General features: G+C 65.4%; 99 protein-coding genes, 3 tRNA genes and 1 pseudogene (2 of these 103 running past the window's edge). 46 read left to right on the top strand and 57 right to left on the bottom strand.

The features are described 5' to 3' along the window. The 3 genes in view from rapZ to LPA35_RS20695 are tightly spaced (at most 2 nt apart) and all read right to left on the bottom strand, a layout consistent with a single transcriptional unit that may run on beyond the window. Positions 1-149, bottom strand: partial view of an RNase adapter RapZ gene (rapZ, locus tag LPA35_RS20705; protein ID WP_121422498.1) — the beginning only. It extends 715 nt beyond the left edge of the window; the window shows 149 of its 864 coding nt (coding positions 1-149); it begins with the start codon at positions 147-149; its stop codon lies beyond the left edge, outside the window. After that, entirely contained in the window at positions 149-1819 is a 1671-nt protein-coding gene (recN, locus tag LPA35_RS20700) for a DNA repair protein RecN (RefSeq protein WP_228898697.1), read from the bottom strand. Before recN ends, rapZ begins: the two co-directional genes overlap by 1 nt. A gap of 2 nt (positions 1820-1821) precedes the next feature. After that, positions 1822-2718 carry an NAD kinase gene (locus tag LPA35_RS20695; protein ID WP_055399049.1) on the bottom strand — a complete coding sequence of 299 codons (897 nt, stop codon included), beginning with the start codon at positions 2716-2718 and terminating at the stop codon, positions 1822-1824. Between the two features lie 28 nt (positions 2719-2746). Here LPA35_RS20695 and hrcA point away from each other — a divergent pair, with 28 nt between their 5' ends. The 4 genes from hrcA to greB all read left to right on the top strand — a co-directional run bounded on the left by hrcA (position 2747) and on the right by greB (position 4809). Then, positions 2747-3751, top strand: coding sequence for a heat-inducible transcriptional repressor HrcA (gene hrcA / locus LPA35_RS20690; RefSeq protein WP_055399047.1), 1005 nt, complete (start codon positions 2747-2749; stop codon positions 3749-3751). 51 nt (positions 3752-3802) lie between these two features. After that, a tRNA-Ile gene (locus tag LPA35_RS20685) sits at positions 3803-3879 on the top strand. A 208-nt stretch (positions 3880-4087) separates the two neighbouring features. After that, positions 4088-4164 (top strand) — tRNA-Arg (locus tag LPA35_RS20680). A gap of 78 nt (positions 4165-4242) precedes the next feature. Continuing rightward, complete coding sequence (gene greB, locus LPA35_RS20675) at positions 4243-4809, top strand: transcription elongation factor GreB (RefSeq protein WP_228898695.1); 567 nt, start codon at positions 4243-4245, stop codon at positions 4807-4809. Positions 4810-4880: 71 nt separating this feature from the next. Here the strand turns inward: greB and LPA35_RS20670 are convergent, their stop codons facing one another. The 4 genes from LPA35_RS20670 to LPA35_RS20655 form a co-directional block, all read right to left on the bottom strand. Beyond that, positions 4881-7163 carry a bifunctional (p)ppGpp synthetase/guanosine-3',5'-bis(diphosphate) 3'-pyrophosphohydrolase gene (locus LPA35_RS20670; RefSeq protein ID WP_228898692.1) on the bottom strand — a complete coding sequence of 761 codons (2283 nt, stop codon included), beginning with the start codon at positions 7161-7163 and terminating at the stop codon, positions 4881-4883. Between the two features lie 96 nt (positions 7164-7259). Further along, the gene (gene rpoZ / locus LPA35_RS20665; RefSeq protein WP_005794722.1) at positions 7260-7463 is read right to left on the bottom strand and encodes a DNA-directed RNA polymerase subunit omega; all 204 of its coding nucleotides are present in this window, start codon (positions 7461-7463) and stop codon (positions 7260-7262) included. A 17-nt stretch (positions 7464-7480) separates the two neighbouring features. After that, positions 7481-8101 (bottom strand): guanylate kinase, encoded by a 621-nt coding sequence (gene gmk, locus LPA35_RS20660; RefSeq protein ID WP_055399040.1) that lies wholly within the window; start codon positions 8099-8101, stop codon positions 7481-7483. A 36-nt stretch (positions 8102-8137) separates the two neighbouring features. Further along, positions 8138-9055, bottom strand: coding sequence for a YicC/YloC family endoribonuclease (locus tag LPA35_RS20655; RefSeq protein WP_121422508.1), 918 nt, complete (start codon positions 9053-9055; stop codon positions 8138-8140). Positions 9056-9130: 75 nt separating this feature from the next. Between LPA35_RS20655 and LPA35_RS20650 the strand changes: the two genes are divergently transcribed. The 5 genes from LPA35_RS20650 (at position 9131) to hemW (ending at position 13959) form a co-directional block, all read left to right on the top strand. Next, entirely contained in the window at positions 9131-10147 is a 1017-nt protein-coding gene (locus LPA35_RS20650; protein ID WP_008905072.1) for a serine/threonine-protein kinase, read from the top strand. A gap of 28 nt (positions 10148-10175) precedes the next feature. Continuing rightward, the gene (locus LPA35_RS20645; protein WP_055399036.1) at positions 10176-11078 is read left to right on the top strand and encodes a PP2C family serine/threonine-protein phosphatase; all 903 of its coding nucleotides are present in this window, start codon (positions 10176-10178) and stop codon (positions 11076-11078) included. A 203-nt stretch (positions 11079-11281) separates the two neighbouring features. Beyond that, the gene (gene rph, locus LPA35_RS20640) at positions 11282-12016 is read left to right on the top strand and encodes a ribonuclease PH (RefSeq protein ID WP_228898691.1); all 735 of its coding nucleotides are present in this window, start codon (positions 11282-11284) and stop codon (positions 12014-12016) included. A gap of 76 nt (positions 12017-12092) precedes the next feature. Further along, the gene (gene rdgB / locus LPA35_RS20635; protein ID WP_055399032.1) at positions 12093-12692 is read left to right on the top strand and encodes an RdgB/HAM1 family non-canonical purine NTP pyrophosphatase; all 600 of its coding nucleotides are present in this window, start codon (positions 12093-12095) and stop codon (positions 12690-12692) included. 16 nt (positions 12693-12708) lie between these two features. After that, a complete protein-coding gene (gene hemW / locus LPA35_RS20630) occupies positions 12709-13959 on the top strand; it encodes a radical SAM family heme chaperone HemW (protein WP_228898689.1) in 1251 nt (416 codons plus the stop codon). Between the two features lie 79 nt (positions 13960-14038). Here hemW and LPA35_RS20625 read toward each other — a convergent pair whose 3' ends face one another. Then, positions 14039-14368 (bottom strand): I78 family peptidase inhibitor, encoded by a 330-nt coding sequence (locus LPA35_RS20625; protein ID WP_082437489.1) that lies wholly within the window; start codon positions 14366-14368, stop codon positions 14039-14041. 316 nt (positions 14369-14684) lie between these two features. On the opposite strand from LPA35_RS20625, the gene LPA35_RS20620 reads away from it, so the two are divergent. Next, positions 14685-16436 carry a GGDEF domain-containing protein gene (locus LPA35_RS20620; RefSeq protein ID WP_228898688.1) on the top strand — a complete coding sequence of 584 codons (1752 nt, stop codon included), beginning with the start codon at positions 14685-14687 and terminating at the stop codon, positions 16434-16436. Between the two features lie 604 nt (positions 16437-17040). On the opposite strand, the gene LPA35_RS20615 is transcribed toward LPA35_RS20620, so the two are convergent. From LPA35_RS20615 to LPA35_RS20575, 9 genes are all read right to left on the bottom strand, one after another. After that, a tRNA-Ser gene (locus tag LPA35_RS20615) sits at positions 17041-17128 on the bottom strand. A gap of 19 nt (positions 17129-17147) precedes the next feature. Beyond that, positions 17148-17825, bottom strand: coding sequence for an urease accessory protein UreG (gene ureG / locus LPA35_RS20610; RefSeq protein ID WP_228898687.1), 678 nt, complete (start codon positions 17823-17825; stop codon positions 17148-17150). A gap of 50 nt (positions 17826-17875) precedes the next feature. Beyond that, a complete protein-coding gene (locus LPA35_RS20605) occupies positions 17876-18586 on the bottom strand; it encodes an urease accessory protein UreF (RefSeq protein WP_228898686.1) in 711 nt (236 codons plus the stop codon). Positions 18587-18597: 11 nt separating this feature from the next. Continuing rightward, the gene (gene ureE / locus LPA35_RS20600; protein WP_228898681.1) at positions 18598-19245 is read right to left on the bottom strand and encodes an urease accessory protein UreE; all 648 of its coding nucleotides are present in this window, start codon (positions 19243-19245) and stop codon (positions 18598-18600) included. Between the two features lie 70 nt (positions 19246-19315). Next, complete coding sequence (locus LPA35_RS20595; protein ID WP_228898679.1) at positions 19316-19804, bottom strand: GNAT family N-acetyltransferase; 489 nt, start codon at positions 19802-19804, stop codon at positions 19316-19318. Between the two features lie 12 nt (positions 19805-19816). Then, positions 19817-21535 (bottom strand): urease subunit alpha, encoded by a 1719-nt coding sequence (gene ureC, locus LPA35_RS20590; RefSeq protein ID WP_218298662.1) that lies wholly within the window; start codon positions 21533-21535, stop codon positions 19817-19819. 112 nt (positions 21536-21647) lie between these two features. Continuing rightward, a complete protein-coding gene (locus LPA35_RS20585; RefSeq protein ID WP_176888583.1) occupies positions 21648-21953 on the bottom strand; it encodes an urease subunit beta in 306 nt (101 codons plus the stop codon). Positions 21954-21978: 25 nt separating this feature from the next. Then, entirely contained in the window at positions 21979-22593 is a 615-nt protein-coding gene (locus LPA35_RS20580) for a HupE/UreJ family protein (RefSeq protein ID WP_228898677.1), read from the bottom strand. Positions 22594-22634: 41 nt separating this feature from the next. After that, on the bottom strand, positions 22635-22937 hold the full coding sequence (locus tag LPA35_RS20575; protein ID WP_228898671.1) for an urease subunit gamma: 303 nt from the start codon (positions 22935-22937) through the stop codon (positions 22635-22637). 213 nt (positions 22938-23150) lie between these two features. On the opposite strand from LPA35_RS20575, the gene LPA35_RS20570 reads away from it, so the two are divergent. The 3 genes from LPA35_RS20570 (at position 23151) to LPA35_RS20560 (ending at position 28800) form a co-directional block, all read left to right on the top strand. Continuing rightward, positions 23151-26705, top strand: a complete 3555-nt coding sequence (locus LPA35_RS20570; protein WP_228898669.1) for an ATP-binding protein — start codon at positions 23151-23153, stop codon at positions 26703-26705. Between the two features lie 2 nt (positions 26706-26707). Beyond that, positions 26708-27778 (top strand): response regulator, encoded by a 1071-nt coding sequence (locus LPA35_RS20565; protein WP_228898667.1) that lies wholly within the window; start codon positions 26708-26710, stop codon positions 27776-27778. An 89-nt stretch (positions 27779-27867) separates the two neighbouring features. Next, entirely contained in the window at positions 27868-28800 is a 933-nt protein-coding gene (locus LPA35_RS20560; protein ID WP_218298658.1) for a DMT family transporter, read from the top strand. A 98-nt stretch (positions 28801-28898) separates the two neighbouring features. Here LPA35_RS20560 and LPA35_RS20555 read toward each other — a convergent pair whose 3' ends face one another. The 3 genes from LPA35_RS20555 to LPA35_RS20545 all read right to left on the bottom strand — a co-directional run bounded on the left by LPA35_RS20555 (position 28899) and on the right by LPA35_RS20545 (position 30839). After that, positions 28899-29225 carry a plasmid stabilization protein gene (locus LPA35_RS20555; RefSeq protein ID WP_228898665.1) on the bottom strand — a complete coding sequence of 109 codons (327 nt, stop codon included), beginning with the start codon at positions 29223-29225 and terminating at the stop codon, positions 28899-28901. 136 nt (positions 29226-29361) lie between these two features. Further along, entirely contained in the window at positions 29362-30084 is a 723-nt protein-coding gene (locus LPA35_RS20550) for a phytanoyl-CoA dioxygenase family protein (protein WP_228898662.1), read from the bottom strand. Positions 30085-30152: 68 nt separating this feature from the next. Further along, positions 30153-30839 carry a DUF3334 family protein gene (locus LPA35_RS20545; RefSeq protein ID WP_218298656.1) on the bottom strand — a complete coding sequence of 229 codons (687 nt, stop codon included), beginning with the start codon at positions 30837-30839 and terminating at the stop codon, positions 30153-30155. A 268-nt stretch (positions 30840-31107) separates the two neighbouring features. On the opposite strand from LPA35_RS20545, the gene LPA35_RS20540 reads away from it, so the two are divergent. Together LPA35_RS20540 and LPA35_RS20535 are read left to right on the top strand one after the other, a co-directional pair. Next, complete coding sequence (locus tag LPA35_RS20540) at positions 31108-32292, top strand: DUF917 family protein (protein ID WP_228898660.1); 1185 nt, start codon at positions 31108-31110, stop codon at positions 32290-32292. A 22-nt stretch (positions 32293-32314) separates the two neighbouring features. Next, a complete protein-coding gene (locus LPA35_RS20535) occupies positions 32315-33379 on the top strand; it encodes a sensor domain-containing diguanylate cyclase (RefSeq protein WP_121507372.1) in 1065 nt (354 codons plus the stop codon). A 14-nt stretch (positions 33380-33393) separates the two neighbouring features. Here the strand turns inward: LPA35_RS20535 and LPA35_RS20530 are convergent, their stop codons facing one another. The 3 genes from LPA35_RS20530 to LPA35_RS20520 all read right to left on the bottom strand — a co-directional run bounded on the left by LPA35_RS20530 (position 33394) and on the right by LPA35_RS20520 (position 38382). After that, on the bottom strand, positions 33394-34695 hold the full coding sequence (locus LPA35_RS20530; RefSeq protein ID WP_228898658.1) for a UDP-N-acetylglucosamine 1-carboxyvinyltransferase: 1302 nt from the start codon (positions 34693-34695) through the stop codon (positions 33394-33396). Positions 34696-35633: 938 nt separating this feature from the next. After that, entirely contained in the window at positions 35634-36092 is a 459-nt protein-coding gene (locus LPA35_RS20525) for a (2Fe-2S)-binding protein (RefSeq protein WP_228898656.1), read from the bottom strand. 19 nt (positions 36093-36111) lie between these two features. Next, positions 36112-38382: a xanthine dehydrogenase family protein molybdopterin-binding subunit gene (locus LPA35_RS20520; RefSeq protein ID WP_228898654.1), complete on the bottom strand. Its 2271-nt coding sequence runs from the start codon at positions 38380-38382 to the stop codon at positions 36112-36114. Positions 38383-38719: 337 nt separating this feature from the next. Here LPA35_RS20520 and urtA point away from each other — a divergent pair, with 337 nt between their 5' ends. From urtA to urtE, 5 genes are all read left to right on the top strand, one after another. Further along, positions 38720-39991, top strand: a complete 1272-nt coding sequence (urtA, locus tag LPA35_RS20515; protein ID WP_121423059.1) for an urea ABC transporter substrate-binding protein — start codon at positions 38720-38722, stop codon at positions 39989-39991. A gap of 158 nt (positions 39992-40149) precedes the next feature. After that, positions 40150-41730: an urea ABC transporter permease subunit UrtB gene (gene urtB / locus LPA35_RS20510; RefSeq protein ID WP_228898651.1), complete on the top strand. Its 1581-nt coding sequence runs from the start codon at positions 40150-40152 to the stop codon at positions 41728-41730. 21 nt (positions 41731-41751) lie between these two features. After that, positions 41752-42888: an urea ABC transporter permease subunit UrtC gene (gene urtC / locus LPA35_RS20505; protein ID WP_121422540.1), complete on the top strand. Its 1137-nt coding sequence runs from the start codon at positions 41752-41754 to the stop codon at positions 42886-42888. Continuing rightward, positions 42885-43760, top strand: a complete 876-nt coding sequence (gene urtD / locus LPA35_RS20500) for an urea ABC transporter ATP-binding protein UrtD (RefSeq protein WP_218298650.1) — start codon at positions 42885-42887, stop codon at positions 43758-43760. Before urtC ends, urtD begins: the two co-directional genes overlap by 4 nt. Before the next feature lie 950 nt (positions 43761-44710). Then, positions 44711-45403: an urea ABC transporter ATP-binding subunit UrtE gene (gene urtE / locus LPA35_RS20495; protein ID WP_228898650.1), complete on the top strand. Its 693-nt coding sequence runs from the start codon at positions 44711-44713 to the stop codon at positions 45401-45403. A 17-nt stretch (positions 45404-45420) separates the two neighbouring features. Here urtE and LPA35_RS20490 read toward each other — a convergent pair whose 3' ends face one another. Then, positions 45421-46275, bottom strand: a complete 855-nt coding sequence (locus tag LPA35_RS20490) for a phosphatase PAP2 family protein (protein WP_228898648.1) — start codon at positions 46273-46275, stop codon at positions 45421-45423. A 290-nt stretch (positions 46276-46565) separates the two neighbouring features. Between LPA35_RS20490 and LPA35_RS26220 the strand changes: the two are divergent. Continuing rightward, positions 46566-46976 (top strand): annotated as a pseudogene (locus LPA35_RS26220) (diacylglycerol kinase family protein); the annotation flags it as partial. Here LPA35_RS26220 and LPA35_RS26215 read toward each other — a convergent pair. Continuing rightward, positions 46886-47623, bottom strand: coding sequence for a DUF2694 family protein (locus LPA35_RS26215; protein ID WP_370641489.1), 738 nt, complete (start codon positions 47621-47623; stop codon positions 46886-46888). The pseudogene LPA35_RS26220 and the gene LPA35_RS26215 sit on opposite strands and share 91 nt — an antisense overlap. Before the next feature lie 29 nt (positions 47624-47652). On the opposite strand from LPA35_RS26215, the gene LPA35_RS20480 reads away from it, so the two are divergent. Then, positions 47653-48447, top strand: a complete 795-nt coding sequence (locus LPA35_RS20480; RefSeq protein WP_228898644.1) for a metallophosphoesterase — start codon at positions 47653-47655, stop codon at positions 48445-48447. A gap of 100 nt (positions 48448-48547) precedes the next feature. Here the strand turns inward: LPA35_RS20480 and LPA35_RS20475 are convergent, their stop codons facing one another. Continuing rightward, complete coding sequence (locus LPA35_RS20475) at positions 48548-49732, bottom strand: porin (RefSeq protein ID WP_228898643.1); 1185 nt, start codon at positions 49730-49732, stop codon at positions 48548-48550. Positions 49733-50029: 297 nt separating this feature from the next. Continuing rightward, entirely contained in the window at positions 50030-50773 is a 744-nt protein-coding gene (locus tag LPA35_RS20470) for a TetR/AcrR family transcriptional regulator (RefSeq protein WP_228898641.1), read from the bottom strand. A 169-nt stretch (positions 50774-50942) separates the two neighbouring features. Here LPA35_RS20470 and LPA35_RS20465 point away from each other — a divergent pair, with 169 nt between their 5' ends. From LPA35_RS20465 to LPA35_RS20450, 4 genes are all read left to right on the top strand, one after another. Continuing rightward, entirely contained in the window at positions 50943-51935 is a 993-nt protein-coding gene (locus LPA35_RS20465; RefSeq protein WP_218298647.1) for a tripartite tricarboxylate transporter substrate-binding protein, read from the top strand. Between the two features lie 34 nt (positions 51936-51969). Beyond that, positions 51970-52803, top strand: coding sequence for a cyclase family protein (locus tag LPA35_RS20460; protein WP_228898637.1), 834 nt, complete (start codon positions 51970-51972; stop codon positions 52801-52803). Beyond that, positions 52800-53837 (top strand): fumarylacetoacetate hydrolase family protein, encoded by a 1038-nt coding sequence (locus LPA35_RS20455; RefSeq protein ID WP_218298646.1) that lies wholly within the window; start codon positions 52800-52802, stop codon positions 53835-53837. The genes LPA35_RS20460 and LPA35_RS20455 overlap by 4 nt, the downstream gene beginning before the upstream one ends. 340 nt (positions 53838-54177) lie before the next feature. Next, positions 54178-55260 carry an adenylate/guanylate cyclase domain-containing protein gene (locus LPA35_RS20450; protein WP_218298645.1) on the top strand — a complete coding sequence of 361 codons (1083 nt, stop codon included), beginning with the start codon at positions 54178-54180 and terminating at the stop codon, positions 55258-55260. 27 nt (positions 55261-55287) lie between these two features. Here the strand turns inward: LPA35_RS20450 and LPA35_RS20445 are convergent, their stop codons facing one another. After that, a complete protein-coding gene (locus LPA35_RS20445) occupies positions 55288-56016 on the bottom strand; it encodes a haloacid dehalogenase type II (RefSeq protein ID WP_218298644.1) in 729 nt (242 codons plus the stop codon). Between the two features lie 241 nt (positions 56017-56257). Between LPA35_RS20445 and LPA35_RS20440 the strand changes: the two genes are divergently transcribed. The 3 genes from LPA35_RS20440 to LPA35_RS20430 all read left to right on the top strand — a co-directional run bounded on the left by LPA35_RS20440 (position 56258) and on the right by LPA35_RS20430 (position 59481). Next, complete coding sequence (locus tag LPA35_RS20440) at positions 56258-57472, top strand: MFS transporter (RefSeq protein WP_228898635.1); 1215 nt, start codon at positions 56258-56260, stop codon at positions 57470-57472. Between the two features lie 160 nt (positions 57473-57632). Beyond that, the gene (gene alaC, locus LPA35_RS20435) at positions 57633-58859 is read left to right on the top strand and encodes an alanine transaminase (RefSeq protein WP_228898633.1); all 1227 of its coding nucleotides are present in this window, start codon (positions 57633-57635) and stop codon (positions 58857-58859) included. Positions 58860-58983: 124 nt separating this feature from the next. Continuing rightward, on the top strand, positions 58984-59481 hold the full coding sequence (locus tag LPA35_RS20430; protein ID WP_228898630.1) for a GNAT family N-acetyltransferase: 498 nt from the start codon (positions 58984-58986) through the stop codon (positions 59479-59481). Positions 59482-59490: 9 nt separating this feature from the next. Here LPA35_RS20430 and LPA35_RS20425 read toward each other — a convergent pair whose 3' ends face one another. The 5 genes from LPA35_RS20425 to LPA35_RS20405 form a co-directional block, all read right to left on the bottom strand. Next, positions 59491-60330 carry an urease accessory protein UreD gene (locus LPA35_RS20425; protein ID WP_228898629.1) on the bottom strand — a complete coding sequence of 280 codons (840 nt, stop codon included), beginning with the start codon at positions 60328-60330 and terminating at the stop codon, positions 59491-59493. 208 nt (positions 60331-60538) lie between these two features. Then, on the bottom strand, positions 60539-61384 hold the full coding sequence (panC, locus tag LPA35_RS20420) for a pantoate--beta-alanine ligase (protein ID WP_228898627.1): 846 nt from the start codon (positions 61382-61384) through the stop codon (positions 60539-60541). Positions 61385-61428: 44 nt separating this feature from the next. Then, complete coding sequence (gene panB, locus LPA35_RS20415; RefSeq protein WP_228898626.1) at positions 61429-62310, bottom strand: 3-methyl-2-oxobutanoate hydroxymethyltransferase; 882 nt, start codon at positions 62308-62310, stop codon at positions 61429-61431. Positions 62311-62494: 184 nt separating this feature from the next. Next, positions 62495-64105: a hypothetical protein gene (locus LPA35_RS20410; protein ID WP_228898625.1), complete on the bottom strand. Its 1611-nt coding sequence runs from the start codon at positions 64103-64105 to the stop codon at positions 62495-62497. A 6-nt stretch (positions 64106-64111) separates the two neighbouring features. Then, a complete protein-coding gene (locus tag LPA35_RS20405) occupies positions 64112-65317 on the bottom strand; it encodes an ABC transporter ATP-binding protein (protein ID WP_228898621.1) in 1206 nt (401 codons plus the stop codon). 136 nt (positions 65318-65453) lie between these two features. Between LPA35_RS20405 and nadC the strand changes: the two genes are divergently transcribed. Continuing rightward, positions 65454-66326, top strand: a complete 873-nt coding sequence (gene nadC, locus LPA35_RS20400; RefSeq protein ID WP_228898619.1) for a carboxylating nicotinate-nucleotide diphosphorylase — start codon at positions 65454-65456, stop codon at positions 66324-66326. Then, positions 66323-67453: a quinolinate synthase NadA gene (nadA, locus tag LPA35_RS20395; protein WP_228898618.1), complete on the top strand. Its 1131-nt coding sequence runs from the start codon at positions 66323-66325 to the stop codon at positions 67451-67453. The genes nadC and nadA overlap by 4 nt, the downstream gene beginning before the upstream one ends. 45 nt (positions 67454-67498) lie before the next feature. On the opposite strand, the gene LPA35_RS20390 is transcribed toward nadA, so the two are convergent. The 9 genes from LPA35_RS20390 to LPA35_RS20350 all read right to left on the bottom strand — a co-directional run bounded on the left by LPA35_RS20390 (position 67499) and on the right by LPA35_RS20350 (position 79758). Beyond that, on the bottom strand, positions 67499-68254 hold the full coding sequence (locus tag LPA35_RS20390; protein ID WP_228898616.1) for an ABC transporter ATP-binding protein: 756 nt from the start codon (positions 68252-68254) through the stop codon (positions 67499-67501). Then, on the bottom strand, positions 68248-69312 hold the full coding sequence (locus tag LPA35_RS20385; RefSeq protein ID WP_228898614.1) for an iron ABC transporter permease: 1065 nt from the start codon (positions 69310-69312) through the stop codon (positions 68248-68250). The genes LPA35_RS20390 and LPA35_RS20385 overlap by 7 nt, the downstream gene beginning before the upstream one ends. Continuing rightward, positions 69309-70541 (bottom strand): ABC transporter substrate-binding protein, encoded by a 1233-nt coding sequence (locus LPA35_RS20380; protein ID WP_228898613.1) that lies wholly within the window; start codon positions 70539-70541, stop codon positions 69309-69311. Before LPA35_RS20380 ends, LPA35_RS20385 begins: the two co-directional genes overlap by 4 nt. Positions 70542-70608: 67 nt before the next feature. Further along, positions 70609-71874 carry an MFS transporter gene (locus LPA35_RS20375; protein ID WP_228898612.1) on the bottom strand — a complete coding sequence of 422 codons (1266 nt, stop codon included), beginning with the start codon at positions 71872-71874 and terminating at the stop codon, positions 70609-70611. Beyond that, entirely contained in the window at positions 71874-73793 is a 1920-nt protein-coding gene (locus tag LPA35_RS20370) for an IucA/IucC family siderophore biosynthesis protein (protein WP_228898611.1), read from the bottom strand. The genes LPA35_RS20375 and LPA35_RS20370 overlap by 1 nt, the downstream gene beginning before the upstream one ends. Positions 73794-73818: 25 nt before the next feature. Beyond that, a complete protein-coding gene (locus LPA35_RS20365) occupies positions 73819-74958 on the bottom strand; it encodes an NAD/NADP octopine/nopaline dehydrogenase family protein (RefSeq protein WP_228898895.1) in 1140 nt (379 codons plus the stop codon). Positions 74959-74969: 11 nt separating this feature from the next. Next, positions 74970-76013 carry a PLP-dependent cysteine synthase family protein gene (locus LPA35_RS20360; RefSeq protein WP_192425699.1) on the bottom strand — a complete coding sequence of 348 codons (1044 nt, stop codon included), beginning with the start codon at positions 76011-76013 and terminating at the stop codon, positions 74970-74972. Positions 76014-76017: 4 nt separating this feature from the next. Then, entirely contained in the window at positions 76018-77523 is a 1506-nt protein-coding gene (locus LPA35_RS20355) for a Y4yA family PLP-dependent enzyme (protein WP_228898607.1), read from the bottom strand. A 9-nt stretch (positions 77524-77532) separates the two neighbouring features. Beyond that, positions 77533-79758, bottom strand: coding sequence for a TonB-dependent siderophore receptor (locus LPA35_RS20350; protein WP_228898598.1), 2226 nt, complete (start codon positions 79756-79758; stop codon positions 77533-77535). A gap of 255 nt (positions 79759-80013) precedes the next feature. Here LPA35_RS20350 and LPA35_RS20345 point away from each other — a divergent pair, with 255 nt between their 5' ends. Then, on the top strand, positions 80014-81825 hold the full coding sequence (locus LPA35_RS20345; protein WP_228898596.1) for a chorismate-binding protein: 1812 nt from the start codon (positions 80014-80016) through the stop codon (positions 81823-81825). Positions 81826-81942: 117 nt separating this feature from the next. Here LPA35_RS20345 and LPA35_RS20340 read toward each other — a convergent pair whose 3' ends face one another. Further along, entirely contained in the window at positions 81943-82302 is a 360-nt protein-coding gene (locus LPA35_RS20340; protein ID WP_121507342.1) for a 5-carboxymethyl-2-hydroxymuconate Delta-isomerase, read from the bottom strand. A 397-nt stretch (positions 82303-82699) separates the two neighbouring features. Between LPA35_RS20340 and LPA35_RS20335 the strand changes: the two genes are divergently transcribed. Further along, on the top strand, positions 82700-83458 hold the full coding sequence (locus tag LPA35_RS20335; RefSeq protein WP_370641481.1) for a carbonic anhydrase: 759 nt from the start codon (positions 82700-82702) through the stop codon (positions 83456-83458). A gap of 54 nt (positions 83459-83512) precedes the next feature. Here LPA35_RS20335 and bioF read toward each other — a convergent pair whose 3' ends face one another. The 9 genes from bioF to LPA35_RS20290 form a co-directional block, all read right to left on the bottom strand. Then, positions 83513-84781, bottom strand: a complete 1269-nt coding sequence (gene bioF / locus LPA35_RS20330; protein ID WP_228898593.1) for an 8-amino-7-oxononanoate synthase — start codon at positions 84779-84781, stop codon at positions 83513-83515. After that, positions 84778-85449, bottom strand: a complete 672-nt coding sequence (gene bioD / locus LPA35_RS20325; RefSeq protein ID WP_228898591.1) for a dethiobiotin synthase — start codon at positions 85447-85449, stop codon at positions 84778-84780. The genes bioF and bioD overlap by 4 nt, the downstream gene beginning before the upstream one ends. Beyond that, positions 85449-86774 carry an adenosylmethionine--8-amino-7-oxononanoate transaminase gene (bioA, locus tag LPA35_RS20320; protein ID WP_228898589.1) on the bottom strand — a complete coding sequence of 442 codons (1326 nt, stop codon included), beginning with the start codon at positions 86772-86774 and terminating at the stop codon, positions 85449-85451. The genes bioD and bioA overlap by 1 nt, the downstream gene beginning before the upstream one ends. A gap of 2 nt (positions 86775-86776) precedes the next feature. After that, a complete protein-coding gene (gene panD, locus LPA35_RS20315; RefSeq protein ID WP_121421048.1) occupies positions 86777-87157 on the bottom strand; it encodes an aspartate 1-decarboxylase in 381 nt (126 codons plus the stop codon). Positions 87158-87219: 62 nt separating this feature from the next. Then, a complete protein-coding gene (locus LPA35_RS20310; RefSeq protein ID WP_121421047.1) occupies positions 87220-87594 on the bottom strand; it encodes a 6-carboxytetrahydropterin synthase in 375 nt (124 codons plus the stop codon). A gap of 23 nt (positions 87595-87617) precedes the next feature. After that, positions 87618-88253 (bottom strand): 7-carboxy-7-deazaguanine synthase, encoded by a 636-nt coding sequence (gene queE, locus LPA35_RS20305; RefSeq protein WP_008903450.1) that lies wholly within the window; start codon positions 88251-88253, stop codon positions 87618-87620. Next, on the bottom strand, positions 88250-89839 hold the full coding sequence (gene nadB, locus LPA35_RS20300; RefSeq protein ID WP_121421046.1) for an L-aspartate oxidase: 1590 nt from the start codon (positions 89837-89839) through the stop codon (positions 88250-88252). The genes queE and nadB overlap by 4 nt, the downstream gene beginning before the upstream one ends. A gap of 66 nt (positions 89840-89905) precedes the next feature. After that, positions 89906-90769 (bottom strand): ScpA family protein, encoded by an 864-nt coding sequence (locus tag LPA35_RS20295; RefSeq protein WP_370641480.1) that lies wholly within the window; start codon positions 90767-90769, stop codon positions 89906-89908. Positions 90770-90833: 64 nt separating this feature from the next. Further along, the gene (locus tag LPA35_RS20290; protein ID WP_055402867.1) at positions 90834-91040 is read right to left on the bottom strand and encodes a DUF3460 family protein; all 207 of its coding nucleotides are present in this window, start codon (positions 91038-91040) and stop codon (positions 90834-90836) included. 77 nt (positions 91041-91117) lie between these two features. Here LPA35_RS20290 and LPA35_RS20285 point away from each other — a divergent pair, with 77 nt between their 5' ends. Beyond that, positions 91118-91630 (top strand): outer membrane protein assembly factor BamE, encoded by a 513-nt coding sequence (locus LPA35_RS20285; RefSeq protein WP_228898587.1) that lies wholly within the window; start codon positions 91118-91120, stop codon positions 91628-91630. Between the two features lie 26 nt (positions 91631-91656). On the opposite strand, the gene LPA35_RS20280 is transcribed toward LPA35_RS20285, so the two are convergent. Beyond that, positions 91657-93336 (bottom strand): SulP family inorganic anion transporter, encoded by a 1680-nt coding sequence (locus LPA35_RS20280; RefSeq protein WP_228898585.1) that lies wholly within the window; start codon positions 93334-93336, stop codon positions 91657-91659. A gap of 311 nt (positions 93337-93647) precedes the next feature. Here LPA35_RS20280 and LPA35_RS20275 point away from each other — a divergent pair, with 311 nt between their 5' ends. Together LPA35_RS20275 and LPA35_RS20270 are read left to right on the top strand one after the other, a co-directional pair. Then, positions 93648-94298, top strand: a complete 651-nt coding sequence (locus LPA35_RS20275) for a YitT family protein (RefSeq protein ID WP_176888632.1) — start codon at positions 93648-93650, stop codon at positions 94296-94298. A gap of 398 nt (positions 94299-94696) precedes the next feature. Then, on the top strand, positions 94697-96877 hold the full coding sequence (locus LPA35_RS20270; protein WP_228898583.1) for an FG-GAP repeat protein: 2181 nt from the start codon (positions 94697-94699) through the stop codon (positions 96875-96877). Between the two features lie 116 nt (positions 96878-96993). Here the strand turns inward: LPA35_RS20270 and metG are convergent, their stop codons facing one another. Further along, positions 96994-99093, bottom strand: a complete 2100-nt coding sequence (metG, locus tag LPA35_RS20265) for a methionine--tRNA ligase (protein ID WP_228898581.1) — start codon at positions 99091-99093, stop codon at positions 96994-96996. A gap of 174 nt (positions 99094-99267) precedes the next feature. Between metG and LPA35_RS20260 the strand changes: the two genes are divergently transcribed. Then, positions 99268-100383, top strand: a complete 1116-nt coding sequence (locus tag LPA35_RS20260; protein WP_228898578.1) for an SMP-30/gluconolactonase/LRE family protein — start codon at positions 99268-99270, stop codon at positions 100381-100383. A gap of 19 nt (positions 100384-100402) precedes the next feature. Here LPA35_RS20260 and LPA35_RS20255 read toward each other — a convergent pair whose 3' ends face one another. Beyond that, positions 100403-101668 carry a patatin-like phospholipase family protein gene (locus tag LPA35_RS20255; RefSeq protein WP_228898576.1) on the bottom strand — a complete coding sequence of 422 codons (1266 nt, stop codon included), beginning with the start codon at positions 101666-101668 and terminating at the stop codon, positions 100403-100405. Positions 101669-101870: 202 nt separating this feature from the next. On the opposite strand from LPA35_RS20255, the gene pyrF reads away from it, so the two are divergent. After that, complete coding sequence (gene pyrF / locus LPA35_RS20250; protein ID WP_228898575.1) at positions 101871-102560, top strand: orotidine-5'-phosphate decarboxylase; 690 nt, start codon at positions 101871-101873, stop codon at positions 102558-102560. Between the two features lie 88 nt (positions 102561-102648). Here pyrF and LPA35_RS20245 read toward each other — a convergent pair whose 3' ends face one another. After that, positions 102649-103218 carry a restriction endonuclease gene (locus LPA35_RS20245; protein ID WP_228898890.1) on the bottom strand — a complete coding sequence of 190 codons (570 nt, stop codon included), beginning with the start codon at positions 103216-103218 and terminating at the stop codon, positions 102649-102651. A 142-nt stretch (positions 103219-103360) separates the two neighbouring features. Between LPA35_RS20245 and apbC the strand changes: the two genes are divergently transcribed. Together apbC and LPA35_RS20235 are read left to right on the top strand one after the other, a co-directional pair. Beyond that, entirely contained in the window at positions 103361-104452 is a 1092-nt protein-coding gene (gene apbC / locus LPA35_RS20240) for an iron-sulfur cluster carrier protein ApbC (RefSeq protein ID WP_228898574.1), read from the top strand. Between the two features lie 25 nt (positions 104453-104477). Next, positions 104478-105440 (top strand): LysR family transcriptional regulator, encoded by a 963-nt coding sequence (locus LPA35_RS20235; protein ID WP_228898572.1) that lies wholly within the window; start codon positions 104478-104480, stop codon positions 105438-105440. Positions 105441-105458: 18 nt separating this feature from the next. Here the strand turns inward: LPA35_RS20235 and LPA35_RS20230 are convergent, their stop codons facing one another. Continuing rightward, on the bottom strand, positions 105459-105875 hold the full coding sequence (locus LPA35_RS20230; protein WP_207402027.1) for a DUF4345 domain-containing protein: 417 nt from the start codon (positions 105873-105875) through the stop codon (positions 105459-105461). Between the two features lie 68 nt (positions 105876-105943). On the opposite strand from LPA35_RS20230, the gene LPA35_RS20225 reads away from it, so the two are divergent. The 6 genes from LPA35_RS20225 to LPA35_RS20200 form a co-directional block, all read left to right on the top strand. Continuing rightward, positions 105944-106564: a TetR/AcrR family transcriptional regulator gene (locus LPA35_RS20225; protein WP_228898571.1), complete on the top strand. Its 621-nt coding sequence runs from the start codon at positions 105944-105946 to the stop codon at positions 106562-106564. A gap of 178 nt (positions 106565-106742) precedes the next feature. Further along, positions 106743-108632 (top strand): NAD(P)H-dependent oxidoreductase subunit E, encoded by a 1890-nt coding sequence (locus LPA35_RS20220; protein ID WP_228898570.1) that lies wholly within the window; start codon positions 106743-106745, stop codon positions 108630-108632. 562 nt (positions 108633-109194) lie between these two features. Continuing rightward, the gene (fdhF, locus tag LPA35_RS20215; protein WP_228898569.1) at positions 109195-112062 is read left to right on the top strand and encodes a formate dehydrogenase subunit alpha; all 2868 of its coding nucleotides are present in this window, start codon (positions 109195-109197) and stop codon (positions 112060-112062) included. 66 nt (positions 112063-112128) lie between these two features. Then, a complete protein-coding gene (locus LPA35_RS20210; protein WP_121507325.1) occupies positions 112129-112680 on the top strand; it encodes a DUF3305 domain-containing protein in 552 nt (183 codons plus the stop codon). Next, positions 112673-113434 (top strand): DUF3306 domain-containing protein, encoded by a 762-nt coding sequence (locus LPA35_RS20205; RefSeq protein ID WP_228898565.1) that lies wholly within the window; start codon positions 112673-112675, stop codon positions 113432-113434. The genes LPA35_RS20210 and LPA35_RS20205 overlap by 8 nt, the downstream gene beginning before the upstream one ends. Further along, positions 113394-113986, top strand: partial view of a 4Fe-4S binding protein gene (locus LPA35_RS20200; RefSeq protein ID WP_228898888.1) — the 5' portion only. Its footprint extends 1489 nt past the window's final position; 593 of the gene's 2082 nt are visible here — the first part of the coding sequence; the start codon lies at positions 113394-113396; its stop codon lies beyond the right edge, outside the window. The genes LPA35_RS20205 and LPA35_RS20200 overlap by 41 nt, the downstream gene beginning before the upstream one ends.

Here is a 113986-nt window from a genome sequence, read left to right as displayed (position 1 = left end):
TGGTGACGGTGTTCCAGCGCCACAAAAGCTGGCAGCAGTTCTGGGGGCAGGTTGTCTACGCAGTAATACCCTGCGTCCTCCAGCGCATGCAGCGCCACGGACTTTCCTGATCCCGACATACCCGTGATCAAAACAATTTCAAGTGCCATCAGCCATGTCCTTCTCGTGCAACGGCCGCGAGATCCAGCATCTCGCTCGCGTGGGCGAGCGTAGTCTGGGTGGATCGTTCGCCGCCCAGCATGCGGGCAATTTCTGCCACACGGTTCTCGCCCTGTACCGTCGATACGGCGCTGGTGGTGCCATTCGGGCTCTTGCGTTTGGCCACCTTGAGGTGGTGGTGTGCGCAAGCCGCCACCTGCGGCAGGTGGGTGACCGCGAGCACCTGACGGTCGCTGCCAAGCTGCTGCATCAGCCGCCCCACTGTTTCAGCCACCGCCCCCCCTACGCCAGAGTCCACTTCATCAAAGATGAGCGTGGGGGTCATACCCAATTCACTGGTTGTTACAGCGATGGCCAGCGAAATGCGGGAGAGTTCGCCGCCCGATGCGACTTTGCCGATGGGTTTCGGTGTCATCCCGGGATGGCCCGCGACGAGGAATACCACGTCATCGATACCGTGGTGCGAGGGCTCTGAGGCCTTGGTCATGGAAACCTCGAATTTTCCTCCCTCCATGCCCAGGCCCTGCATGGCTTGGGTAATGGCGTGAGACAGTTTCGGGGCAGCTTTGGCGCGACCCAGAGACAGCGCGCGTGCCGACGCGTGGTAGGCCTTGGCACTGGCGGCCTCGGCGGCCTCCAGTCGTTCCAGATCTGTCGCTGCGTCCAGCCGGCGCATCTCCTCCTTCCAGCTCTGGTGTAGAGCCGGCAGCTCTGCTGGCGTGCGCTTGTAACGGCGTGCCAAGGTCATCCAGAGCGAAATGCGGGTGTCGAGTTCGGCCAGACGCTGTGGATCTATTTCCACGTGCCTCAGATACAGCTGCAGCGAGTGGAGCACGTCGCTGGCTTGTGCGAGGCTGGAAGAAAGGATGTCTGCGAGCGGTGCGAACTCGGGCTCAATATGCTCGTGGCTTTGGAGAAGATCGTGCGCGCGTGCAAGCCCAGTCAGTGCACCAGCATCTTCATCTTGGAGGGCTTGGATGGCGCCCTCTGCCCCTTCCAGCAGCGCCTGCGCATGTGAGAGGCGTTTATGTTGTGCGTCGAGTTCTTCCCATTCGCCATCAATGGGTGCGAGCTTGTCCACCTCGTTGATCTGCCATTGCAGACGCTCACTTTCCTGCTGCAAATTAGCCTGGGCCAGGCGTGCTTGCTCCAGGGCTTTTTGATCCTTTCGCCATTGTGCCCAGAGCGCTGCGGTTTCTGCTGTGTGCACCCCTGCAAATGCGTCCAGCAGGCCGCGTACCGAGTCGGGTCTTGTAAGGCTTTGCCAAGCATGCTGCCCGTGGATGTCTAGCAGGCTGTCTCCCAAAGTCCGCAGCTGGGCAGCAGTGGCTGGGGTGCCATTGATCCAAGCCCTGCTTTTGCCCTGAGAGTCCACGGTCCGACGCAAAAGCAACAGCTCATCAATGTCAAAACCCGCGTCCTCGAGCCATGGCTGGAGATGGGGTGGGCAATCGAACTCAGCGCAAAGATCCGCTTTGTCAGCGCCTTCGCGAACCACACCTGCATCGGAGCGTGCGCCCAAAACGAGTTGCAGTGCATCAATCAGGATGGATTTCCCAGCGCCTGTTTCTCCCGTCAGCACGGTGAAGCCGGAACTTAGTTCAAGTTCAAGCGCTTGAACGATCACAAAATCGCGCAGGGTAATCCGCCGGAGCGCCATGGTCAGGAGCCCCCTTCGTTCCAGCGCAGTTTTTTGCGCAGGGTGGCAAAGTAGTTCCAGCCTTGAGGATGGAGAAACCGCACGCAGTGCTCTGACCTTTTCACCAGAATGCGGTCACCGTGTAGCAGTGAGGCAAGTGACTGCATGTCAAAGTTGGCACTGACATCCCGGCCACTCACAACCTCAACCGCCACCTCGGTGGCATCCGACAGAACAATCGGTCGGTTGGAGAGCGTATGAGGGGCGATGGGCACCAGCACCCATCCAGGAATGGAGGGGTGAAGCATGGGACCACCGGCTGACAGCGAATACGCCGTTGACCCTGTGGGTGAGGCGATGATGAGTCCGTCTGCGCGTTGGTTCGCCACAAATCGGCCGCCGACCTCGACCCGCAATTCCACCATGCCTGAAGTCGCGCCTCGGTTCACAACGACATCGTTCATCGCGAGGGCTTCGAAGACGACGCGCTCGTCGCGCACGACCGTGGCGTGCATCAGCGGTCGCAAGTCTTCCTCGTATTCGCCCTGGAGCATGGGGGGTAGAGTGGCCTGATAGGTATCGAAAGGAATGTCGGTGATGAAGCCAAGCCGTCCCTGGTTGATGCCGATCAGGGGCGTCCCAAACCGGGCGAGCCGCCGACCTATGCCCAGCATGGTGCCGTCACCCCCGACCACCAGGCCCAGATCGCATCGACTGCCTATCTCGTCTACATTCAGGACTGGATAGTGTGTGAGCCCGGTGTTGCTTGCGGTCTCAGCTTCCAGCATCACTTCGCAACCCTGGCGTTCAAGAAAATGGGCGATGTCTTCCAGGGCCTGGCGGGAGCTTTCACCGATGGAGCCCGCCGAAGAAGCTTGGTACTTGCCTATCAGTGCGACATGGCGGAAATTGGACGTCATCGCGAAATTACATCATTAAAATCATTCCATGCTCGATGACCGTGCCAAGTTGTTGCTCAAAGCGCTGGTCGAGCGCTACATCGCCGATGGGCAGCCCGTCGGATCCCGCACGTTGTCGCGCGCGTCTGGGCTGGACTTATCTCCAGCCACTATCCGTAACGTCATGGCGGATCTGGAGGAGTTAGGGCTGATCGCGAGTCCCCACACCTCAGCCGGTCGCATTCCTACTGCACGAGGTTATCGGCTGTTTGTGGACACCATGCTGACAGTGCAGCGGGACCCTCTGACCCCCCCCCAGCTTGCGCCCGAACAGCCGCAAAAGGTGATCGCCAACGCTGCCCAGTTGCTATCCAATCTTTCGCAGTTCGTCGGTGTCGTTATGGCACCACGCAGAACATCGGTGTTCCGCCATATTGAGTTCTTGAGGCTGTCCGAGCGGAGATTTTTGGTCATCATCGTTTCGCCCGAGGGCGACGTTCAAAATCGCGTGATCTTCACGGACGTGGACTACTCCCAGTCGCAACTCATTGAGGCTTCCAACTTTCTGAACGCGCATTACGCGGGGCTTGCGATGGAGCAAGTGCGTGAGCGCCTGAAATCTGAGGTGGATGTGCTGCGCGGCGAGATCGCTTCGCTCATGCAGGCTGCGGTGAATGTGGGGTCTGAGGCTTTGTCCCAAGCGCAGGACGAGGTCGTGATTTCTGGTGAGCGCAACCTGCTGGCGGTCAGTGATTTCTCCAGCGACATGGGCAACTTGCGACGTGCTTTCGATCTGTTCGAACAGAAAACCCAGATTCTGCGGTTGCTGGATATCTCCAGCCAGGCCGAGGGAGTGCGCATCTACATTGGCGGTGAAAGCCATGTCGTGCCTTTTGAGGAGCTGTCCATCGTCAGTGCTCCGTATGAGGTAGACGGCAAAGTGGTCGGGACGCTGGGCGTGATCGGCCCCACGCGCATGCCATACGACCGGATGATTCAGATCGTGGACATCACATCAAAGCTGGTGTCCAACGCACTCAGCCATCGCAAGTAAAGCCCCTACAATACGGCGCTTGCCCCGTTGTATAGCGCTGGAGCATGGCTTGGGGCGTTAGCTCAGTTGGTTAGAGCAGAGGACTCATAATCCTTTGGTCGTTGGTTCAAGTCCAACACGCCCTACCACCCATTCATTCGAATGGGCGATCATCACGATCACGGCCAGTTTTCTTGTCGCAATGTGCGCCTTTCTTCTTTTGGAGTCTCTGGAGTGCATTACAATTGCGGCTTGCGTTGAGTTGAGCTTTTGCTGGTCAGGCCCATGCGGCATGGTTACAGTGAAAAAAGTTGATTTCAAGGGTTGCCAAGAAATCATGCTATAATTCGAAGCTTAGCGGCTGTAGCTCAGCTGGATAGAGTACTTGGCTACGAACCAAGGGGTCGTGGGTTCGATTCCTGCCAGCCGCACCAATGTTTAAAGCCTGCAATCGCAAGATTGCAGGCTTTTTCATTTGTCAAAGCGTTTCTCGCTGACGGGGGAGATCTTCCATGAGCAAAGCCTTTACCAAAGAAACCGATGCTTCCGATGAGGATGAATTGGTGTTGCCTGCGTTGCCTGCGGGCGGCAAGAACTACATCACTCCGGCAGGATACGCACGTCTGCGTGACGAGTTGCTGGACCTGATTGACAACGAGCGGCCCAAAGTGGTCGAAGCCGTGCACTGGGCTGCCAGCAACGGAGATCGGTCTGAAAATGGCGACTATCTCTACGGCAAGAAACGTTTGCGAGAGATTGATCGACGCATCCGCTTTCTCACCAAGCGGCTCGAGATTGCCGAAGTGGTGGACCCCAGCCTGCATGCGGGCAGCAATCAGGTATTTTTCGGCTGCACAGTCACGTACATCGATGACGAGGGTATAGAGCGCACGATCACCATCATGGGCATCGATGAGGCAGACAGCCGGGAATCGCAGGTGAGCTGGATCTCGCCGGTGGCACGTGCGCTCTTGAAGGCCCATGTGGGTGACGAGGTGCTACTGCCTACGCCAGGAGGCGTGCGAAGCCTTGAAGTGGTGGCAGTGCGGTATCCGCAGCGCGCCGCGCATGCGGACTGAGCAGGGGCTACAACGCCGCTTTACGCCAAGCCCTGCTTGGGTTGATGGCGCTGCTCAGCGCTGTGAAGTGCTTACGTGGCCTGCGGGGTGATGCGTGCAGCGCGAATGACGGCCTGGGTGCGCCGCAGGTTGCGCAGTGCGGTTTCGAGGTGGGTCTGATCTCGCACCGCCACAATAAAGCGCAAGTCTGTGGTGTCGAGGGCCGCCTCGTCATCCATGTCCACATGGGTGATGTCAGCTTCTGAATTGGCCAGTTCAGCGGCCACCCGGGCGAGCACACCTTTGCCGTTGGTGACAGTCACCACGACCCCGGTTTCGAACATGCGCGTGGGCTCGTCCGACCAGTCCACCGCAATGAAGCGCTCGCTGTCCTTGTGCTGCAGCCGCTTGGCCACGGTGCAGTGGGCGTTGTGGACCACCAGGCCCTCGCCACGGCCCAGATAGCCCACGATGCTGTCGCCAGGTACTGGGCGGCAGCAGGATGCGTACTGCACCGAGGCATTTTCGCTGCCATCCAGAGTTACCGCTCCTTGCGAAAGCGTCTCGTGGGATGTGTAGCGCTCCCGTGTCATGAGCAGCGCATCAGGACGATGGCCGTGTTCGGACATCAGCACCATGAGTCGCTTGGCCACGATGCTGGCGATGCGCTTGCCCAAGCCCAGGTCCGTCATCAGTTCGCTGCGGGTGCGGTTTCCTGTAAAGCGCAGCAGTTTGTCCCACATCGGTTGGGTCTCTGCGTCCTGGGGAGGGAGCTGCTCCATGCCTTCCGCTCGGATGGCCTGGGTCAGCAGCTTCTCGCCCAGGCCTTCCGATTCGGTCTGTGCCAGCGTTTTCAGGTAATGCCGGATCTTGGAGCGTGCGCGGCCCGTGCGTACAAAACCCAGCCAAGCCGGGTTGGGCGTGGATACCGGGGCTGTGATGATCTCCACCACATCGCCATTCTTGAGTTCGGTCCGCAGGGGCACTTGCTCGTTGTTGATTTTGGCCGCCGTGGTGCGGTCGCCAACGTTGCTGTGGATGGCGTAGGCAAAGTCCACCACGGTAGCTCCGCGAGGCAGGGCCATGATCTGGCTCTTGGGGGTGAAAACGTAGACAGCGTCCGGGAACAGGTCCACCTTGACATGGTCCCAGAACTCGGCGGCATCGCGGGTCTCGTTCTGGATGTCCAGCAGGGACTGCAGCCACTTGGTCCCTAGTCGCTCGGCCGATGTGCCATCGCCGTCCTGCGCCTTGTACAACCAGTGCGCGGCCACACCAGCCTCGGCGATGACATGCATCTCGTCCGTACGCATCTGGAATTCGATGTTCACGCCGGAAGGGCCCACCAAGGTGGTATGCAGGGATTGGTAGCCATTGAGCTTGGCGATGGCGATGTGGTCCTTGAACTTGCCAGGAACCGGCTTGTACATCTGGTGGAGCACGCCCAGGGCGGTGTAGCAGTCTGTCACCGTGGGTACGATCACCCTGAATCCGTAAATATCGGTGACCTGGGCAAAACTCAGGTGCTTGAGGTCCATCTTCTGGTAGATGGCGTACAGCGTTTTCTCGCGGCCGGCAAGGCGGACCTTCATACCGATCTTGGAGAAGGCGGTGTCCACCTCGGCCTGAACCTTTTGCACCAGATCGCGCCTGCGGTTGCGTGATTTGTTGACTGCCTTGGACAGCGTGGCGTAGCGCCATGGGTGCAGGTGCCGAAAGGCCAGATCCTGCAATTCCCGGTAGGTCTGGTTGAGGCCCAGGCGGTGGGCAATGGGTGCATAGATCTCCAGCGTCTCCGAGGAGATGCGGCCCCATTTGCTGCGCGGCATGTCCGACAGCGTGCGCATGTTGTGCGTGCGGTCCGCCAGCTTGATGAGGATGACGCGCACGTCGCGCGCCATGGCCAGCAGCATCTTGCGGAAAGACTCGGCCTGGTTCTCTTCGCGGGTGTTGAACTGCAGCTTGTCGAGCTTGGTCAGCCCATCTACCAGTTCAGCCACGGGGGCGCCAAAGCGGTCTATCAGGTCTGCTTTGGTGACGCCACAGTCTTCCATGGCATCGTGCAGCAGTGCGGCCATCAGCGCCTGGGCGTCCAATTTCCAGGTGGCGCACTGTGCAGCCACGGCAATGGGGTGCGTGATGTAGGGCTCACCGCTGTTGCGCAACTGACCCAGGTGGGCCTCGTCAGCGAAGCGATAGGCTTGGCGCACCTGTTCGATGCTGGTCGCGTCCAGGTAGTCGAGGCTGTCTGTCAGCGCGGCAAAGCTGGCCGCAGCCGCATTGGCTGCCGCTGCGGCTGCCGACAAAGTTCCCGCCGTTGGTACTTCGCCGGGGCGGGCTTGCGTTGCAGAAGGTGAGTTGAGCACCGCGTTCATGCCTTAAATGTAGCGCGGGAGCGCATCAGGAGACTTTGGGGCAAAAAAAAGCACCGCTGTCGCGGTGCTCTTTGCGGGCTGCGCCCAGAAAAAAGCTCAACCAGGAACCTTCTTGAGCATTTCCAGGCCAACCTTGCCTTCTGCGATTTCGCGCAGGGCGGTCACGGCAGGCTTGTTGCGGCTTTCGATGCGGGGGGCGTGGCCCTGGCTCAGCATGCGGGCACGGTACGTGGCGGCCAACACGAGCTGGAAGCGGTTGGGGATCTTTTCCAGACAGTCTTCTACAGTGATGCGTGCCATCGTTTTACTCCGGGGATTCAGGTGATATTGAGCGACTGGAAGGTGTCAGCGCGGGCGCGGCGCTGGGCGGCGTACTTGAGTCGCTGGGCGTGAACTACGGCTTTCAGGTCGAAAAGCGCGCGCTCAAACAACTCATTGATTATAACGAAGTCAAATTTGCTCACCTGAGCCATCTCGGTAGCCGCGTTCTTGAGACGGACTTCGATGACATCGGGGGAGTCTTCGCCCCGTCGTTCCAGGCGCGAACGCAGTTCTTCCCAGCTGGGGGGCAGGATGAACACGAGGATTGCATTCGCGAAAGCTTCCTTGATCTGCAGCGCGCCTTGAAAGTCGATTTCCAGGATCACGTCCGAGCCTTGGGCAATGCGCTCCTCGATCGCCTTTTTGGAGGTGCCATAGCGGTTGCCATGTACATGCGCCCACTCCACGAAGGCGTTGCCTTCCACCATGGCGTCAAACTCGGATTGCGACGCAAAGTAATAGTCGCGGCCGTGCTTTTCCTGCCCGCGCGGAGCGCGGGTGGTGTGGGAGATCGACAGGTGGACATGCGAGTCCAGCTCCAGCAAGGCCTTGACCAGGCTGGATTTGCCTGCGCCGCTGGGGGCTGCAACTACGATGAGATTTCCGGGATAGTCCATAGTTGATGTGCGCGAAGCGCTATCAAAAAATGAGTGTTATTCGATATTCTGTACTTGCTCGCGCATCTGCTCGATCAGCACTTTCATATCCACGCTGATGCGGGTCAGGTCAAGGGCGGCAGATTTGGAGCCCAGCGTATTGGCCTCGCGGTGGAGTTCCTGGATCAGGAAGTCCAGGCGCTTGCCCACCTCGCCGCCCTTCTTGAGCAGGCGTTCGATCTCGTCCAGGTGGGAGTCCAGCCGGGTGATTTCCTCCGCCACATCAATGCGGATGGCAAACGCCGTAGCCTCGGTCAGGGCGCGGTCACGGGCGGCCTCGGGCAGGGTGGCACCGTCGGTCAGCGCCATGGCTTCCTTCCAGCGCTCCATGAAGCGCAGCCGTTGCTGCTCGACCAGCAGCGGCACCATGGGGACGGCCTGTTCGGCCAGGGCGCGCAATTGCTTGACCCGGTCCAGCAGCATGGTGGCCAGGCGCTTGCCCTCCCGTTCGCGGGCGGCCATCAGGGCGGTCAGGGCTTCTTCGGCCAAAGCAGGAACGGCATCGCTCCAGTCCTCAGAGCCCGATGGGGCGTTGGCGCACAGGCGCAGGGCGTCGGCTACCGTGAGGGGCGCCGCGGTCGGCAGCCATGCCTTGACGGAATCTTGCAAAGAATTGAGCCGTTGCAGCAGCCGCGCGGGCGGGTCTTGCAGGGTGTTGCTGTCCTCGTTCTCCAGGGCGGCGCGGACTTCAACCTTGCCGCGCTTGAGGCGGGCGGTCAGCAGGCTGCGCAGCGCGGGCTCCATGGCACGCAGTTCATCGGGGAGGCGGAACGAAAGGTCCAGGAAGCGGCTGTTGACCGAGCGGATTTCCAGCCCCAGTCTGCGTGATTGGGGCGCGCGGGTGTCGTTTTCAGCGCCAGTGGCAGATGCGCCATGCTGTGCGCTGGCGTATCCGGTCATGCTGTAAACTGGCATTGGACTTTTTGATGGTTGCTTGCGATCCGGCGATTATCCGGGTTCCGCTCCACCCCCGAGTCATCTTCGCAAAATATGTCAAAAATCAAGCCGGCTCCATTGCCGCCCGATACCGCAATTGGCGGCTACCGCGTGGTGCGCCGGTTGTCTTCTGGCGGCTTTGGTGTGGTCTATCTGGCCCTGGATGCCGAAGGGCAGCAGGTCGCCATCAAGGAATACCTTCCTTCGTCGCTGGCCACGCGTGCACCGGGCGAGCTGCTGCCCAAGGTGCAGTCCGAAAAACTCTCGCTCTACCGCCTGGGGCTCAAGAGCTTCTTTGAAGAAGGCCGGGCGCTGGCCCAGATCTCGCACGCCTCTGTGGTGAGCGTGCTCAACTTCTTCCGCGAAAACGAAACCGTCTACATGGTGATGAACTACCTAGAGGGTGCGACCCTGCAGGACTTTATCATCACCGCGCGCGACCTGAAAACACAGAAGGTCTTCCGCGAATCCACCATCCGCTCGCTGTTCGACGAGGTGCTGCGCGGGCTGCGCATCGTGCACCAGCACAAGATGCTGCATCTTGATATCAAGCCGGCCAACATCTTCATCACCGACGACAACAAGGCCGTGATGATCGACTTTGGCGCTGCGCGTGAAGTGCTGTCCAAAGAGGGCAATTTCATCCGCCCGATGTACACGCCCGGCTTTGCCGCTCCCGAGATGTACCGGCGCGATTCGTCCATGGGCCCCTGGACCGATATTTACGCGATTGGTGCCTGCATCTACGCCTGCATGCAAGGCTTTCCGCCCAACGAGGCGCCCCAGCGCATCGAAAAGGACCGCCTCTCGCTGGCCTTGACCAAGCTGCGTGGCGTGTACTCCGACAACCTCATCGAGGTGGTGGAATGGTGCATGGCGCTCGATCCGCTGTCGCGCCCGCAGTCGGTGTTTGCGCTGCAAAAGGAACTGAGTCGCGAGGGCGAGCGCCGCTACACCAAACTGACGGTGGCCGAGAAGATGCGCCTGCAGCTCGACACCCTGGTGTCCGACACCAAGAAGAATGTGCAAAAGGTGGGTGAAGCCACCGGTATCGGAGCCAAACCCAAATGAACCCGAAGCCCTCTTTGCGTGAGTCGCTATGAAATTCTCGGTTTTCCAGATCAGCCGCCGTGGTGGCCGCGAGAAGAACGAAGACCGCATGGGCTATTGCTACACGCGCGAATCGGGCCTGTTTGTGTTGGCCGACGGCATGGGTGGCCACCCGGAAGGCGAAGTGGCTGCACAGATTGCACTGCAGACCATCTCGGCTTTGTTCCAGCGCCAAGCCAAGCCGCAGCTCAAGGATGTGCAGGAGTTTCTGTCGGGCGCGCTGCTGGCGGCGCACCACCAGATCCTGCGCTACGCCACCGACAAGGGCATGCTCGACACGCCGCGCACCACGCTGGTGGCAGCGGTTTTGCAGGGCGGCACGGCCACCTGGGTGCATTGTGGCGATTCGCGGCTGTACATGGTGCGCGACGGTGATTTGCTCACACGCACCCGCGACCACTCCTACATGGAGCTGCGCAACTCCCCACCGCCGGGCCTGGAGCGCATCAACCGCAACGTGCTGTTCACCTGCCTGGGCTCGCCCACCAAGCCCATCTATGACATCACCGGCCCGGTTTACCTGGAGCAGGGCGACCGCATTTTGCTGTGTTCGGATGGGCTGTGGGGCACCCTCAGCGACGAGGAGATTGCCACCCAACTCGGCCGCAACACCGTGTCGCATGCTGTGCCCGAGCTGGTGGAAGACGCACTGCGCAAGGCGGGGGACAGCAGCGACAACGTGACCGTGATAGCTCTGGAGTGGGAGACGCCCGACGCGTTCGAATCCACCCAGGGCGTCTCGACCGACAGCATCAGCGACGACGTGTTCGCGTCCACTATCCAGGCAGGGCCACTCGATGGCCTGGTGGATGACCTGGACGATGCCGCCATCGAGCGGTCCATCGCCGAAATCAACGAAGCCATTCGCCGCTCGGCCGCACGGAAAGCATGACACCCCCCTGAGTCGCTGCGCGTCTTCCCCCTTCTCTCGAATCGCTGTGCGATTCGGGAAAAGGGACACTGCCAGTGCACGCAAGGGAGACGCAGCTACGCAGCCTGGGCGGCCCTCGCACGGCGATCGCTGGCCTCGGCCGCGCGTTTCGGGCGAGCCTTTGGTCATGCATGAGGCACGCCCATTTTTCTACTGAAAATTCTATGACCACCTTCACCCGCACCGGCGACCGAGCCGCCCACCAGCTGCGCCCCGTGCGCATCACCCGCCGCTACACCATGCATGCCGAAGGTTCGGTGCTGATCGAGTTCGGCAACACCAAAGTGCTTTGCACCGCTTCGGTGGAAGAGCGCGTGCCGCCCCACAAGCGCGGCAGCGGCGAGGGCTGGGTCACGGCCGAATACGGCATGCTGCCGCGTGCCACCCACAGCCGCAGCGACCGCGAGGCCGCGCGCGGCAAGCAGACCGGCCGCACGCAAGAGATCCAGCGCCTCATCGGCCGCAGCCTGCGCGCGGTGTTTGACCTCAAGCTGCTGGGCGAGCGCACCATCCAGCTCGACTGCGACGTGATCCAGGCCGATGGCGGGACCCGCACCGCTGCCATCACCGGCGCCTGGGTCGCGGCGCAGGATGCGGTCAACCAGCTGCTGGCCAGTGGCAAGATCACGCAGTCCCCCCTGGTGCAGCCCGTGGCCGCCATCTCGGTCGGCATCGTGCAGGGCACGCCGCTGCTGGACCTGGAATATGTGGAAGACGTGGACTGCGACACCGACATGAACGTTGTGATGACGGGCGCAGGCCACTTTGTGGAAGTGCAGGGCACGGCCGAAGGCGTGGCGTTTACCCGGACGGAGATGGACCAGCTGCTCGCGCTGGCCGAAAAAGGCATCGCAGAGCTGGTGCAGTTGCAGCAACGGGCGCTGCTGGAAACCCCCTAACCCTCTAACCTGATATTGCTCACTAATTGATAGCTGCTTGCGCTTGATGGATAAGCGCTAGATGCCAATTTGAATCATGAAAATCGTTCTAGCATCCAACAACCGTGGCAAGCTGGCCGAGCTGCAGTCCATGTTCGCGCCACTCGGGGTCGAGCTGGTTCGCCAGGCCGACTTGGGCGTGGGTGAGGCCGAAGAGCCATTTCGCACCTTTGTGGAGAATGCCTTGGCCAAAGCCCGCTTTGCCTCGGCCCACACCGGCCTGCCCGCCTTGGCGGATGACGCCGGTATGTGTGTGGATGCCTTTGGCGGCCTGCCGGGCGTCGATACCGCCTACTACTGCACCCAGTTTGGCTACGAGAAGAGCGACGACAACAATGTGCGCGCCCTGCTGGAGCAGTTGCACGGCGTCGCCAACCGCCGCGCCGCCATGGTCAGCACTCTGGTTGCCGTGCGCAGCCCGCAAGACCCTGAGCCGCTGATTGCCGTGGGCCGGGTGGTGGGCGAGATCACCACCGAACCCCGGGGCAGCAACGGATTTGGTTTTGACCCTGTGATGTTTATCCCCGAATTCGGCAAGACCTTTGCCGAGCTGCCTGTGGAAGTGAAGAACGCCCACAGCCACCGGGGCCGCTCGGCCGCGCAGATGCTGGCGCTGATGCGCGAACGCTGGCTGTAGAAGGGACGACAAGAACGTGGCCCACATCCCGATCACGCCGCAGGCTGAGGCCGAACCCGCCGTGGTGCGCGACATCCAGCACTACATGCGCCCCGGCCTGCTGCAGCTGCCCAGCCTGCCGCCCCTGTCGCTGTATGTGCACCTGCCCTGGTGCCTCAAAAAATGCCCGTACTGCGACTTCAATTCGCACGAGGCCCGTGGCGACGGAGCGGGTGACAACGGGGTGCCCGAGCAGCGCTACATCGACGCCCTGATGGCCGACCTGGAAGCCGCGCTGCCCCTCATCTGGGGCCGCACGGTGCACAGCATCTTCATCGGCGGCGGCACGCCCAGCCTGTTTTCACCAGCCGCCATTGACCGGCTGATCGGCGACATCCGCGCCCGCCTGCTCCTTGCGCCCGACTGCGAGATCACCTTGGAGGCCAACCCCGGCACGTTCGAGAAAGACCGCTTCCGCGCCTTCCGGGCGGCGGGCGTTACGCGGCTGTCGGTGGGGGTGCAAAGCTTCAACGACCAGCACCTCAAGGCCCTGGGCCGCGTGCATGACCGCAGCCAGGCCTTGGCGGCGGTGGAAGAGGCTGCCGCGTCGTTTGACACCTACAACCTCGACATCATGTACGCGTTGCCGGGCCAGACGCCGCAGGAGCTGGAGCAGGACATGTTGACGGCATTGGCCTTCAAGCCGCCGCACATCTCCATCTACCACCTCACCATCGAGCCCAACACCTACTTCGCCAAGTTTCCGCCAGCCATCCCCGAGGACGACCAGGCCTATGCCATGCTGGACCGCATCACCGAGATGACGGGCCAGGCGGGCATGGCGCGCTACGAAATATCGGCCTATGCGCAGCCCGGCCACCAGTGTTTCCACAACACCAACTACTGGCAGTTTGGCGATTACCTGGGCATTGGCGCGGGCGCACACAGCAAACTCAGTTTTGCGCACCGCGTGGTGCGCCAGGTGCGCTTTCGCGACCCAGGCCGCTACATGGACAACGCCCTGGCCGGCAGGGCTGTGGCGCAGGATGAAGACGTGCGCCGGGCCGAACTTCCGTTTGAATACATGCTCAACGCCCTGCGCCTGCGCGGTGGTTTTGCGCTGCAGGATTTCATGGATCGCACGGGTTTGCCGCTGACCACCATCGCCAAGGGGTTGAAGGCGGCCGAGAGCAAAGGTTTGATCGAGCGCGACCTGACCCATGTGCGCCCGACAGAGCGGGGCTTTGATTTTCTGAGCGACCTGCAGGAGCTGTTCCTGGCGGACTGACCGGGGCTACCTACAATGCCGGGGCGCCGCCGCTCTTGGCGCGGTTGGCGCTGCGTGCAGCGCGCCGTCCCCCGCGTGGTCAGCCGCAGCGCACCGCCACAATGCGGCCGTTGGCATCCACCTCCAGGTTGAGCCGCTGGGCATTGAATTCCTTGGTGATGATCTGGCCGGGGCGCAGGACGCGGGCCATTTGTGCGCCCGACCGCACCCGGGCTAATTCCACCACCGATGCCGTGCTGTTTTGCCCCACCGCCGACTGGGCCGGCTGGGCGTTGCACAGGCCGCCTGGCGCGGGTTCTGCCGGCGCCGGGCTGCCAGAGGGGGCCGGGGGCTGGCCTTGGCTGGCGCAACCCGTCATCAGCGCCGCAACCACTAGGCTGCCGGAGATGCCAAAAGGGATTTTCGTCATGGGTGAGGCTCCTGAAAACAAGACCCTCACCATACCGGATGCCCTGTGAGCGCGGGTGTCCACGCGTAACACGGGGGGAGGACTGTCCCTCCCGGTGGTTGTGGATGACTTGATGAGGGTCAAGAAAATGTTGGCTGAATGCGACAGGCCGCGCGCCTCCCTCACACGGCGGGTACCCGGCGATGGTTTGCCGTAAGGCCCTGTCCGCACAATGGATTGTTGGTGGTCTGCGCTCCCCGCTGGGTGGGCAGAACACCGGGGCCAGTGTGGAGCGCGCTGGCTTCTGGCAACCGAGTTTGTGCAGCCCCGAACAACCATGTCCGACGATCCCATCTTCAGCCTCATCCACTCTCTCGGCGACACCCTGGATGGTCTGGACGTCGCCTTGTGCGCGTTTGACGAAAACGATTGCACGCTCGCATGGAACCGTACGTTCTTCAAGTTCTTCCCGGAGCATGAGGGGCATGTCTACGTGGGCGAGCCCTACCACGCCAATCTGCGGCGCTTTTACACCGAGCGGCTGGATGCGCAGGAGCTGCCCAATATCGACCGCTACATCGCGGCAGGCGTGGAGCGGCACCGTGCACAGACGCGCCCCTACAGCTTTGAGCACCGGGGCCTGCGGGTCCACGTATCGTCGTTGCCGATCGCCGGTGTAGGGCGCGTGCGGGTCTGGCGTGCAGAGGCGGTCCAAAGTCCACAAGAACAGGAAAAGCTGGACAAGGTGGGCGATGCCAACATCCACGAGCCCGGCTATCCGCGCAGCCCCATGGTGGAAAGTACAGAGCTTTTTGACCGCATTCCCGATGGCTTGATGATCTGTGGGGAGGACCAGCGCATTCAATGGGTCAACGAGCCGTTCATGCAGATGTACAGCCTTGTTGATCGCGCCGCTGCAACGGGCCTGAGCTTTGAGGACATTTACCGGGGGGCCTGGGCTGCGGATGGGCCGGGTGACATGGCGCCCTTTTATGAGGGGCTCACCATCCTGCACGAACACATGCGATTTGCAGGCGCACCGTTTGAGGTGCCCTTGCCCCGCAACCGCTGGAGCCGCGTGATCGCCAAGCAGGGTTTGGACGGGACCGTGTTCTATGCACATGTGGATATCACCGAGTTCAAGCGCCAGCAACGTCGGCTTGCCCAGGCCGAGCGCAGCGCCCGCGACAGCGAGGCGCAACTGCGTGAGAAGTCCATCCTGCTGGAAGCCACGTTGGAAAACATGGACCAGGGCGTGGCCAAGATCAGTGCCACGGGCATTGTGGAGCTGTGCAATCGCCGCGCGCTAGAGCTGCTGGATTTGCCCGTCGAACTGATGGCCTCCAAGCCCTCGCTGGTGAATGTGCTGGCCTACCTGCGCGCACGGGGCGAGTTTGACGGGGCCTCGCAAGAGATCCAAGACATGCTGCTGAACAGTGACGGCGGGGTCGATCAGCAGCAGGTCTATGACCGCCCCCGGCCCGACGGGCGCATCCTGGAGGTCCAGACCGTGCCCATCAAAGGTGGAGGTGCGCTGCGCACCTTCACCGACGTGACCCAGCGCAAACAGGCCGAGCACCGCATACGGCATGTTGCCGAACACGATGGACTCACGGGGTTGCTGAACCGCTCGGCCTTCCTGCAAACCCTTCAGGCGGCGGTGCCCGATGCGCGGCGCCAGGGCCAGGGCTTTGCCGTGTTGTATGTGGACTTGGACGGCTTCAAGCCCATCAACGACCGCTTCGGACATGCTGTGGGCGACCAATTGCTGGCGTGGGTGGCCCGGCAGCTCGCCCAGGCGGCGCGCGAAAACGACGTGGTGGCGCGGCTGGGGGGCGACGAATTTGCCCTGCTGCAGCGTGGCGTCTCTGACCGCGACAGCGCTCTCCGGCTGGGCGAGCGCCTGGTGCAGGCCATTGCCCAGCCGACGGAGATTGAATCGCATTTCATCCAGATCGGAGCCTCTGTAGGCATCGTGATGTCGTCCGCCGACGCCACGAACGCCGAAGAGCTGCTGCGCAAGGCCGATTCCGCGATGTACCTGGCGAAAGCCTCTGGGCGCGGTTGTGTGCGGATTTATGGTGCGTGACCGCCCAGCGTGCACGCGCCGGGTCAGCGGGCTTGGAAGACGTCCTTCAGAAAGTCGAAGATGTCCTACACACCTCGGTCACGGGGCGGCCTACTATTTGTCCGTCGATACCCCGTCGACATCCCTCCCGCTTGCACAAGCAAGTGTTCAGCCCGCACCCAGCGGGCTTTTTTTTGCCCGTTTCCCGTCCTGCCAGTGCCTGCACCGCTAACCGCAAGACATGGGACTTGTCATGAATGAGCAGGTGAATACTGGGTTCTTTGACCCCATCCTCTGCACGTTGCGCTAGGGGGCTGCATCATTCACAGCTAGGTGGGGTGTCATCGTGGGGCCACCGCTTTTGATTACATAACCAGAATGATTCTGTACAAGCCCGGGGCGCAATTCATCTACAAGGGCCGACGTGTCAGCGTGGACTACGTCATCATCCGAAGAACGGGCCTGTGGGTCCGATTGGCCGGCAGTGAGGAGGTGTGCCGACCAGAAGATCTGACACCCATTTCGCCCCATGCTTCTGACTTGTCCGAAGGCCGCCACTGACGGCGGGTAGGGTGGTGGGGCGCAAAGCACAACGGGCCGAGAAGGCCCGTTGTGCTGGATGTTTTGGCGGAGACTGTGAGATTCGAACTCACGGACGGTTGCCCGTCGGCAGTTTTCAAGACTGCTGGTTTAAACCACTCACCCAAGTCTCCGGGAGGGAAGGCGCGAATTCTAGCTGACTGCGGGTGCTGATTTTTTCAGCATGCCCCGGGTCTCGATGAACTTCACCACATCGGCCACGCCTGCCAGGGTTTTGAGATTGGTCATCACAAACGGCTTGAGGCCCTGGGCGTTGGTGCGCATGCGGGTGGTGTCGGCGTGCATCACGTCCAGGTTGGCGCCCACGTGGGGGGCCAAGTCGGTCTTGTTGATGATGAACAGATCGCTCTTGGTGATGCCGGGGCCGCCCTTGCGGGGAATTTTTTCGCCAGCGGCCACGTCGATCACGTAGATGGTGAGGTCCGAGAGCTCGGGGCTGAAGGTGGCGGCCAGGTTGTCCCCGCCACTTTCCACAAACACGATGTCGGCGTTGGGAAACTCGCCCAACATGCGGTCGATGGCTTCGAGGTTGATGGAGCAGTCTTCGCGGATGGCGGTGTGGGGGCAGCCGCCGGTTTCCACACCCAGGATGCGTTCGGCGGGCAGGGCACCGCTCACTGTCAGCAGGCGTTGGTCTTCCTTGGTGTAGATGTCGTTGGTGATGGCGATGAGGTCGTATTCATCGCGCATGGTCTTGCACAGCATTTCCAGCAGCGTGGTCTTGCCGGAGCCCACGGGGCCGCCGATGCCGACGCGCAGCGGGGGCAGGTTTTTGGTGCGGTTCGGGATGTGGTGCAGTGTGTTGGTCATGGCGTAATTTACTATCAAATCAATAGCTGCTAGCGCAGGATTCGCAAGCGCTAGGAGCGAAAAAGTCTTGAATATTGCACTTCGTGCTGGGCGCTCAGGATGGCCAGCATCGGCGAGAAGGCCTGGCGCTCGCTATCCATCAGGCCTATGGCGTGGTCGGCGGCGGCAGGTATGGCATCGGCCAGTTTTGCGAGGATGCGCTGGCCTGCGCTTTGGCCCAGCTGCATGGATTTGAGGGCGGCCTGCACCATGTTTTCGGCCCAGCCGAAGGCGTAGGCCAGCAGAACATCGCGCACGGGCGCCTGGGTGGTGGAGGCGGCCAGTGCAAATGCCACGGGGTATGTGGGGGGCAGGGCGGCCAGGTGGCGGATGGCGGGCAGGGACTCTTCGTTACCCTGGTGCTGGTTGCGCAGCCAGTCGGTCATCGACCGGCCCATCTGCTCGGTCTGCAGGCGCAGTTCGCTCGTTTCGCGGGTGTGTAGCACCCAGTCGTTGAGTTCCCGCACGTGCGCCCAGTCGGCGCGGCGCCAGGCGCCTGCTGCTTTGGCGATGAGGGCCATGTCGCCGCGCGCCTGCGTGATGTGCAACTGGTCCAGCAGCCAGTCGCCCACGGCGGTTTCGCTGGCGAGGCCCGCGTTTTCAATGGCGCTTTCCAGCCCTTCGGAATACGAGAACCCGCCCACGGGCAGCGCGGGGGAAGCGAGCCACATCAGCTGCAGGAAGCTGGCGGCGGGCAGGCGCGCGGGGCGGTCCAGGCGCATGGAGCGGGGAGTCAGTGGTCGTGGTTGCAGTGGGGGCCGTGCACATGCCCCTGGGCCACCACGGGGATGGATACGGTGCGCCCGGGGCCTGGGGCTGCGGTGTTTGCTGCTGCGTGGCTGTGATCATGGCTGTGATCGTGATCGTGATCGTGCCCATGGTCATGTCCGTGGTCATGCCCACCATGGTGGTGCCCGCCACCGTGTCCCGCCGCATAGGCCCCGCCTTCGGGTTCAAAGGGCAAGTTCTGCTCAGTCACGATCAGGTGCATCGCGCGCAGCATGTCGGCCAGCACGTGGTCGGGTTCGATCTTGAGGTGGTCGGGCTGCAGCTCGATGGGCACGTGCCGGTTGCCCAGGTGGTAGGCGGCGCGGGTCAGGTCGAAGGGGGTGCCGTGCTGTGTGCTGTGCGTGATGACCAGCACGGGCTGCGGTGCGGCGATGACGCGGACCATGGAGCCGTCTTCGGCCACCAGCACGTCACCGCCGCGCACCAGCGTGCCGCGCGGCAGGAAGATGCCCAGTTCGCGCCCGGCGGAGTCGGTGGCGGCAAAGCGGCTTTTCTGGCGCACGTCCCAGTCCAGCTCGATGGTGGTGGCGCGCTTGACCAGTATGGGCGCAAGGCCCTTGCCTTGGGGGATGAGTTTGGAGGCTTGGATCATGGAGATTCTTTGTTGCAGCGGGCAAACGTGCATTGTGTGCCAGGGGCTCAACCCTGGGCAGCGCGTTTGTTTACAGCGTACGGGTCATGAAGAAGCTGTAAGGGTCGAGGCAGTAGCCGGCAAAAGGGCCGCATTCGACGAAGCCGTTCTGCAGGTAGAGCTGCCGCGCGGGTTCGAAGAACGGTTGCGTGCCGGTCTCCAGGCTCACGCGGGCAAAGCCGCGTGCACGGGCCTCTTGCAGCAAATGGTTCAGGAGCTGGCGCGCAATGCCCCGGCCGCGATGGCGGGTGCTGGTGCGCATGGATTTGAGTTCAGCGTGGCCGGCATCGAGCCGCTTGAGCGCGCCCGTGCCCACCAGCATGTCGCCATCCACTCCGGTCAGCCAGGCAGACCAGAACGCGATGTTCGGCTGACGCAGCTGGTCCATGTCCAGCGCGTGCACGCTTTCAGGCGGTGAAACGGCACGCATGTCCACCAGGTGCTCTTGCATGAAGGCTTCAATGCGCGGGTCGCTCAGGTCGTCCAGGCGGATCATCAGGTCTTGCAATACGGCGCTCATGGGACGTGGGCCTCAGAACAAAAAGTAGCGCTGCGCCATGGGCAGTACGGTGGCGGGCTCGCAAGTGAGCAGCTGCCCATCTGCGCGTACCGAATAAGTCTGCGCGTCGATTTCCATCTTGGGCGTGTAGCTGTTGTGCACCATGTGCTGCTTGCGCACGCTGCGGATGTTGCGCACCGCGCTCAGCGTTTTGCGCAGGCCGAAGCGCTCACCGATGCCCGCCGCCAAACCTGCCTGCGAGACAAAGGTGAGGGAGGTCTTGGCAATCGCTCCGCCAAACGCGCCAAACATCGGCCGGTAGTGCACGGGCTGGGGCGTGGGGATGGAGGCGTTCGGGTCACCCATCGCCGCCATGGCGATCAGGCCGCCCTTCAGGATCAGCGCGGGCTTCACGCCGAAGAATGCGGGCTTCCAGATGACGATGTCGGCCCATTTGCCCACTTCGAGCGAACCCACTTCATGGCTGATGCCGTGGGCGATGGCGGGGTTGATGGTGTACTTGGCCACGTAGCGCTTGATGCGCGTGTTGTCGTTGCGGGCGGTGTCACCTTGCAGGCTGCCGCGCTGCACCTTCATCTTGTGCGCGGTCTGCCAGGTGCGCAGGATGACCTCGCCCACGCGGCCCATGGCCTGGCTGTCGCTGCTCATCATGCTGATGGCGCCCAGGTCGTGCAGGATGTCCTCGGCCGCGATGGTCTCCTTGCGGATGCGGCTCTCGGCAAAGGCCAGGTCTTCGGCAATGCTGGCATCGAGGTGGTGGCACACCATGAGCATGTCCACATGCTCGTCCAGCGTGTTGTGCGTGTACGGCATGGTGGGGTTGGTGGAGCTGGGCAGGAAGTTGTCCTCGCCCACTACGCGCAGGATGTCGGGGGCATGGCCGCCGCCCGCGCCTTCGGTATGAAAGGCGCAGATGCCGCGCCCACCCACGGCGGCAATGGTGTTCTCCACAAAGCCCGATTCGTTGAGCGTGTCGCTGTGGATGGCCACCTGCGTGTCGGTTTCTTCGGCCACGTCCAGGCAGTTGCTGATGGCCGAGGGCGTAGTGCCCCAGTCTTCGTGCAGCTTGAGGCCGATGGCGCCCGCGTTGATCTGCTCGTGCAGCGCATCGGGCAGGCTGGCATTGCCTTTGCCGAGGAAGCCGAGGTTCATGGGGAAGGCGTCGGCGGCCTGCAGCATGCGCTCCATGTTGAAGGGGCCCGACGTGCAGGTGGTGGCCAGCGTGCCCGTGGCGGGGCCGGTGCCGCCGCCCAGCATGGTGGTCACGCCGCTGGCCAGGGCCTCTTCAATCTGCTGCGGGCAGATGAAGTGGATGTGGCTGTCGATGCCGCCTGCAGTGACGATGTTGCCCTCGCAGCTGATGACCTCGGTGCCGGGGCCGATGATGATGTCCACGCCCGGCTGGGTGTCGGGGTTGCCGGCCTTGCCGATGGATGCGATGCGGCCTGCGCGCAAGCCGATGTCGGCCTTGAAGATGCCGGTGTGGTCCACCACGAGGGCATTGGTTAGCACCGTGTCCACCGCCCCCTGGGCGTTGCTGCGCTGGCTTTGTGCCATGCCGTCGCGAATGGTCTTGCCGCCGCCAAACTTCACCTCTTCGCCGTAGCTGCCTGCGCGCAGCGTGTGATCGGCTTCGACTTCGAGAATGAGTTCGGTGTCGGCCAGGCGCACGCGGTCGCCCACGGTGGGGCCAAACATTTCGGCGTAGGCGCGTCGTCCAATGGTTGCCATGGTGGGGTGCTCCGCTTTCCTGTGGGCGATAAATACTATTGTTTTAATAGCTGCTAGCGCTTATCCATAAAGCGCTAGAGGCCAATTTGGCTCAAATATTGGCGGCTCAGTGCTAGAGCGCACCCTGCGTGAGGCCCTGAAAGCCGAACACGCGGCGGTCGCCGGCGTAATCCACCAGCTCCACGGTGCGCTCCTGGCCGGGCTCAAAGCGCACGGCGGTGCCCGACGCAATGTTCAGCCGCATGCCGCGTGCGGCGGCGCGGTCAAAGCCCAGGGCGTTGTTGGTTTCGGCAAAGTGGTAGTGCGAACCGACCTGGATGGGGCGGTCGCCGGTGTTGCGCACCACCAGCGTGAGGGTGCGGCGGCCGGTGTTGAGCGGGTGTTCACCGGGTTCGGTGAAGAGTTCGCCTGGGATCATTACGTGCTCCTGGTGGGTCAACGGGTCAGGCCATTTGCGCGAGCAGCGCACCACCGAACACTGCCACGCCCGCACCTGCGGCGCGCGCCAGCCACACATGGCGGTGGCGCAGTGCCCAGCCCGCCGCGAGGCCCGTGCCATGCAGCAGCGCGGTGGCGGTCAGCATGCCCGCCAATGTTTGCCAGGCGCTGTCGCTGCCTGCCAACTCGTAGCCATGGGCCACGCCGTGGAAGACTGCGAACACGCCCACACCCAGCGCCGCCAGCAGTCCGGGCACGCGCAGGCGCGACACGACCAGCAGGCCTGTGACCAGCAGCGACGCAGCAATCATCGGCTCCACAGCAGGCAGCGCCACGCCCCGCAGGCCCAGCACGGCGCCCACCAGCAGCATGGCCGCAAAGCCCACGGGGCCCCATAGCAGTTCGCGCCCGGCGCTGCGTGCGGCCAGGGCGCTCCACAGGCCCACGGCCACCATGGCGGCCAGGTGGTCCAGGCCGAACAGGGGGTGGGCAAGGCCGCTGAAGAAACTGTTGTGGATGTGGGATTCAGCGCCTGTATGGGCGTTGGCACACGTGCTGATTGCGCTGGCAGCTATGAAAAGGAGAGCGGCTGTGTGGCGGTGTGAGAGTGCGATGCGCATGGGGGCTCCACAGAGAGAACGAGGGACAGAGAGAAAGGGGGTCAGACGATCGGTTGATGGACGGTGACCAGCTTGGTGCCGTCGGGGAAGGTGGCCTCGACCTGGATGTCAGGAATCATCTCGGCGATGCCCTCCATCACGTCCGCGCGGGTGAGCACGGTGCGGCCCTCGCTCATCAATTGCGCCACGGTCTTGCCGTCGCGGGCGCCTTCCATCACGGCGGCGCTGATCAGGGCCATGGCCTCGGGGTAGTTGAGCTTCAGGCCCCGGGCCTTGCGGCGCTCGGCCAGCAGGGCGGCGGTAAAGATCAGCAGCTTGTCTTTTTCGCGAGGGGTGAGTTCCATGGTGTACCGGGTGATCTAGTGGAAGCAAGCCCATCTTAGGCAGCAAGCCCCGTGCCCGCCATACGTCATCTGGCGCAGGGGCTGTGCTCATGTGGGTTGGCAGTGGCATGGAAACTGCACCGGAAGGGGTTAACGCCGCCATTGCCCATGCCTCCTCACGCCGCCTCTATCGCCCCCGCTGACGCCGCACCGTTGCAGCCGACAGAGCCGGGCATGGCTGCACATGAACCCCAGCAGGCCCCGCAACAGGTGGTCAAGGTCCGGCGCGACTACAACAGCTGGGTCGCCACCGAGACCATGGAGGACTACGCACTGCGCTACACCCCCCAGCGCTTTCGCAAATGGTCTGAATGGCGGGTGGCCAACACCGCGTTTGGCGCGGCCTCCTTCCTGATCCTGGAGGCCGTGGGCGCCACGCTGCTGGTGCAGTACGGCTTCATCAACGCGTTCTGGGCCATCGTGGCCACGGGGCTCATCATCTTCCTGGCGGGGCTGCCCATCAGCGTGTATGCGGCGCGCTACGGGGTGGACATGGACCTGCTCACGCGCGGCGCGGGCTTTGGCTACATCGGCTCCACGCTCACCTCGCTGATCTACGCGAGCTTCACCTTCATCTTCTTCGCGCTGGAGGCGGCCGTGATGGCCTATGCGCTGGAGCTGGCACTCGACATCCCGCCCACCTGGGGCTACCTGATCTGCGCCATTGTGGTGATTCCGCTGGTCACCCACGGCGTGTCGGCCATCAGCCGCCTGCAGATGTGGACGCAGCCGCTGTGGCTGGTGATGCTGGTGGTGCCGTTTGTGTATGTGATCGTGCGCGATCCTGGTGCGTTTTCCGGCATCGTGCACTACGGTGGTGAATCAATGCGGGGCGCCACATTTCAGCTGCCCTTGTTTGGTGCGGCGCTCACGGTCGGTATTGCGCTCATTACCCAGATGGGGGAGCAGGCCGACTACCTGCGCTTCATGCCCGCATCCACCCCCGCCACACGTGGGCGCTGGTGGCTGGGCGTGCTGGTGGGCGGGCCTGGCTGGGTGGTGCTGGGCGTGCTCAAGATGCTGGGCGGCGCGCTGCTGGCTTATCTGGCGCTCACGCACATGGTGCCTGCCGAGCGTGCGGTGGACCCCAACCAGATGTACCTGGCCGCGTATGAATACGTGTTCCCCCACTACGGCTGGGCGGTGGCGGCCACGGCGTTGTTTGTGGTGGTCTCGCAGCTCAAGATCAATGTGACCAACGCCTACGCAGGCTCGCTGGCGTGGTCGAACTTCTTTTCGCGCCTTACCCACAGCCACCCGGGGCGCGTGGTGTGGGTGGTGTTCAACACCCTCATCGCCTTCATGCTGATGGAGATGAACGTGTTCCGCGCCATGGGCGAGGTGCTGGGGCTGTACTCCAACATCGCCATCGCCTGGATCATGTCGGTGGTGGCCGACCTCGTCATCAACAAGCCGCTGGGTCTGTCGCCCAAGGGCATCGAGTTCAAGCGCGCGCACCTGTACGACATCAATCCAGTGGGCGTGGGCTCGATGGCGCTCGCGTCCATCCTGTCCATCAGCGCGCACCTGGGCCTGTTCGGACCGCTGCCGCAGGCGTTCTCGGCGGTGATTGCGATGGCGGTGGCCTTTGTCACTGCACCGCTCATTGCCTGGGCCACTGGAGGGCGCTACTACATTGCGCGCCAGCCCGATCCCACTGCGGTGACCGATGTGGTGGCGGTGCCCATGCACGGTCCGGTCAGCGGCAAACAAGGTGCTGACCTGGGCAGCTACGTGCGTTACACCGTGCAGCGCTGCGTGATCTGCGAGCGCGAGTACGAAGCCCCGGACATGGCCCAGTGCCCTGCTTACCGGGGGGCTATCTGCTCGCTGTGCTGCACGCTCGATGCGCGCTGCGGCGACCTGTGCAAACCCCACGCGAGCATGGCGGTGCAATGGTCGGCCGCGCTGCGCTGGGTGCTGCCGCGCGCCATGTGGCGCTACCTGGACACGGGCCTGGGTCACTTCCTGCTGCTGATGCTGGTGATCGCGCCGCTGCTGGCCTCGGTGATGGGGCTGCTGTACCACCAGGAGCTCAACACCATCGCCCAGGCGGCCACTGACACCGAGGTGATGGCGGCACCCGAAGTGGCGCTGCGCTCGGGCCTGCTCAAGGCCTATCTTGCACTGCTGGTCATTTCGGGCATCGTGGCCTGGTGGCTGGTGCTGGCGCACAAAAGCCGCCAGGTGGCGCAGGAGGAATCCAACCGGCAGACGGGCCTATTGGTGCGCGAGATCGAGCTGCACCGCCAGACCGACGAGGCCCTGCAGACCGCGCGCAGCGTGGCCGAGCAGGCGCGCCAGGTGGCCGAAGAAGCCAAGCGCGCCGCCGACCAGGCCAACCACGCCAAAAGCCGCTACATCAGCGCCATCAGCCACGAGATCCGCACGCCGCTCAACTCCATCTTGGGCTACGCGCAGCTCATGGGCGAGGACGCGGGCGTGCCCCCGCACCGCAAGCAGGCGGTGCATGTGATCCGCCGGGGCGGTGAGCACCTGCTCTCGCTCATCGAGGGCACGCTCGATATTGCGCGCATCGAATCCGGCAAGCTCACGCTGGACGTGACGCCCATGCGTTTTGCCGATGGCCTGCACGAGATGGCCAGCCTGTTTGAACTGCAGGCCGCGGCCAAGGGCCTGGCTTTCCAGTTTGATGTGCTGGGCGTGATTCCGGAAGTGGTGCGTGCCGACGAAAAGCGCCTGCGCCAGATCCTCATCAACCTGCTGGGCAACGCCGTCAAGTTCACCGCGCAGGGTACCGTCACGCTGCGCGTGCGCTATGCACGCGAAATGGCGCGCATCGAGGTGCAGGACACCGGACCAGGCCTCACAGCCGAGGAGATCGAGCGCATCTTCGAGCCCTTTGCGCGCGGCGGCTCGGGCGGTGGCAACACCGCGGCCGCGCCGGGCGCAGGCCTGGGCCTGACCATTGCCAAGATGCTCACCGCGCTCATGGGCGGCGAGCTGACGGTGAGCAGCACCCCAGGCGTGGGCTCGGTGTTCCACGTCAAGCTGTTCCTGCCCGAGGTGCATGGGGATGCGCTGGGCAAGGCGGCGGCGCCCGTGGCTGTGCAAGCCCAGCGCGCGCGCAGAGGGTATGCCGGCGAGCGCCGCCGCATCCTGGTCGTGGACAACGAAGAGCCTGACCGCGAACTGCTGGTGCAACTGCTCGAACCCCTGGGCTTTGAGCTGCGCCAGGCGGCCAGCGGCCACGATGCGCTGGACCTGCTGGCCACCGGCTACCGGCCGCACGCCATCTTCATGGACCTGGCCATGCCGGGCATTGATGGATGGGAGACCTTGCGGCGCGTGCGGCAGATGCGGTTGCCGAACGTGCATTGCGCCATTGTTTCCGCCAATGCGTTTGACAAGGCGCTGGACAACGACGTGGCCATCCGCCCCGAAGACTTCATCGTCAAACCCGTGCGCCACAGCGAGCTGCTCGACTGGCTGGAGCGCCGTTTGGGGTTGCAGTGGCAATACGGCGAAGCCAATACGACCCCCGCCTTGCCTGCGGCAGCGGATGCGCCCCTCACATACCCCGACACCACCGCCCTTGCCGCCTTGGCCCAGGCAGTGTCTTTGGGCTACTACCGTGGCATCCTCAACACGCTGGACGACATTGAACGCAGCCAGCCCGCGCACAGCGCTTTTGTGGGCACCATGCGGCAGCTGGCCAAGCAGTTCCAGTTCGATGCCATGGGCCAGATCCTGGAGCAGGCGCCATAGTGATGACCACCGCCAACCCATCTTCCTTGCACGCGTCTGCAGCGCCCGGTGCAGCGCTGGACCGCACCGACAGCGATGTGGTGCTGATCGTGGACGACGTGCCCGACAACCTGGCCGTGCTGCACGACGCGCTGGATGAATCGGGCTACACCGTGCTGGTCGCCACGCATGGCGAGGCGGCCTTGCAGCGTGCCGCGCAGGCCCTGCCCGACATTGTGCTGCTCGACGCCATGATGCCCGGCATGGACGGTTTTGAAGTGGCGCGGCGCCTGAAGGCATCGCCCGCCACGGCGCACATCCCCATCATCTTCATGACGGGCCTGACCGAGACCGAGCACCTCGTGGCCGCACTGGAGGCGGGTGGCGTGGACTACGTCACCAAGCCCATCAAGCCCCGCGAGGTGATGGCGCGCATGGGCGTGCACCTGGGTGCAGCCCGCAAGGCCCGGCAGGACGCCCGCCAGGCGCGCGAGGCGCGCAACGCGCTCGATGCGTTTGGCTACGCCAGCATCACCGTGCGTGCGTCGGACGGCCGCATCGTCTGGCAAACCCCGCTGGCGCGCGAGCTGCTGCAAAGCTACTTTGGTGAAGTGAGCCCCGATGGCACGCCCACCGCCTTTGGCCAATGGGCGCCCGAGGCGGTGCAGGCCTGGCTGCGTCGCCATGTGCTGGCCGACAACGCGGCCGAGCTGCTGGCCGCTTCGCTGGCCGAGCCCCCGCGCCTGGCCGTGGAGCAGGGCGCCCGCAGGCTCACCTTCCGCCTGCACCAGCAGGCAGGCGACAGTGCGGGCGGCGGCGACTGGCTCATCGTGATGCGCGAGGTGTCCGACGCCAAGATCATCGAATCCATGAGCCTGTCCTTCAAGCTCACCGCGCGCGAGGCCGAGGTGCTCTACTGGGTGGTTAAGGGCAAGATCAACCGCGACATCGGCGACATCCTGGGCGCGAGCCCCGCCACGGTGAAGAAACACTTGGAGCGCGTGTTCGCCAAGCTGGGGGTGGAGACGCGCACCGCAGCGGCGGCCATGGCCATGAACCGCATCCGGCAGCTGCATCCGCAGTTTGAGGGATAGGCAGCCGTTGGTTCGGCCCGTCGCATGGGTCTTCGCACAGAAGAGGGCGCAGGACAGCAGCACCCATTGAGTTTGCTACCCTCGTGCCCATGCCCGCATCCTCGTCTGCCGCCACACGCGGTGCCTTTTGGCGCAGTCTCTATCAGCGCCCCGCACTTCTCCTCATCGTCACCACCCTCATCTGGGGCAGCAATGCGGTGGCGGCGCGTTTGGCTGTGGGGAACGTCTCTCCCATGATGCTGACCACGGCCCGCTGGAGCATTGCCTGCATTGCGCTGTGGTTTGTCGCACGCCAGCAGGTGGTGCAGCACCTGCCCGCATTGCGGGGGCGCTGGACGTATCTGGCGCTCATGGGTGTGAGCGGCTTTACCGCGTTCAATGCGCTGTTCTACGCCGCCGCCCACCACACCACCGCCGTCAACCTGGCGCTGATTCAGGGGATGATTCCGGTGCTGGTGTTGCTGGCCGGGGTGTTGTTCTTGCGGCTGCGCGTTACCGCATTGCAGATGCTGGGGGTGGTCATCACGCTCGCTGGTGTGGCCATCGTCGCCTCGCGCGGCACCTGGGCGGTGGTGGCGGCGCTTGACTTCAACATTGGCGACCTGTGGATTTTGCTGGCCTGTGTGCTGTATGCCGGCTACACGCTGGGGCTGCGGTCCCGCCCTGTGGTGCCGCCCCTGGTTTTCTTCTCGGCGGTGGCGGGCGTCGCGGCGCTGGCTTCGTTGCCGCTGCTGGCGGCCGAAGTTTCAACCGGGCATTTCTTCTGGCCCACGTTGCAGGGCTGGCTCATCCTGCTGTATGTGGGTCTGCTGCCATCGTTTGTCTCGCAGATCCTGTTTATCCGCGCGGTGGAGCTGATCGGCCCGGCGCGTGCCAGCGTGTTCCTCAACCTCAACCCCGTGTTTGGGCCTGCCTTGGCCGTTTGGGTACTGAGCGAGCCGGTGGGTGCCTATCACGCGTTGGCGCTGGCGATGGTGCTTGGCGGTATCTGGATCGCAGAGCGTTTGGGTCCGCGGCGCTGACGAAGGCGGTGCTCAAAATTGGGTCTTTTTAGCCTCCCGCGCTTATAGATAAAGCGCTGGCAGCTATCAATTTCGATTTTCGATGTGGCCTGCAGATGTCACCGTTTCAAGGCCTGCTCCAGTTGCTGCTTGTTCATCTTGGAACGCCCCGCAATGCCTTGGTGCCGCGCTTCCTCGTACAACTGTTCCTTGGTGCGGCCTTGTGCGCCTTGGTGTGAACGCTTGCCACCGCGCACGGGCGCGGGTGTATCCCGCAGCGTCTTGGGGTTGGCCGTCTTGCTCTCACCATGCTGGGCCCGCTCCTTGTTCACGGTGCGGGCGGCAATTTCCTCCGCTGTTTCCTGACCTTTGCCGCGGTCCAGCAGACTGTCCTTGATGTGTTCGTATTGTCGTTCGCGCTTGGCGCTCCAGGTGCCTCGGGGCATGGTGGTTCTCCTCAGGATGCGGTTGGAATGCAGCGCGGGCTGAGGGCGACTGCGTTGCCCACAATTTATGCAGTCAGCGGCGCTCAGCCGTAGGCTGCACCGGTACAGCCTTGTAGGACTTTGCGCCCGACGGGTTTCAGCTGAACACTGCCTTGGACCAAGCCAGGCCCCAAGGCAGGGTAGCCGGGCCAAATACAAAATGCAGCACGCGCCGTGGACGGTTGCTCGTGGACTTGGACGAGGCGTGCAGCAGCAGCGGGCGCATCGCCAGCGCGGTGCCCAGGTCTGCAACGCAGAGGACTTCGCCGCTGGCATCGCGCAGCGCCTGGGCGTTCCGTGGCGTCAATACACCCAGTTGGTGCGTGGCGGGCACCACACGCAGCGGGCCATCTTCACCTTGACACGGGTCCAGGTGCAGGCGCACCGCCAGCAACTCTTGCAGCAAGCGGGCGGGGGGCTGCACAAAAAGAGCGCCGTCCTTTTCAGACCAGCCTCGGAGCGCGGGATGCTCCACCCGCTCAGCGACTGGAATGCTCAGGTCCTGGTGCAGTGGAACGAGCCAATTGCGCGCTCGCGTTTTCTCGAAGTAGGTGCACTGCACCGCGACAGACGATGTGGGTAGAAGGGGCGCAATCGCAGGCATTCCCTGCAGCCGTTCTGCCAGGGCCTTGCACCAGGGGTACTTCAGCAGGTTGCGCTGGCCGCCGGAGTTGGGGGGACGTGCGGTGTTGCCGTCCTGCAGCGGGAGGTACTTGTCAACCTCCGCTGCTAGGGTTGCGCAGTCATCGGGTGTCAGCAGGCCGGGCAGCAGCACGAAGCCCTGGGTCTCCAGCACTGTGCTGCACCGGCTTGTGGACAAAAGAATATGAGTGAAATATGCCTCTAGCGCTTATATAACAAGCGCTAGCAGCTATCGTTTTTGAACAACTACATCCCCAGAGACTTCAGCAACGCCTCCGTGTCATCCTGCCCCGCAGGCGGTGGCGCGGGCACGGGAGGGGCTTCTTGCGACTGGGCCATCAGCGCGTCGGCATCCGGCACTTCCTGCGCCTCGAAGTCGTAGAGCTTGATGAACTCGGTGCGGTCGATGGCCAGTTCCAGGTAGAAGATGTTGTTGTTGCTGGTGTAGAAGGTCACACGCCGGGCTTCGGGCTTGTCCAGGTTGGCGTCCACGCTCAGCATCACCTGCTTGTTCAGCACCAGCATCTTGGGCTGGTTCTGGGTGATGTGGGTCTGCAGCTCGCGGCGCACCTTGCCGGTGAAGTCGCCCACCACCTGGTTCATCAGCTCGCCCATCACATTGCTCACTTCGTCCGACGTGTAGGAGCTGACCAGATCGTCCTTGGACATGCCCATGTTCAGCAGGTAGTTGGCATACAGCTCCATCGCGGCCTGGGCCGAGAAGTTGATGATGACCAGGCCCGAGAAGCCGCCATCGAACAGCACAAAACAGCCGATGTCGGGCTTGAGGCACGTCTTGCTGATGCGCTGCACCATGCCGGAGTAGTGGATCTGGCTGTGGGTGGCCACGTTCAAGACCCGGGTGACGGAGTTGCACAGGCTGATCAGCAGATCTTCGGTGCCGTAGACGGGGGATTTATCGGGGAGGCTCATGGTGTGGGTAGGCATCTGCCAGGAAAAACAACAACAAAACTGCAACGCAGACAGAGCATAGGCGATGGCGCACCGCGAGGCCAGAGTGCTTTCCGCCCTGGTGCGCTCAGCTGCGGGTGTTGGCCGTGCGGTTCTTGGGCGCAGAACTTGCGTGCCCTTGATCCGGGTCATACCACGTTGGCGCCCTGGGCCCGCATGGGATGCAGCGGATTGACAACCAACCGGGCAGGCGTATCGTGCCTCCCATACCAAAAGAGAGGGGCGCCAGATGGGTGTTGTCTATAACTATGGGTTGGCCGATTTCCAATCGATTGCGGCGGGCGCAGCGGTTTTGGCCAGTGGGGGGGGCGGCAGCTACCACGACGCTTGTTCGATCCTTCAGGAGCTGGCTGGTCAGGGCTGGAGCGGCACGGTCACGGTGCAGGACTATGACGGCGCCACCAACGCCTGTGTGCTCGCCATCATGGGCTCGCCCGATGCGGCCGACAGCCTCACGCTGTCTGCGGTGCAAAACTCGGTCAGCAACACCGTGGCCGTGATGGAGGCCAGTACCGGTGCCCTGCTGGGCGCCTTGATCCCTGTGGAGATCGGGCCCATCAATTCGCTCGTGCCGCTCATTGGCGCGGCCATGTCGCAGGGCGCGGTCTGGGTGGTCAACGGCGATGGCGCCGGCCGTGCCGTGCCCGAACTGCCCCAGACCACCTTCACCGGCGGTGCGCAGCTTGCGCCGTGCCCCGCTGTGCTGGCCAGCGATGCCTCTACGCTGGTGGATCTGGAATCCGCCGTGCTGGGCGCCTCCACCGCTGCGCGCGTGGAAACCCTGGCGGGTGGCGTGGTGGCCGGGTTTGGCGGGTATTCGGGCATCGCCATGTGGCCCTCCAACGCGGGCAACGGCTTTGCGTTGTCGGGCAGCTACATACCGGGCACGCTGGAGCAGGCGCGGGGCCTGGGGCAGTTTCTGCTACAGGCCGCCACGCCGCCCGCCACCGCTGCAGTGGCCGGTGTGATCACCATGATCACCGGCCGCCCAGCCAGCGCGGTGGTGACCAATTTTTTCATCACCTCGGTCGCGCAGTCCACCTCCAGCGCGTCGCTGGATTCGGGCATCATCCGCCTGGACAACACACAGGACCCGAGCCTGAGCACCGAGACGCACTATCTGTACAACCTGAACGAGAACCTCATCATGTACTCGTCTGCGAGCGTGGCGCCCGATGTCATCGCCCCCGACTCCATCTGCTACTACTCGGAAAGCACGGGCCGCGGCTTCTCCAACGCCAGCGACGACCTGGCCCTGTACTTTGACGCCGCCACGGGCAAGAGCACGGGCCAGATGGTGAGCGTGATCGCCGTACAGACGGCCCCCCAGCTTTACAACACCCCGGGTGTCGTGGCTTCGTTTGCCGGTTTGCTGCGCAACATGGGTTACGCCGGGGCGATGCCGTCGGCCTGAAGAATCAAGGGTTTTTGCCGCCATGGGTGATGAAGCAGACCTGAACAAGGAGCGGCTGGAGCTGGTGCTGGAGGCCGCCGGGCTGGACCTGTGGGAGAACGACCTGGTCAGCGGCCAGGTCACCCACAAGGCCACCAAGACCTTTGAGGAGCTGGGTTTTACCCAGGACGAAATCGTGACGGGCGTGCAGGACATCTTTGGCCTGTTCCACCCTGGCGACCTGGAAAGCGTCAAGCAGGCGGTGGCCGACCACGTGGCAGGCATCACACCGCAATACCGTGCCGAGTTCCGGCTGCGCTCCAAGGCGGGCGAGTGGATCTGGTTTGCCAACTACGGCCGCATCATGGACCGCAGCAGCGCCACGCCCGGCAAGCGGCTGATAGGTGTCACCTTCAACATCCATGACCGCAAGCAGAAGGAAGACGAGATTGCGCAGATCAACCAGCAGCTGCTGGAGCAGAACAAGCTGCTGCAAGAGCTCAATACCGCGCTGGAGTTGCTGGCCGCCAATGACTCGCTGACGGGCCTGGCCAACCGGCGCACGCTGATGGAACTGGGCGCGAACGAATGCAAACGCACCGAGCGTTTTGACCACCCGCTGTCCCTGCTGGTGGTGGACATTGACCTGTTCAAGACGGTCAACGACGCCTGGGGGCACCTTGCGGGAGACCGCGTGATCTGCGCCGTGGCCCAGGCCTGCGCGGCGCGCAAGCGCAGTGGTGTGGACATCGTGGCGCGGTTCGGGGGCGAGGAGTTTGTGATCGTATTGCCCGAAACCGATGGCGTCAGCGCCCTGCGTGTGGCCGAATCACTGCGCCACGATGTGGCCGCGTTGAGCGTGCCCGTGAATGAGCAGGGTGCGAGCGCTTCGGTCACCGTGAGCATCGGTGTGGCCACGATGCACAAGGGCTCGGGCATCGGCTTTGAAGAGCTGGTCAACCGTGCCGACAAGGCCCTGTACCGCGCCAAGGGCACGGGGCGCAACGCCGTGTACTGCGCCGATGTGCAGCAGGGTGGGGCCCCTGCGGTCCATGTACTCATCGAGCCGGACGAAGACGCAGACGCAGACGGCGTTGTCACCGCCTGAGCACCGTCCGCTCCTCACTCCTCGCTCGTCCACTCCACCTGCACGCCCAGGCTGCGCAGGTTCTCCACGAAGTGCGGGTGGGCGCGGCGGATGGGTGTGGCGTTGCGGATCTCCGAGCGCCCGGGGGTGCTCGCCGCCACCATGAAGAGCGCAATCGCCACGCGGATGATGTAGGGGCTCTCCACCACCGCAGGCGTCAGCGGGTTGCCGCCAAAGGTCACCAGCCGGTGCGGGTCGGACTGGAACACATGCGCGCCAAACTTCGACAGCTCGCCCGCCCAGCCTAAAGCGCCGTCGTACACCTTGTTCCAGAACAGCGCATTGCCCTCGGCCCGCACACCCAGGGCGATGAAGATGGGCAGCAGGTCCACCGGAAAGTACGGCCAGGGCGCCGCCTCCACCTTGGTCAGCACATTGCTGGTGAACGGCGTCTGCACCTTGAGCGGCCCCGCGCAGTGCGCGCGCGACCAGCCGTCCTCGTGCGTGACGGTGACGCCGAACTTGGCAAAGGTGCGGTCGATGAGCGGGAAATTTTCGGGCGCGCTGTTCTTCACCACCACGTCGCCCCCCGTGATCGCACCCAAGGCGAGGAAGGTGGTGATCTCGTGAAAATCTTCGTCAAAGCGGAACTCGCCACCGCGCAGGGTGGTGCCGCCGTGCACAGTGATGCGCGACGTGCCCATGCCCTCAATGCGCACGCCGATCATGGTCATGAAGCGGCAGAACTCCTGCACATGCGGCTCCGACGCGGCATTGGTCAGCACCGACGTGCCTTCGGCCGTGGCGGCGCACAGCACGAAGTTCTCGGTGGTGGTGACCGATGCGTAGTCCAGCCAGTGGTGGTTGGCCTGCAGCCTGCCGTCGCAGCGGATCAGCAGCGAGCCTTCGGCCCGTTCCACGCGCCCGCCAAAGCGGTGGAACACCTCCACATGCGGGTCGATCTCGCGCACGCCCAGCGTGCAGCCCTTGACGTTGTCCTCCAGCCGCGCCACGCCAAAGCGCGCCAGCAGCGGGGGCACCAGCATGATGGACGAGCGCATTTCCTCGGGCAGGCGGTGGTGGGCCGCGTCGAACGTGGTGGCATGGTGGTGCAGGTCCAGCGTGCCGGTGGCATGGTCCATGCGCACATCGCTGCCCAGGGTGCGGAAGATATCGAGGATCTTGCGCACGTCGGTGATGTCGGGCACGCCGAGCAGCCTGAGTGGCTCGTTGGTGAGCAGCGTGGCGCACAGCACGGGCAGTACCGCGTTCTTGTTGGCAGAAGGGGTGATGCGGCCCCGCAGCGGGGTGCCGCCGTGGACGACGAGGTTGGACATGGGGAGGGAGGAGAAGAGGCCTGGGCGGGCCAGGGGTTGCGCGAGGTCGATACTCTAACTGGGTTGGGGTTTTGGTGTGTTTAGGGGCGGGGTGCCTGGTTTGTGGGCGGAGGCCGGGGAGCGCGCCCGGCAGCGCGGTAACTTTCTTTCGCGTCGCCGAAAGAAAGTCACCAAAGAAAGGGCGACCCCCAGTCTGCGACCCCTTCGCGTTGCGAAGGGGCAACCTGCGGCGGGGCGGTTGCGGGGTGCGCCGTGGAACTCGCTTTGCGCTGGCGCGCGCCGCTCGGACAACCACGGCGAGTCAGTTCACGAGGCATGCGCGCTTCGACGCGCATGCTCACCCCGCAACCGCCCCGCCGCAGGCGCAGCCAGCAGGGGGTTGGGCACCCGAACATCCAACAGCCGCACAGCCACACGGGCCATTGCTTCGCTCGGCCTCGCGGTCGCGGCGCGAAGCGCCCGCGCGTTGTGGGCCGAGCGCAGCGCAGCGAAGCAATGGCCCGAGTGGATGTCCGCTCCCCGGGTTCCCTTCAGGATGCGCTGAGGAGCGCAGCGGCCAGCGGATCAGGGCTCGCGATTGTCTGAGCGCAACGAAGTGGAGCGAGTTCGAGCGAGACCCCGCTGGACGCGAGCACCGCAGGTTGCCCGCAGCGAAGCGAAGGGACGCAGCGTGTAGGGTCGCCTTCTCTTTGGTGACTTTCTCTTGGCGAGGCAAGAGAAAGTTACTGCGCCGCCGGGCGCACACCCCGGCCTCCGCCCTCTGCAAAGGCATGGGAATCGGCCAGTGCAGGGCTTCGACAAGCTCAGCCCGAACGGGCAGATGAACCGATCAGACCCTGACAAACTCAGCTCGAATGGCCGACAGCATGGGGTATGCTGCAAAAATAATAGCTATAAGCGCTTTATGGACAAGCGCCAGCGGCAGACACAACCAAAAATCAACCCCGCCCCTCAGCCGCCTGATGAATCGCCGCTCGAATCCTCGGATACGTCCCGCACCGGCACGCATTGCCCCCCATCGCCGCATCAATGTCCGCATCGCTGGGCTTGGGTGTTTTCTTGAGCAGCGCGCAGGCTGACATCAACTGCCCGCTCTGGCAGTAGCCGCACTGCGCCACATCCAGCACCGTCCATGCGGTGCGCAGGGCCGTGGCTTCGGGTCCTTGCAGGCCCTCGATGGTGGTCACATCGGCATCGCCCACGGCCGAGAGGGGCGTGATGCAGGCGCGCACGGGCTCGCCATTCAGATGCACGGTGCAGGCGCCGCACAGCGCCATGCCGCAGCCAAACTTGGTGCCGTTCATGTGAAGCTCGCCGCGCAGCACCCACAGCAGCGGGGTGTCGGGTTCGGCGGTGACGGAGATGGCTTTGCCGTTGATGCGCAAGGTCGTGGACATGGTGGTTCCTTGAATCGATTCAGGCCAGCTTCAGCGGCAGGGCGCGCAGGCGCTGACCGGTGAGTGCGAAAAGGGCACTGGCCACGGCGGGCGCAATGGGCGGCACGCCCGGCTCGCCCACGCCTTCTGGCGGCTCGGCGCTGTCGATGATGTGCGTTTCCACACGCGGGCAGTCGGCCATGCGGAGCAGTGGCACATCGTGAAAATTGCTCTGCTGCACCTGCCCGTCCTTCAGTGTGATCTCGCCATACAGCGCCGCCGTGAGGCCAAACACCACGCCGCTTTCCATCTGCTGCGCAATCAGGTTGGGGTTGATGGCCGCGCCGCAGTCGACAACGCACACCACGCGGTGCACGCGGATGGCCTTGTCCGCCCCCACCGACACTTCGGCCACCTGCGCCACGATGGAGCCGAACGACTGGTGCAATGCCACGCCGCGCGCACGCTTCTCGCCCGCTGCACCCGGTGCCAGCGGTTTTCCCCAGTCCGCCAGCTCGGCCGCCTTTTGCAGCACCTTCAGATGGCGCGGGTGCTTTTGCAGCAGTGCGGCGCGAAACGCCACCGGGTCCTGCTTGGCCGCTGCTGCGGCCTCGTCCACAAAACTTTCCTTGAAAAACGCCTGGTGCGAGTGTCCGACCGAGCGCCAGAAGCCGACCGGCAGCGGCAGGTCGACGATCTCGTGCGCAATGCGCGCATGGGGCCATTCGTAGGGCTGGTCGAACGCGCCTTCGGACGTGGTCTTGTCCGGCCCTGCGCCTGCGAGGCCAAAGGTGCGCACCAGCACCTGCGGCACGATGGCCTGGCCCACCGACACGTTGTGCCAAGCCACCAGCTGGCCCTGCGCGTCAAACCCCGCCTTGAAGCGGGCCATGCAGGCCGGGCGGTAGAAGTCGTGCTGCGTGTCCTGCTCGCGGCTCCACAGCGTTTGCACCGGCGCACCACCGGCCACCTTGGCTATGGCGGCGGCCTGGGCCACGTAGTCGGCCTCCAGCCTGCGGCCAAAGCCGCCACCCAGCAGCAGCTGGTGCAAGGTCACTTTTTCGTCGTCGATGCCTAGCGCCTTGGCCGCCGCGCGGCGCGCCAGGCCCGGCACCTGGGTGGATGTCCACACGGTGGCAGCGCCGTCTTTGAACTGCACTGTGCAGTTGATGGGCTCCAGCGCGGCGTGGGCCAGGTAGGGCGCGCGGTAGTCGGCGGTGATGGTGGTCGCAGCGCCTTGCATGGCCGCGTCCACATCGCCCGCGCTGTGGTAGCCAAAGCCTTTGGCCTGGTCCAGCGCCTGGGCCAGTCGCGCCATCACGGTGTCGCTCGACAAGGTGGCGGCGGGGCCGTGGTCCCATTCCACGGTGACTGCGGCGGCGGCCTTTTTGGCGTGCCACGGCGTGTCGGCAATCACGGCCACACCGCCCGTGCCGCCGTGGTAGGGCGCCACTTCGAGCACGTGCTTCACGCCGGGCAGCTTCTGGGCGGCGGCTGCATCAAAGCGGGCCACCTTGCCGCCGCGCGTGGGGCACATTACGAGACTGGCGTGCAGCAGGCTGGGCGGGTTGGCGTCGATGCCGAACACGGCCGTGCCGTCGAGTTTGGACGGCGCCTCGATGCGCGTGAGCGGCTTGCCGATCAGCTTGAACTGCGCGGGCTCTTTCAGCGTGACCTTGCCCGGCATGGGCTGCTGCGCGGCCAGGGCGGCCAGTTCGCCAAAGGTGGCGCGCTGGCCTGCAGAGTGTTCTACCCAGCCTGCGTTGGCCGTGCACTCGGTCGCCTGCACGCCCCACTGCGAAGCGGCAGCGCGGATCAGCATCGCACGCGCATGGGCGCCAGCTTCGCGCATGGGCAGCCACAGGTCTTTGATGCTGCTCGATCCGCCCGTCATCATCACGCCCACCTCGCGCATGGTCTTGGCCGTCAGCCAGCCCGCCACGGCTTTCATCGAGCCGTCGTTGTCGGGGTGAAAGGGCAGGCCGTCCACCACCGTGGCGAGGTTGTTGTAGATGTCGTCGATGGGCGTCATCTCCAGCCGCACCTGCGCCCAGTCGGCGTCCAGCTCTTCGGCCAGGATGGCGGCCAGGCCCGTGTGCGCGCCCTGGCCCATTTCGGACTTGGCCATCATCACCGTCACGGTGTTGTCGGCCCCCACTTTGACCCAGCCGTTCAACGCGGCCTGTCCGCTGGTCTGCGGCAGCGGGTCGGACGGGTGCAGGCGCTGGCGTGGCGGCATCACGCCCCAGCCAATGACCAGCGCGCCCGCTGTTGCGGCGCCGCCGAGGAGCACTGTGCGTCGTTTCACCATGGGTTCATTCCTTATTGGGGCCTTAGCCGCCCATCGTAAATCCGAGGGGCGTTTCTCCACCACCGGGATTGCCGCAGATTTTGAGTGTTTTTGGCCTCCAGCGCTTATATATAAAGCGCTATTAGCTACTGATTGCATAGCGTTTCGCCTACCCGACACAACGCGGGTGACCTGGCTTTACGCGTTCGCGCCGTGCCACCGTGTACGCCACCCGGCGTATTTCCCAAGCAGGCCCCGCTCTCCAGAATCCATTCCATCGCTCGATCACCCAGGGCCCCGCAAGGGACCGGCGAGCGAAGCGGTTTGATTGATTGAAACCACCACCGGAGAAGCACACATGCAACGTCGTTATTCCCTCAAAGCCCTTGCGGCCGTCGCTACGCTCGCTGGCCTGTCTGCGCTGCCAGCCCACGCCCAGGACACGATCAAGGTCGGCATCCTGCACAGCCTGTCGGGCACCATGGCCATCTCCGAGACCGTGTTGAAAGACACCGTGCTCATGGCCATCGACGAGATCAACGCCAAGGGCGGTGTGCTGGGCAAGAAGCTCGAACCCGTGGTGGTGGACCCGGCCTCCAACTGGCCCCTGTTCGCCGAAAAGACCAAGCAGCTGCTCGGCCAGGACAAGGTCTCGGTCATCTTCGGCTGCTGGACCTCGGTGTCGCGCAAGTCGGTGCTGCCAGTGGTTGAAGAAATGAACGGCCTGCTGTTCTACCCCGTGCAGTACGAGGGTGAAGAGCTGTCCAAGAACGTGTTCTACACCGGCGCCGCGCCCAACCAGCAAGCCATCCCTGCGGTGGACTACCTGATGAGCAAGGACGGCGGCAGCGCCAAGCGCTGGGTGCTCTTGGGCACAGACTATGTGTACCCCCGCACCACCAACAAGATCCTGCGCGCCTACCTCAAGTCCAAGGGCGTGAAGGACAGCGACATCGACGAGAAGTACACCCCGTTCGGCCACTCGGACTACCAGACCATCGTGGCCGACATCAAGAAGTTCAGCCAGGGCGGCAAGACGGCGGTGGTCTCCACCATCAACGGCGACTCTAACGTGCCCTTCTACAAGGAACTGGGCAACGCAGGCCTGAAGGCCAAGGACGTGCCTGTGGTCGCCTTCTCGGTGGGCGAGGAAGAACTGCGCGGCGTGGACACCAAGCCGCTGGTGGGCCACCTGGCCGCCTGGAACTACTTCCAGTCCATCAAGAGCCCGGCCAACACCGAGTTCATCAAGAAGTGGAGCGACTACGCCAAGGCCAAGGGCATTGCCGGCCACAAAGACAAGCCGCTCACCAACGACCCGATGGAAGCCACCTACATCGGTATCAACATGTGGGCCCAGGCCGTGACCAAGGCCAAGAGCACCGACACCGACAAGGTGATTGCCGCCATGGCTGGCCAGACCTTCAAGGCACCGTCGGGCATCGTCAGCAAGATGGACGAGAAGAACCACCACTTGCACAAGAGCGTGTTCATCGGCGAGATCAAGGCCGATGGCCAGTTCAACGTGGTGTGGAAGACGCCTGGTCCTGTGAAGGCCAAGCCATGGAGCCCGTACATCGAAGGCAACGACAAGAAGAAGGACGAGCCGGACGGCAAGTCGAAGCTGTGACACCCCCCTGAGGCGCTTCGCGCCTTCACCCCCTCTCTCACGCTTGCGCGTGGGAGGGGGGACGCCGCCAGCGCGGCGGGGCGGCCCTTGCGCGGCGGCCCTGGTCTTGGCCCTGCGCGCTGCACAGGCCTGTTTCTATTTGACCTACCGGCCCTCTCATGTTTGCCTCTTTCTTTCAACGCCTGATCGCCTGCCTGCTGCTGTGTGCAGCCGTGCAGGCGCACGCACTCACGGCCGAGGCGGCGCGGGCCATGGCCAGCGGCGATACCGACGAGCGCATCGCTGCGCTGCAGCAGGCCATTGCCACCCCCGACGACGCCACGCTGGCCTTTATCCGCGCGATGGGCGAAGACGCCGTCAAGATCGCAGGCGACAAGGCCATCGTCATGAAGGACGACAAGGGCTATGACCCGGTGAGTGGCGCCGAGGTGCCTGTGCCCGACGATGCCGAAGACATCGTCAACAACAACCGCATGCGGGGCGAGTTCGACGCAGCGCTGGCTTCGCTGCAACTGCTGTCGCCCGATGTGGCCCAGCGCCGCACCGCCATCGACGCGCTGCGCGAAGAGACCGACGAGGCGCGTCTGCCCCTCATCGAGAAGGCCCTTGCCGCCGAGAAGGACGTTGCCCTGCAAGCCCGGCTCGAAGCCATCCGCGCGCGCATCCTGCTGGCGAGTAGCGATGCGTCGCAACGCCTGAAGGCCGCGCAGTATCTGGCCACCAGCGGCAACCCCGGCACGCGCACCGTGCTGCTGGAGCAGCTGCGCAATGAACAGGATCCTCGGGTCAAAGCCGCCATCCAGGCCGCGCTGACAGCGGTGGAAGGCCGTCTGCAGTGGGGCGAGAAGCTGGCCGCGCTGTTCACCGGCATCAGCCTGGGCTCCATCCTGCTGTTGGTGGCGCTGGGCCTGGCCATCACCTACGGGCTGATGGGCGTGATCAACATGGCCCACGGTGAGCTGATGATGATCGGCGCCTATGCCACCTATGTGATGCAGGGTGTGTTCCAGCGGTATTTTCCGGGTGCGTTCGACTGGTACCTGGTCGCGGCCGTGCCGGTAGCATTCATGGCGTCGGCCCTGATGGGCGCGGTGCTGGAGCGCAGCGTGATCCGCTTCTTGTATGGCCGCCCGCTGGAGACGCTGCTGGCCACCTGGGGCATCAGCCTGATGCTGCAGCAGCTGGTGCGCACCGTGTTCGGTGCGCAAAACGTGGGCGTGGAAAACCCTGCGTGGATGAGCGGCGGCGTGCAGCTCATGGACAACCTGCAGCTGCCCTGGAACCGCGTGATCATCGTCGCCTTTGCGCTGGCGGTGCTGGCCGGCGTGGCCTTCCTCATCAGCAAGACACGGCTGGGCCTGTTCGTGCGCGGTGTTACGCAGAACCGGCCCATTGCCTCGTGCATGGGCGTGAATACGGCTCGGGTGGATACCTATGCCTTTGCACTGGGCTCGGGCATCGCGGGCCTGGCGGGCTGCGCGCTGAGCCAGGTTGGCAACGTGGGGCCCGACCTGGGGCAGAGCTACATCGTGGACTCGTTCATGGTGGTGGTGCTGGGCGGTGTGGGCCAGTTGGCCGGCACCGTGTATGCCGCGCTGGGCCTTGGTGTGCTCAACAAGTTCCTCGAAGGCTGGACGGGCGCCGTGCTGGCCAAGATCGCCGTGCTGGTCTTCATCATCATCTTCATCCAGAAGCGGCCGCAGGGCATCTTTGCGGTCAAGGGGCGTACGGCCGATTGAGGCCGATAGAGACAGACTGATATGACTACGCCATCTCCTATCCAACTTCCTGCTCCGGCACCGCTGCTTACCCGCAGCGGCTGGTCAGCCTTTATCGTCGCGCTCATCGTGGTGTGCGCCGTGGCGCCCGTACTCAATCTGTGGGTGCCCGCAGGCAGCGCATTCCACCTCAGCGACTACGCCGTGGCGCTGCTCGGCAAGATCATGTGCTACGCCATCTGCGCACTCGCCATGGACTTGATCTGGGGCTACACCGGCATCCTGAGCCTGGGCCACGGCCTGTTCTTCGCTTTGGGTGGCTATGTGATGGGCATGTATCTCATGCGCCAGATCGGCCGCGACGGCAACTACAAGAGCGACCTGCCCGACTTCATGGTGTTCCTCGACTGGAAGGAGCTGCCCTGGCACTGGGCGCTGTCCGACAGCTTTGTGGCCACCTTAATCCTCATCGTGGCGGTGCCCGGCGTGATCGCATTTGTGTTCGGCTACTTCGCCTTCCGCTCGCGCATCAAGGGCGTGTATTTTTCCATCATCACGCAGGCCATGACGTATGCGGCCATGCTGCTGTTCTTTCGCAACGAGACGGGCTTTGGCGGGAACAACGGCTTTACCGACTTCAAGCGCATTCTGGGCATGCCCCTGGCCACGCAGAATATGCGCATGACCCTGTTCGTGCTCACGGGCGTGACGTTGCTGGTGTTCTTTTTGCTGGCCCGCTGGCTGGTGCGCAGCAAGTTTGGCCGCGTGCTGCAGGCGGTGCGCGATGCCGAAACGCGCGTCATGTTCTCGGGCTACTCGCCGCTGCCCTACAAGCTCACCATCTGGACCATCAGCGCCATGATGTGCGGCGTGGCGGGCGCGCTGTATGTGCCGCAGGTCGGCATCATCAACCCCGGCGAGATGAGTGCCGCCAACTCCATCGAGATCGCGGTGTGGGCTGCAGTGGGTGGCCGCGCCACGCTGATCGGGCCCATCGTGGGGGCGTTCATCGTCAATGGTGCCAAGAGCTGGCTCACCGTGACGGCGCCAGAGTTCTGGCTGTACTTTCTGGGCGCGCTGTTCATCGCCGTCACGCTGTTCCTGCCCGATGGTGTGGTGGGCCTGGTGAAGAAGTTGAAGAAGAACAACAACAAGAAGACCGAAGGAGCCGCGCCATGACGCCTGATCTGATGGACGAAGGCGCGCGGCGCATTCAGGCCCGGCTGGCACCTGCTGCCCTGGGCCAGACCGAATCCGGTGGCCGCACTGCAGGCTTCTCGCGCATCGCCACGCCCGGCGAGGTGGATATCACCCACGGCCGCATCCTGTACCTGGAAGATGTGAACGTGAGCTTTGACGGCTTCAAAGCCATCAATAACCTGAGCCTGGACATCGCACCCGGCGAGCTGCGCTGCATCATCGGCCCCAATGGTGCGGGCAAGACGACGATGATGGACATCATCACCGGCAAGACGCGGCCGGACAGCGGCACGGTGTATTTCGGCTCGACCATCGACCTGCTGCGCCACAACGAGCCGGAGATCGCTAGCCTGGGGATCGGCCGCAAGTTTCAGAAGCCCACGGTGTTTGAGCAGCTCAGCGTGTTTGAAAACCTGGAACTGGCCTTGAAGACGCACAAGGGTGTGACGTCGAGCATGTTCTTCCGTCTCGATTCAGCGCAGTCGGACCGGCTGGCCGAGATCCTGCACACGATTCATCTGGCGGACAGCGTGGCGCGCATGGCGGGGAATCTGAGCCATGGGCAAAAGCAGTGGCTGGAGATTGGGATGCTGCTGATGCAGGACCCGAAGTTGTTGTTGCTGGATGAGCCGGTGGCGGGGATGACGGATGAGGAAACTGCGCGCACGGCGGAGCTGTTTTTGACACTCAAGGGCAAGCATTCGCTGATGGTGGTAGAGCACGACATGTCTTTCATTCGCACCATTTCGGAGATCGTGACGGTGTTGTGCGATGGGTCTGTGCTGGCGCAGGGGACGCTGGACCAGGTGCAGGCGGATGAGCGGGTGATTGAGGTTTATTTGGGGCGGTGATGGTGCTTTGCCGCTCTGGTTCCTTTGGTCTTGAGAATGTCCGCTATCCGTTCGGGCTGAGCCTGTCGAAGCCGGGGCTTGCGCGCTGGTTTGGGCGGTGTGCTTGTGTTGAGTGCGGAGGCCGGGTTGTCGCCCCGGCAGGCGACTCACTTTTCTTTGCTTCGCCAAAGAATAGTAAGCAAAAGAAAGGCGACCCCCAGTCTGCGAACCCTTCGCGTTGCGAAGGGGCAAACCTGCGGCGGGGCGGTTGCGGGGTGCGCCGTGGAACTCGCTTTGCGCCTGCGGCGCGCCGCTCGGACAACCACGGCGAGTCAGATCACGAAGCATGGGCGCTTCGACGCCCATGCTCACCCCGCAACCGCCCCGTCGCAGGCGCAGCCAGCAGGGGAGGGACAGCCGAACATCCAAACATCCACACGGGCCTTTGCTTCGCTCGGCCGCGTGTGCGCAGCGCGTGGCGTTTGCGCCCGCGAGATGGGGCCGAGCGCAGCGCAGCGAAGCAATGGCCCGTGTGGATGTCCGATCCCCGGGTTCCCTTCTGTGCGTGCCGAGAAGCGCAGGGCAGGGGGTGCGTGCGTGTGCCGAAGGACACACGCACTTCGTGCACTGACTCACCGCAGTTGTTCGAGCGGAGCGCCAAAGGCGCGCAGCGAGTTCTGCGGTGGCACCCTATGCCCGAGCATCACAGGTTGCCCGTAGCGCAGCGAAGGGACGCGCACAGTAGGGTCGCCTTCTCTTTGGTGACTTTCTCTTGGCGAGGCAAGAGAAAGTTACTGCGCCGCCGGGCGCACACCCCGGCTCCCGCCCTCAACAAAGGCACGCGGCCAGATCAGCACGAGAGCCCCGGCTTCGACAAGCTCAGCCCAAACGGGCAGTGAAGGCTATCAATAATATAGCTATTACCGCTTGCTGAATAAGCGCCAGAGGCCAAAAACACTCAAGAAACCACCATGCTCACCGTCCAAAACATCAACCAGTACTACGGCGGCTCCCACATCCTGCGCGACGTGAGCCTCACCGCCCAGGCCGGCAAAGTCACCGTCCTGCTAGGCCGCAACGGCGTCGGCAAAACCACGCTGCTCAAAAGCCTCATGGGCCTGGTCCCCATCAAAAGCGGGGGCATCACATTCGATGGCAAACCCATCGACAAAACCACTCCCTACGACCGGGCAAGAGCAGGCATCGGCTTCGTCCCCCAAGGCCGCGAGATCTTCGGCCGCCTCACGGTCGAAGAAAACCTGCGCATGGGCCTGGCCTACAAAAGCGGCTCCACGCCCGTGCCCCCGCACCTGTACGAGCTGTTTCCCGTGCTCAAGCAGATGCTCAAGCGCCGGGGTGGTGACCTATCCGGCGGGCAACAGCAGCAGCTGGCCATCGCCCGTGCCCTGGCCCCCGGCCCACGTCTGCTCATCCTGGACGAGCCCACCGAAGGCATCCAGCCCAGCATCATCAAAGACATCGGCCGCGTCATTCGCATGCTGGCAGACAAGGGTGAAATGGCCATCCTGCTGTGCGAGCAGTACTACGACTTCGCGCAGGAGCTGGCCGATGACTACCTGGTGATGGAGCGCGGCGAAGTGATTGCGCGCGGCCCGGGCAGCGAGATGGAAGCCAAGGGGATTCGCAGTCTGGTCGCCATCTGAATGAAGGCGACAGACGTTCAGGCCTGCACCAGGCGTTTTTGTGAACCACGCCAGCGCGACACACTCTCCATGATCAGCACCGTGCACAGCACCCAGGTGCCCGCCAGCAGCCAGCCCGCCAGCACATCGCTGGCGTAGTGCACCTGCAGCACCACGCGGCTCCAGCCAGTGGTGAAGGTGAGCGCGCCCGCTGCCAGCACCGCAGGCAAGTGCCAGGGCCTTGGCAGCAGGCGGGTAGCCAGGTAGGCCAGCATGGCGAAGGCCGCCATCGACGCGCTGCTGTGCCCGCTTGGAAAGCTGAAACCGTGGGCCTGTGCAATGCCATGTTCGTGTTCCGGCCGCACGCGTTCGAACAGTTTTTTCAGGATCTTGGTCAGTGCACCATTGCCCGCCAGGGCCACCAGCCAGCCGGTGGCCAGTAGGCGCTGCTGGCACGCCCACAGCAGCGCCGCCACCACCACGGTGCACCCAGTCAGCACCCACGAATCGCCCAGGTGCGTTAGCACTGCAAACCACTGCAGCACGGCCGTGTCGGCGTGCGTGCGCAGTCCTTGCGCAATGGCATCGTCCAGTGTTCCCCAACGGCCGCCCCCGCTCCAGCTTTCGGCCAGTTCGGCCATCGTGGCGCCCGCCAGCACCAGTGCGAATGCGCTGGCTCCCATGGCGGCCAGCACCACCCCATACGCCTGCGCGGGCAAAAACCTGCGCAGCGGCGGGCTGTGGTGCTGCGCGGTGCGCAAGCCGACCAAGGCCAGCGCGCCCACCAGGGCCGAGGCCACCATGCCTGCCACCCACCATTCCATCGGGTAGCGCGCCAGCAGCGCCCCCAGCGCGGCAAGGTCCATCGGGGTCGTGAGTGTCGTTGTCGTCATCGGGTGCTGGTGGCTTTCTGCGTTTTGTTTTGGAAGTCAATATGAGGGAGCCGGGCGTTGTAACCGAGTTCCCTACACCCCGCCACAGCGAAGGTGTATGCCCCCTTGCCATGGGGCGTCTGTCGGCAAACTCTGACAGGGCAAGGGCGCAGCTGCTGGCTGCGGCAGGGGCGCGGCGGGGCGATCATTCAGGTCACCGCATTACACAATTCAGGATGGCTGCAGGGGGCTCCCGGGCACAATCCGTGCCCAACGCTCCAGGCGTTGCCTCCTGACGCAGCCGTCGAACCATGACCCCTTCCGAGCATCCCCATCCTGTCCGTCCCCACGGGCCGATCCACCTGGTGGTGCCCAAGCGCCCCGGGGCCGACCTGGACCTGCTGCGCGCCAAGCTGGAGGGCGTGCCCGCCTTGCAGGAGCACGACGTGGTCTGGCATGTGCCCGACCAGCGCGGCGACATCGTGCAGCTGGCGCGCGATGCCGCGCAGGCTGCGCTGGCCGATGGCGGGCTGGTGGTGGCGGCAGGGGGTGACGGCACCATCAACGCCGTGGCCTCGGCGGCGCTGCTGGCGGGGGTGCCACTGGGGGTGGTGCCCATGGGCACGTTCAACTACTTCAGTCGCGAACACGGCCTGGCGCTGGACCCCGAAACCGCCGTGCAAGACCTGCTGCAGGCGCTGCGCAACGGCGACCTGCGCCCGGTCCAGGTCGGTTTTGTCAACCGGCGCATGTTTGTCGTCAACGCCAGTGTGGGCCTGTACCCCAAGATGCTGGCCGACCGCGAAATGGCCTCGCGCCGCTTTGGTCGAAAGCGCTGGGTGGCCGTGGCGGCTGCGGTGTGGAGCATGTTCCGCCCCTCGGCGGGCCGCCGCTGGCGCGTAGTGATGAAGACCGACCGTGGTGCCCAGGCGCAGCAAGAGGAGCACCTGGTCACCACGCTGTTTGTGGGCAACAACCCTTTGCAGCTCGACCGCATGGGCCTGCCGCAGGCGCAAACCGTGGCCGACGGCGGCAAGCTGGCCGTGGTCATGCTCAAGCCCCAAGGCCGCTGGGCCATAGCGCGCACGGTGTGGAACGCGGCCACCGGGCAGTTGCACAAAGACAATGCCGTGGTCAGTATGGCCTGTACCGAGCTGACCGTTACCCCCGCCAGTTGGCGCCCACCGCAAGTCAAGCTGGCGTTTGATGGCGAGCGCGAATGGATGGTGCCGCCCCTGCATTTCCGCCTGAGCGAGCGCCCGCTGTGGCTGGTGGCGCCCACCACCTTGATGCGTGATGATGAGCAGGAGGGCGAGACCCAGGGTGCGCCAGTTGCAGCACCAGAGCCCGCGTCGGTGCCCGGTCTCATGCCTGCATGACATTGGCCTGAAAGCACCGATGACCGTTTTGATGCACCTCTCGGATCTGCACTTTGGTGCACACGATCCTGCGGTGTGTGCGGCGGCCCAACGGCTGGCGCAGCGGCTGGGCGTGGCGATGGTGGTGGTGTCCGGCGACCTTACGCAGCGCGCCACCGCGGTGCAGTTTGAGCAGGCCGCGCGATTTGTCAAAGGCCTGCATGCCCGCTCTACCCTGGTGCTGGCGGGCAACCACGACCTGCCGCTGTTTGCCTGGTGGATGCGCTGGGGCCGCGCCTACGAGCGCTATGCCCACCAGTTCGGCATCGACCAGGAGCCCGTGCGGCAGATGGGCGCCTTTTATGTGGTGGGCGTGAACACCACCCGCGCCTGGCGGCACGAGCGGGGCAGCCTGTCGTCGGCGCAGATCGATCATGTGGCCATGCTGCTGGCGCGCGCCCCGCCAGATGCCTGGCGCATCGTGGCCAGCCACCACCCCCTGGTGTCCCGCGACGCCGCCGACCGCGCGCACCGGCCCCACCGAGCGGACGAAGCGTTGCAACGCTGGCGCGCGGCGGGCGCCCATATGCTGCTGTCAGGCCACGTGCACGAGCCCAGCGTGTTGCAGCCCCTGCCGGGCCTGTGGGCCTGCCGCGCGGGCACGGCGGTATCGCACCGCCTGCGCCACGGCAGCCCCAACAGCCTGGTGGTGCTGACGGTAGAAGCCTCAGGCGCCGCCGTGGGAGGCTGGGCCCGCTATGCAGCGCGCTGGGACTACGACGAAGTGGCGGGGGAGTTTGTGTGTGTGCTGCGGCAGGCGGTGGGGGCGGAGTGAATCGTGGACCCGCGGAGGCCGGGAGCGGCGCTTGATAAAAAAGGGGCGCCCAAAGGCGCCCCAACCTTGGGACTCTCCGTAAACCTTTCTGAAAAACGGATCAAAACCGGTGGCGCACCCCCACCGCAAAGCCGGTGCCCTGTGCGCTGACTACAGACGGCGGCGCAGGCAGTGTGCGGGTCTGGGTGCTGTCGCGCATCACCATGGCATACAGGTCCGTGCGCTTGGACAGGAAATAGTCATACCCCAGGGTGAACACCTTGCGCTCCACATTGCCGCCCGCCACCGTGGCAGGCACGGGGCCCACGGTGTCGCTGGTGCGGCGCACCGCGTAGCCCGCCAGCACACGGCCTGCACCCACGGGCACAGCAGCGCTCACATCCCACACCCGATACGACAGGTTGAGCGGCGCAGCGGCCGTGCCCCGGTTGTCGATGCGGCCCAGGTGGGCGAACAGCTTGACCACCTCGAAGTCGTACGACGCCGCCAGTTGCCAGGCGCGTGTGTCGTTGGGCGAGGTGCCGTCGGCGAAGGTGCCGGGGTTCTTCTTCACGCTCTGCCATGCCAGCGATGCGGCCCACGGGCCTCGGGCGTAGGCCAGGCGCGCAGCGTTGTTGCCGCCGCCCTGGCCTTCAGAGATAGCGTGCGCCACCGAGGCATTGAAGCCCGCGACGTTGGGGCTGTCATACACCACCGAGTTGGCCCATGCCGTGCCACCCGTGAGCGGGCTGCCGATGAAGGTGACCAGGTTCAGCGGCCCCAGCACGGTGGAATCGCCAAACGCGTTGGAGGTGATGGAGTTCAGGAACAGCAGCGATGTGACATTGCCCAGCCGCACGCGGCCCCAGTCGCGGTGCGACACGCCCACCCAGGCGGCGCGCGAGAACACGGGGTCGGCCGCCACATTCACCGGTGCGGGCAGCGCATCGTTGCGGCCGGTGGCGCCGGAGTCGTTGCGCACAAAAGACGACAGCTCAAACTGTGCCGACAGCCCGCCGCCCAGGTCTTCGGTGCCGCGCACGCCCCAGTGGCTGGTGGACATGCCGCCACCGTCCAGCTTGGTCACGGCGCGGTCTTGCGCATTGATGCCGGCGGCGGGGCCCGCAAAGTGGCCCACGGCGGCATCGACCAGGCCATACAGCTGTAGTCCGGGGCCGGATGCTGGCTGTGCCTGCGCGGCGAGGGTGGTGGCAGACAGGGCTGCAGCGGTGCCCAGGGCGCGTGTCCAGCGCCGACGGGCCCGAGGGTGGAAGAGTTGGGGTGTGGGGGAGGTGCGAGGTTTCATGGTGTCTTTCGATGGGTGAGGGGCAAGCGGAGGGCGAACCGGTCCACGGCGCAGCCAGGGCTGTTCCGAAAACGCAGTTCAACGGGGGAGGGCGTCAGCGCGTTGTGTGCGCCGAAAGCGGTGCGGCTAGGGTGCGCCGGTCTGGCGTGCCGATGCCCAGGGTGGGGCGGCAGCGCAGGGCCCCAGCCACCTGGGGTGGCGGTGGGCAAGGGCCAGAAAAATGGGCGTGGCTGTGCCTGGCATGCGGCGCTCGCGCGGCAGTGCGGGTGATCGGGGCGGGGGGTCAGCGGTTCGGCGTCAGTGCACCGCGCCTTCACAGGCGCCACGCATGCCTTGCGCGATGAAACGCACCAGCAGTGGCCCCGCTGCAGCCTCGTCGCCCGGCTGGTTCTGGCCGTACGACAGGCGCTCGATGCGCTGGTCGTTCACATGGTGCAGCAGCGCGCCCAGCGCGAACTGGTAGCACCATGCGGCCTGGCTGCGCGTGGCCTGGGGCAGGGCGGCGGCAATCGCATCAATGAACGCATGGGCCAGTGGGTCGAACAGCTCGCGGATGATGGGCTCGTCTTCTTCCAGGTGGTCGTTCATGCCGCGCGACAGCAGGCGCAGAAAGTGGTGGCCCGCAGGCTGGCGAGCCACCTCCAGCACGGGCAGCACGAAGGCCTTGACGATTTCGTCCAGAAGCTGACCGGGTGGGGCCGCCTGCTGGGCTTGGGCCAGTGACTGCAGCCGCACATCGATGTAGCCCGCATGCGCGCGAAAGATGGCGTGGTACAGCGAGAGCTTGGGTCCGTAGTAGTAGCCCACCAGCGCCAGCGGCACACCGGCTTCGTCGGCAATGTCGCGGATCGACACGCCATGAAAACCGCGCGTGGCAAACAGCCGCTCGGCCGCCTGCAGGATGTTGGCCTGGCGATTGGGAGCCAGCGCTTCTTCGCTGGTGGCGCTGCGGGCCGCAGCACGCTTGCGCGCCGGGGCTTTCGCGGCAGGGGCGGCGGGCACGGTGGCCGCAGTCTGGGGGGTGGATCGGGATTTGGGCATAGGCTGGTTTATACGGTTGTATAAATTTATTGAACACTCGTACAAACCCCAGTCGATTTGAATTTGTACGTTCGTATAATTTTTTCATGCCACCCGCTGCAGGACCTGTCAGATCTGGCTTGCGGGGTGTCGCTGCAACTTCCATCCATTCCAACAGGAGACAGACACCATGTTCACCCGCCGCCGTTTCACCCAGCTTTCTGCCGCCCTGCTGTCCACCGTGGGCGGTGCTCCTGCCGCCTGGGCGCAGGCCGGCAAAGACGCCATGCCCGACATGGCGCGCATCATCTCGGGCTTTCCGGCCGGGGGCACGGCCGATGCGCTGGCGCGCCGTGTGGGCGACCGCATGCGCGGCCACTACGCAGCGTCCTTGGTGGTGGACAACAAACCCGGCGCAGGCGGGCAGATCGGCATCCTCAACCTGCGCGACAGCCCGGCCGATGGCACCAGCCTGCTCATCACGCCGTCGTCCATGTTGTCCATCTACCCCTACACCTACCCCAAGCTGCGCTACACGCTGGACGATGTGGCGCCCGTGTCACTGGGCGCCATGTTCGACCACGGCCTGGCCGTGGGCCCCGGTGTGCCCGACAGCGTGCGCACGCTGGCCGACCTGCTGGACTGGATGCGCGCCAACCCCGGCAGCGCCAACTACGGCAGCCCCGGCGCGGGCTCCATGCCGCACATGGTGGGCGTGCTGCTGGGGCAGTTCAGCAAGATCGACATGCGCCACATTGCCTACCGGGGCACGGTGCCCGGCATGCAAGACCTGCTGGGCGGGCAGATCCCTGCGTTCTGGGGGCCGATTGGCGACTACCTGCAGCATGGCAAGGGCGGCAAGCTGCGCGTGCTGGCCATTGCGGGCAGCAAGCGCTCGCCGTTCCTGCCGCAGGTGCCCACGCTGACGGAGTTGGGCTACCCCCTCAAGGTCAGCGAGTGGTACGGCTTCTTTCTGCCTGGCAAGGCCACGCCCGAGACCATCAAGCGCGCATCCGATGCCCTGCAGGCTGCGTTGAGCCAGCCCGAGGTGGTGGACTACGGAAAGCAGTACGGCCTGGAGATCAAGCCCTCCACCGCCGCGCAGCTGGCGCAGATGCTCAAGGCCGATGCCGACCAGTGGCGCGGCCTCATCAAGCAGACCGGCTTCACGGCCGAATCCTGATCGCCTTGTTTCGACCTTTCCACCCGACCCCGCCATGACCACCACGCTCGCCACACCTGCGCGCCGCATCGTCGATATCTCGATGCACCTTGAAAACGATGTTGTCTCCGACCCGCCGGGCCTGGGCCCGCGCATCCATTACATCGACCACCAGATGAGCTTTGCGGACCTGGCGCAGTTCTTTCCAGGCCTCCAGAAGGAAGACCTGCCCAACGGCGAATCCTGGGCGGTGGAGGACGTGCAGCTCAACACCCACAACGGCACCCACCTGGACGCGCCCTACCACTTTGCGTCCACCATGGATGGCGGGCAGCGCGCGCTGTCCATTGACGAGGTGGATCTGAACTGGTGCTTCCAGCCCGGCGTGAAGCTGGACTTTCGCCACCTGCCCGACGGCTACGTGGTGCAGGCCGCCGATGTGGAGGCCGAACTCGCACGCATCGGCCACACGCTGCAGCCACTGGAGATCGTGGTCGTCAACACCCGCGCTGGCAGCGCCTACGGCACGGCGGGCTACACGCGCGCGGGTTGCGGCATGGGCTACGAGGCCACCATGTACCTGCTGGAGCGCGGCGTGCGCCTGACCGGCACCGACGCCTGGAGCTGGGACGCCCCCTTCGCCTATACCGCGCAGCGCTATGCCGAAAGCGGCGACGCATCGCTGATCTGGGAGGGCCACAAGGCCGGGCGCGACATTGGCTACTGCCACCTCGAAAAACTGCACAACCTGGAGGCGCTGCCCGCCAGCGGCTTTTACATCTCGTGCTTTCCGGTCAAGGTGCGCGGCGCCTCGGCAGGCTGGACGCGGGCCGTGGCCATCTTCGACCCGGTGCTGCCGCTGCAGCCGGCGGCCGGAGTGGCGCCATGAAACTCGCCACCCTGCGTAACGGCCTGCGCGATGGCCGCCTGGTGGTGGTGTCGACGGATGCGCGCCGCTGCATCGACGCCAGCCCCGTGGCCCCCACGCTGCTCGATGCCCTGGAGCGCTGGAGTGTGGTGGAGCCCGCGCTGCACGACCTGGCCCGCACCGTGAACGCGCCCGCCGCCCTGGGCGCCATACCCTTTGATGCGCGCCAGTGTTTGGCACCGCTGCCACGCACCTGGCAGTGGCTGGACGGCTCGGCCTTTCTGAACCACGGCCACCTCATGGAGCGCGCGTTCAAGGTGCCGCCGGTGGCCGACTTCGACACCATTCCGCTCATGTACCAGGGCGCGGCCGACGACTTTCTGGGCCCACACGACGATGTGGCCCTGCCGTCCGAAGCCGACCAGATCGACTTTGAGGGCGAGTTTGGCGTGGTGCTCAGCGAAACCCCCCTGGGCGTCACCGCCGAAGAGGCGCTGCAGCATGTGCGCCTCATCGTGCTCATCAACGACTGGAGCCTGCGTGCCTTCGGCCCGCGCGAGGCCAAAAGCGGCTTTGGCTTTGTGCAGGCAAAGCCCTCCACCGCATTCGCGCCCATCGCCGTCACGCCCGACGAACTGGGCGCAGCGTGGAACGGCGGCCGCGTGCACCTGCGGCTGCAGACGCAGCGCAACGGCAAATGGTTTGGCCACCCGCGCGGCGGCGCCATGCACTTTGACTTCGGCCAGTTGATCGCCCATGCGGCGCGCACGCGCAAGCTGTCGGCAGGCACCCTGATTGGCTCGGGCACCGTGTCGAATGCGGATGTGGCCGTGGGCTCGTCCTGCATCGCCGAGCGCCGCATGGTCGAAGCCCTGGCCGACGGCGCGCCGCGCACACCGTTTCTGCGCTTTGGCGAACGGGTGTGCATGGTGGCGCTGGACGAGCAGGGCCAGCCCGCGCCGTTTGGCGTGATCGATCAGATGGTGGTGCCGGGCGACGCTGCGGGCCCCGGGCGGGTGAATACTTTAGATGCTATTAGTTCGATAGCAATATAGGCTTGATGGTCGTGCGATAGAGGCCAAAAAAGCTTGAATTTTTCGCTCCAGTCCATCGCGCCGTGGGGCCGCCGCCTCACCCTCCATCACCCGCAGCGCTGGCTCTTTCTCCCTCTCCCCTCGCGGGAGAGGGCTGGGGAGAGGGGGCGCTCTGGGGCTCGGTGCCCCCCTCTCCCCTGGCCCCCTCCCAGCAGGGGCGATGGGGCATACCAAGTCAGCTTCCGCCGCACGGCCCGGGGTGTTTTCACCGGTTGACCAGCCGGTGGGCGGCGCCTATTCTGGCTGGCAGGGGCCGGTGACGCCCCCCTATACCAACACACTCCCCCACCTCCCCCGCGCCATGCACAAAGAATTCCACCACGACGCCGTGCGCCGGCTGCAGTCGCTGATCGAGCGCGAAACCGGCGCGCCGCTGCGCGAAGAAGCCCTCGCCGAGATGGCTGCCATCCTGCGCCAGGGCGACGGCCCGGAAGGTGCCGCCACCGATGACCGGTCTGTGGCCCCACGTGAGGTCACCATCCTGCTGGCCGACCTGCGCGGGTTCACCGCACTGTCGGGCTCGCAACCGGCGTCGGTGGTGATTGCGGCGCTCAACCGCTGCCTGGCGCGGTTGTCCGAAGTGGTGTTCAAGTACCAGGGCAGCATCGACAAGTTCATGGGCGACTCGATCATGGTGCTGTTCGGTGCGCCTGTGGCGCGCGAGGACGATGTGGATCGCGCGCTGTTGTGTGCCGTGGAGATGCAGATGGCCATGCGCGAGCTGAACTTGGCACACCTGCGCGAGCGCCTGCCCGAGGTCTTCCTGGGCATTGGCGTGAACACGGGCACGGTGATGGCAGGGCGTTTTGGCTCGGACGTTTATTCCGAATACACAGTGATCGGCGAGGCCGTCAATCTGGCCTCGCGCATCGAGGCGCTGAGCCTGCGCGGCCAGGTGCTCATCAGCGACACGACGTACCAGCGCTGCTGGGGTCTGGTGTCGGCGTCGGCGCCAATGCAGGTCTACGTCAAGGGCCGCACGCAGCCCGTGAGCCTGCGCGAGCTGATCGCCATCCCTTCGCAAAAGCTCAAGGTGCCGCGCCAGGAGTTCCGCCGCAGCCACCGGGTGGATGCGCGCCTGCCCTGCCTGTGCCAGCGCATGCAGGACAAGATCGTGGTGCCCCACATCGTGCACGGTGCCATCCGCGACATTGGCTACCACGGCCTGCTGGTGGAGCTGATCGAGCCGCTGGAGCCGCACAGCGAGATCAAGCTGGAGTTTGAGCTGCCGCTGGTGGACTACCGCGTGGCTGATGTTTACGCGCGCGTCATCACCCTCAAGCAGGAAGGCGACGAGTGGGTGGCGGGCTTGGAGTTCACCTCGATCAGCGCCGAATGCCATGCCAAGGTGCAGATGTTTGTGCAGCTGCTGGTAGCGCACTGATCGACGCGGGTGTGCCCCGGGGCACATTCAACAGCCCAGCATCTGCGCTAGATCGTTCAGGTCTGTGGCGTGCAGATCGTTGCCAGGCTGTGGCGTACTGTCCTTGGGCTGTGCGGCGCCCAGTTCCAGGGGGCGCTCGACGTAGGCGGTGCGCAGGCCACATGCGCGGGCAGCGGCCAAGTCGTCGTGGTGCGTGGCTACCAGCGCCACCTGTTCGGGCTGCAGGTCAAACACGCGCGCTACGCCCAGGTAGGTCTCGGGGCTGGGTTTGTAGGCCTTGAACACCTCGGCGCTTAGCACGCAGTCCCACGGTAGCCTGGCGCGCTTGGCCATGTTGGTGAGCAGGCCGATGTTGCCGTTGGACAGCGTGGTGATGGTGAAGCGTGTCTTGAGCCGCGTGAGGCCTTCCACGCTGTCGGGCCAGGCATCGAGCCGGTGCCACACATGGTTGAGGTGGCGGCGCTCGGCCTCGGGCAGGTGCGCTAGGCCAAAGCGCGGCAGGATTTCGTCGAGGATGCTGCGGTGCAGGTCGTCGACCAGTGTCCAGCCCTGCTCACCCCGCATCACGCGGGCCATTGCCGGCTGGTAGCCGGCGCGCCACGCCAGCGCAAACGCGTCTCCATCTACCGCAGGGTACAGCGCCTGCATCTCGCGCACGATGCTGCCGTGCCAGTCCACCACGGTGCCAAAGATGTCGAACGCCAGCACCTTCACGGTGCTGGCGATGTGGTCTGCTGTGCTTGGGGTGGTCGTCATTCGCAGTCCTTGAAAAAGGAGGAAGGGCGTGGTCAGGGCGTCAGCGTAGCAGCCATAGCTGAAATGGCTTTGAACCTGGGTTACATATTTCCCCGCTTCAGCAAGGCGGTGCTTTGCATGCTATGGTTACAAAAATCGGGTTTACCCCCGTAACTGCGTTTCTTTCTCTCCTTCTCCCTGTCTCGTCTACCTTCTGCGCCCTGCCGTCGCTTGCCGGTGCAGCGTCTCCCCTGTTGTTGCCATGACCGCGCCCCTTTCCCCCACGTCCATCGCCGCCACCCCTACCGACGACCGCACCTTGGTGCGCGCCGTGCTGGCCCTCGGGGTCGGCGGCTTTTCCATCGGCACGGGTGAGTTCGTCATCATGGGCCTGCTGCCTGAGGTAGCGCGCGACATTGGTGTGAGCATCCCGCAGGCCGGGCATGTCATCAGCGCCTATGCGCTGGGCGTAGTGGTGGGCGCGCCCGTGCTGGCCGTGCTGTGCGCCCACTGGGGGCGGCGCGCGCTGCTGATGGCGCTGATGGTGGTGTATGCGCTGGGCAATTTCGCATCGGCGCTGGCCCCGGGCTATGGGTCGCTGAGCGCCATGCGCCTGTTCACCGGTCTGCCACACGGCACCTACTTTGGCGTGGCCGCGCTGGTGGCCGCCGCACTGGCGCCACCGGGGCGCCGCGCACGCGCAGTGGGCTGGGTCATGCTGGGCCTCACCACCGCCACGCTGGTGGGTGTGCCCATTGCCGCTGCGCTGGGCGAGGCTTTTGGCTGGCGCGCTGCGTTTGTGTTTGTGGGTTTGATCGCGGTGGCCGCCGTGGTCATGGTGCGCCTTTGGGTGCCCGCCATGCCCGCGTCGCACGGCGCCAGCCCGCTGCGCGAGCTGGGCGCGCTGGCCCGCAAGCAGGTGTGGTTCACGCTGGGCATTGGCGCCATTGGTTTTGGTGGCATGTTTGCAGTGTTCAGCTACATCAAGCCCACCTTGATCGAAGTGGCCGGCATGCCGCCTGCGCTCATGCCCTTTGTGCTGTCGCTGTTTGGCCTGGGCATGGTGGCGGGCAATTTGGTCGGCTCGCGCATGGCCGACAAGGCGCTGATGCCTGCTGTGGGCAAGGTGCTGGTGTGGTCCATCCTCGTACTGGCGCTGTTTGTGCCCGCCGCACACCACCCTGCCAGCGCCGCGCTGGCCACGTTCTTTTTGGGAACCTTGGTGGCCATCGGCCCCGCGCTGCAGATCCGCCTGATGGACGTGGCGGGCGACGCGCAAACCCTGGCCGCCGCACTCAACCACTCGGCCTTCAACGCCGCCAATGCGCTGGGCGCGTGGCTGGGCGGCGTGGGCATTGCGGCAGGCTTGGGCTGGACGTCTACCGGGTGGGTGGGCGTGTTGCTGGGGCTTGGCGGCGTGGGCATGTTTGCGTGGGCGCTGGTTAGCGAGCGAAACACCAGGCGCGTCGCCGCCTGAAGACCACGGGCCACTGACCTGTGTTGTGTCGCGGCGGTGCGACACTGCCGCAATCCATGGAGAAATGACCGCGTTGTGCCTTAAAGTGGCAGCGGGCCGGCCTTACTGCCAGCCACGTCGCTCGGACGGTTCCGGGCGCTTACGTGAAAGTCACCACAGCATGTCTGCTTCTCAAGGCAAGCGCCGCTTTGCGCGCATCGATCGCCTCCCTCCCTACGTCTTCAACATCACGGCCGAGCTCAAGCTGGCCGCCCGCCGCCGTGGCGAAGACATCATCGACATGAGCATGGGCAACCCCGACGGGGCCACGCCGCCGCACATCGTCGCCAAGCTCACCGAAGTGGCCCAGCGGCCCGACACCCACGGCTACAGCGCCAGCAAAGGTATCCCGCGCCTGCGCCGCGCCATCAGCCACTGGTACAAAGACCGCTACGCGGTGGACATCAACCCCGACACTGAGGCCATCGTCACCATCGGCTCCAAAGAAGGGCTGGCCCACCTCATGCTGGCCACGCTGGACCGGGGCGATACCGTGCTGGTGCCAGACCCGAGCTACCCCATCCACATCTACGGCGCGGTGATTGCCGGTGCTGACATTCGCAGCGTGCCCGTGGCGCCCGACGTAGACTTTTTTGCCGAGCTGGAAAAGGCCATTCGCGGCAGCTACCCCAAGCCCAAGATGATGATCTTCGGCTTTCCCAGCAATCCCACCGCGCAGTGTGTAGAGCTGAGTTTCTTCGAGCGCGTGATCGCCCTGGCCAAGAAGCACGACATCCTGGTGGTGCACGACCTGGCCTATGCCGACATCGTGTACGACGGCTACCGCGCCCCCAGCATCATGGAAGTGCCCGGCGCCAAGGACGTGGCGGTGGAGTTTTTCACCCTGAGCAAAAGCTACAACATGGCTGGCTGGCGCGTGGGCTTCATGGTGGGCAACCCCGACCTGGTGGCTGCGCTGGCCCGCATCAAGAGCTACCACGACTACGGCACCTTTACGCCCCTGCAGGTGGCTGCTATTGCCGCGCTGGAGGGCGACCAGCAGTGCGTGAAAGACATCGCCGCCCAGTACCAGCGCCGCCGCGACGTGCTCTACAAGGGCCTCACCGAAGCGGGCTGGGCGGTGGACTGCCCCAAGGCCAGCATGTACATCTGGGCCCGCATCCCCGAGCCCTACCGCGCGCTGGGTTCGCTGGAGTTCGCGCGGCAGCTGCTCGACAAAGCCAAGGTGTGCGTGTCTCCCGGCATTGGTTTTGGCGACCAGGGGGACGAGTACGTGCGCTTTGCGCTGATCGAGAACGAGGCGCGGATTCGGCAGGCGGTGCGGGGGATTCGCGCAATGTTCAAGGCGGATGGGTTGCTCATGGCGCCTACGACAGCGGCGGCCTGACATTGGAAGAGGCCGTTTGGGGACTGAACTCCAATTGATTCTGAATGGGGATTGGGGCTTGCCCCCTCCTTGGGGCCATAGCGGTCTTGAAGTTCTCACTACTATTCGGTTGTGCGAGGAACCCATGCTTCAGAACTACGTGCTGCTCCGAGAATTCCTCCCGCGCGATCAGGAGGTGTTCTGTTCGCTGCAGGAAGATCAAGACGTAGGTCAGTTTGTAGATTGGTTGCCACGAACGCGCTATCAAGCGGAGGTTGCTTTCTGGGATGCGCTGGAGCAGCAGGTTATGCCGATCAGAAGCCGATTTTTCTACGCTGTCGAAGTGGACTCCATCGTGGCGGGGAGCGTGGGGTTCACGTTGCTCAGCGGTGGTAGCGCTGACTGTGGGTGGTTCTTGCGTAAGAACTTTTGGGGTAAAGGCATTGGCACGAAGGCTGTTGCCTTATTAGTAGAAGATGCCTTCGCAAAAGGCATTTCTAAGCTGAGAGCATCTGCTAGAAGCCAAAACATCGGCTCTATAAGGGTTGCAGAGAAGTGCGGCTTTCAGCGCCTTGGAGAGAAAAATGGGCGTGTATTTTTCGAGGTTATTGATAACCGAAAGGTTTGTCCTGCCGTCTCATAGACCACCACCTCACATCGCCCAAATCCTAGGCGCTTCCCCGTCCAACCCCCACAACACCTCCCTCCAGGCCACCCGCACCGCCTTGAGCAGCTTCATCGCGGGCTCCACCTGCGGAGCCAGCACGCGCACCACCGCCATGCGTTCGTTGGGGCTGGTGGCGCCGGCGGTGGCTTTGACCTGGGGGTGCTGATCCATCACTGCACGGGCCGCGTCCAGGGCCGCGTCGCGGCGCGTGCGGTCGAGCGGCGTGCCTGCGGCAAAGAACATGCTGGCCATGCAGCGGTGGCCTGCTAAACCCAAGGGGCTGCTCAGCAGCCGGTCGTCTGCGGCGTCGATCACGCCCCGCTCCAGCCACAGGCCTGGCACTTCCAGGTGCTGGGTGAAGCGGCCTTGCTCAAACGGCTGGCCCGCGTGCGGCAGGCCCAGTGCGGTCACGTCCCAGGCAATGCATTCGGCGCCGGGGGCGAGGTTCAGCGTGAGGTGGTTTTCGGCGTGGCAGGCGCTGTAGCACAGGGCCTCCAGGGGCAGCCATTCCAGGCGTGCGCCCTCGGCCAGGGTGAGGTGGCTGCGCTGCAAGGCCAGCGGGCCGGTGGAGCGGTAGAAGCGCGTGGCGCCGGGGGTGGTGACCAGGCCGTGGGCGCCGGGGCCGACGGTGGTGGTGATGTCCAGCGTGTCGCCGCCCACCAGGCCGCCGGGTGGATGCACCAGCACGTTGTGGCAGATGGCGTCGCCCTCGGGGTACAGGCTTTGCAGGATGCGCAGCGGGCCGTTGTGCTCGTAGCGGGCTACGGTGCGGGCGTTGTTGTTTTGTGCCGTGTAGTCGAGCTGCAGGCGGGCGTGCCAGGACATGGAGGAGTCTTTGCTATCAAATAAGTAGCTTATTGCGCAATGCAGATAAGCGCTAGGGGCCTTTTAGGCAGAATAATAGCTGACGGTAGGTGGGTGCTTGGTTTGTTTTCGGAGACGGGCCGGTGGCGGGGCTGCACAGCATCGTCTGCTCCTCCCTTTGGCAGGCCCTCCCTCGCGACAACGGCGCGAGGGGGGGGTGTGAGCTGTTCTAAAACTCCAGGTTGTCAATCAACCGCGTGCTGCCCAGCCGCGCAGCCCCCAGTGCCACCAGCGAGCCCGCTGCATCGGCCGCTGTGGCGGGCAACAGATCGGCGCGGCGGCGTACGGTGAGGTAGTCCGGTGCCCAGCCCCGCGCGCGCAGGGCGTCCAAGGCCCGGGGCTCCACCGCGCTGCGGTCGTTGGGCGCAGCGTTCAGCCATTGCTGTGCCAGTTGCTTCAATGCCTGCGACAGGGCTACGGCTTCTTGCCGCTCTTCCAGGCTGAGGTAGCCGTTGCGTGAACTCAATGCCAGGCCATCGGCCGCGCGGCAGGTCTCGCCCGCTACCACCTCAATCGGCAGCGCAAACTGCTGCACCATGTGGCGGATCACCATGAGCTGCTGGTAGTCCTTTTTGCCGAACACGGCGGTGCCGCCCGTCTGGCCGAGCACGCAGGCAAAGAGCTTCATCACCACCGTGCTCACGCCTGTGAAGAAGCCGGGGCGGAAATGGCCTTCCAGCATGTCGGCCAGTGCTGCGTCGGGGTGCACCTTGAAGGTCTGGGGCTGTGGGTACAGGTCGGCCTCGCGCGGGGCAAACAGCACATCGCAGCCCGCAGCTTGCAGTTGTGCGCAATCGGCCTCCCAGGTGCGGGGGTAGCTGTCAAAGTCCTCGTGCGGCAAAAACTGCAGGCGATTCACAAAGATGCTGGCCACCGTCACGTCGCCCAGGGGCTTGGCCTGGCGCACCAGGGCGATGTGCCCGTCGTGCAGGTTGCCCATGGTGGGCACAAAGGCGGGGCGGCGATAGGAGGCCAGGGCCTGGCGCAGGTCTGCAATGGAACGGGCAATCAGCATGGGGTGGGAGAGGTCGAAAAGAAATGAAGAAATGCGGTGAAGGCTCACCAGGCGTGCAAGGCGTTGTCCGGGAACTGCCCCTGCTTCACGGCCTGCACATAAGCCTCCATGGCGCCGCGCACGCTGCCTGCGTCCTGCATGAAGTTGTGGACGAACTTCGGCATCTTTCCGAGGTTCATGCCCAGCATGTCGTGCAACACCAGCACCTGGCCGGCCGTGCCGTTGCCCGCGCCGATGCCGATGGTGTGGCAGTGCAGCAGCTCGGCCGTCAGCTCGGCGGCCAGTATGGCGGGCACCATCTCCAGCACCAGCATGGCGGCGCCTGCGTCTTGCAGCTCATGCGCCTCCTTGCGCAGGGTGCGGGCGTCATCGTCGGTCTTGCCCTGAACGCGGTAGCCGCCCAGGGCATGCACCGTCTGCGGTGTGAGGCCCAGGTGGGCGCACACCGGCACGCCGCGCCGCACTAAAAACTCCACCGTGGGCGCTGTCCAGCCCCCACCTTCGAGCTTGACCATGTGCGCTCCCGCCTGCATCAATACGCAGGCGCTGCGCAGCGCCTGCTCTGGGCTCTCGGCATAGGTGCCGTAGGGCAGGTCGGCCACGAGCCAAGCCGTGCCCTGCACCCGGTGCAGGCCACGCGCTACGCTGGCCGTGTGGTAGGCCATGGTGTCCAGCGTCACGCCCACCGTGCTGGGCAGGCCCTGGCACACCATGCCCAGCGAATCCCCCACCAGAATGCATTCCACCCCCGCCGCATCGGCCACGGCCGCAAACGTGGCGTCGTAGGCGGTGAGCATGGTGATCTTCTCGCCCGCTGCGCGCATCTGCGCCAGGCGCGGCAGGCTGACCGGGCGGCGTTGGGGCAGGGGGGATGCGGGCGGCAGGGTGCCGTAGGGCGTGGCTGGGGGGGCTGCAGGGCTGGTCATGGGGCGCTCCGGTCGGGGGCTGTGAAATTGCGGCCGAGTCTATGCGAGATGGGCGCGGCGCTTGCCACACCCCATACTTGAGAAAGTGCTATTTATTTGATAGCTAATTGCGCTTTGTTTGCGATGCTCAGAAGACTATTTGGCTTGGGTTGAGGCTGCACGGCGTACGCCCTCAGGGCGGGTGTCAACGCTCGGGCAGTGCGCGCCAACGACGCCATAGGGGCGACAAGGCGGCCACCAGCAGGGCCGTGCTGACGGCCACGGCGGGCGCGCCCGTCAGTAGCTCCGGCCACGAACCGTCGGGCAGCTCCAGCGCGCGGGCGGCTTCGTCCCACACGCTGGCCGACCCCGCCAGGGACAGCGCCAGGCCCAGGCCCAGCAGCGTGGAGGCCCCCCAGGGGCGGCGCAGCAGCGCAATGCGCACCCAGGCCAGCGCCAGCAGCGTGGCCGGCACCAGCGGCAGCATGATGTTGTTGGCCAGGCCCGCCACGCCCAGAAGCATCAGTGCAGGGGCGGCCAGCGTGAGCGCGCCACACAGGGCAGCAATCTGCCGCAGCGACAGCAGCCGCGCGGCGATCAGCGCCAGCGCCGCGAAGAAGCCCGCGCTGGCGGCGGCCAGCACACTGCTGCGCTGGCGCTCCTGCGCCCTTTGCGACGGCGTGGCGCCTTCCAGGTGGTGGGCGACGAGGCCGGGCTGTGCCATGCCGTAGCGGGGGTGTGCCCATTGCACCAGGCGGGGCGGCGGACTGAGGTGCTGTTGCAGCGCGCTGTGCAGGTTGTCGCGCCATTGGCTGGGCGAACGCGCGAGGTCGCCGGCAAAGCAGGCACGGGGGTCGCGAGAAACGGCGACATCGCAATCCCGCCCATCCCGGGGAGACTGGGCAGCCCGGGCGTCCCGTGCGCGGTCCTGCGGCTGCGCGGTGCCTGCATGCTGCGCCTTGTAGTTGCGCCACTCTTGGGCCAGGGGCGATTGCAGGGCGGCCTGGTAGGCGCTGACGAGCTGCTGCGCCTGGTCCTGCGCCGACGCCCCCGGCCGCACGGGTGCGTATCCCCATCGGCCCAGCGCCGCGCCGTAGTGCACCAGTTGCTGCGCAATGGCATCGGTGTCGGCCTGGGCCAGCCAATGCAGGGATTGCAGCGCGTTGGTTGCGCAGCCGGGGTCGTATTCCCTGTACCTCTGGTTCTCGTTGCATTTGTCGTTGTCATGGATCTCGGCGGCGGCTGTGGACGGCTCAGCAGCCTGCATGGCCTGTGCGGCCTGTGTCCACTCGACCAGCCGCGCCGCGTTGTCCGGCGCCAGCAGCAGCTCCCAGCGGCGCACATGCCAAGCCGCCTGCTGCTGGGCGGCGGTGTCCTGGCCCTGCCACAGGCGCTGGATGCGGTCGCGGTAGGCCGCGTCCAGCAGCAGCGTGGGGGCCAGCAGCAGGGCGAAAAACAGTGCGCCCCACAGGTATTCGCACCACAGGCCCAGGCGCGGCGCGGGTGCGATCTCGCGCCAGCGGTTGTGGATGCGCACGCGCCACAGCCACCACTGCGCCAGGCCAAAGGCGATGATCCAGGCGATGATGCCGCCCACCTGCCGCGTCGTGTCCTCGGGCCGGTTCCACGTGGCGACCACTGTGCCTTCGGGGCTGCCCATCCAGCGCGCGGGTTCGGCCGTCCAGCCAATCCACCCGCCGAACATCAGCAGGCACCACAGCAGCGCCAGCGGCAGATACCAGTGCAGGCGCAACTGCCACAGCAGCGGGCTGTGCATCAAAAACCATTGGTCCCAGGCGGTGGTCAGGCGGCGCATGGTGTGTCAATCTTTCACGAAAAGGCGGCGGGTCGAGTCGGTGATGTCGCGCAAATAGCCCAGCGGCAGCCCCGCATCCACGGCGGCGCGCAGGAAGTCGGCGGCGCTGGTGTCGCCCTGAAAGCTCACGATGTGTGTGTGCCCGTTGACCTGGTGCGTGTGCGGGGGCAACTGGCCCAGCCAGGCGCTCAGGGCGGGCTCCGGCCAGCTTGTCTCGAACTCGATCGCGCAACCCGCCATCTGCGCAAAGCGTTCCTGCACGCTGCGCGGCTGGCCGTGCTCCAGGAACAGCACGGCATCGGCCACTTTCTCCACCTCATACAGTTGCTGAGAGCTGAGCACCAGTGCCATCGGGCGCCAGGGCGAGCGCGCCAGCGATTGCAGATCAGACAGTAAGGTCTGCTGGGCGTTGATGTCCAGGTTGGCCAGCGGTTCATCAAGCAACAGCACGCATGGCTGGGTGAGCAGCGCGCGGGCGAGTTCAAAGCGCATCTTGTAGCCCGAGGAGAGCTGCTTCCACTGGTGGCCGCGAAAGGGCCGCAGCGACAGCCGGGCAATCACCAGCTCCACCAGGCAGCGGTTGGCCTCGCCCACCACGCCGTGGCTGCGCGCGGCGAACTGCAGGTGGTCCATGAGCTGCCCGCCCCAGGGGTGTGGGCGCTGCGGGATGTAAGCCAGCTGTGATCGCAAGGCATAGGGGTCGCGGGCAGTGGCGCCCCAGTCGAGCTGGCCGGCGTCTGGCGCCAGGTCGGCCGCGAGCAGGCGCAGCAGGGTGGTCTTGCCATTGCCGTTCTCGCCCACCAAGCCCAGGATGTGGCCTGGCGCCACCTGCACGTCCACCGGGCCCAGGGTGAAAGCCCCCTTGCGAAAGCGCTTGACCAGCCCCGAGCCCTGCACCCGCCGGGTCTGCCTGCCTGCTGCTGTGAGCGTTGCGTTGTGGGTGTGGTGGTGGGCGCCGCGGACGGCGGCGAGAGCGGTGTGCAGCAGCGCGGCGCGTTGTGCTGCCGGGGCCTGGGCTGGTAGTGCATCCCAGGCATCCAGGCTGGCCAGCACCTGCTGCTGCACGGACGGAGGTACGGGCAGGGCTGCGTCCAGCAGCGTGCACCAGGCGCCGTGCCATTGGCCCGCGCCCAGTGCGTGCTCGGCCGCCAGCGCCCATGGCGGCGCGTGCGCAGGGGCGGGCTGCGCCGAAGCCGTGGCATTGTTTTCCATGTGGACTCCCTCTGTGGATAGGCCCGTCTGTGCGGGCTGCGGGTGCCGGCGTGCGGGCCGCACCCGGCACGTCGGTGGCGGGGCTTTATAGCATTTGCCCCGGTGGGGGGAGCGATGCCGCTATGCTTGGCGCCCCATGAACAAACGCCGCGACAACCCGATGACTCCTGAAGCCCTGGCGACACTGGCGCGCGAGGATGTGCACCGCGCCCTGCAAGAAGACGTGGGCAGCGGTGACCTGACCGCCGGCCTGATCGACCCCACCCGCCGCGCCCGTGCCCGCATCCTGGCGCGCGAATCCGCCGTGATCTGCGGCGCCCCCTGGGCCGAAGCCGCCTTGCGCGCACTTGACCCCACGGTCCAAATCACCTGGCATGTGGCAGAGGGCCAGCGATGCGCGCCCGACCAGGTGGTGCTGGAGCTGGAGGGCAATGCCCGCGCACTACTGTCGGCCGAGCGCACTGCGCTCAACTTTCTGCAACTGCTGTCGGCCGTGGCCACCAAAACCCGCACCTATGTGGATGTGGTGGCGGGCACCCGCGCCCACATCGTGGACACGCGCAAGACCATCCCCGGCCTGCGCCTGGCGCAAAAGTACGCCGTGCGCGTGGGCGGCGGCACCAATCACCGCATCGGTCTGCACGACGCAGTGCTCATCAAGGAAAACCACATCGCCGCCGCCGGTGGCGTGACGGCTGTGCTCAAAGCCGCCCAGACTGTGGCAGCTCAAGCAAAGTTCGTCGAGATTGAAGTGGAAACCCTGGAGCAACTGACCGAGGCGCTGGATGCAGGTGCCAAGATGGTGCTGCTCGACAACATGCCGCTGCCCACGCTGCGCGAGGCGGTGCGCATCAACGCGGGCCGTGCAATTTTGGAAATATCGGGCGGCGTCACGCTCGAAGGCTTGCGCGAACTGGCCGAGACGGGGGTGGACCGCATCTCTATCGGCACGCTGACCAAGGACGTCAAGGCGACGGACTTTTCCATGCGCCTGCAGGAGCTGTCATGACCACCGCTGTAATGAACCGCATCGACGTGGAGTACGAGCAGCCGCTCGATACCGAGGAAGGCTCCGTCTGCTCCACCAAACACGCCTGGGCGCGCGTGCCACCCGAACCCACGCAGGCCGAACGCCTCGCGCTCAAGGACAAGATTCGCCGCCTGCTCAAAGAGAAAAATGCGGTGATGGTGTCGCACTACTACGTGCACCCCGACCTGCAGGATCTGGCCGAGGAAACTGGCGGCCTGGTGAGCGACTCGCTGGAGATGGCCCGCTTTGGCCGCGACCATGCCGCGCAGACCCTGGTGGTGAGCGGCGTACGCTTCATGGGTGAGACGGCCAAGATTTTGAGCCCCGAAAAGACGGTGCTCATGCCCGACCTGGATGCGACCTGCTCGCTCGATCTGGGCTGTCCTGTGGAGGAATTCAGCGCGTTCTGCGACGCCCACCCCGACCGCACCGTGGTGGTCTACGCCAACACCAGCGCGGCCGTGAAGGCGCGGGCCGATTGGCTGGTCACATCCAGCTGCGCGCTCGACATCGTCGGCGCCTTGAAGGCAGCAGGGCAAAAGATCCTGTGGGCGCCCGATCGCCACCTGGGCGCCTACATCCAGCGCGAAACCGGGGCCGACATGGTGTTCTGGAACGGCGCCTGCATCGTGCACGACGAGTTCAAAGCCTTCGAGCTGGAGGCGCTCAGAAAAGAACACCCCCACGCCAAGGTGCTGGTCCATCCTGAAAGCCCTGCAGACGTGATCGCCCTGGCCGATGCCGTGGGCTCCACCAGCGCCATCCTCAAGGCCGCACGCGAGATGGATGCCACCGAATTCATCGTAGCCACCGACAACGGCATGATGCACAAGCTGCGCACGCTGAACCCCGGCAAGGTGTTCATTGAGGCCCCCACCGCCGGCAACAGCGCCACCTGCAAGAGTTGCGCACACTGCCCCTGGATGGCGATGAACGGCCTGGCCGATGTGGTGCGGGTGCTGGAGACCGGCGCCAACGCGATCCATGTGGACCCGGCGCTGATCCCGCGCGCGCGCCAGCCGATTGACCGCATGCTGGCCTTCACGGCCGCGCTGAGGAACGGGCAGCCCACGGCGGGCCTGGTCCCTGGCATCGGGGCCGCCTGAGGCATCACGCAGGTATTGAATCGTGGCGCACCCGACGGGCGCGGACTACGCCACGCCGTCCACAATGACGTGCCGCGTGCCCGCCGAGCAGCTTTCAATGCGGGCCCGGATGCGATAGACATCGCGCAGCATGGCTGCCGTGATCACCTGCTCGCAAGGCCCGCTGTGCTGCGCCTGGCCGTTGGCGATCACCAGGGCGTGGTCGCAGTAGCGCAGGGCCTGGTTGATGTCGTGCAGCGCGATGAACACGATCAGCCCCCGTTCCTGTGCCAGCGAGCGCATGAAGTCCAGCACCTGGATCTGACGGTGCAGGTCGAGCGCGCTGGTGGGCTCGTCCATGAGCAGGATCTCGGGGTCGCGCGCCAGCGTCTGGGCGATGGATACCAGTTGCCGCTGGCCGCCACTGAGTTCCCCTAGATTGCGAAAGGCAAGGTCTGCGATGCCCAGTGACACGGTGATGGCGTCCACCTGCGCCAGTTCGGCGTCGCTCACCGCCCAGCCCTGGTGCTGCTGTTTGGCGGCCAGCAGTATGGATTCAACCACCGTGAGCCGCGCGGTGGCGCTGATGTCCTGCGGCATGTAGCAGATGCCCTCGGGCCCCTTGCGGGTGCTCTGCAGCACGATCTGGCCCGGTCCCTTGAGCATGCCGGCCATGCGCTTGAACAGGGTGGATTTGCCCGCCGCGTTGGGCCCGATCACGGCCACCACCTGCCCCGCATGGAAGACGGGGGTGTTGACGTTCGCAAGTACCGTGCGGCTGCCATAGTGCGCTCCCACCCCTTGCAACTGGAGCGTCACCATGAGCGCTCCCTGCGGCCCAGGATGAGCGAGATGAAGAAGGGCACGCCTATGAGCGAGGTCACGACGCCGATGGGAAAGATGGCCCCAGGGATCAGCGTTTTGCTGACCACCGAGCTGATCGACAGCAGCAATGCGCCGGTCATGACCGACGCGGGCAGAAAGAACCGCTGGTCCTCGCCGATCAGCATGCGTGCGATGTGCGGGCCCACCAGGCCCACAAAGCCGATGGTGCCGACAAACGCTACCGGGAAGGCCGCCAGAAGGCTGATCAGCACCAGCGTTTGCAGCCGCAGGCGCGCCACGTTGATGCCGAAGCTGGCGGCCTTGTCATCGCCCAGGCGCAGGGCCGTCAGTGCCCAGCTGTTGCGCGCAAAAAGGGGTAGCGTGACCATGAGAACCAGGCAGGTCACAACCAGCTTCGGCCAGGTGGCCTTGGTCAGGCTGCCCATGGTCCAGAACACCACGGCCGCCACGGCCTGCTCGGTGGCGAAATACTGCACCAGCGCCAGCAGCGCATTGAAGGTGAACACCAGCGCAATACCCAGCAGCACGATGGTCTCGGTGGTCACGCCGCGTTTCATGCTCAGCAGGTGGATCAACCCGGCCGACAGCATCGCCATCACAAAGGCATTCAGCGGCACCACATACCCGGCCACCGTGGGGAACAGGGCAACGCCGAAGGCCAGCCCGAGCGCGGCGCCAAAGCTGGCCGCCGCCGAAATACCCAGCGTAAACGGACTGGCCAGCGGGTTGTTGAGCGTGGTCTGCATCTGTGCGCCCGCCACCGACAGCGCAGCACCCACAGCCAGCGCCATGAGCGCGGTGGGCAGGCGGATGTCCCACACCACCACGCGCAGTTGCACGGGCACGCTGTCGGGCCACAGCACAGCCTGCACCACGTCCTTCACGCTGTAGCCCACCGGCCCAAGCGCAAGGTCCAGCAGCAGGCTCAAGGTCGTCAGCACGAAAAACCCCAGCAGCAGCCAGCGCTTGCGGCGCACCAGGGCACGGTAGCCAGCGCCCTGGCTTGCAGGGGGTGCCATCGCCGTGGTCGTCATGGGGCAGCCTTGGCGGTGGAGGGCGCTGCGGAGGCTGTGGGTGTTGCGCCATCCAGGCTCACGAAGTAGCCGGGCTCATAGGGCACGGGCAGAAAGCGTTTGTGCATCTCACGGTAGGTGGCGTCCGGGTCGAGGTCTGTGAACAAGGCTGGGTGGAACCACTTGGCCAACTGCTGGATGGCTACAAACTCGTACGGGCTGTTGTAAAACTGGTGCCAGATGGCATGGAACGCGCGGTCTTGCGCAGCTCGGGTGCCTGCGTAGGCGGGGCGGCGGGTATAGGTTTCGAGCTTGCGCCGGGCCTCTGCCAGGTCGGCACCGGGGCCCACGCCAATCCAGTGGCCGGAGGGTACGTAGGCCTCCCAGTTGGCGCTGGTGACCACGACCTGGTCGGGGTTGGAGGCGATTACCTGCTCGGGGTTGAGCTGGCCGAAGGTGCCGGGAATCACGCCCTTGGCAACGTTCGTGCCCCCCGCCACTTCCACGTATTTGCCGAAGTTCTCGTTGCCAAAGCTCAGGCAGCAGTCTTCGGTGTAGCCGCCGATGCGTTCGATGAACACCTTGGGGCGCGGGGGCTGCTCGGCGGCGATGGTGTCTGCCACGCGCCGGATCTGCGCCGCGCGGTACGCGATGAACTCTTCAGCGCGCGCTTCCTTGCCAAGCAGCCGGCCCATCAGGCGCATGGTGGGCTCGGTGTTCTCCATGGGGCGATGGCGAAAGTCCACATACACCACCGGAATTCCCAGCGCCGCCAGTTTCTCGATGTAGCGGGCGTCATCGGTGGCCCGTTGGGCCTCGATGTTCAGCAGGATCACGTCGGGCTTCTGCGCAATGGCCTGTTCGATGTCGAAGGTGCCGTCTTCAAAGCCGCCAAAGGTGGGAATGTCGGCGATGCGCGGGAATTTCCTGGCGTACGCAGAATAGGTGTCGGGGTCGGCCTGGATCAGGTCCTTGCGCCAGCCCACGATGCGCTGGATCGGGTTGTCCGTATCGAGTGCGGCCACCAGGTACAGCTGCCGCCCTTCACCCAGGATCACGCGCTGCACAGGCACCTGCACTTGCACGTTGCGCCCCAGCAGGTCGGTCACCGTGACCTTGTGGCTGCCGGAGGGTGGGGGGGATGCAGCGCCTTCGGGGGCTGCGGCCGGAGAAACCAGAAAAATGCCGGCGGCGATGCCTGCCAGCACAAGGATAAGAAGCGCGATGCGCCAGCGGTGACCCATTGCCATGTCAAAGACTCTTTGTGAATGAAGGGGTGGGGTAGGAAAAGAAGCGACGCGCCTCGTGCCTTGTCGGTCACGGCCCGGCAAGGCTGGCTGCGCCTGGCTGGGCGCGGCTGTGGCGCAGCACGGCGACGATCACCGCCAGGGCGGCGGCATAGGCCGCCGCCACGAGGAAGTAGGTGGTGTGCAAGCCCAGCAGCTGGGTCAGGCCCCCGCCCAGTGCGATGCCGGCCATGGACGAGAACTGGGCGGTGCTCTGCGCCACGCCCAGAATGCGCCCCTGCCGTTGCCCGCTCGTGGCATGCGAAATCAGGGCCATCAGCACCGGCGTGGTGGCGCCCAGCAGCACCCCCCAGGCAAAGTGCAGTGCGATAAAAAAAGCCACGCTGTGAGTAGCCCCCGCCAGCGCCGTCAGCAAGGCGCAGGCGGCAGCCACCCAGGCCATGCGGACCAGGGCGTCGGGGCCCTGCAGGCGTTCGAAGTAGCGCGCCCAGAGTGTGGCCGACACGATGAACCCCATGGAAAGAAGCCCGTAACACAGGCCCACCACCCAGTTGTCCACGGCAAACACCGAGCGGACATACATCGCAAACGGGGTTTGCGTGAGCATGCGGGCCACCAGCAGGATGCCCAACACGGCCAGCAGCCCGGCCACGGGGGACGCAAACCAGGATGGTGGTTGCAGCGGCGCTGCGTTGCCTGACGTGGGTGGCAGTGATGGCACTGCCTTCACGCCCTGGGCGCTGCCTGCGGCAGGACGGGGCGGCAGCAGCACGGCCACGGCTGCAGCGCACACTGCGCACAGCAGCGCTGCGATGAGGTTGATCCAGAAGAACGTGGCGTGGTCCAGGATGAGCCCGCCCGCCAGCGCCCCTGCCAGCGAGCCCACGTTCGTGGATACCTGCAGGTAGGCAAACAGGCGCCCCCGGACCGCTGGCACCACGGCGCTCACACCGTAGGCCTGCGCCGGTGCCAGATAGCCTGCGCACGCCCCTTGCAGAAAGCGCAGTGCCAGGATTGTCCAGACATCCTGCGTAAAGGCCAGGGCCAGCTGTGTGATGGCCAGCCCCAGAAGCGCCCGGACCATCATGGGCTTGTGCCCGAAGCGGTCCCCCACCTTGCCCCAGAACGTGCTGGTGAGCGCCACGCCCAGCATGGGACCCACATACACAGCAATGCCCGCAAACGCCAGGACGCCGGGCGATGCGCCCAGGGATTGCAGGTGCACCGGCCAGAAGGGCCCGCTCATTTCCATGGCGCCCATGGAAATGAGCTGGATCACGAACAGGGCGTGAACCAGGCGGGGCAGGGCGCCCGATGCGGCTGGCCCGGAGACCATCAAACCTTCCCGCAGGCCTGGGCCGCACCCAGCGGGTTGGGTCGCCGGTGCTGCAGGCGGTAGTCTGCGTATTGCTGCAAGTGCATGCGCAACACCGAGCGGGTGGGCCAGGCCGCATGCAGGAACTGCTCGCGCTCCGCGCGCCACAATTGCGGCTCGACACGCGCCTGCACCGCATCGAAGGCGCCCTCGGTTTCCTTGCGAAGAATCTCCCAGAGCCAGGTGGTTGGCAACTGGTACTCGTGCGTGAGCGCCAGGGCCAGTTCATGCAGATGGCACACAAAACAGGCGTCGAGCACGAAGGTGCGCACGGGCTCGATGTCGTCCCGGAAGACGGTGGGCAGGATCCCCGGGTGCACATAGGGCTGCAGTGTGTAGCCGCGCGCTTCCAGCAGCGGGGCAAACGTGCGCCCGTCGCCAAAGTCCCGGATCAGCAGGCCCCGGGGGCTGCCATCCTCGGAACACAGCACGGACGTGTTTTGCTGGTGGGCCTCCAGGCCGATGCCGTAAAGCAGGTAGATCGCGACCACAGGCCGTGTGACGGCGCGCGCGTACTGCCTGAAATACGCACCCACCGTTTCAGGCGTGGCACGGCCCGCTGCGCGTTCGATCAGTTCCGTCACCAGCGGCCGTGCGTCCAGCGGCGAAGCCGTGAACAAGGTGGCTACCGTGATGGGCAGCAGACCGTCGCTGCGGTCCAGCGCTTGGCGGGCCCCGCGGTAGGCCACAGAGAGGTGCCTCCCCGGGCGGTCCTCCTGGCGGACTGCGTGGCGGTAGTGCAGCGCCACTTCTTCGGGAAAAATTTCAAGGCGGCGGTCAAAGCCGTTTTCCTCGGCCAGGATGCGTTCGATCACTGTGCTGATGCGCGGCCCCATGTGGATCGACTTGGCCTGCAGGCTGCGTTGTTCGCTGGTGAGCCACAGCGCCAGGGGCAGCTTGATGAACGGCGTGGGCCCGGGCAGCTGCGGCACCATGGTGCGAAACGACATGGTGGGGCGGGTGTCGATGTCGATGCCGTCGGTGATGAGCACCCCCTCGGCAATTTCGTCCGCGTAGGCTTCCTTCACGTAGTGCTCCAGGTGCCACGTGTGGATGGGCAGGGGCAGCCAGTCGTCAGCGTTCTGCTGCCGTGCCCGAAGGCTATCGCTCCAGCGCTGCCACACGTCCGGGAACTGCTGGGAAAACCAGGTGCGGTAGTCCCGCACATGGGGCATGCGTTCCACATAGGCCATGTCGGCCCGCAGTGCAGCGATGCGCACGGGCACGCACGCATTGAATTCCGGTGACAGCTGTGCGACTTCGGCGGGGCTCAGCTGGGGCTTGGTTTTCCAGGTGGGGTAGAAGGGGTGCCCTTCGAGCGAGCCCCACTGCTCCAGCAGCACCGCGGCATCCCGCGCGGTACGGTGGTGGCGCACATAGTCCACCAGGCCCTTGGAGCCGGTGTCCAAAATGGCTCGCCGCAGTTCTTCGTTCCAGTGGCGGCGGTGGCTGCGTGCCAGCGCGTCATTAGCGACGCTGTTGGCCATGTCGTTCTTGAGCCCGGCGAGGCCCTGGGGCGTGGCGGTGAAGTCAAAACAGGGCGCGAGCAGATCGATGAGCTGGTCGGGTGTGTCGATGGCCGTCTTCTTGCCGCTCGGCTCCACGAGGGTGATCGTGCCGTCGAGCAGGAACGTGCGGGCGGGTGCGGCCCGCAGCGCCGAGAAATACACTAGGGCATGGTGCTCCCACAGCGGGAACCAGGCCGTATCGCCGTGCGGGGCAAAGACCAGTGATCCACTGTCGAGAATGCCCTCGGCGAACAGGCAGCGCACCAGGCGCCGCAGTGCGTTGTGCTGCGCGAGAGCCTGTGCGTCTTGTGGCGGAGGGATCGAGGCCGAGCTGGGTTCTGGCCGGGCCAGGGTATGGGTAGAGAGGTGCATGGGAAAGCAGGGCAGGGCACGCCCGTCAGGCGGGCCAGGTGGATGGGAAGTAGTCGAGCGCCGAGCCGCGCAGGCCCTGCATGTAGTCCACGTTCCAGTCGAAGATCTCCTGGATGTGGGGTAGTGGCACGTTGAGCCGCCGTCCCATTTCCACCAGCACGGCCAGGCCGTAGGCGACATCCTCCTGGAACGCGCGGCTGTCCTTGTCGATCACGTAGCCGGGTTGGCCAGCGGCCTGCACCATCGGGGCTTCGATCGCGTCATAGGCCTGGTTGGAGCGCAGCACGGACAGCAGCGTGCGGGGGTCGCGTACTTGGTCTCCGTAGGCTTCGACGATCTCCTGGTGCAGGGGTTTGACCGACGACAGGTTGATGCCCAGGCGTTGCTCGGCGGCCTTGCACAGCCGCTGGTTTTCTTCGTCGCTGCGCGCGAGGAAATACGCGCCCAGCTCGGTGCAGTCCGTCCACCAGTAGACGGGTGCAGGAAAGGTGCGCTCGTGCCACTGGCTGTAGGGGCCTGCCAATCCATAGACCACCGAGCTGTGCATGATGGGATTGCCCGGCGTCAGCGTGATTTCGAGGTAGTGGTCGAGCAACTCCACCGGTGCTGCGTACAGGCGCTGCAGCATCCGTTGCAGGGCAGTGCGTGCGCTGGCGCCTTCTCGGGCGTGGGTGCCCACGTGCAGCACCTGCTTGGCGCCCCCCATGCGCACCGAAACACCGGGATGCAGGTCGTACGCGGTGTGGGGCACGTCCTTCATGCCCCAGATCACCGCGTTGGGCCGTTCTGCCAGGATCTGCTCGGCCAGCCAGTCAAAGCCGCAAAAGCCCGGGATGGCCCCCACATACACGGGTTTGTCGCGCGGGAGCGCCTGCACCATGCCGCGCAGCCAGGCGGCGCGCACGTGGGCCGGCACGGTGAGGATCACAAGGTCTGCGTTGGCGACCAGGGTGGCATCGTGGCCCACTGTGTCCAGCCGCGCCCGCAGCGGGGGCGAGTCCGGCACCAAGGCGGTCAGGCCGTCGGGACTCTTCTGGTGGCGCGCGATGACGTCCTGCCGCGTGGTGAGCAGCGACACGCGAACGCCGGGCACCTGCTTGAACAGCACCGCGTTCAGGTGCCCCGTTCGCCCGCCGCCGCAGACAACCACGTCCAGGTCTTGCATGGCATCCACGTTCAGGCCACCTTCAGCCGGTCGTTGGCACGCGGCAGTTCTTCCACCACGTCCTTGGCCAGCCAGCCGTCGAGCTGCGCCCAGACCGTGGGGTCGATGATGTTGCGCTCCTTGAGCCATGCCTCGTTGAACACGGTGTGCAGGTACTTCTCGCCCCCGTCCGCCACCACCGCCACCACGTTGCCCGCGATCATGCCGCTGTGGATGAACTCCAGGGCCTTGTAGAGCACGCCGCCGGTGGATCCGCCCACCAGCAGGCCCGTGTGCTGCGCGAAGTAGCGGGCGGTTTCAAAGGCCTGTGCATCAGTCACCTGCACGCCCAGGTCGATGCAGCTGTAGTCCAGCACCAGGCCCACGGTGTCTCCCTTGGGCGTGCCCGTGCCCGACTGGTAGTACGGCCGCCCTGGCTGCCCAAAGATGATGGAACCTGCTGGCTCGACCGCGATGGTGCGGGTGCGGGGGTTGTGCAGCTTGAGCCCGCGTGCAATGCCCGTCATCGAGCCGCCCGTGCCCACGCAGCCCACATACGCGTCCACCGGGCCTTGGACCTGGTCGATCACTTCGCGCACGAAGTCGAAGTAGCCGCCCGCATTGGCCACGTTGTCCGACTGGTTCATGAACACCGCACCGGGAATCTTGGAGGCCACCTCGGCCGCCAGGCGCTGGCGCTCCACCACGGCCACCTCGTCCTCGCGGTAGTCGCCCTCTACGTAGCGGATCTCCGCGCCCAGTGCGCGCATCACGGCGATCTTGTCGGGCGCGGCGTGGTGGTCTACCACCGCGATAAAGCGCAGGCCGAACTCGATGGCGGCAATGGCCAGTCCAATGCCGGTGTTGCCTGACGAAGACTCCACCACCACGCCCCCGGGCTGCAGGCGGCCGGAGCGCATCGCCGCGACGATCATGTTGCGCGCCATGCGGTCCTTGATGCTCCCGCCCGGGTTGTTCTTCTCGATCTTGAGCAGCAGCCGCGTTTTCTTCGAAGGAATCGGGATGCCCAGGATGGGCGTGTTTCCGATCAGGTCCGTCACTTTGCTGAGAATCATGTCTTTACTCCGTTCGGTCGTCGTCTGGCGAAAAGGCCATGGCACCTGCCGCAGTGCGGGTGACTGCAATGCGGCGGGGCATGGGATGGCGGTGAAACTCGTTTTCCAGCAGGTCCATCTGGTAACCCGCGGTGTTGGCATACACCAGCAGGTCACCGGCCTGCGGCACACGCGCAAAGCCGATCCAGCGGTGGGTCAGGACATCTTCGTCCAGGCAGCTGTGCCCGGCGATGTAGGCATGGCAAGCCTGTGACGGTGCGGGGGGCGATCCGTTGCCATCCCCTGGCACCAGCACCGGGTCCACCAGGAATTCGGAGCCGAACCAGGTCTCGCAGGCGCTGAAGCTGCTGCCTTCCACAAAGATCACATACCGTCCGTCGGCCAGCAGTTTCACCCGCGTAGCGCGAAAGACTGAGATGGCGGCCTGGTCCACCAGGCTGCGCCCGGGTTCGATGGCCAGTGTCAGGTCTGCAGCGTTCAGGGCCTGTGCCACGGTCATGCCCTCCGTGCACGCCGAGCACAGCAGTTGCTCCAGCCACATGCAGGCGTCCACAGGCCCGCCATAGGGGTAGAACGATGTGGGCACCTTGCCGTTGCGGTAGTGCGCGCCATCCTGCGCTGCGAGAAAAGCGCTGTAGGCGGCGGTGTCCACATACCGGATGGGCAGTCCACCGCCGATGTCCAGCATCCGGGCGCTCAGCCCCATGCGGCGGGCTTCGTGCACCCAGGGCAGCAGCTCGCGCACGGCTTGCACACGCGGCTCGACCGCATAGCCCGACAGATGAAAGTGAAAGCCTTCCAGAACCATGCGTGCTTCTGGGTTGGCCAATCGGGTAAGGCCTGCGCGCAGGTCGCCAGCGCCCATGCCAAAGCGACTGGTGGGCAAGGAGTGGGGCCGGTAGCGCAGCAGCACGCGCGCCCCCTGGCCCGCGCCAGCAGACTGCAGGCAGTGATCCAGGTCCTGTAGCTCCTGCAGCGAGTCGACGGAAATGAGGGATGCGTTGTCCATCAGCAGCTTGTGGAACGCCCGGGTCTTGGCCGGGCCGGTGGCGCACAGCCGCGTGGGATCCGCACCAGCACGCAGTGCGTCACCCGCCTCGTAGAGGCTGGATACGTCCACGCCGATGCCAGCCTGCACGGCCGCGCGGACCAGGGCGGGCGACTTGTTGACCTTGGCCCCGTAAAAAATCTCAAAGGGCATAGGGTGGGACTGCAGCACGGCCGCTAGCTTGCGCACGTTGTCTTCCAGCCGCTGGGGCCAGACGAGGTGCAGCGGCGAGCCGTATTGGGCAACCAGGCCCGGCAGCATTGCGGGTGATGCGTGCACCAGTGCTGCCACCGCTTCATCCAGCAGCGGTGGCAGGGCTGGGTACACCTTGGCTGCAGTGGCTGCCGGCTGGGGCTGCGGCGTTGGCGCCGCCGCGCGTGCAGGGGGTGCATGCCGGTGCGCCGCCGTAACTTTGTTCATGCCCGCCAGGTCCGCCAACTCACCATGGTGCTGGGCTCGCATGGTGATGCCTCAGAAATCAACGGTGGCCGACACCACCAGGGAACGTGGCGCACCCTGCACCAGGCTGCCGTACTGCGATACGCTGGCCCAGTAAGCGCGGTCTGCCACGTTGCGCAGGTTGGCACGGAACGTCGTGGGCTTGCCGGCGATCTGTGTGCGGTAGCGGGCGCCCAGGTCTGCGGTGATCCACGATGGAATGCCCAGCGTGTTCGCGCGGTCCACATACTGCTTTCCGGTGTGGGTGATACCCCCGCTCAGTGCCAGGCCCGGCACCCAGGGCAGATCCCACTCCAGCCCCAGATTGGCCTGCACCGAGGGGACGCCGATGGCTTTCTTGCCCTGCGTGGCCGCGCTGTTGGTCTGGCTCAGCACACCTTGCAGCAGCGTCACGCCGCCGGTGACTGACACGCCAGGCACCACACGGCCGGAGGCGTTCAGTTCCACCCCCCGATTGCGCTGCTTGGCATCCACTGCAAACAGGCCGTTGGTCTGCTGGCCGCTGGGCTTGGTGATCTCGAACAGGCTCAGCGAGCTGATCATCCGGCCCCATTCGAACTTGGCGCCGATTTCCTTTTGTTTGGCCTTGTAGGGCGCAAACACCTCGCCCGCGTTGGAGGCCGTGGCCGGAGCGATGTCGCCCTTGCTCAGGCCTTCGATGTAGTTGGCGTAGAGCGATACGTTCTGCCAGGGCTTGACCACCAGGCCCGCCAGCGGCGTCACTGCGCTCTGGTCGTACGACGAGGCGACGGCGCCCGTGGTGGTGTTGAAGTTGTCGGATTCCACACGCTGGCGGCGCACGCCCAGCAGCACCTGCACCCGGTCGTCCAGCATCGACAGGGTGTCGGCCAGCGCGATGCTGGACAGCTCTGTGTCGGCCACCCGCGCGACCTGGGCCGGGGCGGCCACGTTCTGCGCCGGGCTGTTCACCGGCGCGTAGATGTTGGACAACACGGTGGTGCCGTTGACGGAACCACGACCCAGGCGGTCGTGGTAGGTGCTGGCCTGCAGCGTGACCGTGTGGCGGACGCCGCCGGTGGCGAACTTGGTGCGCAGCCCGGCGTCCGCCGTGCTCCGGTCCACCTCGAACTGAAAGCGTTGCGGCAACGTGCTGGTGTCGCCCTGCACATTGAGCAGGGTGGGGTTGCCAAAGAGCCTGTCTACCCGTGTGCGTCCGCCGCCTGCGTTGGCGAACGCGGTGGTCTTGTCGTTCAGGTCGTATTCCAGGCGCAGCAGCAGGGAGCGGTCGGTGGTTTCAAACCATTCCCAGGGCTGGCTCACGTTGCGCCGGCCATCGGGTGCGGCCGGTACGGCCGTGGCCCCTGCGGCCAGAAACGGCCGACGCTGTGGCGCATCGACACTTTCCTTTTGCGCGATGGCGTCCACGGTGGCGCGCAGCCGTTCGCCCTGGTAGTCGAGCGCGATCGCTCCCACGTCCGCCTTGCGCGACTGGTTGTCCAGCAGCGTGTCGCCCTGGTGGTGGCTGCCGTTGATGCGCACGCCCCACTGGCGTTCGGGGCCAAACCGGCGGCTCAGGTCGATCTGGCCACCCCCCTGTGCGGAGGGGCCAACGTCGGCGGAGATGCGTGTGAGCGGGGCGCTGGTGGCACGCTTGGGCACGATGTTGATGGTGCCGCCCACGCTGCTGGCCGGGGACATGCCAAACAGCAGCGCTGCGGGCCCTTTGACCAGCTCGATGCGCTCCGCGTAGTCGGCCAGCACGCGGTAGTTGGGGGCGATGCCATAGACGCCGTCAAAGGCGATTTCGCCCGAGTTCTGGTCGCCCACCGGGAAGCCTCGGATGAAGAACGAGTCCAGTTGGTCGCCGGAGTGGCCTGAGAGCCGGACCGACGAATCGTTCTTCACGATGTCGGCAATGGTGACGGCCTGTTGGTCCTGCACCATCTGCGAGGTGTAGCTGGTGGCGCTGAGCGGTGCGTTCAGGGTGTCGGTGTTGCCCAGCAGCCCCAGTCGGCCGCCGCGCGCTGTGTGCCCGTTGCCGATGGTGGCGGGCAGCCCTGCATCGCCGTCTGCCTTGACCTGGACCTCGGGCAGGGCACGGGGGCGGTCGGCGGCGTCCGGAGATGCGGTCTGAGCGCCTGCCGGGGCCATGATGCCGGCCGTGACCAGACTGGCGAGCGCCAGGCGTGTGGCGGCCGCGAGGGGGTGAAGGGGGGCCGCGCTAGCGGCGTCCAATGAAGAAGAAGGCAGAGAGCCTGGCACGGTAGGTGGCAGCACAGTGGTTCCTTGAGGGGGCAGGAGGCTGGCTGGCGACGGCTGGCTGCTTGGGGTGCATGGCAATGCACCGTATGGCAAAAATTATAAACAAGAATTATTCGCATTTGATGGATTTTTTGCTTGCACTTGCAACAGGACCGCGCTGCCCACCCTCCGCAGAGTCCGTGCCCTGCGGCGTTTACGATAGGCGGCTGCCCCTGCTTGCCGCAGGGCGCTCGTTTCCTTCAAGGTGCTGCCGCCGCGCCCGCCATTTCCATGAATTCCTGCATCGACTTCAGTGCCGCGCTGGCCCCGTCAGCGCCCCGCCTTCGCCATGCCTTCCGCGCGCCCCGCGCTGTGCTGTCGGCCCGTGACCTGGCCGAGGTGCGCCCCGTTCTCGATGCCGTGTTTGCTTCCGCACAGGCAGGCGCGTGGTGCGTGGGCTACGTGCGCTACGAGGCGGCTCCGGCCTTCGATGCAGCCTTGCAGGTGCATGCCGCCCAGGGGCCGCTGGCCTGGTTTGCCGTCCATGACGAAGCGCTGCCGTGGCCTGGGGATGCCGCGGCCGATGTCGCCCATGTGGAGTGGGCCTCGGGCCCCTCGCGCGCGGAATTCGATGCAGCCCTGAACCGCATTCACCAGGCCATCGGCGATGGCGAGCTGTACCAGGTCAACTACACCGCGCCGCTGTCGGGCCCGTTGCTGCAGGGCAGCGCGCAGGCCTTGTTCCAGGCCTTGCAGCGCTCGCAGCCCGGCGGCTATGCCGCGTTCATCGACACCGGCAACGAACAGGTGCTTTCGGTGTCGCCCGAATTGTTCTTTGACTGGGAAAGCGGAGCCCATGGTGACCCGGCGGGTGGAGCCATCCTGGCGCGCCCCATGAAAGGCACCGCGCCACGTGGCGCCACTCCTGCGCAGGATGTTGCTAACGCTGAGCACCTGCGCTCGTCGCCCAAGGAGCGGGCTGAGAACGTGATGATCGTGGACCTGCTGCGCAACGACATATCCCGCATCGCGCTGCCGCACAGCGTGCGTGTGCCCGCGCTGTTTGCCACCGAAGCCCTGCCCACCGTGTGGCAGATGACGTCGGACGTGACGGCCCGCACGCGGCCCGGTACCACGCTGACCGACGTGTTTGCTGCGCTGTTTCCCTGCGGCTCCATCACCGGTGCGCCCAAGGTGCGCGCCATGCAGATGATCCATGCGGTGGAGCCCGCACCGCGCGGCGTGTACTGCGGCGCCGTGGGCGTGGTGCGGCCTGTGGGTGCCGGCGGGGCAGATGGGCGGCACCGCGTGGCGGCCACCTTCAACGTACCCATTCGCACCGTGGTGCTGCGCACCGACGGCGGCCACACCCAGGCCACCTGCGGCATTGGCAGTGGCATCACCTCGGGCGCGCAAGCGGACGCCGAATGGAACGAGTGGCGCCACAAGCGCGCCTTCGTGGAGCGTGCGAGCCAGCCTTTTGACCTGCTGGAAACTTTGGCGCTGGTGGACGGCCAGTGGCGCCATCTGCCCGAACACCTGGCGCGACTGCAGGCGGCGGCGGTGCATTTTGGCTACCCCTTTGATGACAAGCTGGTCGAGCAGTGCGTGCGGATGCTGGCAGCGGGACATGGCGCAGGCCTCTGGCGTGTGCGCCTGCTGCTCAATGCCGCAGGTGAGCCCCGGGCCGAGGCCTTTGCACTGGCCCCCACGCCCGAGCCCGTGCGCCTGCAGCTGGCGCGCAGCCCACTACCGGAGGCCCATGGCGAATTCGTGCGCCACAAGACCACGCGCCGCGCGCACTACGCGGCCTTTGCGCCCACGGCCGCCGGGGTGTTCGACACGGTGTTGTGGAACGAGGCGGGTGAGATCACCGAAAGTACCTTCGGCAATATCGCCCTGCTGCTCGATGGCCGCTGGGTCACGCCGCCGCTGGCCTGTGGCCTGCTGCCCGGCGTGGGCCGCGCGGTGGCGCTGCGCGAGGGGCGTGTGACAGAAGCCGTGGTGCGGCTGCAGGACCTGCCCCGCGTGCAGGGCTGGGCGTTCATCAACAGCCTGCGCGGCTGGTTGGCTGCCGAGTTGGTGGCAGAAGACCCTGGCTGATGCATCAAGGCACCCGCCAGCCTTTTGGGGGAAAGAGTTTTGCTATTAAAATAATAGCTATTGATGGCTATGGATAAGCGATAGGGCCGTATTTATTCAAAAATTGCCGCCGCTGGTTCAGAGCCGCTCCTTGGCGTATGAGCCCCGGTCCATATCGACGATCTCCACGCTCAGCTGCACCATCACGCCCTGGGGCTTGGGCGTGCGTTCGCGCAGCACGGCGGCGATGCGGTCGGACAGCTCCTTCTTGGCCTCGGGCGTGCGGCCCGCGAGCAGTCGCAGTTGGGCATGTACAAAGGCGCGGTTGGCGGGCGCGATGCCAATCTCGAAGCTGTCGGCCACGATGAAGCGGGTCTTCAGGTCCGCCTCGTCCTGCACCTGGGGGTGGGCGCACAGGGTGGCATTCAGGGCCGTCAGCGTTTCGGCCTCTGGGTAGTGGGGCAGGTTGGCCGAGTATTCAATGGTCAGGTGGGGCATGGAGGGGGTCCGGTTCGGTCGAGTGAATTCACTTCAAAGCCATGGTAGACAGGTTCTAAGAACCTGTTCAAGATCTTTTCAGGGTCGCACAAGTGCCGCAACGCCGCAGGCCGCCCGGCAAGGCACTTGCCCGAAGGGTTGGAGTGAAATCGGGCGATTGGAAGCCTCTGCTGCTTGCATGGGCATGAGCCCATGCGGCGCCTCCGAAGCATCCACGTCCATCACGATGGCACTCCAATGCGATCCCCGAAAAGATTCTGAACAGGTTCTTAAGCCAGCAACCCTTGGGCCGTCAGTGGCACCCAGCAGTTTAAGCCGCCGTTAAGCAAGGCTGCTGACTATCACGCGGCTGCTTGCAGCAGCTTGTTTTTCATCAACTTGTTGTTCCTTAAGAGCCATGACACCCCCCTTCTTGATCCAAAAAACCACATTGTTTGCCCTCCTGCTGTGCGCCGCCACCTGGGCCAGCGCCGAGGGCGCCCACCCGCACTGGGAATACAAGGGCAAACACGGCGCCGCCCACTGGGGCGCGCTGGAGCCTGGTTTTGAGGCCTGTGCACGTGGTGCGGCGCAAAGCCCCATCGACATTCGCAATACCGTGAAAGAGGCGCTGCCTGCGCTGGATTTCCAGTACACGGCAAGTGCCCCCACGCTGGTCAACAACGGGCACACGGTGCAGGTGAACATGCCTGCGGGCAGCAAGCTGGTGGTGGACGGCAAGGCGATGGAGCTGCTGCAGTTCCACTTCCACACCCCCAGCGAGGAGGCCATTGGCGGCAAGCACGCGGCCATGGTGGCCCATTTTGTGCACAAGGCTGCGGACGGAGGACTGGGCGTGGTGGCGGTGCTGATCCAGCCGGGCAAGACGAATGCGGCCTGGGCCCCCATCTTTGCGCACCTGCCGCGTGTGGGTGAGCAGGTGACGGTGGACGGGCTCACGCTGGACGCCAGCACCCTGTTGCCCGCCAAGAAGGGTTATTACAGCTTCGCAGGGTCGTTGACCACGCCGCCCTGTTCCGAAGGCGTGCAGTGGATGGTGCTCAAGGAACCCGTGAAACTGGGTGCCCAGCAGATCAAGGCGTTCCGCCAGCTCTATAACGCCAACGCGCGCCCAGTGCAGCCGCTCAATGGCCGCATCGTGAAAGAAAGCACCTGACTGTGACCAGCCGGTCCGCTGGTTCCAGGGGGCGGCTTAGTCGCAGGTCGATGTTCAGGCGACAACTGCCGCAGGCGCCACGCTGGTGTCTGCGGTTTTTTGGTGAAGAGCCACCACGCAGTCGGCGGCATGTGCCGTCAGCGCTGCCAGCAACGCATCCACATCCGCCGCCGTGTGCGCGGCAGACAGCGCAATGCGCAACCGGGCCGTACCCACGGGCACCGTGGGCGGGCGGATGGCTGGCACCCACAGGCCCCGCTGGCGCAGGCTTTCCATCGCGGCCAGGGCCGCTTCGTTGCTGCCGATGACGAGCGCCTGCACCGCCGTGTGGGATGGCAGCAGGTGCCAGCCCAGTTCCGGGGGCAGCGCGGCCAGGCCTTCGCGCAGTTGCGCAATGCGCTTGCAAAGCCCCTCTCGCAGGTCGTCCGCAGTGGCGATCAGCTCCAGGCTTTTGCGCAATGCGCTTGCCAGCAGGGGCGGTGCGGCCGTGGCAAAGATGTAGGTGCGGGTCTTTTGCAGCAGCCATTCAATGAGTGCAGCATCGCCCGCCACAAAGGCGCCCGCCACGCCCGCCGCCTTGCCCAGCGTGGCCATGTAGAGCACGCGGCGCGAGGCGGTGGTGCCCGTCAGGCCCGCTTGCGCCAGGCTACCGCGCCCTTGGGGGCCGAGAACGCCAAAACCATGGGCGTCGTCCAGCAGCAGCAGCGCGTCGTAGCGCTCGCACAGCGCCAGCAGGGCGGGGATGTCGATCAGGTCGCCATCCATGCTGAACACCGCATCGCTGACCACCAGCTTGCGCCGTGCAGGGCTGGCGGCGAGCGCAGCCTCCAGGGCTGCGAGGTCGGCATGCGGGTAACGATGGATGGTGGCGCGCGACAGGCGCGCGCCATCGATCAGGCAGGCGTGGTTGAGCGCGTCGGAGAAGATCGCATCGCCATCGCCCACCAGCGCGGGGATGATGCCGGTGTTGGTGGCGTAGCCCGCGTAGAAGTACAGTGCACGGGGCAGCTGCACAAAGGCGGCCAGGTCGCGCTCCAGCGCATCGTTCGCGGCGCTGTGGCCGCTGACCAGGGGTGATCCGCCCGAGCCCACGCCAGAGGTGTGCGTGGCGTCGCGAGCGGCCTCGGCCAGCGCAGGGTGGCCGGCCAGGCCCAGGTAGTCGTTGCTGCAAAAGGCCAGCATGGGCTGGCCGTCCACCAGCAGGTGGGCACCGCCCGCGGGTTGCACCACGCGGCGGCGGCGCAGCAGGTGGGCGCGCTCGATGTCGGCCAGGCGCCCCGGGATCTCGTCGAGCCAGGAGGTGGGGTGGGATTCCTGCGTCATAGCCATTCCCCGGGCAGTTCAAACACCAGGCTGCGCGCATCGGGAAGGTCCTGGTACGGCACCTCGGCCAGCAGCGGCACGCCCAGGCGCGCACGCAGGTAGGCGATGTTCTCGTCAGTGGCCTCCATCTCGGGGTCCACACGGTTGGCCACCCAACCCACCAGCACGAGGCCACGCGCCCGGATGGCCTCGGCAGTCAGCAACGCATGGCTGAGGCAGCCCAGCCGTAAACCCACCACCAGCACCACGGGCAGGGCCAGGGCCTGGGCCAGGTCGGCACCGGTCTGGGTGTCGGTCAGCGGCACATGAAAACCGCCCGCGCCCTCCACCACCACGGCATCCGCCTGGGCGGCCAGCGCCTGGTAGCTGCGCACGATGGCCGCGATATCAATCTGCACCCCGGCACGTTCGGCCGCAATGTGGGGCGACAACGGGTCGAGCAGCAGCACGGGGTTGTCCAGCTCGGGTGCGACGGCCAGGGTGGAGGCCGAGCGCAGCGCGATCGCGTCCTCGCTGGCCCAGTCCTCGCCCCAGGGCACCACACCGGCCGCCACGGGCTTCATGCCGACCACACGGCGGTGGTGCGGCGCCAGGGCGTGCAACAGGCCGGTGGACACCAGCGTCTTGCCGACGCCGGTGTCGGTGCCGGTGACAAAACATCCAATCATCAATTCTCCTCTTGCAGCGTGGCGTTCAGCGCAGCGAGCGCGCCGCTGGCCAGGCATTGCACGGCTTCGTCGTCGAGCACGTAGGGCGGCATGGCATACAGCGTCTTGCCGATGGGACGCAGCACCAGCCCCCGCGCCATGGCGTGCTGGTGGTAGCGGCGGGAAAAGTCGGGCAGCGTGGTGTCCACATCCCAGGCCCAGATCATTCCGAGGCGGCGCGCATGGCGCACACGTGGATGCTGTGCCAAGGGTGCGCACGCCGCATCGATGCGTTGCACCAGTGCCTTGTTGGCATTCAGCGCATCCAGCTGTTCAAACAACTCCAGCGTGGCCAGCGCCGCGCGGCAGGCCAGGGGGTTGCCGGTGTACGAGTGCGAATGCAGAAAGCCGCGCGCCACATCGTCGTCGTAGAACGCGGCGTACACCACATCCGTGGTCAGCACGGCCGAGAGCGGCAGCGTGCCGCCCGTCAGGCCCTTGGACAGACAAATGAAATCCGGCCGGATGCCCGCCTGCTGGTGCGCGAACATCGTGCCCGTGCGGCCAAAGCCCACGGCGATCTCGTCCACCACCAGGTGCACCTCGTAGCGGTCGCACAGCGCGCGCGCCAGGCGCAGGTACTCGGGGTCGTGCATCGCCATGCCAGCAGCACATTGCACCAGCGGTTCGACAATGAAGGCGGCGGTGGTGGTGTGGTGGTCCTGCAGCCAGGTCTCCAGCGCGGCGGCGGCGCGCCGGGCCACGTCCTGTGCGGTTTCGCCAGGGGCTGCGCTGCGCGCATCGGGGCTGGGCACGGTGTCGGCCAGGCGCACCAGCGGGGCATAGGCCTCGCGGAAGATCGCGATGTCGGTCACGGCCAGCGCGCCCACGGTTTCGCCGTGGTAGCCACCGGCCAGGCCTACGAAGCGGCTCTTGGCGGGGCGCCCGGTGTTGCGCCAGTAGTGCGCGCTCATCTTGAGTGCAATCTCGGTGGCAGCGGCGCCGTCGCTGCCGTAGAACGCATGGCCCAGGCCAGTGAGGGTGGCCAGGCGCTCGGACAGCTCCACCACCGGCGCATGGGTGAAGCCCGCCAGCATCACGTGGTCGAGCTGGCCCAGCTGGTCCACCAGCGCGGCCTGGATGTGTGGGTGGCTGTGGCCGAACAGGTTGACCCACCAGGAGCTGATGCCGTCCAGGTAACGCTGGCCGTCGGTGCCATAGAGCCACGGGCCCTGGGCGCGCGCAATGGCCACGGGCGGCTGGGCCTCGTGCCGCTTCATCTGCGTGCAGGGGTGCCAGACGGCGGCCAGGCTGCGGGCCACCAGCCCGTCGTGTTGTGGCTGCATGCTTACAGGGCCTGGGTGGGCACGGCGTGGCGCAGTTCGGTCTGGCGGTTGTGCTCGTCCACAAACACCAACTGGGGCTGGTGCGTGGCCACCTGGTCTTCATGCACCTGGGCGAAGGCGGCAATGATGATGAGGTCGCCTGCGGATGCGCGGCGTGCGGCCGATCCGTTCACCGAGATCATGCCGCTGCCGCGCTGGCCCTTGATGGCGTAGGTGACGAAACGCTCGCCGTTGTTGATGTTCCAGATGTGGATCTGCTCGTTCTCGGCGATGTTGGCCGCATCGAGCAGGTCTTCGTCGATGGCGCAGGAGCCTTCGTAGTGCAGCTCGCACTGGGTCACGGCCACGCGGTGGATCTTGGATTTGAGCAGAGTGCGGAACATCGGCTTCCTTCAATGAAGTCTGTGAATGGGGGAGGGCCTGCCGACGGCAGGGCCGTGGTCGGTCAGGGCTGCGGAAAGTCCAGCATGCAGCTGTCGCCCAGCGCTTCGCGCCACACGCGCACACGACTCACGCTGGCGCGCAGGTCGGCGGGCAGCGCCTGGGCGATGAAAACGCACAGGTTCTCCAGCGTCGGCGTGCCCAGGCCAGGCACGTCGTCCAGCATGTGGTGGTCCAGCTGCTCGCGCACCACCTCCAGGCCCCTGCGCAGCAGGCCCAGGTCCAGCACCATGCCGGTGGCGGGGTCGCGTGGGCCGCTCAAAAAGACCTCGGCGTGGTAGGTATGGCCGTGCACGCGGCGGCTGCCTTCGGCCTCGATCTCGCGGCGCAGGGTGTGGGCAGCGTCGAAGAAGAAGCGCTGGGAGATGGTGAACAACATACGGGAACCAAGAAGAGAGCAGCTCAACGGATGCCGGTGAGCTTGTGGGTTTGCAGGCTCAATCGCCATGCGGGGTGGGCCAGGCAGGCGTCAATGCAAGCGGCAGTGTTCTGTCGCTGCAGAAGGCCATCCATGGGCTGCAGAAAGCGGTGGGTGAACTGCGTGTCCTGCTCCAGCGCCTGCAGGTCAAAGCCCGGCTGGGGCCACACGAGCTTCAGTTCCTGCCCGCTGCGCTGCACCCACGGGGCACCCGCCTTGGGGCTGATGCACAGCCAGTCGATGCCCTCGGGCGCAATCACGGTGCCGTTGCTTTCAACCGCAATGCGAAATTGCTGCGCGTGCAGCGCGTCGATGAGTGCCGTATCGACCTGCAGAAGGGGTTCGCCACCCGTCAGCACCACCAGGCGATGGCCCGCGCCTGCAGGCCATTGGGCGGCGATCAATTCCGCCAGTGCCGTGGCCGTTTCGAACTTGCCGCCCAGCGTGCCGTCGGTGCCCACAAAGTCGGTGTCGCAGAACTGGCAGATGGCCTGCGCGCGGTCCTGCTCGCGGCCCGTCCAGAGGTTGCAGCCTGCAAAGCGGCAGAACACCGCGGGTGTGCCCGCCTGGCCGCCTTCGCCTTGCAGGGTGTAGAAAATTTCTTTGACGCTGTAGGTCATCGGGCCACCGGTGGTACGAGAAGGGTGGGGGCCGCAGGCGCGGCCATCTCGGGGTAATCGCGGCTGAAATGCAGGCCCCGGCTTTCGCGGCGCAGCTGGGCGCTTTTCACGATCAGGTCGGCCACCTGCACCAGGTTGCGCAGCTCCAGCAGGTCGCGTGTGACGTGGAAATGGGCGTAGAACTCCTGAATCTCGCCCTGCAGCATGGCAATGCGGTGGGCGGCACGTTCCAGGCGCTTGTTCGTGCGCACGATGCCCACGTAGTCCCACATGAAGCGGCGCAACTCGTCCCAGTTGTGGGAGATGACGACGGATTCATCCGCATCGGTCACGCGGCTGTCGTCCCAGGCGGGAACGGTGGGCAGTTCTGTGGTCGGGGCTGCTGCGATGGCCTGCGCGGCGGCGCGGGCGAACACCATGCATTCGAGCAGCGAGTTGCTGGCCAGGCGGTTGGCGCCATGCAGGCCGGTGCAGGCCACCTCGCCCACGGCGTACAGACCGGGCAGGTCGGTGCGGCCCGCCAGGTCGGTCAGCACGCCGCCGCAGGTGAAGTGGGCCGTGGGCACCACGGGGATGGGCTCCTTGGTGATGTCGATGCCCAGCGACGCGCAGTGCGCGAGGATGTTGGGGAAGTGCTCTTGCAGAAACGCGGGGCTCTGGTGCGAGATGTCCAGGTGTACGCAGTCCAGGCCGTGTTTCTTCATCTCGAAGTCGATGGCGCGGGCCACCACGTCGCGCGGGGCCAGCTCGGCGCGCGGGTCGTGGTCGAGCATGAAGCGCGTGCCGCCGGCCGAGGGGGGCAGCTTGAGTTGCCCGCCCTCGCCGCGCACGGCCTCGCTGATGAGGAAGGACTTTTCGTGCGGGTGGTACAGGCCCGTGGGGTGGAACTGGATGAACTCCATGTTCGCCACGCGGCAGCCCGCGCGCCAGGCGGCGGCAATGCCGTCGCCCGTGGCGGTGTCGGGGTTGGTGGTGTACAGGTACACCTTGCCTGCGCCGCCCGTGGCCAGGATGGTTTGTGGCGCGCGGAAGGTCACGACCTCGTCGGTGTCGCTGTCCAGCGCATACAGGCCCAGGCAGCGGTGACCCGGCAAGCCCAGCTTGCGCGTGGTGATCAGGTCCACCAGCGTGTGCTGCTCAAACAGCGTGATGCCGGGCGTGGCGCGCACCACGTCGATCAGCGTGCGCTGCACGGCCGCGCCGGTGGCGTCGGTCACGTGGGCAATGCGGCGCGCGCTGTGGCCGCCTTCGCGCGTCAGGTGCAGCTGGTCGCCTTCGAGCGTGAAGGGCACACCCAGCTTGCGCAGCCAGGCAATCGAGGCGGGGGCGTTCTCCACCACAAAGCGCGTGGTGGCCAGGTCGCACAGGCCTGCGCCGGCGACCAGCGTGTCTTCAATGTGGGCGGCAAAGCTGTCGTCGTCAGCCAGCACGGCGGCAATGCCGCCCTGGGCCCAGCCGCTCGATCCATCCTGCAGCGTGCGCTTGGTGATGACGGCCACGCGGTGGGTGGGCGCCAGGTGCAAGGCAGCCGAGAGGCCAGCGAGGCCGCTGCCTACGATGAGAACGTCGAAGTCGTGGGATGCCATGGCTTGCGGGTGAAGAAAGGGGTAACGCCACGGCCACCGGCCAGGGCGGTGAACAGGGGAGCCAGCCTAGACCGGCGTGTAAGCGAGGCGCACGTAAATGGGGGCAAAAGCCTCGGCCTGCGTGATCTCGATCAGCGTCTCTTTGGCCAGCTCCAGCAGGGCGATGAAGGTCACCACCAGCACGGTGCTGCCTTTTTCGGGCTCGAAGAGTTCTTCAAACTCCACAAAGCGGCGGCCCTGCAGCGTTTTGAGCACCATGCTCATGTATTCGCGCACCGAGAGTTCCTCGCGCGTGATCTTGTGGTGCTGCACAAGCTTGGCGCGTTTGAGGATGTCGCGCCAGGCGTCCTGCAGCTCCACCACGTGCACGTCCGGAAAGCGCGGCTGCAGGCTTTGTTCGATGTAGACCTGGGCCTTCAGGAAGTCGCGGCCGTACTGCGGCATGTGCGACAGGCGCATGGCCGCCATCTTCATTTGCTCGTATTCGAGCAGGCGGCGCACCAGCTCGGCGCGGGGGTCTTCGGGCTCCTCGCCGCCTTCCTGCTTCTTGGGCGGCAGCAGCATGCGCGACTTGATCTCGATGAGCATCGCCGCCATCAGCAAATACTCGGCCGCCAGCTCCAGGTTGCGGCTGCGGATCTCGTCCACATACGCCAGGTACTGCTTGGTGACCCCCACCATGGGGATGTCGAGGATGTTGAAGTTCTGCTTGCGGATCAGGTACAGCAGCAAATCGAGCGGGCCTTCGAAGGCTTCGAGGAAGACTTCGAGCGCATCGGGCGGGATGTACAGGTCTTGCGGCAGCGCAAACAGCGGCTCGCCGTACAGGCGTGCCAGCGCCACCTGATCCACCACCACGGGCATGCCTGCCGCGTCCAGCGCGGACAGATCCGGCGAATCGGCCACGTTGGCTTCGTTCGCTGTGGTCATGGTTTGCTATTAAAAAATGAGCTGCTAGAGCTTATTGAATAAGCGCTAGAGGCCATTTTGATGCTTAGTCTGCGTTGGTCTGGTAGACGTACGGCTTTTGCTCCACCTGGCCTTCGCGGTATTCGGTCCAGATGCTGCGGTCCACCTTCTTGTCCCACAGCAGGGCACGGCCTGCCAGCTGCTGGCTTTCCAGTTCGGGGCGGCTGGCCTTGAGCTGGTTGATGAACTGGGTGGCGTCGGATTGGTAATCGGGGCGGCGGAAAATAGACATGGACTGTGAATCTCTTTCTTGGAACGCATCAGGCACAGTGACGCACCAAAGGTCCAAGATTTTACCGGGACGAATTTATGCGCTTGATATATCGCGCCGCTGCCCTGGCGGCCGCCACCTTTTCCCTGCTGGTGCTCACTGCCTGCGACCCGCAACGCATCAGTGAACTGAAGGAGGGTGTATCGACCGAAGCCGATGTGCGCGACCGCTTTGGCGCCCCCGAGAACGTGTGGGACGAGCCCGACGGTGCCCGCACCTTCGAATACAACCGCCAGCCCGCAGGCCAGGTCAACTACATGATCACCATCGGCCCCGACGGCCGCATGACCGCGCTGCGCCAGGTGCTCACGCCCGAGACCTTCGCGCGCGTCGTGCCTGGCATGCGCATGGACGAGGTGCGCCGCCTGCTGGGCAAACCCGCCAAGGCCACGCCCTACGAGCTGAAGAAAGAAACCTGGGTGGACTGGCGCTATCTGGAGGCGCCCAACCAGGCCAAGGTGTTCACGGTGGTCCATGGGCCTGACCTCGTGGTGCTGCGCACGCAGACGGGGGCCGACCTGGACGCGCCGGAGTTCAAGGGAGGCAAGTAAACCGTTGCCCCGTGCCCTGCCGACAGCTACACATCCACGCTGGCGCCGCCCTGGGCGGCCAGCCGGTCGGCAAAGCCCGATCGCTCGATCAGCGAGCGTGGCTGCTCGTGCAGGTTCACCACCGACATGCGCCCACCGCGCGCTGCCACGGCTTTGAGGATCTGCTCCAGCGCATCCAGCCCGGTCGTGTCCAGCGCCACCAGCTCGCAGGCGTCCAGCACCACATCCATGCCGGGCGGGCCGGTTTCCACTGCCTGCACGATGGGGTCGATCTTGGCGGCTGCACCAAAAAACAGCGCGCCGTGCAGGCGCCAGCGGGCCACAGTGCGCTGGCCCGGCGCAGCGCTCGGCGGTGGAGGAGTGGGCTCGGGCTCGCGCACCGCGCGAAACAACCCGCTCATGCGCCGCACAAACAGCGCGCAGGCCATGAACAGGCCCACCTCCACCGCCACCGTGAGGTCGAACACCACCGTGAGGAAAAACGTGCCCAGCATCAGCAGCCGATAGTGGTTGCTGAAATGCTTGAGCCGCACAAACTCGTGCCACTCGCCCATGTTCCAGGCCACAAACAGCAAGATGCCCGCCAGCACCGCCAGCGGAATGTGCAGCGCCAGCGGCGCAGCCACCAGCACGATCGCCAGCAGCGTGAGTGCATGCACCATGCCCGCTACCGGCGACGTGGCGCCCGCGCGGATGTTGGTCACCGTGCGCGCAATGGTGCCGGTGGCCGGCATGCCGCCAAAAAACGGCACGATCATGTTGGCCGCGCCCTGGGCCATCAGCTCTTGGTTGGGGTTGTGTTTTTTGTGGTGCGGGTCGGTGGCCAGCTGGTCGGCCACGCGGGCGCACAGCAGCGACTCGATGGCACCCAGCAACGCGATGGTGAGTGTGGGGGTGACCAGCAGCCGCACCGTCTCCCACGAAAAATCGGGGAGCGCAAACACCGGCAGCGCCTGCGGAATGCCTCCAAAGCGCGAGCCGATGGTCTCCACCGGAAACCTGAGCCCCCAGGCCAGCAGGCTCAGCACCACCAGCGCCACCACGGGTGCGGGCACGCGGGCAAACCGGCGCACCGTGTGCCCCTCCATGAGCCGGATCACCGGCGAGCCCTTGAGGAACAGCCGTGGCCAGAGGAACAGCAGCGCCACACACGCCAGCCCCAGCCCGAACGCATAGGGGTTGAAGGTGCCGATGTGCTGCGCCAGCGTGCTCACCTGCGAGAAGAAGTTGCCCGGCATGCGGTCAATCGACAAGCCCAGCCAGTCTTTCACCTGTGACAGCGCAATCAGCACCGCAATGCCGTTGGTAAAGCCGATCACGATGCTGACCGGCACAAACCGCACCAGCGTGCCCAGGCGAAACAACCCCAGCAGCACCAGAATCACGCCCGCGCATGCGGTAGAGATCAGCAGATTGGCCACGCCATAGCGCTCCACAATGCCGTAGACGATCACGATGAACGCGCCCGCCGGCCCACCAATCTGCGTGTTGGCGCCCCCCAAGGCAGAGATGAGGAAGCCCGCAATGATGGCCGTCCACAGCCCCGCCTCGGGCTTCAGGCCGCTGGCAATCGCAAACGCCATGGCCAGCGGCAGCGCCACAATGCCCACCGTGACCCCCGCACCCACGTCGGCCAGCCAGCGGCTCTTGGTGTAGCCGCGCAGGGCGTCGATCAGGCGGGGGCGAAAGGCGGGCGAAAACGGCATGGAGGCAACCAGTGTAGTGAGCGCTTCTTGAAGTGCAACCGATGGCGGTCCCAACCGCCCGATGGCGTCACACCGGCGCTGCAATAGCGCCACAACAGGGCCACAAACAGAGCCTGCGCAACTTCGATAGCTTCAGCTCCATGTCGGTGTCGTACCGAATTTGCTCCTAACTTAATAGCTATTGACGCTTGCTGTATAAGCGATGGATGACAAAAATGCCTGAAATCTGCCAAGACTGGCAAGGGAAAGCAGCCCCTGCGCACTGGCGCGTTGCTTGCTAGTTGTGGTGCACTGCATCCCCACCTGCTCCCATGCCCGACACCCTTCACCCTCCTGCCATGCCGACGCCCGAAATGTCCCCCCCGCCATCGCTGCGCCACGGCCTGTTCGAAGACGCGCAGGCCCTGTTCGCGGGCACCTTGTTTGTGGCCATGGCGCTCATGCTTTTCAACCAGGCGGGCCTGCTGGTGGGCGGCACCGCGGGCGTGGCGTTTTTGCTGCACTACGTCACGGGCATTTCGTTCGGCAAGCTGTTTTTTGTGGTCAACCTGCCGTTCTACTGGTTTGCCTGGACGCGCATGGGCCACGAGTTCACCATCAAGACCTTTGTCTGCGTGGGCCTGCTGTCGCTGCTGACCGAGCTGTTTCCGCACGTGATGCATGTGGACTACCTGAACCCGCTGTTCGCCTCGCTGCTGGGCGGGCTCCTGCTGGGCACAGGCTGTTTGTTTCTGGCGCGCCACCGCTCCAGCCTGGGCGGTGCCACGGTGGTGTCGCTGTACCTGCAAAGCCGCTATGGCATGCGGGCGGGCAAGGTGCAGATGATGATCGACGGCTCCGTGGTGCTGCTGGCGCTGTTCGTGGTGCCGGTCGAGCGTGTGGCGTATTCGGTGCTGGCCGTGCTGGTGATGAGCGGGTTCTTGTGGATCAGCCACCGGCCAGGGCGCTACGTGGGGCATTGAGGGACGGGGCCGCCAGCGCGACGGCCGCCTGTCTCCGATCGTGACCGAGTCCTCAGGGGTCTGAGCTCCCGTCGAACGCCCCTGCGCGACTCCATTGCACCCGTCAACCCTGCTTCGGTGGGGGTGTGTTTGCGCGTCCACCCACCATAGAGTTCGTGCTACCCCGCCTGCGCCCGCACGAGGGGCGCCGGGCTCGCCCGCGCCTCCTGAATGGGTGAAGTGCCCACCCCGTTCACATGCCCGGAGGACCCTTGATGTACCGAACTTATTCCGCCAGCGCTGAAGCACTGTGGGCGAGGCTTGGTGGGGCGGCAAGGCTGCTTCTTCTGATTGCGAGCGGAGTCTTGATGGCCTGCGGCGGTGGCGAAGACCCTGCTGCGCCCCCGCCGCCCCCGCCCGTGGCGCAACATGCTGTGGGCGGCACTGTGACGGGACTGGTGGGCACGCTCGTCCTGGCCAACGGCACGGAGGCGGAGCTGACCATCACGGCGAACGGCAGCTATGCCACCAACGTTTTGCAGGGCCAGGCCTACAACATTGTTGTGCGTACCCAGCCCGCCGGGCAGACCTGTGTTGTGGAAAACGGTTCGGGTGTGGTGGCAGGCCCGGTTACCAACATCTTGGTGACATGCACCACCAATACCTACACCGTCGGTGGATCGATCACGGGCCTGCTGGGCGTGGTGACGTTGCGGCTCAACGGCGCTGCGGATCTGCTGGTGGCCACCAATGGCGTTTTCGGGTTTGCCTCACCGCTGACCCATGGCAGCTCTTACGCCGTGACGGTGCATGTACAGCCTGCGAATCAGGTTTGCACAGTAGAGGCTGGCACCGGGGTTGTCGTGGCGCCCGTGACCCAAGTGAGAGTGCGTTGCAGCACCGTCTCATCGCCTCCGCCTCCTGCTCCCCCCCCTCCACCGGCTCCCCCCACGCCGGGTGGCCTGGGGATTGCCTATGGGACGAAGGCACTGGTCTTTTCGTGGACCTCGACGCCCGGCGCAACCCGCTACACGGTGTACGAAGACCCGGACGGCGCGGGCCCGCTGGCACCCGCGCAAATCGGGTCGACCGCGGCCACCGGGCTGACCTACGCAGTTCCGGTGCTGCTGCACCTTCGGGTGAATGCGACGTACACCGTGCAAGCCTGCAACGCGGGCGGGTGCAGTGCCCCATCGACCTCCATGGCGGCAGACATGGTGCGTGCCATTGGCTACTTCAAGGGATCGACTACCACCGTCGAAGGCCGGTTTGGCAACCGCGTGGCCTTGTCCAGCAACGGCTCCACCCTGGCCGTGGGGGCGTATGGAGAGGGTGGCAACACGGGGGCGGTATACGTATTCACGAAGAGCGGCGCCACGTGGTCGCAGCAGGCGCGCATTGCGGCCCCCAACGGCGAGGCCAACGATTATTTTGGCAATGCCGTGGCCTTGTCGGCCGACGGCAACACGCTGGCCATTGGCGCGGATGGCGAGAGCGGCGACCAGAAGGGCACGTTCTCGACGATGCCGACCACCAATAACCTGGCCAGCAACTCAGGCGCCGTCTATGTATATGCCCGCACGGGCGCCGTCTGGTCGCAGCAGGCATTCATCAAGGCGAACAACGCGGATGCCGACGATCTTTTCGGTTCATTCGTAGCCCTCTCGAACGACGGCAACACCCTGGCGGTGGGGGCCTATAACGAGGATGGTGACCTGACTGGAACACACGGCAATGGAGCTTATGCTGCGTCCGGGGCCGCCTATGTCTTTGCCCGCACGGGCACCAGCTGGGCGCAGCAAAGTTACCTCAAGGCCTCCAATGCAGGCGCGGGAGATTTCTTCGGCATCTACCTCAGTCTGTCTGGCGCAGGCGACACCCTGGCGGTGGGCGCGTTCTTTGAGCGCAGCGCCTTGGCGAGTGATCCTGCGGACGACACCCTGGCCAATGCGGGTGCGGCTTACGTGTTCCAGCGCAATGCGGGGGCATGGTCGCAGCAGGCCTATCTGAAGGCACCCAGTCCCAAGGCGCAGGACCGCTTCGGCGTCTCGGTCATCCTGTCAGGCGACGGCAACACGCTGGCGGTTGGCATGGACGGAGACAGCAGCAACTACACAGGTACCTTCGTAGTGCCGCCACCGAGCAACACCCTGGCACTCAACTCTGGCGCGGTGTTTGTGTTCATTCGCGCAGGTGGCGTCTGGCAGTCACAGGCGTACTTGAAAGCCTCCAACACCCGCACCCCCCACCGGTTTGGCAACAACTTGGCGATGTCCAGCGACGGCAACACGCTGGTGGTGCCGTCGTACCGCGACGACAGCAATGCGCGCGGATTCAATGGCGACCCGGCCAACACCGCCGCTGCGGATGCGGGCGCTGTGCTGGTGTTCCGCCGCAGCGCGGGCACCTGGGCGCAACAAGCCTACCTGAAGGCACCCAATACGGGCGCTGGGGACCGGTTTGGTGGCCGTGTGGCGATATCGGGTGACGGCACTACCCTGGCCGTGGGGGCATCCACCGAAGACAGTGGATCGACTGGCATTGGGGGCAATCAGTCGGACGAAAGCAGCGCCAACGCGGGCTCGGTGTACCTTTACTGAGAGCTTGCTTCAGGGCGGCAGTCAACATGCCACCCCTTCCTCTATCGGCGGATGGCGAGGGGCTCAGCACCCCTCGGCATCCTTGACGGTTGCTTTGTCTATGAGCGTTGCACGCCTTACCGCACCCGCATGCCGGGCGTGGCGCCGGGCCAGGGGTTGAGCACGTAGATGCCGGGGTTGGCCTTTTCGTCGCCATGGCTGGCGGCCAGCACCATGCCTTCGCTCACGCCAAACTTCATCTTGCGCGGCGCCAGGTTGGCCACCATCACGGTGTGCTTGCCCACCAGATCTTCGGGCTTGTAAGCGCTGGCAATGCCGCTGAACACGTTGCGCGTACGGCCTTCGCCCACGTCCAGCGTCAGGCGCAGCAGCTTGGTGGAGCCCTCGACCGGCTCGCAGTTCACGATCAGCGCAATGCGCAGGTCGATCTTGGTGAAGTCGTCGATGGTGATAGTGGGGGCGAGTTCTTCGCCGCCAGGATGGGAGTTGGCTGCTACGGTTTCAGTAGCTGCTGGCGCTTGTTCTGCTTGCGCTGGGGCTTCAAACAGTGCTTCAAGCTGTTCGGGGGTGACGCGCTGCATCAGGTGCTGGTAGGGCTGGATGGCCTGCACGTCCCCCGCCACGTTCCACTGCTGCATGTTCACGCCCACAAAGCCTTGCACCGCTTGGGCCAGGCCCGGCAGCACGGGGGCCAGGTAGCGGGTGAGTGCGGCGAAGGCGTTCACGAGCACCGAGCACACCTGGTGCAGGGCCTCGTTGTTGGCCGCGTCCTTGGCCAGATCCCAGGGCTTGTTCTGGTCCACATAGGCGTTGACCTTGTCGGCCAGCAGCATGATCTCGCGCGTGGCCTTGCTGTATTCCCGCGTTTCGTACATCTGCGCGATGGCGTCGCTGGCACCGCGCACCTCGGCCAGCAGGGCTGCGCCCGTGGTGCCAAATTGGTCGGTCAGCTTGCCGTCAAAGCGCTTGGTCAAGAAGCCCGCCGCCCGGCTGGCAATGTTCACGTATTTGCCGATCAAATCGCTGTTCACACGCAGCATGAAGTCTTCGGCATTGAAGTCGATGTCCTCGTTGCGCGCGCTCAGCTTGGCCGCCAGGTAGTAGCGCAGCCATTCGGCATTCATGTTCAGGCTCAGGTACTTGAGCGGGTCCAGGCCCGTGCCCCGGCTCTTGCTCATCTTCTCGCCGTTGTTCACGGTCAAGAAGCCGTGCACAAACACGTTGTTGGGTGTCTTGCGGCCGCTGAAGTGCAGCATGGCGGGCCAGAACAGCGTGTGGAAGGTGACGATGTCCTTGCCGATGAAGTGGTACTGCTCCATCGCCGGGTCGGCCATGTAGGCGTCGTAGCTTTCGCCGCGCTTTTCCAGCAGGTTCTTGAGTGACGCGAGGTAGCCCACGGGGGCATCCAGCCACACGTAGAAGTATTTGCCGGGCGCGTCGGGGATCTCGATGCCGAAGTAGGGTGCGTCGCGGCTGATATCCCAGTCGCCCAGGCCTTCGCTGGTGGTGCCGTCGGGGTTGGTGCGGACGGTGAACCATTCCTTGATCTTGTTGGCCACCTCGGGCTGCAGCTTGCCGTCCTGCGTCCAGTTCTCCAGAAACTCCACGCAGCGCGGGTCCGACAGCTTGAAGAAGAAGTGCTCTGAATTCTTCAGCTCGGGCTTGGCACCCGACAGGGCCGAGAAGGGGTTGATCAGGTCGGTGGGGGCGTACACCGTGCCGCACACCTCGCAGTTGTCGCCATACTGGTCCTTGGCGTGGCACTTGGGGCATTCGCCCTTGATGTACCGGTCGGGCAGGAACATGTTCTTCTCGGGGTCGAAGAACTGCTCGATGGTGCGTACTTCGATCAGGCTGCCATCGGCGCGGTCGCGCAGGTCGCGGTAGATCTGGCGGGCCAGTTCATGGTTTTCGGGCGCATCGGTGCTGTGCCAGTTGTCAAAGCTGATGTGAAAACCGTCCAGGTACTGCTTGCGACCGGCGGCGATGTCGGCCACGAACTGCTGGGGCGTCTTGCCGGCCTTTTCGGCGGCAATCATGATGGGCGCACCGTGGGTGTCGTCCGCACCCACAAAGTTGACCGCGTTGCCCTGCATCCTTTGGTACCGCACCCAGATGTCGGCCTGGATGTATTCCATGATGTGGCCGATGTGGAAGTTGCCGTTGGCATACGGCAGGGCGGTGGTAACGAAGAGTTTGCGGGCGGAGGTCGTCATGAAAAGCGGCTTTCTCAGGCGGAACCCGCGATTTTAGGCGGTCGTCAGTATCCCTGGCCATTGCGGGCGCTGCGGTGGCCTCCCCAGGTCGCGCAGGTGCCAATCAGGGCGTGCGTGCAGGCCGCCTATGGCGCCACAATGCCCCGCATTCCAACAATCAACAGGAGACGACACATGGCCAGCACATGGGCAAAACGGGTGGGGTGGGGCGTGGGTGGCGCGATATTGGCGGTGGCTGCCTATCTGGCGGCGTGGCCTGTGCCCATTCAGCCGGTGGCCTGGACCGCGCCTGCCGCCCCCGGCTACCAGGGCGTCCATGCCCCCAACCAGCGCCTGGCCCAGCTGAACATCATCGACCTCAAGGGCGAGGTGGGCCCCGAGCACATCGCCTTTGGCAAGGACGGCAAGCTCTACACCACCGTGCTCAGCGGCAGAATTTTGCGCATGAACCCCGACGGCTCGGGTCAGGAGGTGTTTGCCAACACCGGCGGGCGGGTGCTGGGGTTCGACTTCGATGCGGCGGGCCACCTGATTGCGGCCGATGCGGTCAAGGGGCTGCTGTCCATCGCGCCCGATGGCAAGGTCACCCTGCTGGCCGACAAGGTGGGCAACGACCCCATCCGCTATGCCGACGCCGTGGTGGTGGCCCAAAGCGGAAAGATGTACCTGAGCGACGCCTCCACCCGTTTTGCCCCCAAGGACTGGGGCGGTACGTTTGAGGCCAGCGTGCTCGATATCCTGGAGCAGGCCAGCACGGGCCGGGTGATCGAATACGACCCCGCCACCCGCACCGCACGCGTGGTGGCCCGGGGCATCAGCTTTGCCAACGGCGTGGCGCTGAGCCAGGACGAGAAAAGCCTGTTCGTCAACGAAACCGGCAAATACCGGGTGTGGAAGATTGCGGTGGATGCGAATGACCTCGACATCGCCCAGCCCAGTCCCCAGGCCCGCGTGCTGCTCGACAACCTGCCCGGCTACCCCGACAACCTGATGCGCGGGCAGGGCGGCAAGGTGTGGCTGGGCTTTGCCAAGCCGCGTGGGGCGGCCATCGACAACATGGCGGGCAAGCCCTGGCTGCGCAGCCTGACCCTGCGCCTGCCGCGTGCGCTGTGGCCCATTCCCCAGCCCTACGGCCATGTGATTGCGTTCACCGACGATGGCAAGGTGGTGGCCGACCTGCAGGACCCGAGTGGCGCCTACCCCGAGACCACTGCGATCACCGAGACGGCGGACCGGCTGTATGTGCAGAGCCTGCACGCGCACGGCCTGGGGTGGCTGCCCAAGCCGTAGGGTTCAGGCCTGGGGCGTTTCAGGCGGTTTCCCCATGGTGCCGGGTCTTCACCTCGGCGCCGGTGTCCGTCCAGCCAAAGAACCTGCACACCTCGGCCCGCATGGCCAGGGTGTCGGCCCGGCCCAGGGCCATCAGCTCCTGGGTGTAGCCGGATTCGAAGAGCAGGTAGCTGGCCAGCGCCGCGCCGCGCACATCGGCCATGTTGGACGTGACGCCCAGGGCGCCCAGCATGGTGCGCACGGGCGTGGGCAGGTCGCCCACATGGCGCGCGGCCACGGCATCCAGGCGCTGCGAGGGGGCAATCACCAGCAGCTCGATGGGGCGCAGTGCGCTGTGCAGGCGCTTTTCTTCGGGAATGAGCGACAGGGTCTGGTTGATGCGCTGCACGCGCTCCACATCCACGGCCAGCGCATCCAGAAAGATGTTGGACAGCGCATGACCCGCAATCTGCGCCAGCGTGGGGTAGGTGGCCGTGGGGTTGGCGGCGGCATCGCCCTTGGGCTCGTGCATGCGGCCAGCGCCGATCACCAGGATGCGCTCGGCCCCCAGGTGAATGGCCGGAGCAATGGGCGCCGACTGGCGCATGGAGCCGTCGCCGAAATATTCGATGTGGTCATCCACCTCGATGCCCTTGGCCGGAAAGATGAACGGAATGGCCGAGGACGCCAGCAGATGCTCGTGCGTGATGCGGTCGCTGGCCGCCTTGCGCTGCGAGCGCACCCAGGGCTTGACGGGTGCGGCGGCTTCAAAAAAGGTGACATGCTCGCCCGAGCTGTAGCTCGACGCTGTGACGGCAAGCGCCGTGAGGTGGCCCTTGCGGATCAGCCGGGGCAGGCGCACCAGCGGCACCATCTTGACCAGCAGTTTTTCGAGCGGGGTGTTGTCCAGCAGCGAGCGCGGTCGCATGCGCCGCCAGCGCGCCAGGGCCCAGCCCAGCGACACCAGCGTGAGCCAGCGCGCACCGCTGCGCATCACGCTGAGCGAGTCGGCGCCATACACCTGGCTGGCGTGGAACTGCCGCCACACGCGCGCAATGCGGCGCACGGCGCGGTCAAAGTTGTCGGCCCCGCAGGCCAGCGCCGCCGCGTTGATGGCCCCGGCCGAGGTGCCGGTGATGATGGGGAAGGGGTTGGGTCCACTCCCCTCGCCACAGGCCTGGCGCAGGTCGGCAATGGCTTCGAGCACGCCCACCTGGTAGGCGGCGCGGGCACCGCCGCCGGTGAGTAGCAGGCCGGTGGCGGGTCGCGCTTCGGCGGGGATATCAGAAGTTACCAAGGGCGGCATGAATGTGTGTGGGTGGTGTCCCAAGTGTCGGTGGGTGGCTGGGAGCCTTTCATGTGGGAAAACCCGCATGGTTGAGGCGACACTTCGCTTTTTGCTGGGGCGTTCAAGCTTGCCAGGGGAAGTCAATTGTTTGCGCCAGAGGTGGGCTCGTGCTGCTCCCCGGCCTGTGGCATGCTCCAACGCACTTTTTTGGGGAGATGGCTTGAATCCGAGCATCATCGTTTCGCTTGATTTCCCTGCTGCTGCGCCTGCAGCAGATCTGGTCGGGCAGCTGGGCTCTGCTGCGTCTGTCTACAAGGTGGGTTTGCAATTGCTCACGGCGGCTGGACCGTCCTTCGTCCGCGATCTGTTGGATGCTGGTAAGCAGGTCTTTTTGGACCTCAAACTGTTTGAAATTCCGAGCTCGGTGGCTGACGCAGTTGCGGCGGCGGGGCAACTTGGGGCTTCTATGGTGACGGTTCATGCGTCGGCAGGATCTTCTGTGCTGGAGGCTGCAGTGGCGTCGGCAGCACACTTCCCTGAGCTCAAAGTGCTGGCACTCACTGTGATCACCAGCATGGACGACGAGGCGCTGCGCGAAGTGGGCGTGGCATCGACAGTGCCAGAACAGGTGCTGCGTCTTGCGCGTCTTGCACACGCAGCAGGCTGCCACGGTGTGGTCGCGTCGCCGCTAGAAGCCAGGCTTCTGCGCAACGCGCTGCCGCAGGGCGCGCTGATCGTCACGCCTGGTATACAGCCGCTGGAGTTTGCAAAAGGCGACCACGCCCGTTTCACCACCGCCAGCGAGGCCATCAAGGCGGGTGCAACGCACGTCGTGGTGGGGCGGCCGATATCGCGCGCTTTGAACCCTGCCGCTTCCTTTGCTGCCCTGTGCGCAGAACTAGAAGGTTGAAACTTTGGCCCGGGACGGGGCGGATCGCCGTTTTTCTGCAGCGTTACAGCTGTGATTATGCGGGCCGGAGGCCCTGGCACATCGCTGTCTACGGTTGGCGCAGCAGCAGCTGTGCCACCGCGTCACCCTGCAGCACCACAATGCCGTGCTCCCGGGCAAACGCGTGGGCGTTGTCGCTGACCTGCCCCAGGGCAGCCACATAGACGCCTGCGGGGGTCTCGCTGGCCAGCATGGCCGCGTGCAGCTCGCGCAGGGGCTCTACGCCGTGGGTGGCGGCTTTCCAGCGTTTGGCGCTGACCAGCGTGGTATTGCCACCCTGGGTCAGTCGCATGTCAGCGCCTGCGTTGTTGCCGTTGATCCGCTCTACGGAGTAGCCCGCCCGTGCCCAGGCCGATGCCAGGGTGTCGGCAAAGCTGCGCCAGGGCATACTGGCCACGGCCTCCAGCATCTCGGCAACCCGGGCGGGGTTGGGGGCGCGCAGCTGCTTCCACGCGGCGATGCAGCCCACCACGAAGATGGGGAAACCGGCCAGCGCACCCACCACGAAATATTCCTTGGGCAGCAGCGCACCTGCCGCCAGAACGATGAGGCCGACCACCACAAAGCTGATCCACCAGGGCGAGCGCAGCAGCATGGCAAACAGGGATTTCTCGGCCATCTTGAATTTCACGGGGGTCCTTTTCGTTCGGTTTCTCAGGGTGCCAGCTGCTGTGGAGCCAGGGGCAAAGCGTGCGCATTGTCCTTCACGCGCCGGGGGAACAGCGCTTGGATAGACTACCGGCCCCACAGGAGTTAATTGAATGGCAGTCACCGAACAGGGCCTTTTGGCCGCACTTTCCAGCGTGCTGGACCCCCATACGGGCAAGGATTTCGTCAGCACCCGCGCCCTGCGCAATGTGCAGATCAGCGGCGACGACGTGGCCTTCGATGTGGAGTTGGGCTACCCCGCCAAGAGCTTGGTGCCCGAACTGCGCCGCAATCTCGTGGCCGCTGCCAAGGGCGTGGGGGGCGTCGAGAACGTGTCGGTCAACATCACCACCAAGGTGATTGCGCATGCCGTGCAGCGCGGCGTGCAGCTCTTGCCCCAGGTCAAGAACATCATCGCCGTGGCCTCGGGCAAGGGCGGCGTGGGCAAAAGCACAACGGCCGCCAACCTGGCCCTGGCCCTGGCCGCCGAGGGCGCCAGCGTGGGCGTGCTCGACGCCGACATCTACGGCCCCAGCCAGCCCATGATGCTGGGCATCAACCGCCGCCCTGAGAGCGACGACGGCAAGACCATGGAGCCGCTGGAGAACTACGGCGTGCAGGTGATGTCCATCGGTTTCCTGGTGGACCAGGACGAGGCCATGATCTGGCGCGGCCCCATGGCCACCCAGGCGCTAGAGCAACTGCTGCGCCAGACCAACTGGAAAGACCTCGACTACCTCATCATCGACATGCCCCCCGGCACCGGCGACATCCAGCTCACCCTGAGCCAGCGCGTGCCCATGACCGGCGCGGTGATCGTGACCACGCCGCAGGACATCGCCCTGCTGGACGCCAAGAAGGGCATCAAGATGTTCGAGAAGGTGGGCGTGCCCATCCTCGGCATCGTCGAGAACATGGCCGCGCACGTGTGCAGCAACTGCGGCCATGTGGAACACATCTTTGGCGCCGATGGCGGCAAGAAGATGGCAGCCGAGTACAACATGGACTACCTGGGCGCGCTGCCGCTCGACATGAGCATCCGCCTGCAGGCCGACAGCGGCAAGCCCACCGTGGTGGCCGACCCGGATGGGGACGTGGCCAAGATCTACAAGAAGGTGGCGCGCGACGTGGCGGTGAAGATCGCGCAGCAGGCCAAGGATTTTTCGAGCAAGTTCCCGACGATTTCGATCAGCAAGAACACCTGATCTTCCCGGGTCGCCCCACCGTGCCATGAACCTGCTCGCGTCCCTGCGCTACCTGGTGGCGCTGCACGAGCACCGGCACTTTGGCCGGGCGGCGCAGGCCTGCCACATCACGCAGCCCGCGCTGTCCAACGCACTGCGCGCGCTGGAAAAGGAGTTTGGCGTGGTCGTGGTGCGCCGGGGCCGCAGCTTCGAAGGCTTCACGCCTGAGGGCGAACGCGTGCTGGCCACGGCGCAGCGCATGCTGCACGAACACCAGGTGCTGCAGCAGGACCTGAGCAGCGACGCCGCCCACCCGCGCGGCACGCTGCGCCTGGGCGCGGTGCCCACGGCCATGCCCATCCTGGCGCGGTTTGCCGCGCAGCTGCAGGCGCGGCACCCGGGCATCGTGCCGGTGGCGCTGTCGATGAGTTCGCAGGCGCTGGAGGCGGGGCTCGAAAATATTGCACTGGACTTGGCCCTGGGCTACACCGAGCGCATGCCTGTACGCGGCGGCACGCTACGGGCTTGGCCGCAGTATGTGGAGCACTACTTTCTGCTGCGCCGTGCGCCCCGGCTGCCCAAAGGCGCAGCGCGCGGGCTGCAGATCGGCCCACCCATGGCCTGGGCCGATGCGGCGGCGCTGCCGCTGTGCCTGCTCACCCCCGAGATGCACAACCGTAGCTTGGTGGATGGTGCCTTCCGCGCTACAGGCGCCACGGTCATGCCCGCCATGGAAACCGATTCGGTACTGACCCTGGCGCTCAGCGTGGTGGCGGGCCAAGTGTGCAGCGTCCTGCCCGGTGCGCTGGTGGACGCCGTGCGCGGCCATGATGGACTGGAGGCCCTGCCGTTGACGAGCCCGGTGCTCACCACCCCCATTGGATTCATGTCGCACCGGCAGGTGCAGCCCACCCGGGCGCTGGATGCGGCACTGGCGCTGTCGCAAGATCGTGAGTGGTTGCAGCACGCCGCAGCGCACAGCGGATTGCTGGCGGCGGAGCCGCTGTAGGCGCAGGTTTTTCCGGCCCTACCCACGCGAAATGGGCCGGGCCGCCCCAGTGCTGGTAGCCACGCGCCGCTGCCACGCGATGAAGGCCGGCGCACCCACCAGCTCCAGCACCGTGAACCCGATAAATGGCGCGGGCGGCAGGCCCAGAAAGGCCATCGACAGCGCCCGGCCCACGCCGCCCAGAAACACCGCGCCCCACAACACCGCAAACAACCGGCCCTCGCGCTCGATGCGCGGCACCAGCGACCCCATTGCCAGGCCCAGCGCCAGCCACACGCCGCCAAAAAACCGCAGGTTGCCATCGAGCAGCGCATCGCTCGGGAGGCCGCTGGTGCGGTAGATCGGGTCGTAGATGCCCATCATCGTCAGCACGCCAGTGGCAACTGGGATCAGCGCCATCACGGCGGTAGTGGCTTGGAGCAGGCGTCGGGTCATGGGCTATCTTTACGGTGTCAGGATGGGGTATTGTTGGGGTGTATCTTGACTGTGTCAAGATTGCCGCCATGAACTCAGCTGAAATTCCGCGCGCCACTTACCACCATGGCGACTTGCGCACCGCACTGGTGTCTGCCGCCGAGGGGTTGCTGGCGTCCGGGGCCACGCTCAGCCTCCGCGCGGTGGCCAAAGCGGCGGGGGTGTCGCATGCGGCCCCATACCACCATTTCGCCAATCTGGATGCGTTGCTGGCTGCCGTGGCCACGCGCGGTTTTCACGACCTGGCGGCCGACATGGAGGCCGCACACCCCGGTGTGGACACCGCCGCCAGACTGGTGGGGCACTGCACCGCCTACGTGGCCTTTGCGCTCGCGCGTCCCGCCGCGTTCCGGCTGATGTTCAGCCCGCTGCTGCAACACAAGGCCGACCACCCGGCGTTGCAAGCGGCGGCGGACGGGGCTTTTGAGGTGCTGCGCAAAGCCGCCCATGCCCACGTGGCCGAAGGGGCGGACGAGCTGGCACTGGCGGGGTGGAGCCTGGCCCACGGGCTGGCAAGCCTGGCGATCGATGGCGCCCTGTCCACCGCGCCCGTGCCCATGCCTTCGGCGCAAGACCTGGCGGCGCTGCTGGCGAGCCGGTTGCTGGAGAACCTGCCAATGGGCAGAGCAGGCAGTGCAGGTGGCGGATGAGTTGGCCCCACGCTGTACAGCGCAATGCCAAGGTGCGCAGCTCATTTGTTTTTGTGATCGACCCATGTGCATCCGCAATTTGACGCACCGGGGTGCCTCGCCGACACTGCGACCGCCCAGCCGCCTTATGCAGGCGGCTTCATAAGCACCACAACAAGACATCCCACGATTTCGCTCCATGCACCTCGCCCCCGAAGCCCCCACCGCAACCGTCGTGGCCGCCGTGTCGGTCAACGACATGCGCGAGCGCATCCGCCGCAAAAGCCGCCTCAAGGGCCGCCAGCCCGAAGACGCGGCCATGGCCGAGGTGGCGCAACTGCTGGGCCCCCGCCCGGCCAGCGGTTTCCGGCGCGACCTGCTCATCGAATACCTGCACCGCCTGAACGACCACTTTGGTGTGCTGCACGACCGGCACCTGGTGGCTCTCGCCAAGCAGATGAACCTGCCGATGGCCGAGGTGTACGAGGTGGCGAGCTTCTACCACCACTTCGACATCGTGCGCGGCGAGGATGCCCATGCCCCGCGCCTGGTGCTGCGGGTGTGCGACAGCCTGAGCTGCAGCCTGGCCGGTGCCCGCGAGCTGTTGGCCACGCTGCCCGAGCGGCTGCGCGCGGCCGGGCAGGGCGATGTGCAGGTGCAGGCCGTGCCCTGCGTGGGCCGCTGCGAACAAGCGCCGGTGGCGGTGGTGCACCAGTGCCCCGTGCCGCGCGCCACAGTGGATTCAGTGCTGGAGGTAGTGAAATCCAAGACAAATCGGGCTCTAGCGCTTCATCCACAAGCGCTAGTAGCTATCAATTTTGATATTTCTGAGCTGTCCGAGAAGAGCGTGCCAACGCAGCCGGACGGGATCAGCCCCGCGCACACCGACCTCGTCACCTACCGTGCCCACGGCGGCTACCAGACCGCCGCCGGGCTGGTCAACGGAGAGATGGACGCCGAGGCCGTGCTCGCTGCCATGGAGGACTCGGGTTTGCGCGGCCTGGGCGGCGCGGGCTTCCCGGCGGGGCGCAAGTGGCGCATCGTGCGGGACCAGCCCGCGCCACGCCTGATGGCCGTCAACATCGACGAAGGCGAGCCCGGCACCTTCAAGGACCGCACTTATCTGGAACGCGACCCGCACCGCTTTCTGGAAGGCGTGCTCATCGCCGCCCAGGTGGTGGGTACCGAGGCCATCTATATCTACCTGCGCGACGAATACCACGGCTGCCGTGCGCTGCTGCAGCGCGCCCTGGACGACCTGCGCGCCGATCCGCCATGCCCGCTGCCCCACATCGAACTGCGGCGCGGCGCGGGTGCCTACATCTGCGGCGAAGAGTCGGCCATGATCGAGAGCATCGAAGGCAAGCGTGGAGAACCCCGCATGCGCCCGCCCTACATCGCGCAGGTGGGGCTGTTCGGCAGGCCCACGCTGGAGCACAACTTCGAGACGCTGTACTGGGTGCGCGACATTGTGGAACGTAGCCCGCAGTGGTTTGCCAGCTTTGGCCGCCACGGGCGCAAGGGGCTGCGCAGTTTCAGCGTGAGCGGGCGCGTGAAGCACCCGGGCGTCAAGCTCGCGCCTGCGGGCATCACGGTGCAGGAACTCATCGACGAATACTGCGGCGGCATGCTGGACGGCCACCAGCTTTATGCCTACCTGCCCGGCGGCGCGTCGGGCGGTATCCTGCCCACCAGCCTGAGCCACATACCGCTCGACTTCGACACGCTGCAGCCCTACGGCTGCTTCATCGGCTCGGCCGCCGTCATCGTGCTCAGCCAGCACGACCGGGCGCGCGATGCGGCGCTCAACGTGATGCGCTTCTTTGAACACGAAAGCTGCGGCCAGTGCACGCCCTGCCGCGTGGGCACGGCCAAGGCGGCCACGCTGATGCAAGCGCCGAAGTGGGATGAAGAACTGCTCGACGATCTGGCACAGGTAATGGCCGACGCCTCCATCTGCGGCCTGGGCCAGGCGGCGCCCAACCCCATCCGCTGCATCCACAAATACTTTGCGCACGAAGTGGGCGAGGGGCCCTGGCCGGGCGACCTGCCCAAGCCGCGCACGGGTGTGGTCACGGAGAGGCTATGAGCGCAAAGATGGGGAGTAGCGGGTTGTTGTTTCCCTCTGACAGGAGGTCAACAGAGCGTTCAAGCTTGCCTGGGCTTTTTTGCCGCGCAATCGCTTTGTGGATTGCGGGCTGTTCCTGTGGATGGGGGCTCGCGCTGGCCTCGGAGGACCCCGGGAGTTCGCATTGCCAGAGGGTCATTGCGGACGCTTCTGTAGTCGGTGATCTTTTTTTCGAAAGCGATGGCACGACGCTGAGTCCCAACGCCCCGCGGGAATTGCTGCAATTGACCGTGAAACTACAGCGTTTCCCTCCGGCGCAGAGGCTGATTGTGTTCACGGGGTATCAGAGTGCGGCAGAGCGTGAGGGAATCGCACTTTACAGGGCAGAGGTCGCCCGGCGGTTCTTTCTTTCGCGAGGTTTGGCCGTTTCTGCGACTGTGATCGACGGGCGGACCACGACGGCAGTGGCCCATTCCTTCGGAGCGCGGCCTTCCGGTCAGCGTGTTGAATACGAGGCACGGGCGTGGCAGGAGTTTTGTGCCCCTCCCGAATGGAACAAGCAAGAGCCGCGATAGGACAAGCTATGACCATGACTTCCTTCGAACTCGACGGCCAGCCCATCACCGCCCGCCCTGGCGAAACCATTTTGAAAGCCGCGCAGCGCCACGGTGTGGAAATTCCGCACCTGTGCTACAGCGACGGCCTGCGTCCCGACGGCAACTGCCGCGCCTGCGTGGTTGAGATCGCGGGCGAACGCACGCTGGCCCCCAGCTGCTGCCGCGCACCGACTGAAGGCATGAAGGTGCAGGCGGCCAGCCCCCGCGCCTGCAAGAGCCAGCAGATGGTGCTGGAGATGCTGCTGTCCGACATGCCGGACGTGGGATACCGGTGGAACGATCAAAAGGCAAATACTCCTGAATTGATAGCTGGTGGCGCTTATCCATCAAGCGCTAGTGGCCAATTTGACTCAGAAAATTCAGAAACGATAGGCCAGCATGGCGAGTTGAGCGCCTGGGCGGACCGCCTGGGCGTGGCCGTGCGCCCCGCGCTCCAGGCCCTGCGCCGCGAGCAGCCCGCGCCCGACCTGAGCCACCCTGCCATGGCCGTGAATCTGGATGCCTGCATCCAGTGCAACCGCTGCGTGCGCGCCTGCCGCGAAGAGCAGGTCAACGATGTGATCGGCTACGCGCTGCGCGGTGCCGACAGCAAGATCGTCTTCGACCTCGACGACCCCATGGCCGAGAGCACCTGCGTGGCCTGCGGCGAATGTGTGCAGGCCTGCCCCACGGGCGCGCTCAGCCCCAAGACCCACGTCGGCTCGCAAAAGGTGGACCGCAAGGTCGATTCGGTCTGCCCCTTCTGCGGCGTGGGCTGCCTCATCACCTACAACGTGCGCGATGAAAAGATCATCAGCGTCGAGGGCCGCGACGGCCCGGCCAACCACGGCCGCCTGTGCGTGAAAGGGCGCTTCGGTTTCGACTACGCCCACCACCCCGACCGCCTCACGGTGCCGCTGATCCGCAAGCCCGGCGTACCCAAGGAGGTGCGGCCCTACGGCGCTGACTGGCGCGACACCTTCCGCGAAGCGACCTGGGACGAGGCGCTGGGCCTGGCTGCCGGCGCGCTCAAAGCCCTGCGCGACACCCACGGCCCCAAGGCGCTGGCGGGCTTTGGCTCCGCCAAGGGCAGCAATGAAGAAGCGTATTTGTTCCAGAAGCTGGTGCGCACCGGCTTTGGCAGCAACAACGTGGACCATTGCACCCGGCTGTGCCACGCGTCCAGTGTGGCAGCGCTGCTCGAAGGTGTGGGCTCGGGTGCGGTGAGCAACCCGGTGAATGACGTGGAGCATGCCGAGCTGATCTTTGTGATCGGCTCCAACCCCACGGCCAACCACCCCGTGGCCGCCACGTGGATGAAAAACGCCGCACAGCGCGGCGCCAGGATCGTGCTGGCCGACCCGCGCGTCACCGACATCGGCCGCCACGCCTGGCGCACCCTGCAGTTCAAGGCCGACACCGACGTGGCCATGCTCAACGCGCTGATCCACACGGTGATTGATGAGGGCTTGGTGGATGAAGCTTTTATCCGCAACCGCGCCAACAACTTCGAGGCCCTCAAGGCCAACGTGATGGGCTGCAGCCCCGAGGCCATGGCTCCGGTGTGCGGCATCCCGGCCGAGACGCTGCGCGAGGTGGCGCGGGCATTTGCCACCGCCAAGTCCTCCATGATCCTCTGGGGCATGGGCGTGAGCCAGCACGTGCACGGCACCGACAACGCGCGCTGCCTCATCGCGCTGTGCGCCGTTACGGGCCAGATCGGCAAGCCCGGCTCGGGCCTGCACCCGCTGCGCGGCCAGAACAATGTGCAGGGCGCAAGTGACGCGGGGCTGATCCCGATGATGTTCCCCAACTACCAGCGCGTGGACAACGCCGGGGCGCATGCCTGGTTCGAAGACTTCTGGGGCACCAAGCTCGACGAAGCGCCGGGCTACACCGTGGTCGAAATCATGCACAAGGCACTGGCCGACGACAGCGACCCGCACAAGGTGCGCGGCATGTACATCATGGGCGAGAACCCCGCCATGAGCGACCCCGACCTGAACCATGCGCGCCACGCGCTGGCCAGCCTTCAGCAGCTGGTGGTGCAGGACATTTTCCTGACCGAGACTGCCTGGTTGGCCGATGTGGTGCTGCCCGCCAGCGCCTGGCCCGAGAAGACCGGCACGGCCAGCAACACCGACCGCATGGTGCAGATGGGGCGCCGAGCGCTGAACCCGCCGGGTGATGCGCAGCCTGATCTGTGGATCATTCAGCAGATCGCCCAGAGGATGGGCCTTGGCTGGAACTACGAAGGCGAAGAGTCGGGCGTAGCTGCCGTGTACGACGAAATGCGGCAGGCCATGCACGCGAGCATCGAGGGCATCACCTGGAACCGGCTGGAGCGCGAGTCCAGCGTGACCTACCCGTGCCTCACAGAGGGCGACCCCGGCCAGCCCATCGTCTTCACCGAGAAATTCCCCACGCCCACGGGCCGCCTGCAGCTGGTGCCCGCCAGCGTGATCCCGGCGGCCGAAAAGCCCGATGCCGACTACCCCCTGGTGCTCATCACGGGCCGCCAGCTGGAGCACTGGCACACGGGCAGCATGACGCGGCGCAGCACTGTGCTCGACGCCATCGAGCCTATGGCCACCGCATCGCTGCATGGCGACGAACTTGACCGGCTGGGCGTGGCGCCCGGTGCGCTGGTGGGCATCCGCTCGCGGCGCGGCATGGTGCAGGTGCGCGTGCGGCGCGACGACGGCACGCCGCGCGGCACGGTGTTCATGCCTTTTGCGTACGTGGAGGCGGCAGCCAACCTGCTCACCAACGCGGCGCTGGACCCGTTTGGAAAGATCCCGGAGTTCAAGTACTGCGCGGTGGCGGTGGAGGTGCTGGAGGGGGCTGCAAGCTGACCGTGCGCAGAGGGGCTTTACGGACAAAGCTGCTGGTGGTCTTGCGCCGGGGTAAAGTCTGCGCCCATGACTGAGCGCCCCTACACCGACGTTGCCGTGATCATGCGGTGCGAGCACATCGACAACCGCTGGCAGCCCTGGCGGTGGTCGCTGGCCGAGGTGGTGATCAACGAGCCCGCCTTTGGCACCGAGCCGCGCCAGATCCTCCGGGACGAGCGCGAGCAGCGCTGGCTGTTCCCGGGGTTTCGGGCAGAGCTGTTTCGCGACGACGCCGAGGGCTATCACCTCAACCTCACTTCGCCCGCCCCGTGCTGGTTTGTGATGTGGCGCCGCGATGACGACCCCGGCACTGGCGAGATCCCGCTGGCCCGCCCCGTGGCTGTGAGCCTGAGCTACCACGACGCAGGCCGCTGGCTGGACGCGCAGGAAACCGTGGAACAGGTGCCCGCAGCGCCCGAGGTGGTGGAAGCGCTGCGCGCCTTTGTGGCCGAGCACTACCAGCCCGAACCCAAACGCCGCAAGCGGCCGGACAGTTTCCGCACGCTGCAAGACCGGTTTGGAAACCCAGCATCCGTGTCCACTGAAAAAACGCGTGGTGGAGGTGGCGGTCATGGCTGACGGGTTCCTGGGCCGCTGGTCGCGCCGCAAGCAGGAGGTGCGCGAAGGCAAGCCGGTGGAGGAACCACCACCACCCGCGCCGTCGTTGCCTCCGGCCGCGTCTTCGTCGTCACCGCCTAACCTGTCCTCCGTGGCAGCCGGCGCCACCCTCACCGCCGCAGAAGGCGCTGCCCCTGCTGCAGAAGCCCCCCCGCCACCCACGCTGGCCGATGCCCAGGCGCTTACGCCCGCGTCCGATTTCAAGGCCTTTGTGGCCCGCGATGTATCGCCCGAGGTGCGCAACCTGGCCATGAAGAAGCTCTTTGCCGACCCGCACTTCAATGTGATGGATGGCCTCGATATCTACATCGGCGACTACACCCAGCCCGACCCGCTGCCCGAAGGCATGCTGCGCAAAATGGCCAGCGCCCATGCGATGGGCTTTTTTGATCATGAAAAGAAGGCTGATGCAGCGCCTGATGTTCCAGTCAATGGCGCCGCCGTAGAAGCCAGTGCAGACGCAGAGGCAATAGCCCCTGCCCTTGCTCAGCCTCGGGATGATGCGGAGGGGCACGCCCCCGCAGACGTGGCACAGTCCGGGGTATGCAACGCTATTCCTAGCGCCCCCTCCAGCGAGCTTGAGATGGCCGCCCGCCCCCATAAGGATGCGGTGGCCCTGCCAGCCAGCCACACAGAACATGACCACGACGCTCATCTGCGACTGCAACCAGACGATGCCCCTCAACGCGAAGGCGTTGGGCGCGGCGCTGCATGAAGACCTGACACTCCACTCCACCCTGTGCCGCCGCGAGGCGGGGGCCTTTCAAAAGGCCATCCAGTCGGGTGACGATGTGGTGGTGGCTTGCACCCAGGAGCAGCGCTTGTTTGGCGATCTGGGCCAGCAGACCGAAGGCGCGGTGTCGCCCATCCGGTTTGTGAACATCCGCGAAACCGGTGGCTGGAGCCGCGATGCCGCCAAGGCCAGCCCCAAGATCGCCGCGCTGCTGGCCGCCGCCCGCCTGCCTGATCCACCGCCCGTGCCCACGGTCACTTACAAGAGCACGGGCCGCTTGCTCATCATTGGCCCGCTCGACCAGGCCGAACAGGCTGCCGCTCTGGTGTCGGATGTGCTGGATGTGACCCTGTTCACCCAAGGCCCCGGCAATGCGGGTGGCGCGCAGGCGCGGCGTTTTCCCGTGCTGGGTGGGCGCATTACGGGCCTTACTGGCTGGCTGGGTGCGTTTGAGCTGCAGTGGAAGGCCGACAACCCCATTGACCTGGACCTGTGTACACGCTGCAACGCCTGTGTGGCGGCCTGCCCCGAGAA

The organism is Acidovorax sp. Leaf73 (assembly GCF_916855635.1).
GTDB lineage: Bacteria > Pseudomonadota > Gammaproteobacteria > Burkholderiales > Burkholderiaceae_C > Acidovorax > Acidovorax facilis.
The sequence above is the reverse complement of the archived record's forward strand: the minus strand, read 5'-3'. Positions and strand labels throughout refer to the sequence as shown.

Coding starts and splice junctions, on each gene's coding strand:
- recN (WP_228898697.1), bottom strand. CDS start 1,819: ATGGCGCTCCGGCGGATTACCCTGCGCGATTTTGTGATCGTTCAAGCG.
- LPA35_RS20695 (WP_055399049.1), bottom strand. CDS start 2,718: ATGACGTCCAATTTCCGCCATGTCGCACTGATAGGCAAGTACCAAGCT.
- hrcA (WP_055399047.1), top strand. CDS start 2,747: ATGCTCGATGACCGTGCCAAGTTGTTGCTCAAAGCGCTGGTCGAGCGC.
- greB (WP_228898695.1), top strand. CDS start 4,243: ATGAGCAAAGCCTTTACCAAAGAAACCGATGCTTCCGATGAGGATGAA.
- LPA35_RS20670 (WP_228898692.1), bottom strand. CDS start 7,163: ATGAACGCGGTGCTCAACTCACCTTCTGCAACGCAAGCCCGCCCCGGC.
- rpoZ (WP_005794722.1), bottom strand. CDS start 7,463: ATGGCACGCATCACTGTAGAAGACTGTCTGGAAAAGATCCCCAACCGC.
- gmk (WP_055399040.1), bottom strand. CDS start 8,101: ATGGACTATCCCGGAAATCTCATCGTAGTTGCAGCCCCCAGCGGCGCA.
- LPA35_RS20655 (WP_121422508.1), bottom strand. CDS start 9,055: ATGCCAGTTTACAGCATGACCGGATACGCCAGCGCACAGCATGGCGCA.
- LPA35_RS20650 (WP_008905072.1), top strand. CDS start 9,131: ATGTCAAAAATCAAGCCGGCTCCATTGCCGCCCGATACCGCAATTGGC.
- LPA35_RS20645 (WP_055399036.1), top strand. CDS start 10,176: ATGAAATTCTCGGTTTTCCAGATCAGCCGCCGTGGTGGCCGCGAGAAG.
- rph (WP_228898691.1), top strand. CDS start 11,282: ATGACCACCTTCACCCGCACCGGCGACCGAGCCGCCCACCAGCTGCGC.
- rdgB (WP_055399032.1), top strand. CDS start 12,093: ATGAAAATCGTTCTAGCATCCAACAACCGTGGCAAGCTGGCCGAGCTG.
- LPA35_RS20625 (WP_082437489.1), bottom strand. CDS start 14,368: ATGACGAAAATCCCTTTTGGCATCTCCGGCAGCCTAGTGGTTGCGGCG.
- LPA35_RS20620 (WP_228898688.1), top strand. CDS start 14,685: ATGTCCGACGATCCCATCTTCAGCCTCATCCACTCTCTCGGCGACACC.
- ureG (WP_228898687.1), bottom strand. CDS start 17,825: ATGACCAACACACTGCACCACATCCCGAACCGCACCAAAAACCTGCCC.
- LPA35_RS20605 (WP_228898686.1), bottom strand. CDS start 18,586: ATGCGCCTGGACCGCCCCGCGCGCCTGCCCGCCGCCAGCTTCCTGCAG.
- ureE (WP_228898681.1), bottom strand. CDS start 19,245: ATGATCCAAGCCTCCAAACTCATCCCCCAAGGCAAGGGCCTTGCGCCC.
- LPA35_RS20595 (WP_228898679.1), bottom strand. CDS start 19,804: ATGAGCGCCGTATTGCAAGACCTGATGATCCGCCTGGACGACCTGAGC.
- ureC (WP_218298662.1), bottom strand. CDS start 21,535: ATGGCAACCATTGGACGACGCGCCTACGCCGAAATGTTTGGCCCCACC.
- LPA35_RS20585 (WP_176888583.1), bottom strand. CDS start 21,953: ATGATCCCAGGCGAACTCTTCACCGAACCCGGTGAACACCCGCTCAAC.
- LPA35_RS20580 (WP_228898677.1), bottom strand. CDS start 22,593: ATGCGCATCGCACTCTCACACCGCCACACAGCCGCTCTCCTTTTCATA.
- LPA35_RS20575 (WP_228898671.1), bottom strand. CDS start 22,937: ATGGAACTCACCCCTCGCGAAAAAGACAAGCTGCTGATCTTTACCGCC.
- LPA35_RS20570 (WP_228898669.1), top strand. CDS start 23,151: ATGGCTGCACATGAACCCCAGCAGGCCCCGCAACAGGTGGTCAAGGTC.
- LPA35_RS20565 (WP_228898667.1), top strand. CDS start 26,708: ATGACCACCGCCAACCCATCTTCCTTGCACGCGTCTGCAGCGCCCGGT.
- LPA35_RS20560 (WP_218298658.1), top strand. CDS start 27,868: ATGCCCGCATCCTCGTCTGCCGCCACACGCGGTGCCTTTTGGCGCAGT.
- LPA35_RS20555 (WP_228898665.1), bottom strand. CDS start 29,225: ATGCCCCGAGGCACCTGGAGCGCCAAGCGCGAACGACAATACGAACAC.
- LPA35_RS20545 (WP_218298656.1), bottom strand. CDS start 30,839: ATGAGCCTCCCCGATAAATCCCCCGTCTACGGCACCGAAGATCTGCTG.
- LPA35_RS20540 (WP_228898660.1), top strand. CDS start 31,108: ATGGGTGTTGTCTATAACTATGGGTTGGCCGATTTCCAATCGATTGCG.
- LPA35_RS20535 (WP_121507372.1), top strand. CDS start 32,315: ATGGGTGATGAAGCAGACCTGAACAAGGAGCGGCTGGAGCTGGTGCTG.
- LPA35_RS20530 (WP_228898658.1), bottom strand. CDS start 34,695: ATGTCCAACCTCGTCGTCCACGGCGGCACCCCGCTGCGGGGCCGCATC.
- LPA35_RS20525 (WP_228898656.1), bottom strand. CDS start 36,092: ATGTCCACGACCTTGCGCATCAACGGCAAAGCCATCTCCGTCACCGCC.
- LPA35_RS20520 (WP_228898654.1), bottom strand. CDS start 38,382: ATGGTGAAACGACGCACAGTGCTCCTCGGCGGCGCCGCAACAGCGGGC.
- urtA (WP_121423059.1), top strand. CDS start 38,720: ATGCAACGTCGTTATTCCCTCAAAGCCCTTGCGGCCGTCGCTACGCTC.
- urtB (WP_228898651.1), top strand. CDS start 40,150: ATGTTTGCCTCTTTCTTTCAACGCCTGATCGCCTGCCTGCTGCTGTGT.
- urtC (WP_121422540.1), top strand. CDS start 41,752: ATGACTACGCCATCTCCTATCCAACTTCCTGCTCCGGCACCGCTGCTT.
- urtD (WP_218298650.1), top strand. CDS start 42,885: ATGACGCCTGATCTGATGGACGAAGGCGCGCGGCGCATTCAGGCCCGG.
- urtE (WP_228898650.1), top strand. CDS start 44,711: ATGCTCACCGTCCAAAACATCAACCAGTACTACGGCGGCTCCCACATC.
- LPA35_RS20490 (WP_228898648.1), bottom strand. CDS start 46,275: ATGACGACAACGACACTCACGACCCCGATGGACCTTGCCGCGCTGGGG.
- LPA35_RS26215 (WP_370641489.1), bottom strand. CDS start 47,623: ATGAGACCGGGCACCGACGCGGGCTCTGGTGCTGCAACTGGCGCACCC.
- LPA35_RS20480 (WP_228898644.1), top strand. CDS start 47,653: ATGACCGTTTTGATGCACCTCTCGGATCTGCACTTTGGTGCACACGAT.
- LPA35_RS20475 (WP_228898643.1), bottom strand. CDS start 49,732: ATGAAACCTCGCACCTCCCCCACACCCCAACTCTTCCACCCTCGGGCC.
- LPA35_RS20470 (WP_228898641.1), bottom strand. CDS start 50,773: ATGCCCAAATCCCGATCCACCCCCCAGACTGCGGCCACCGTGCCCGCC.
- LPA35_RS20465 (WP_218298647.1), top strand. CDS start 50,943: ATGTTCACCCGCCGCCGTTTCACCCAGCTTTCTGCCGCCCTGCTGTCC.
- LPA35_RS20460 (WP_228898637.1), top strand. CDS start 51,970: ATGACCACCACGCTCGCCACACCTGCGCGCCGCATCGTCGATATCTCG.
- LPA35_RS20455 (WP_218298646.1), top strand. CDS start 52,800: ATGAAACTCGCCACCCTGCGTAACGGCCTGCGCGATGGCCGCCTGGTG.
- LPA35_RS20450 (WP_218298645.1), top strand. CDS start 54,178: ATGCACAAAGAATTCCACCACGACGCCGTGCGCCGGCTGCAGTCGCTG.
- LPA35_RS20445 (WP_218298644.1), bottom strand. CDS start 56,016: ATGACGACCACCCCAAGCACAGCAGACCACATCGCCAGCACCGTGAAG.
- LPA35_RS20440 (WP_228898635.1), top strand. CDS start 56,258: ATGACCGCGCCCCTTTCCCCCACGTCCATCGCCGCCACCCCTACCGAC.
- alaC (WP_228898633.1), top strand. CDS start 57,633: ATGTCTGCTTCTCAAGGCAAGCGCCGCTTTGCGCGCATCGATCGCCTC.
- LPA35_RS20430 (WP_228898630.1), top strand. CDS start 58,984: ATGCTTCAGAACTACGTGCTGCTCCGAGAATTCCTCCCGCGCGATCAG.
- LPA35_RS20425 (WP_228898629.1), bottom strand. CDS start 60,330: ATGTCCTGGCACGCCCGCCTGCAGCTCGACTACACGGCACAAAACAAC.
- panC (WP_228898627.1), bottom strand. CDS start 61,384: ATGCTGATTGCCCGTTCCATTGCAGACCTGCGCCAGGCCCTGGCCTCC.
- panB (WP_228898626.1), bottom strand. CDS start 62,310: ATGACCAGCCCTGCAGCCCCCCCAGCCACGCCCTACGGCACCCTGCCG.
- LPA35_RS20410 (WP_228898625.1), bottom strand. CDS start 64,105: ATGCGCCGCCTGACCACCGCCTGGGACCAATGGTTTTTGATGCACAGC.
- LPA35_RS20405 (WP_228898621.1), bottom strand. CDS start 65,317: ATGGAAAACAATGCCACGGCTTCGGCGCAGCCCGCCCCTGCGCACGCG.
- nadC (WP_228898619.1), top strand. CDS start 65,454: ATGAACAAACGCCGCGACAACCCGATGACTCCTGAAGCCCTGGCGACA.
- nadA (WP_228898618.1), top strand. CDS start 66,323: ATGACCACCGCTGTAATGAACCGCATCGACGTGGAGTACGAGCAGCCG.
- LPA35_RS20390 (WP_228898616.1), bottom strand. CDS start 68,254: ATGGTGACGCTCCAGTTGCAAGGGGTGGGAGCGCACTATGGCAGCCGC.
- LPA35_RS20385 (WP_228898614.1), bottom strand. CDS start 69,312: ATGACGACCACGGCGATGGCACCCCCTGCAAGCCAGGGCGCTGGCTAC.
- LPA35_RS20380 (WP_228898613.1), bottom strand. CDS start 70,541: ATGGCAATGGGTCACCGCTGGCGCATCGCGCTTCTTATCCTTGTGCTG.
- LPA35_RS20375 (WP_228898612.1), bottom strand. CDS start 71,874: ATGGTCTCCGGGCCAGCCGCATCGGGCGCCCTGCCCCGCCTGGTTCAC.
- LPA35_RS20370 (WP_228898611.1), bottom strand. CDS start 73,793: ATGCACCTCTCTACCCATACCCTGGCCCGGCCAGAACCCAGCTCGGCC.
- LPA35_RS20365 (WP_228898895.1), bottom strand. CDS start 74,958: ATGCAAGACCTGGACGTGGTTGTCTGCGGCGGCGGGCGAACGGGGCAC.
- LPA35_RS20360 (WP_192425699.1), bottom strand. CDS start 76,013: ATGATTCTCAGCAAAGTGACGGACCTGATCGGAAACACGCCCATCCTG.
- LPA35_RS20355 (WP_228898607.1), bottom strand. CDS start 77,523: ATGCGAGCCCAGCACCATGGTGAGTTGGCGGACCTGGCGGGCATGAAC.
- LPA35_RS20345 (WP_228898596.1), top strand. CDS start 80,014: ATGAATTCCTGCATCGACTTCAGTGCCGCGCTGGCCCCGTCAGCGCCC.
- LPA35_RS20340 (WP_121507342.1), bottom strand. CDS start 82,302: ATGCCCCACCTGACCATTGAATACTCGGCCAACCTGCCCCACTACCCA.
- LPA35_RS20335 (WP_370641481.1), top strand. CDS start 82,700: ATGACACCCCCCTTCTTGATCCAAAAAACCACATTGTTTGCCCTCCTG.
- bioF (WP_228898593.1), bottom strand. CDS start 84,781: ATGACGCAGGAATCCCACCCCACCTCCTGGCTCGACGAGATCCCGGGG.
- bioD (WP_228898591.1), bottom strand. CDS start 85,449: ATGATTGGATGTTTTGTCACCGGCACCGACACCGGCGTCGGCAAGACG.
- bioA (WP_228898589.1), bottom strand. CDS start 86,774: ATGCAGCCACAACACGACGGGCTGGTGGCCCGCAGCCTGGCCGCCGTC.
- panD (WP_121421048.1), bottom strand. CDS start 87,157: ATGTTCCGCACTCTGCTCAAATCCAAGATCCACCGCGTGGCCGTGACC.
- LPA35_RS20310 (WP_121421047.1), bottom strand. CDS start 87,594: ATGTTGTTCACCATCTCCCAGCGCTTCTTCTTCGACGCTGCCCACACC.
- queE (WP_008903450.1), bottom strand. CDS start 88,253: ATGACCTACAGCGTCAAAGAAATTTTCTACACCCTGCAAGGCGAAGGC.
- nadB (WP_121421046.1), bottom strand. CDS start 89,839: ATGGCATCCCACGACTTCGACGTTCTCATCGTAGGCAGCGGCCTCGCT.
- LPA35_RS20295 (WP_370641480.1), bottom strand. CDS start 90,769: ATGACCACAGCGAACGAAGCCAACGTGGCCGATTCGCCGGATCTGTCC.
- LPA35_RS20290 (WP_055402867.1), bottom strand. CDS start 91,040: ATGTCTATTTTCCGCCGCCCCGATTACCAATCCGACGCCACCCAGTTC.
- LPA35_RS20285 (WP_228898587.1), top strand. CDS start 91,118: ATGCGCTTGATATATCGCGCCGCTGCCCTGGCGGCCGCCACCTTTTCC.
- LPA35_RS20280 (WP_228898585.1), bottom strand. CDS start 93,336: ATGCCGTTTTCGCCCGCCTTTCGCCCCCGCCTGATCGACGCCCTGCGC.
- LPA35_RS20275 (WP_176888632.1), top strand. CDS start 93,648: ATGCCCGACACCCTTCACCCTCCTGCCATGCCGACGCCCGAAATGTCC.
- metG (WP_228898581.1), bottom strand. CDS start 99,093: ATGACGACCTCCGCCCGCAAACTCTTCGTTACCACCGCCCTGCCGTAT.
- LPA35_RS20260 (WP_228898578.1), top strand. CDS start 99,268: ATGGCCAGCACATGGGCAAAACGGGTGGGGTGGGGCGTGGGTGGCGCG.
- LPA35_RS20255 (WP_228898576.1), bottom strand. CDS start 101,668: ATGCCGCCCTTGGTAACTTCTGATATCCCCGCCGAAGCGCGACCCGCC.
- LPA35_RS20245 (WP_228898890.1), bottom strand. CDS start 103,218: ATGGCCGAGAAATCCCTGTTTGCCATGCTGCTGCGCTCGCCCTGGTGG.
- apbC (WP_228898574.1), top strand. CDS start 103,361: ATGGCAGTCACCGAACAGGGCCTTTTGGCCGCACTTTCCAGCGTGCTG.
- LPA35_RS20235 (WP_228898572.1), top strand. CDS start 104,478: ATGAACCTGCTCGCGTCCCTGCGCTACCTGGTGGCGCTGCACGAGCAC.
- LPA35_RS20230 (WP_207402027.1), bottom strand. CDS start 105,875: ATGACCCGACGCCTGCTCCAAGCCACTACCGCCGTGATGGCGCTGATC.
- LPA35_RS20225 (WP_228898571.1), top strand. CDS start 105,944: ATGAACTCAGCTGAAATTCCGCGCGCCACTTACCACCATGGCGACTTG.
- LPA35_RS20220 (WP_228898570.1), top strand. CDS start 106,743: ATGCACCTCGCCCCCGAAGCCCCCACCGCAACCGTCGTGGCCGCCGTG.
- fdhF (WP_228898569.1), top strand. CDS start 109,195: ATGACCATGACTTCCTTCGAACTCGACGGCCAGCCCATCACCGCCCGC.
- LPA35_RS20210 (WP_121507325.1), top strand. CDS start 112,129: ATGACTGAGCGCCCCTACACCGACGTTGCCGTGATCATGCGGTGCGAG.
- LPA35_RS20205 (WP_228898565.1), top strand. CDS start 112,673: ATGGCTGACGGGTTCCTGGGCCGCTGGTCGCGCCGCAAGCAGGAGGTG.